Origin of the sequence: Frateuria sp. Soil773 (genome assembly GCF_001428405.1) — a bacterium.
GTDB lineage: Bacteria > Pseudomonadota > Gammaproteobacteria > Xanthomonadales > Rhodanobacteraceae > LMSL01.
Genome location: NZ_LMSL01000010.1, coordinates 7189 through 121431 on the forward strand (window position 1 = coordinate 7189; position 114243 = coordinate 121431).

Genomic DNA, 114243 nt, shown 5'->3' on the forward strand with positions numbered 1-114243 from the left:
CTTCGTATCGGAATGACGGTTTCGTTCCGGAGTCGCGGTTTCGCGCCGAGGCGACGCATGCGTGCCAAAGGCGGCAGCCCGGGGCGACGCCGCCCATGCTTCCCTATACTTGCCCATTCGCCGCCCCGCCTGTGCCCAGCCATGAATCCTCCCCGCCCTGCGCGCCGCAGCCTGCCGTGGCTGCTGGCCGCGCTGTCGATGATCGGACCGTTCTCGATCGACGCGGTGTTTCCCGCCTTTCCGCTGATCGGCGCGCGCTTCGCGGTGGACGACACGGCGTTGCAGCAGTTGATCAGCGTGTACCTGCTCACCTATGCGGCGATGAGCCTGTTCCATGGCGCGATCTCCGACGCGGTCGGGCGCAAGCCGGTGATCGTCGCCGGCATGCTGGTGTACGCGCTGGCCTCGGCCGGGGCGGCGATGTCCACGTCGTTCGGGATGTTGCTGGCTTGCCGCGGCCTGCAGGGCGTGTGCGCCGGCGCCGGCCTGGTGGTGGGGCGCGCGGTGGTGCGCGACACGCTGGAGGGCGCGGCGGCGCAGCGGCTGATGTCGCGGGTGATGATGATCTTCGGGGTGGCTCCGGCGATCGCGCCGATGGTCGGCGCGCAATTGCTGGGCATGCGGTCGTTCGGCCTGGGCGGCTGGCACGGCATCTTCTGGCTGCTGCTCGGCTTTACCGCGCTGCTCGCGCTGGCGCTGCAACTGCTGCTGGAGGAAAGCCACCCGCCGGCGCAGCGCACGCGCTTCGCGCCGCGCACCCTGCTGGCGGGCTATGCGGCGTTCGGGCGCGACCGGCCGTTCTGGCCGCTGCTGGTGTCCAGCTCGGTGAACTTCGCCGGGCTGTTCCTGTTCATCGCGTCGGCGCCGCGCATCGTGCGCGAGTTGCTGGGGTTGCCGGCACAGGGCTTTCCCTGGCTGTTCGTGCCGGTGGTGGCGGGCCTGGTCGGCGGCGCCTGGCTGTCGGGGCGGCTGGCCGGGAAGCGCGGGGTGATCTTCACGGTGAGCCTGGGCTACGCGCTGATGCTGCTGGCCTGCGCGCTGCACCTGCTGATGGCGCTGCTGTTCCCTGCGGCACGGCTGCCGTGGTCGATGCTGCCGCTGGCGCTGCAGGGCGTCGGCGTGCAGCTCGCGTTCCCCACCCTGACCCTGCTGCTGCTCGACCGCTTCCCGCACCAGCGCGGCGGCGCCTCGTCGGTGCAGGCGTTCGCCAGCCTGCTGCTCAATGCCGGCGTGGCGGGCGTGCTGTCGCCCCTGCTGTCCCGGACCATGCTGCCGCTGGCGCTCGGCGCCTCGGTGCTGACGGTGGTCGGGGTGCTGTCGTGGCGCCGCTACCTGGACATGACGCGCACGCCGCGCGAGCCGCCGCCGCGCGATACGGAGCTGCAGGCGCAGATCGCCGAGCCGCGCTGAGGCGCCGCCGGCCCGCGATGCGGCCGCGGGTGCCGGGTTGCCATGACTTCCGTCAGTCGGCGGGCGGCGTGCAAGTAATTACGCTGGGCGGCACATCGTTCCCCGTTGCGCCCCGATGACCCCCACGCCCCGTTTCCGCCTTCCTGTCCGCAGGTTCCGTCGCCGCGCGCCGTGCGCGCTGCTTTTCGTCCTGGCGTCCGCGCCTGCATGGGCGCAGGTGACGATCGACGGCCGCATCGATCCGGCCGAGTGGCAGGGCGCGCAGCACATCACCGATTTCCGCAAGGTGCAGCCGCTGAACGGCACGCCCGGCAGCCTGCCGACCGAGGCCTGGGTGCTGTCGACCCCGCAGGGGCTGGCGGTCGCGGTGCGCAGCGTGCAGCCGCCCGGGGTGCCGCGCACGCACCAGCGCATCCGCCGCGACGAGACGGCCCAGCTGGACCGGGTCAACCTGATGGTCGATTTCGACGGTGACGGCCGCACCGGCTACAACTTCATGGTCACCCTGAGCGACGACATCAATGACGCGGTGATTACCGGCGAGACGCAGTTCAACACCGACTGGGACGGCCACTGGCAGCACGCGGTCAGCGAGGATGCCCAGGGCTGGAGCGTGGAGATGCTGATCCCCTGGTACATCGCGCCGATGCGCGCGGGCAGGGACGGCACGCGCACGGTCGGCCTGTACCTCGACCGCGTCGTCGGCTCCACCGGCGAGCGCATGGCCTGGCCGGTGGCGAGCTTCTCCCGGCCGCGCTTCCTGTCCGACTTCGCGCAGGTGGCGCTGCCGGCGTACAGCCAGCCGCTGCTGGCGGTGACGCCCTACGTGGTCGGCACGCGCGACCAGGTGAACGGCAAGAGCCGGTTCGACGGCGGCGCCGACATCTTCTGGAAGCCGAACGGGCAGACCCAGCTCACCGCCACCATCAACCCGGACTTCGGCCAGGTCGAGAGCGACGACCTGGTGGTGAACTTCGGCGCGGAGGAGACCTTCTTCACCGACAAGCGGCCGTTCTTCACCGAGAACCAGGGCATCTTCGATTTCAGCCTGCTGCTGGACAACACCCAGCTCATCTACACCCGCCGCGTCGGCGGGCTGGCGGACGACGGCAGGGGCTCCGGCGACGTGACCGGCGCGGTGAAGCTCAACGGCAGCGTCGGCGCGACCCAGTACGGCGTGCTGGCGGCCGAGGAAAGCGGCGACGCCGGGCGCACCTTCGGCGCGCTGCGGCTCAACCACGATTTCGGTACGCAATCGCTGGGCCTGCTGGCGACCCACGTGGACCGTCCCTTCCTGGACCGCAACGCCGACGTGCTGGGCTTCGACCATCGCTGGAAACCCAACGACAAGCTCACCGTGACCAGCAACGTGGTGGGCAGCCGGATCGACCAGCGCGGCCATGCCGCCAACGGCACCGGCGCCACCACGGTGGTGGAGTACGAGATGGACGAGCGCTGGACCCAGCAGTGGCTGGGCATGCACTTCGACGACAGGCTCGATCTCAACGACTTCGGCTACCAGCCGCGCAACAGCTTCAACTACGCGCACTGGGAAGTGCGCCGGCGCTACGCCAACCTGCCGGAGGATTCCCGCTACGCCTCGCACCAGTGGCGTTTCCGCGCCATCGGCATCGACAACGACCATGGCCTGAGGCTGGAGCGGCAGTTCCGGATGGTGCGCGACAGCCAGTTGCGCGACGGTGGCAGCGAGACCTGGCAGCTCAACCTCAACAGCCCCGCCTACGACGACCTGCTCACGCGCGGCCACGGCGCGCTGCGCATACCCGGCCGGCACAGCCTGTCGTGGGAGCGCAGCAGCCCGCGCAAGGGCGACTGGGCGTGGAAGTCGGAAGTCGAGCTGGTCGGCAGCGACCGCGTCGGTTCGCGCCGGGTCGGCTACGAGGCGATGTTCGAGCCCACGTATTTCTTCAGCGACGCGTTGAGCGCGTTCGGCGGCGTCACCTACCAGTGGCAGCCCGACTGGCTGATCTGGCAGCGCGACAACCTGATCGGCAGCTTCGACAGCCACTCGATCCTGCTCGACGCCGGCGTGAACTGGAACATCAGCAACCGCCAGGAGCTGCGCGTGAAGCTGCAGGCGCTGGGGCTGGACGCGCGCCTGCTGCAGGCCTACCGGGTAGGGAGCGACCGGCGCGCGGTGGCGGCAAGCGACCCGGTGGACGATTTCAGCGTGCGCAACCTCGGCTTCCAGATCCGCTACCGCTACGAGCTGGCGCCGCTGTCGGACCTCTACGTGGTCTACGGCCGCGGCGGCTACGCGCTCGATCCGCGCTACAGCGAGGCCGACAGCCAGTTCGGCCGCAGCTTCTCGCTGCGCGACAGCGAGCAGTTGCTGGTGAAGCTGGCCTACCGCTTCGAGATCTAGGGAAGGTCTGATTTTTGCCCGTCATCCCAGCGCAAGCCGGGATCCAGTGCCTCCAAGCCATTGAACGCAAAGGCGCTGGATGACCGGCCCTTCGGCTGTCGAAAAGCGCCTCCTGCCTGCGCAGGAATGACGGACAAAGGGCCGGTTATTCAGACCTGCCCTGGGCGCCTTTCCTTGCGTGGCGGCCGGTAGGATTCGTCGCGCGATGGCCCCGCCGGCCGGCTTCCGCCGCCCCCATTCCACGCCGCCGCGCCGCCGCCTAGAATCCGCCTGCCGCGCGCCAGGGGGTGCGCTTCGACCGATCGCCATGGGGCATCCCTGCCTGAGTTGCGGCGCCTGCTGCGCCTATTTCCGCGTCGCCTTCCACTGGTCGGAGGCGGAAGCCTTCATGGGCGGCACGGTGCCGCCGGAGCTCACCGAGAAGCTGGACCCGCACCGGCTGGCGATGCGCGGCACGCAGGCCGCGCGGCCGCGCTGCATCGCCCTGCAGGGCACGGTGGGCGAGGCGGCCAGTTGCGGCATCTATGCGCAGCGGCCGTCGGTGTGCCGCGAAGTGGCGCCGGCCTGGGAGTTCGGCACGCCCAGCCCGCAGTGCGACAAGGCGCGGCTGGCGCACGGCCTGGCGGCGCTGACTCCGGAAGACTGGCTCGACCCGCCCGGGGCCGGGGTGCCGCCGCTGCCGCAGAGTGCCTGAGCGCGGCGCTCAGGCGGCGCCGTCGAAGCGGTAGATGTCCATCGCCAGGATGCCGTGGTCGATGCCGGCCTCGATGCGTTGCGCGCGGGCGCCCGGCCCGGCCGCGCCCAGCGCGACGAACAGCGGCAGCAGGTGCTCGTCGGTGGGATGCGCGCGTTCGGCGAACGGCGCCTGCCGGCGGTAGTCGAGCAGGGCGCCGGTATCGCCGGCGGCGAGGCGCTGCTCGATCCAGCCGATGAACGGTTTCACGTAGGGCGCCTCGCGCCCGGCGCCGTAGCCGGCGCGCAGGTCGTGCAGGTTGTGGGTGATGCTGCCGGAGCCGACCACCAGCACGCCCTGCTCGCGCAGCGGCGCCAGCGCGCGGCCCAGTGCGAGGTGGTGCGCCGGGCCCTGCTGCGGCTGGATCGCCATCGGCACCACCGGGATGTCGGCCTGCGGGTACAGCAGTCGCAACGCCACCCACATGCCGTGGTCGAGCCCCTGCGCCGGCGCCGGTTGCGCCGGCAGCCCGGCCGCGGCGAGCAGGGCCGCCGCCTCGGCCGCCAGCGCGGGCGCGCCGGGGGCGGGATAGCGGACCTCGTACAGCGGCGCCGGGAAGCCGAAGAAGTCGTGGATCGTCTCCGGTTGCGCGGCGCTGCCCAGTTGCGGCTGCGCGGTGAGCCAGTGCGCGCTGGCGACCACCACCGCGCGCGGGCGCGGCAGCGCGGCGGCCAGTCCGGCCAGCCGCTCGCCGACCGCGCCGGGTTGCAGGGCGGTCATCGGCGAGCCGTGGGAGACGTAGAGGCTGGGCAGGGCGGTCATGCGGTGTGCTCGCGCGGGAATCGGTCCGGCCATGATGGGGACGGCGCCGCGCCTTTGCAGCCGCGCCGGCGCGAACGATGCGTTGCCGGCGCGGAACGCTCAGGCCGTGGGCAGGCCCAGCCCGAAGCGCAGCGGGTCGAGTCGCGCGCCGTAGTGCGCCGCCCGCGCGGTGTCGCGGCGCAGCGGCTGGCGCACCTGGCCGGCGCTGGGCGTGCGCACGCTGCGCATGGCGCGGTGGTAGTCCAGGCAGGCCGGATCGAACGGCAGGCCGCAGAACGCCAGCAGGGCGTGGATCTCGCCCTCCGGATCGGCGAGCAGGTCCTCGTAGCGCTGGATGCGTATGCGCTGCGGGGCGGTTGCCTGCCACACCGCCATCGCGCGCTCGTAGTCGCGGATGTAGGCGGCGATGTCGGTCAGCGTGCAGGCGAAGTGCGGCAGCCGGTAGAACTGCTGCTTGTAGCAGGACCAGCCGGCCTCCAGCGGATCGCGGCGCGCATCGACGATGCGCGCGCCGGGCAGCATCGCGCCCAGCAGGCCGCTGTAGAGCCAGTTCGCCGGCAGCTTGTCGGTGCTGCGCGGCCGCTGCGTGCGCCAGCGCGCGGTGCGTTCCAGGTAGCGCCGGCCGAGCCGCTGCCAGTCGCCGGCGCCGGCCGTGCGCGCCCATTGCGTGAACGGCTGGCCGCGCCGCCGCGATTCCTCGCCGATCACCTCGTCCATGTCGGGCAATTCGCTGGCGCCCTCGACCTGCGGATGCGCGGCGAGGATCTGCTCGAACAGGGTGGAGCCGGAACGGGGCAGGCCGACGATGAAGACCAGCTCGCGGCCGAGCTGCGGGTCGGGCGGTTCGGGCAGGCCGGCGCTGGCGGCCAGCACCGCATCGACGTGGGCGCGGAAGGCGTTGGCCTGCCACGGCGCCAGCCTGCGCATGGCGGCATTGGCGTCGCCCAGCGCGGCGAAGGCTTCGTCGTAGCGGCCGTGGTCCTCGCATACCTTGCCCAGCGCGAAACCCATCGCGATGCGGTCGGCGTCGGCCAGGCCGGGGCGGCGCAGGGCATCGGCCAGTCGCAGGCGGTCCTGTTCGGACAGCGGCCGGGTCTTCATGTTGGCCAGCCCGCGCCAGGCGTCGCCGCAGGCCGGGTGCAGCCGCAGCGCGCGGCGGTAGGCGTCGTCGGCCTCGTCGAACCGGCCCAGGTGCACCAGCGCGTCGCCGAGCAGGATCCAGGCCGGGATGAAGTCCGGCGCCAGGGCGGCGGCGCGCTGCAAGGCGTCCACCGCCGGCAGGGTATCGCCCTGCAATTGCAGGTTGCGGCCGATGTTGAACCACGGCATCGGCGCATCCGGCGCCGCCGCGCAGGCGCGCCGCCAACTGGCGAACGCCGCGTCCAGGTCGCCCCGGCCGTGCTGGGCGTTGCCCAGGTCGGTCAGCGTCGGCGCATCGTCCGGCCGCTGCGCCAGCGCGCGCTGCAGCAGCGCCAGCGCCTCCCCGTGGCGGCCGCTGCGCGCGCGCAGGATGCCGAGCAGGCGCAGCGCCTCGGGATGCTCCGGCGCCGCTTCCAGCACCTCGTCCAGCCATCGCTCCGCCTGCGCGGCGGCGCCGCCGCGGATCGCCCGCGCCGCCGCGTGCATCCGCTCCACCTCGGCGGGCGCCAGGCCGGCCATGCGCAGCGCGGCGTCGTCGGGATTCGAAGGCGTGGAGGTGGCGGACATGCGCGATCCCGCGGCAGGGTCAAGCGTCCGATGGTACGTCGGGTGCGCAGCCATATCGAGCGACGCGGTTCGCGGCACCGGCGATGGCGCTGCCCGGAGCGGTGCTGCCCGGAACGGCATGAGTCTGCTACGTTCTGCGCCTGCCGCGCCGCATGGCGCCGATCCGGACCCGACTCCCATGCCCTCGCCGGCTCACCTCGACGCCCTGGAAGCGGAAAGCATCCACATCCTGCGCGAGGTGCTGGCGTGCTTCCGCCGTCCGGTGCTGCTGTACTCGATCGGCAAGGACTCGCAGGTGCTGCTGCACCTGCTGCGCAAGGCCTGCTATCCGGCGCGCCTGCCGCTGCCCCTGCTGCACGTGGACACTACCTGGAAGTTCCGCGAGATGATCGCGTTCCGCGACCGGCTCGCCGGCAGCGGCGAGTTCGAGCTGCTGGTGCACGTCAACGAGGACGGCGTGCGCCGGGGCATCTCGCCGCTGCGGCACGGCGCCGCCGTGCACACCGACGTGATGAAGACCCAGGCGCTGAAGCAGGCGCTGGACCTGCACGGCTTCGACGCGGCGATCGGCGGCGCGCGGCGCGACGAGGAAAAGTCGCGCGCGAAGGAGCGCGTGTTCTCGTTCCGCACCGCGCAGCACCACTGGGACCCGAAGCGGCAGCGGCCGGAACTGTGGCGCACCTGGAACACGCAATTGCAGCCGGGCGAGAGCGTGCGCGTGTTCCCGCTGTCGGACTGGACCGAGCTGGACGTGTGGCGCTACATCCGCCGCGAGCGGATCGAGGTGGTGCCGCTGTACTTCGCCCGCGAGCGGCCGGTGGTGCGCCGCGACGGCGCCTGGCTGATGGCCGACGACGAACGCTTCGCGCTGCGCGAGGGCGAGCGCATCGAATCGCGCCGCGTGCGCTTCCGCACGCTGGGCTGCTATCCGCTGACCGCGGCGATCGAGTCCGACGCGGACACGCTCGACGCCGTCATCGCGGAGATGCAGCGGTCGCGCAGCTCGGAGCGGCAGGGGCGGATCATCGATCACGACGGCGCCGGCTCGATGGAGCGCAAGAAGCAGGAAGGCTACTTCTGATGGAAACCGGCTTGCTGCGATTCGTCACCTGCGGCAGCGTCGACGACGGCAAGAGCACCTTGCTCGGCCGCCTGCTGTACGACGCCGGCATGCTCGCCGACGACCAGCTCGATGCCTTGCGCCGCGACAGCCGCGGCCGCCACGGCGATGCGGCGCTCGATTTCGCGCTGGTCACCGACGGCCTGGACGCCGAGCGCCAGCAGGGCATCACCATCGACGTGGCGTGGCGCTATTTCCATACCGCGAAGCGCAGCTTCATCGTCGGCGACTGCCCCGGGCACGAGCAGTACACGCGCAACATGGCCACCGGCGCGTCGCAGGCGGCGCTGGCCGTGGTGCTGGTGGACGCGCGCAAGGGCCTGCTGGCGCAGACCCGCCGGCACACCTACATCTGCGCCCTGCTCGGCATCCGCCAGGTGGTGCTGGCGGTGAACAAGATGGACCTGGCGGGCTTCGATCCGGGCGCCTATGCGTCGGTCGTCGAGCCGTACCGCGCACTGGCCGCGTCGCTGGGCATCGCCGCGGTGCATGCGCTGCCGGTGGTCGCCGTCGACGGCGACAACATCGGCCAGCGCTCGGCGCGGATGCCCTGGTACGACGGCCCGTGCCTGCTCGAACTGCTCGAAACGGCGCCGACGCAGATCGCGCCGTCGGCGGATTTCCGCCTGCCGGTGCAATGGGTGAATCGTCCCACGCCGGATTTCCGCGGCTATGCGGGCACCGTCTGCGGCGGCCAGGTCGCGCGCGGCGACGAGGTGCTGGTGCAGCCCGGCACGCAGCGCGCGCGGATCGCGCGCATCGTCACCGCAGACGGCGACCTCGAACACGCCACCGGTGGCCAGGCGGTGACGCTGTGCCTGGACCGCGAGCTGGACGTCAGCCGCGGCGACGTGATCAGCGCGGCGGCGCGGCCGGCGCCGGTGGCGGACCAGTTCGCCTGCCACCTGCTGTGGATGGGCGATGCGCCGATGCTGCCCAACCGCAGCTACACCTTCCGGCTCGGCACCTGCACGGCGAGCGCGCGCGTCACCACGATCAAGCACAAGGTCGATGTGCACACGCAGGCGCCGCTGGCGGCGCAGCGGCTGGAGCTGAACGAGGTCGGCTGCTGCACCGTCGATCTCGACCGGCCGGTCGCGTTCGAGGCCTATGCGGACAACCGCACGCTCGGCGGCTTCATCCTGATCGACCGCCAGAGCCAGGCCACCGTGGCCTGCGGCATGCTGGACTTCGCGCTGCACCGCGCCTCGAACATCCAATGGCAGCACACCGACGTCGACAAGGCGATGCGCGCGTCGGCGAAGGGCCAGCGGCCGCAGTGCCTGTGGTTCACCGGGCTGTCCGGCGCCGGCAAGTCGACCGTCGCCAACCTGGTCGAGCGGCGGCTGGCCGCGCTCGGCTATCACACCTACCTGCTCGACGGCGACAACCTGCGCCACGGCCTCAACGTCGACCTCGGCTTCACCGCCGAGGCGCGCGTGGAGAACGTGCGCCGCGTGGCCGAGGTGGCGCACCTGATGGTCGATGCCGGCCTGATCGTGCTGGTCTGCGTGATCTCGCCGTTCCAGAGCGAGCGCGAGTTCGCCCGCGGCCGCTTCGGCGCGGACGAGTTCGTCGAGGTGTTCGTCGATACGCCGCTGGCCGAGTGCGAGCGGCGCGACAGCAAGGGCCTGTACCGCAAGGCGCGCGCCGGCGAGCTGCGCAACTTCACCGGCATCGATTCGCCCTACGAGGTGCCGCCCGCGCCGGAGCTGCACCTGCGGACCGCCGGCCAGCGTCCCGAGCAACTGGCCGACCAGGTCATCGCGCGGCTGCGGCTCGGCTAGGCCGGGCGGCCGGCGCCGGCGTGCAGGCGCTCCAGCCCGCTGTCCGCCAGCACCTCGTCCCACGGGAACAGCGGGCCGGGGTCGAGCTTGCGCGGCACCTCGACCGACGGGTCGTCGCTGGCCGGCATGCGCGCGGTGTCCAGGTCCTCGTGGCCCGCGATGCTGCGAAGGTTGGGGAACTCGTCGCGCAGTTGCGCCAGCAGCCGGCGCAGGGCGGCGATCTGCGCCGGGGGGTAGGGCTCGGTCATGGTCTGGTGGCGCGAGTCCCACCAGTCGGGATAGCGGCCGAGGTTGACCAGCTCGATGCCGATCGAATGCGGGTTGTGGCCGCGCACGTGGTGCGCGACGCGGGTGCCCGGCACGTAGCGGTAGGTAGTGCCGTCGCGGTCGACGTAGTAATGCCCGCTGTTGCCGGCGCCGCTGTCGTACAGGACTTTCTCGCCGTATTCGCGCGCGGTGGCGAGGTCGGGCAGCTCGGTGCAGTGGATCACCACCAGGTCCACCGCCTCCGGCGGGCGTTCCGGCAGCCGGTCGACGTAGGGCAGCGGCAGGTCGTGGATGGTCGGCATGGCCGCAGTCTCGCATGCGCCCGGGGCCGGGCGGAACGCCGCCTGCTACGATGCGCGCCTGTTTTCGGCAGTTTCGATGGAGACCGCGATGCGCGGCCAGGTCATTCTCTCGCACGGTTCGGATGCCGGCCCGGGCGCCACCAAGGTCAGCGCGCTGGCCGCGCTCGCCGAATCGCTGGGCTGGCAGACGCAGCGGCCGGACTACCGCGCGGACGACGCGCTGGGCCACGCTGGCTCGGTGGCGCCGCGGCTGGAACGGCTGCGCGGGATCGTGCGCGCGCAGCCGGCGCCGCCGGTGCTGGTCGGCTCCAGCATGGGCGCGTTCGTCTCCGGCCTGGCCTCGCTGGAGCTGCCGGTGGCCGGGCTGTTCCTGCTCGCCACGCCGGCGGAGATTCCGGGCTTCGCCGAGGCCTTCGACATGCGCGACGACGTGCCGGCCCTGCTGGTCCACGGCTGGCGCGACGAGCTGTGCCCGGTGGACGAGATCTACGCGTTCGCCGGCCGGCGCCAGTTGCCGCTGCTGCTGCTGGACGACGACCACCGGCTGGGCGGCAGCGTGGAGGCGATCGCGCAGCATTTCCGGGCGTTCCTGGGCCGGCTGGCGGACGCGGCATGAGCCAGCCTTCGACCGGCGCGTTCTTCGCGACCTGCCCGAAGGGCATGGAATACCTGCTGCGCGACGAGCTGGCCGCGCTGGGCGCCAGCGACGTGCGCGAGGCGCTCGCCGGCGTTCATTTCGCCGGTACGCTGGAGACCGCCTACCGCGCCTGCCTGTGGTCGCGCCTGGCCAGCCGCATCCTGCTGCCGCTGGCCGAGTTCGACGCCGCCAGCGACGACGCGCTGTACGCCGGCGTGCAGGCGATCGACTGGTCGCGGCACCTGGCCGCGCACGCCACGCTGGCGGTCGATGCCGGCACCGCGCAGAGCAAGCTCACCCACAGCCAGTTCGCCGCGCAGCGGGTGAAGGACGCGGTGGTCGACCAGTTCCGCCAGCGCGACGGCTCGCGCCCCGGCGTGGACACGGAAGAACCCGACGTGCGCATCAACCTGCGCCTGCGCCGCGACCGCGCCACGCTGTCGCTGGACTTGGCCGGCCTGCCGCTGCATCGGCGCGGCTGGCGCGAGGTGCAGGGCGAGGCGCCGCTGAAGGAAAACCTCGCCGCGGCGATGCTGCTGCGCGCGCACTGGCCGGAGACCTATGCCGCCGGCGGCGCGCTGCTCGACCCGATGTGCGGCTCGGGCACCTTGCTGATCGAGGGCGCGCTGATGGCGGCCGACGTCGCGCCGGGACTGCGCCGCGATTACTTCGGCTTCCTCGGCTGGCAGCAGCACGACATCGCATTGTGGCGCGGCCTGCTCGACGAGGCCCGCCAGCGCGCCGAGGCCGGCCTGCGCACGTTGCGCAGTTGCTTCTTCGGCAGCGATGCCGACCCGCGCATGGTGCAGACGGCCAAGCGCAACGCGCAGGAGGCGGGCATCGCCGGCTTCCTCACGCTGGAGAAGCGCGACATGGCGCACGCCGAGCCGCCGCCCGGCGTCGGGCATGGCCTGGTGATCACCAACCCGCCGTATGGCGAGCGGCTCGGCGAGCGCGCCGGGATGCCGCAGCTCTATCGCGCGCTGGGCGACACGCTGCGCCAGCGCTTCGCCGGCTGGAACGCGGCGGTGCTGGCCGGCGACGCCGAGCTGGGCCGCGCGATGGGCCTGCATGCCCGCAAGCGCTACGCGCTTTACAACGGCGCGCTGGAAACCGTGCTGCTGACCTTCGAGCTGAAATCGCGCGACGAGGCGCCGCGCGAGCGCAAGCCGCTGTCGCCCGGCGCGCAGATGCTGAAGAACCGGCTGGAGAAGAACCTCAGGCACCTGCGCAAGCGCCTGCAGCGCGAGGGCATCGCCTGCTGGCGCGCCTACGACCAGGACCTGCCCGAATACGCCGCGGCGATCGACGTGTACGGCGTCGAGGGCAGCGAGCCCTACCTGCACATCCAGGAATACCGGGCGCCGGCGGACGTCCCCGCCGACGTCGCGCGGCTGCGCCTGCGCGAGATCGCGCGCGTCGCCGGCGAGGTGTTCGGCGTGCCGCGCGAGCGCATCGCGCTGAAGACGCGCGAGCGCGGCAAGGGCGGCTCCAAGTACGGCCAGTTCGACCAGCGCGGCGAGTTCGTCGAGGTGGAGGAGGGCGGCCTGCGCTTCCTGGTCAACCTCACCGACTACCTCGACACCGGCCTGTTCCTCGACCACCGGCTGGTGCGGGCGAAGCTGCGCGAGCTGGCCGCCGGCCGGCGCTTCCTCAACCTGTTCGCCTACACCTCCACCGCCAGCGTGTACGCCGCCGCGGGCGGGGCGAAGGACACCACCAGCGTCGACCTGTCGGCGACCTACCTGGAATGGGCCTCACGCAACCTCGCGCTGAACGGCTTCACCGGCGCCAGGCACCGGCTGATCCAGGCCGACGCGTTCGAGTTCGCGCAGCGCGACCGCGAGCGCTACGGGCTGATCTACGTCGATCCGCCAACCTTCTCCAACTCCAAGCGCGCCGACGACTTCGACGTGCAGCGCGACCACGCGGCATTGCTCGACCGCTGCGGCGACCGGCTGGGCAGCGACGGGGTGATCGTGTTCTCCAACAATTTCCGCCGCTTCAGGCTCGACCGCGAGGCGCTGGAAAAACGCTTCCTGATCGAGGACTGGAGCGCGCCGAGCATCCCGTTCGACTTCGCCCGCCGCGCCGACATCCACGGCTGCTGGCTGCTGCGGTTGCGACAGCCTGAGGCCGGGGTGAATCCGTGGAGTACGGCGCGGATCAAGCGCTAGAGACTTCAGTGCGCATTAAGCGGTCCGGCCGGAGCATCGGCACGTACCAACGGAGGTCATCAGCATGAACAAGCGTGTGGGGAATGCGGGCAAGCTGTTCGCCATGGGCCTGGCCCTGGCGGGCATGGTGGCGGCGCCGATGACCGCGTCGGCCCATGGCTGGGGTCATGGCGGCTGGGGTCACGGCCGCGGCGGCTGGGGCCATGGCGGCTATTACGGCCACGGCGGCTACTACCGCCATGGCGGCCACTGGAGCGGCGGGCGCTGGATCGCCGGCGCGGTCGTCACCGGCCTGGTGGCCGGCGCGATCATCGACGCCACGCGTCCGGCGCCGGTGTACTACGAGCCGGCGCGGGTGGTCTACCGCCAGCCGCGCACGGTGGTCTACGAGAGCGCGCCGGTGGTGACGCGGCGGGTGGTGGAGACGCGCACCGTCTACGAAGACCCGTACCAGACGCGCTACATCCGCGACGACGGCTACGACGACTGACACCGGTCGCCACGAAGCAAAAAAGAGCCCGGCCATTGCCGGGCTCTTTCGTTTTTGCCGTCGCCCGCCCGCGGCAGCTACGGGTTGATCGGCTTGGTCGGCTGGTCGGCGCCGCTGCCGTGGCGCGCGGCATGCTTGCGCAGGCTTTCGAACTTCGCCTTGTCGATCTTGCGGACGCTCGATATGGCGCACGGCGGCTGGTCGCGCGCACTCACGGTCTCGCCGACCCCGCCGCAGATGCGGCTGCCGCCGACGGCCTTGCCCGATTCGCTGGCGCGGAACAGCAGGCCGGGAGCACCGATGCCCAGCCGCGGGCAGTCGGCCTGCAGCTTCACCAGGTAGCGGTCGGGGCCGGTGCGCACCAGCGCGGTGCGCGCGTCGACCACGTGCCATTCGTTGATCTCGCTGGTCCGGATGCACTCGGCATAGGGCAGCGGCTTGGCGACGGCAGGGGCGTCGCTGGCCTGCGCGGCGGTACAGGCGAGCACGAGCAGCGGCAACAGGGGAAGGATGCGTTTCATGGGGACACCTCGCGGTTGTTGGAACTGCGATGCAAGCATCGCGCGACCCGGCAGGGCGCGCCAGTGGCTGTCGAAGGCCGGCCATTCCCGTATCACGCAAAGTGAACGATTGCTCCGGCATCCTGACCGGCATGCCTTCGATCCTTCCCGCCCGCTGCCGCGGAACCTCCCCGAAAGGCCGCAGGAAGCCGCAGGAATCCGCGGGGGCGGCATGCCTGCGCTGAACGCCGCCGGCCTGCTCCAGCGCTACCGCCAGGTGCGTGCCGGCACGCTGCGGCTCTGCGCGGGGCTGAGCGCCGAGGACATGATGGTGCAGTCGATGCCCGACGCGAGCCCGGCGAAGTGGCACCTGGCGCATACCACCTGGTTCTTCGAGCAGTTCGTGCTCGGCCGCGACGCAGCGTACCGTCCGTGCGACCCGGCCTGGCACTACCTGTTCAACTCCTACTACCAGACCGTGGGCCCGATGCATGCGCGGCCGCAGCGCGGCTTGCTGTCCCGGCCGTCGCTGGACGAGGTGCGCGGCTACCGGCGTCACGTCGACGAGGCGGTGTGCGAGGCGCTGCTGCGCGACGACGCCGGCGCGCTCGCGCCGCTGGTCGAGCTGGGCCTGCAGCACGAGCAGCAGCACCAGGAGCTGCTGATCACTGACATCCAGCATGCGTTCTGGTGCAACCCGCTGCGCCCGGCCTACCAGCCGGCCGCCGCCGCGCCGCGCGCCGGCGGCGTCGCGCTGCGCTACCTGCCGGGACGCGAGGGCATCGTCGAGATCGGCCATGGCGGCGACGGCTTCGCGTTCGACAACGAAACCCCGCGCCACCGCACCCTGCTGCAGGCGCATGCGCTGGCGAACCGGCTGGTCACCAATGCCGAGTACGCCGCCTTCGTGCACGACGGCGGCTACCGCGAACCGTCGCTGTGGCTGTCCGACGGCTGGGCCCTGGTGCAGCGCGAAGGCTGGCAGCGCCCGCTGTACTGGCAGCCCGACCTGGCCAGCGCGTTCGGCCTGGCCGGGGTGCAGGCGATCGACCCGGAAGCGCCGGTGAGCCAGCTCAGCTACTTCGAGGCCGACGCGTTCGCGCGCTGGGCCGAAGCGCGCCTGCCGACCGAGGCCGAGTGGGAGGCCGCCGCCGAGGGCCTGCCGCATGGCGGCAACCTGCTCGACGAGGCGCCGCGTCCGCCGGCACCGGCGGGCGGGGACGGCCTGCAGCAGATGTTCGGCGACCTGTGGGAATGGACCGCCTCGCCGTACGTCAGCTATCCGGGCTTCCGGCCGCTGCCGGGCGCGCTGGGCGAATACAACGGCAAATTCATGTGCGGCCAGTGGGTGCTGCGGGGCGGCTCCTGCGCCACGCCGCGCGGCCACGTCCGTGCCAGCTACCGCAACTTCTTCCCGCCGCACGCACGCTGGCAGTTCGCCGGGCTGCGGCTGGCAAGGAACCGATGAGCACGAGCCGATGAGTGTGCAAGCCTGCGACCTGCGCGACGACGACCGCCGCCCGCCCGCCAACGAACTGCTGGAGATCGTGCAGCGCGGCCTGCGATCGCAGCCGAAGCGGCTGCCGTCGTGGCTGTTCTACGACGAGCGCGGCTCGGAGCTGTTCGAGCGGATCTGCGAGCAGCCGGAGTACTACCTCACCCGCTGCGAGATCGCCCTGATGGACGTCCATGCCGCCGGCATCGCCGATGCGCTGGGCGCGGACGTGCGGCTGGTCGAGTACGGCAGCGGCAACGCGGTCAAGACGCGGATGCTGCTGGAACACCTGGCCTCGCCGGCGGCCTACGTGCCGGTGGAGATTTCCGCCGAGCCGCTGCGGCAGAGCGTGCAGCGGCTCGGCGAGCGTTTCCCGCAGGTGCCGATGCAGCCCCTGTGCGCCGACTTCACCCGCGCGCTGCGGCTGCCGATCCCGCCGCGCGCGCCGCGCCGCACGGTGGTGTATTTCCCCGGTTCGACCATCGGCAATTTCGAGGCGCGCGACGCGGTGGCGCTGCTGCGCAAGATGCGTGGCGAGATGGGCGACAACGGCGGCGTGCTGATCGGCGTGGACCTGAAGAAGGACACGGCGCTGCTCGAGGCGGCCTACAACGATGCGGCCGGCGTCACCGCCGAGTTCACGCTCAACCTGCTGGTGCGGCTCAACCGCGAGCTGGGCAGCGATTTCGACCTGTCCGGCTTCCGCCATCGCGCGCATTACAACCCGATGGCCGGGCGCATCGAGACCAGCCTCGTCAGCACCCGCGCGCAGCAGGCGAGGGTGGGCCGCATGCTGGCGCGCTTCGCCGAGGGCGAGGCGATGCAGGTGGAATACAGTTGCAAGTACACGCTGGACGACTTCGCCGCTCTGGCGGGCCGGGCGGGGCTGGAAGTGCGGCGCGTCTGGACCGATCCCGAGCGGATGTTCAGCGTGCAGTACCTGGTGCGCGCCGGGGCGCCGGGGCGCTAGCGGGAGGCAGTCGCCAGCGGCTCCGCCGTGCCCGCAAGCCTCGCTGCGCAGTCCGGTACGGAGCCGGCCGCTGCGGAAGGACGCCGTGAGTTCCTTCCGCGCACCCCGCCGCGCCGCGCATGCGGCGCGCTTGACGCTTACGGCATCCGGCCGGGTCAGGCCCGCAGCGCCTCGCGTTGCCGTTCCGCCGCCGCACGGCGGTGGCGCACCGCTTCGGCGAGGCGCTCCAGCACCTGCACCGAATCGTCCCAGCCGAGGCAGCCGTCGGTGATGCTCTGGCCGTAGACCAGCGGCTGGCCGGGAACCGGGTCCTGCCGGCCGGCCACCAGGTGGCTTTCCACCATGACGCCGAGGATGCGCGTGCTGCCCGCCTCGACGCGCGCGGCGATGTCCTCGATCACGGCGGGCTGGTTCTCCGGCCGCTTGCCGCTGTTGGCGTGGCTGGCGTCGATCATCACCCGCGTCGGCAGGCCGGCCTTGCCTATCGCGAGGCAGGCGGCCGCCACGCTGGCCGCGTCGTAGTTCGGCACGTGGCCGCCGCGCAGGATCACGTGGCAGTCCTCGTTGCCGCTGGTCGCCGCGATGGCGGAGCGGCCGTCCTTGGTCACCGCCAGGAAATGATGCGGTTGCCTGGCGGCCTGCACCGCGTCCACCGCGATCTTCACGTTGCCGTCGGTGCCGTTCTTGAAGCCCACCGGGCACGACAGACCGGACGCCAGTTCGCGGTGCACCTGGCTCTCGGTGGTGCGCGCGCCGATCGCGCCCCAGGCCACCAGGTCGGCGGTGTACTGCGGGGTGATCATGTCCAGGAACTCGCAGCCGGCCGGCAGGCCCAGCGCGTTGATGTCGCGCAGCAGGCCGCGCGCGAGGCGCAGGCCCTTGTCGATGTTGAAGCTGCCGTCCAGGTCCGGGTCGTTGATCAGCCCTTTCCAGCCCACCGTGGTGCGCGGCTTCTCGAAATACACGCGCATCACGATCTCCAGCGCGTCGCCAAGCCGCCCGCGCAGCGGCGCGAGGCGGTTGGCGTAGTCCAGCGCGGCCTCGGTGTCGTGGATCGAGCAGGGGCCGATCACCACGGCGAGGCGGTCGTCGGTGCCGAGGATGATCCGGTGCAGCGCTTCGCGCGAGGCGCTCACCGTGGCGGCGGCGCGGCCGTCGATGGGGCAGTCGCGCATGACGTCGGCGGGCGTGCTCAGCGGGGTGATGGCGCGGATGCGCAGGTCGTCGGTGTGGCGGTTCACGTGGGCTCCTTCGGTGTGGGGTCCAGTGGCGGCCATGAAAAAAGCCGCCAGTGGTGCTGGCGGCTTTCCGGGGTTGATTGATCTTCGGTCTTTACGACGATCGCGCCCGTACCTCCGCCCATGGCTTCGGATAGCCGTAAAAAAACCAAAAGTACTGGCGGGTGGCGGCGAGGATCATGTGGCTAGAGATAACACAGTCGATAGGGCGCCGCAACGCATCCGCCATGCGCGCCGGTACGGCGCGGCATCGCGCGGAGCCTGCGCATGCCGGGCGTGCGGAAATGGACGTCCATCCATCCACGCGATGGAAGCGGCCGGCACGCGGGGCCGGCGAAGGGCGCGGGATACCTGGCGAGGCGAGCGGTTCGGGGGCTTCCGTGCAGCATCGGCGCCGGAACCTGGCCGGGAGGGGCCAGCATGCCGCCCGGAGACCTGCCGGATGCCACCTCGGCCCGCTGGCCGCGCGCGGCGCGACCCGCCCAGCGGGGCATCGCCCCGCGACGATAGTGTGCCGGCACCGTGCATAATCGCCGCGTCGCCCTTGCCGCCATGCCGCCATGACCCATCCGAAGGCTCCCGATTCCGCCAGGCTCGACCGCATCGTGGCCGAGGCGCGCCGCGCCGCCGAGCAGCGCGAGATGGGCTATCGCGAGCGCGCGCTGAAGATGTACCCGTGGGTGTGCGGCCGCTGCGCGCGCGAGTTCACCCGCGCCAACCTGCACGAGCTGACCGTCCATCACCGCAACCACAACCACGACGACAACCCGGCCGACGGCAGCAACTGGGAGCTGCTGTGCCTGTACTGCCACGACAACGAGCACTCGCGCTACATCGACAACGTGGCCGGCGCGCCGCTGGGCGGGGACGCGCCGAAGCCCGCCACCGGCAATCCATTCGCCGACCTCAAGGCGATGCTGGAAGCGAAAAGCCGGCGTTGAACGTCGACATGTCTCCGCCACTGGCGGCCGTAGGGTGGCTTTTCACTCTCGGCGCATTGGCGCACAACGCGGAGGAAGCGTGGTTTCTTCCGGCCTGGTCGGGAAAGGCGGGCAAGTGGTATCCGCCGGTGGCGGCGCCGGCGTTCCGCTTCGCGGCTGGCGTGCTGTCGATCCTGTTCATCGCGGTCACGGCGGCCGCTTCATCGGCTTCGGCCGGCAGCGCCGGCGCGTACCTGATGGCGGGCTACGTGCTCGCGATGGTCCTCAATGCCTTCATGCCGCATGTCATCGCCAGCCTCCTCATGCGCAGGTACATGCCCGGCACGGCCCAGCGGTGCTGTTGAACCTGCCTCTGGGGCTGCTCTATCTGCGCCAGGCCCTGCATGAGGGGCATATCGGGCTGCGCCTGTTCTGCTGGGCCGGGCCGCTGGTGGTACTGGCGATGCTGGCCTGCATCCCCCTGCTGCTCGGTCTCGGGCGCAGGCTGCGTCTGGCCTGAGCTTCTCGCATGCCGGCGCGGTGAGCCGCACGATGGGCAGGGTCGCCCCGTACAATGGCCGCCCGTCCATCCGACCGGATTCGAGACCACCGTGACCGCCGCCGGTTTTTCCGCGCCCGCGCCCGATGCGGCGCTGGACGCCTTGTTCGTTCCGTTCGCGGACGGCGACTTGCGCCTGCCGGCGGACGGCCGCGTGCTGTTCCTGCGCGCGCGCGACGGCTTCCGCCTGCGCGAGATGGCGCGGCCCGGCTGGCTGTGCGCGCAGGGGTTCAAGCCCTTCGCCGACGCGCTGGAACGCAGCGGCCTGCGCGTCGGCGAGCCTGCCGCCGGCGAGGCCTTTCCGCTGGTGCTCGTGCTGCCGCCGCGCCAGCGCGACGAGATGCGCGCGCTGTACGCCCGCGCGGCGCAATGCGCGCAGCTTGGCGGCATCGTGCTGGCCTGCGTGCCGAACGCGGAGGGCGCGAAATCGGCCGAGGCGGACCTGGCCCGGTTGCTCGGTCCGCTGCGCAGCGTGTCCAAGCACAAGTGCCGGGTGTTCTGGGGTACCCGGTCGGAAGCCGCGCCCGATCGCGCATTGCAGGAGCAGTGGCTTGCGCTGGACGCGCCGCGCGAGATCGCCGGCGGCCAGGTCAGCCGGCCTGGGCTGTTCGCCTGGGACCGGATCGATGCCGCGTCCGCGCTGCTGGCCGCGCACCTGCCGGCGGACCTGCACGGGCGGGTGGCCGACCTGGGCGCCGGCTACGGCTACCTGTCCGCACAGGTCGTCGCGCACTGCCCGCAGGTGGCGGCGATCGACCTGTACGAGGCGGAGGCGCGCGCGCTGGAGCCGGCACGGATCAACCTCGATCGCGCGGTGCGCGACGCCGGACGCGCGGTGGCGACGCAGGTGCACTGGCACGACGTGACCACCGGGCTGCCGCGGCGCTACGACGCCATCGTCAGCAACCCGCCGTTCCACCAGGGGCGCGCGGACCTGCCCGGGCTCGGCCGCGCCTTCATCGCCAGCGCCGCCGATGCGCTGCTGCCGCACGGCCGCCTGTGGCTGGTGGCGAACCGGCACCTGCCGTACGAGTCGATGCTCGCCGCGCGCTTCGGCGACGTCCGCGAGGTGGCGGCGCAGGAGGGTTTCAAGGTGATCGCCGCAAGCGGAGTACGTGGATGAAGCTGGTCAAGTTGATTGCGAACCTCGGCTACGGCAGCCGCAAGGAAGTCGCGCTGATGTTCCGCGAAGGGCGCATCGCCGACCCCGACGGCGAGGTGCTGTACGCCGACGACAAGGTGCCGCACGAGCACATCCGCATCGACGGCGAACCGCTCGATCCGCCGGCGGGGATCGTGCTGATGATGCACAAGCCGCTGGGCGCGACCTGCTCGCGCAAGGACCAGGGCCGCGTGGTGTACGACCTGCTGCCGCCGCGCTACCGCCGGCGCGATCCGGCGCTGTCCACGGTGGGGCGGCTGGACCGCGACACCTCCGGCCTGCTGCTGTTCACCGACGACGGCGCGCTGCTGCACCGGATCATCTCGCCCAGGGCGCAGGTGGCGAAGGTCTACGAGGCCACGCTGGCGAGCGACCTGCGCGGCGACGAAGGCGAACTGTTCGCCAGCGGCACGCTGATGCTGGAATCGGAAACCACGCCGCTGGCGCCGGCGCAGTTGCAGGTGCTGGCGCCGCGCACGGCCCGGCTCGCCGTCACCGAGGGCCGCTACCACCAGGTGCGGCGCATGTTCGCCGCCGCCGGCAACCATGTGGAAACGCTGCATCGCGTGTCGGTAGGCGGGTTGGCGCTGGGCGACCTGCCGGCCGGCGCATGGCGGCCCTTGGCGGCGGACGAGGTGGCAGGGATCTTTCTTCCCGCGCTGCCGTAATCGGGGATCGCCCGCCCGCGGCGGCGCGGTTGTCAGGGATTGCGCATCACCACCGGCGTCGGCACCGGGTGCGCGCCGAACCACTTCTTGCGCTCGTCGCGGCAGCCGGGGCTGCCCATCGCGTATTTGCGGCAGATCGCCGGGCGCTGGTCGTAGATGGTGCAGCGGAAGGTGTTCGGATCGACCGCGGCGCACCAGCCGTCCGCGCCCTTGGCCAGGGTGTCCGGGCCGTGGTCGTCGTGCTGGATCAGCCATGCGGGCACCCGGTCCTCGGGCATCAGCACGACGGTAAGGCGGCAGCAGACGGCTTCGCAATCGCTGCATCGCACGCCATGGCGGGAACGGGAAGGGGAGGGAGACTTCATGCCCCAGCATGGCAGCATGTCGCGTAGCGGGGCGTGAACCGATGGTTATCGGCCCGGGTAGCGCGCGGTGTTCCATGGCTGGCGCCACGCATGCGCTCCGGCCATCGAGCCTTGTCGTGGCCTGAGGGCCTGTTCGAAGGCTCCCTGTCGGACTGGAATCCCCTCACGCTCTCCGCTCGTCATTCCTGCGAGACGCTTTTCAACAGCCGAAGGGCTGGTCAAGCAGGAATCCAGTGACTTTCCTTTTCCCAGAACCTAGGGGTACTGGATCCCAGCTTGACAGGCCCCGCGGCTGTTGAAAGCCGCTGGGATGACGCTTCATAGGGGATGCCTGGGGGCCCTTGAACGGGCTCTCAGGCGCCGCGATGGGCTTCTGGCCGTGCCAGCCGCCAGGCGGTTCGCGTCATGCCGGTTCACGCGGTCACGGAAGCGACGCCGGCAGCCCGTCGCGGCCGCTGGCCGGCGGGTACGGATGGGACGTTCCGGCTTTTCCTCTTGCATGCCGCCGGTCGCGCCCGGATATAAGCTCGACCGGCCTCGTGGGTATCGCGCCATGTTCAAGCTCCGTTTCGACAATGCCTTCGTGCGCGACCTGCCGGGCGATCCCGAGCGGGGCGCGCGCCTGCGGCAGGTCGAGGGGGCGCTGTATTCGCGCGTCGATCCCGCGCCGGTGGCGGCGCCGCGGCTGCTCGCCCATTCGGCCGAGATGGCGGCGCGGCTGGGCCTCGGTGCGGACGATCTCGCCTCGCCCGCATTCGCCGAGGTGTTCGGCGGCAACCGCCTGCTCGATGGCATGCAGCCATGGGCGGCCAACTACGGCGGCCACCAGTTCGGCCATTGGGCCGGCCAGCTCGGCGACGGGCGGGCGATCTCGCTGGGCGAGGCCATCGACGCGCAGGGCGGGCGCTGGGAATTGCAGTTGAAGGGCGCCGGGCCCACGCCGTACTCGCGCGGAGCCGACGGCCGCGCGGTGCTGCGCTCGTCGATCCGCGAGTTCCTGTGCAGCGAGGCGATGCACCATCTCGGCGTGCCCACCACGCGCGCCTTGAGCCTGGTGGGCACCGGCGACACGGTGGTGCGCGACATGTTCTACGACGGCCATCCGCAGGACGAGCCGGGTGCGATCGTCTGCCGCGCGGCGCCGTCGTTCATCCGCTTCGGCAACTTCGAGCTGCCGTTCTCGCGCAACGACGTCCCGCTGCTGCGCCAGTTGGCGGACTTCACCATCCGCCGCGATTTCCCCGAGCTGGGCGGCAGCGGCGAGGCGCGCTACGCCGAGTGGTTCGGCCAGGTCTGCGAGCGCACCGCGCGGACGGTTGCGCACTGGATGCGGGTGGGTTTCGTGCATGGCGTGATGAACACGGACAACATGTCGATCCTCGGCCTCACGCTCGACTACGGGCCGTATGGGTGGATCGACGACTTCGATCCGGACTGGACGCCGAACACCACCGATGCACTGCGCCGGCGCTACCGCTTCGGCCAGCAGCCGAACGTGGCGTGGTGGAACCTCGGCCGGCTGGCCGGCGCGTTGGTGCCGCTGTTCGGCGACACCGGGGCTCTCCAGGCCGGGCTAGACCGCTATGCCGCCGCCTACGCCGAGGCCGACCGCGCGACCACCGCCGCCAAGCTGGGGCTGGCCGAATGCCGGGACGACGACACGGCCTTGATGGAATCGCTGCATGCCGCGATGCGCGACGGTACGATGGACATGACACTGACCTTCCGCGCGTTGTCCGACGCCGAGGCCGGCACGCTGTCGCCCGATCTCTTCGGCGAGGCGTTCTACGACGAGGAACGGCGCAACGCGGTGGAACCGGCCCTGCGCGACTGGTTGCAACGCTACGCCACGCGGCTGGCCGACGACCCGCTGGCGCCGGCGCAGCGGCGCGCGAAGATGCGCGCGGCCAACCCGCGCTACGTGCTGCGCAACTATCTCGCGCAGGAGGCCATCGACCGGGCCGCGCAGGGCGATGCCGGCGGCATTTCGGAATTGCTCGACGTGATGCGCCGCCCCTACGACGACCAGCCCGGCCGCGAGCAGTACGCGCGCCGGCGGCCAGACTGGGCGCGCGAGAAGCCGGGCTGCTCGATGCTTTCGTGCAGTTCGTGAAGCGGCGGGTTTGGCTGGAGCTGAACATCGCCCGGAAGTGGAAGGGGCAGGTTCATGCTCTGGGCAACACGGGGACGAATTTGGCGCGACCTTGCCTGCGGCTCCCGCGTCAGGGCTCGGTTACGGCATACCCTTGCACACGCATGGTCATGCGCCGCCCCGGCTCGTGATCCTATTGCAGGGGCTGATTTCGTGGCCGTCGTCTGGTCGGCAACCGCGTTGGCTTTGCGGCTGAAGGGAGGCCGCTGAGCCGGGTGACCGGCGTAGCCACGCGCATCGCCGCGCGCGGGCAACGGAAGCAGCAGCCCTAGCCGGCCAGCGCAGCCTGCACGAACTGCTGCAGTTGCGCCGCGCTGAGCGCGCCCGGCTGCCGCGCGATCTCGCGTCCGCCGCGCAGCAGGATCAGGGTCGGGATGCTGCGGATGCCGAAGCGCTGCGCCAGCGCAGGTTGCGCATCGGTGTCCACCTTCGCCAGCCGCAGCCGCGGCTCGTAGTCGCGCGCGGCCTGCGCGAACACCGGCGCGAAGCCGCGGCAGGGGCCGCACCAGGGCGCCCAGAAATCCACCAGCACCGGCAGGTCGCCGCGTCCGGCGACGGCATCGAAGTTCGCCGCGGTCAGCTCGGCGGGATGCCCGGCGAACAACGCCTGCTTGCAGCGCCCGCAACCGGGCCGTTCATCCAGGCGTTCGGCCGGCACGCGGTTGAGCGCGCCGCAATGCGGGCAGGGGATGGCCATCGGCGTACTCATGGCAGACTCCTGGGATGGAAGCGGCGCCGTGGCGCCATTGGGGCCAAGATGGCGGCGGCCGCCCGCGAACCCAAGACGACCTGGCGAAACCCATGACCGACGATGCCTCGTCCCGACCGCATGGAATCCGGCCGCACGGAGCCCGCGCATCCGCGCGGCGCGCGTTGTCGCGCGCCGGGCTCGCGCTCGGCATGGCATGGACGCTGCCCAACAGCGTGCTCGGCCTGCTGGTGGGCGCCATCGGCCTCGCCTTCGGCGCGCGCATGCGCTGGCAGCGGCGCGAGCTTGCCCTGGTGGTGCGGTGCTGGCCGTGGGGCCGGGGCGGCGCGTTGACCCTCGGCAACGTGATCCTGCATACCGGCCGCGAGCTGGACGTGCCCTGCCTCACCTACGCGCATCGTGCCGGCCGCGGCGCCGAGCCGCCGGTCTCGCTGGCCGCGCACGAGCGCGCCCACGTCTACCAGTACATGCTGCTCGGGCCGCTGTTCCTGCCGCTGTACCTGTGCTGCGGCGGCGTCGGCGTGCGCAATCCGTTCGAGCGCGCGGCGGACCGCTACGCGCGCCTCGGCCGCGGCTGGTGGCCGGGAACGCGGTGCGCCTGAGCGGCGGCGACGGGGCGGGTGGCCGATGCGCGGATTCGCGCACCGGCACGGAAGGTCGCCGCCTACTTCGCGCCGTAAAGCGCCATCACATCCCTGCGCAGTTCCGCCTGGCTGTCCGGGCGGGCGTAGAACATGTGGCCGCCGGCGTAGTTCTTCACCTGCACGCGGGTGGGATCGCCCATTGCCGGCATCTGGTCGACGATCAGCACCGAGGCCATGAACGGGCAGGACAGGTCGTCCCAGCCGTGCGCGATCAGCACGCGCAGGCCCGGGTCGTTCGCCACCGACTCGCGCAGTTGCGAGACGGAGCCCTGGTTGGCATCCTCGTCCTCGTGCCACAGCTTGTTCACGTCGTAGCTGAGCGCGTTGTAGCGGCCGCCGTATTTCCACCCCACCGTGCGGGTGACGAAGTCCACCATGGCGGTGGTGGTGGGCGCGATGATGCCGTTGAGGATCGGGTCGCCGGTGCGCTGGCGCGGGGCGTACGGGAACGGGTCCCACGCGGTGACATTGGAATCGTAGCGGCTGCCCAGCTTGCCTTCGGCACGGTACACCTCGCGCAGGTAGGCCTGGGTCTCCAGGCGGCCGCCGGAGCGCTGCACGAAGACCGGGTCCAGCCCGGTCAGCTCGGTCACTTTCTTCACCACGCGCGCGGTGGCCTGCGGATCGGAGCGGCCGCGCATCAGGTCGCTGGCGTACTCGCCGCGGGTGTACTCGACGATCGGCTTCATCGCCTCGGGGGTGAGCCGGTGCTGGCGCTCCAGGTGCGCCGCGGCGATCGAGGGCAGGGTCAGCATCCACGGCAGCGGCGACACGTTCTCGTTGTCGGAGGCGGCCGGGTTGAGATAGGGCGACACCAGCACCACGCCGTTCAGCGCGACGCCGAGCTGGGTCTGCAGGTAGTCGGTGATGCGCGGGCCGCGGAAGCCGCCGTAGCTCTCGCCCACCAGGTACTTGCGCGAGGCCATGCGGCCGTTCTTCACCAGCCAGTCGTAGACGATGCGCGAGAGGTACTTGATGTCGTTGTCGGTGCTGTAGAACAGCTTGGTGGCTTCCTTGTCGGCCACCAGCGCACGGCTGTAGCCGGTGCCGACGGGGTCGATGAAGACCAGGTCGGTGAAGCCCAGCCAGGTGCCCGGGTTGTCGCGCAGGGTGGCCGGGTCGGACGGGTTGGCGCCCTCCACGCCGAAGTTCACCCGCTTCGGACCGATCGCGCCGAAGTTGAGATAGACCGACGACGCGCCCGGCCCGCCGTTCAGCGCGAACGTCACCGGCCGGTCCTTGCCGGCCATGGTGTAAGCGGTGAACACCACCTCGCCGGTCACCTCGCCCTGTTCGTTGCGCACCGGCAGCGAACCCACCGTGACCGTGTACTTCAGCGTCCTGCCGTCCACCGTGGCGGTCTGCGCGACGTGGGCGTCGGCCGGGAACGGCGGCAGATGGAAGTTCTTGTCGGCCATCGCATCGGCGGTCTGGCCGGCTTCCTTTGCCGGCTTGTCGGCCGCGTGGGCCGGGGCGTGCAGGCCGCCGAGCAGCAGCATGGCGAGCAGGGCGGAAGGCAGGGCTTTGCGCACGTGGGGTTTCCTCGCGGGATAAATCCCGAGCCTAGCTCGCGCCGCGCGGGGCGGACTGTGCAGGAAGGCATGGTCGCGCCCGGTCAGGGCGTGCCGGGGATCGCTCCTCAGCGTCCGGCGCGGCCGGAAAAGCGCACGTCGGCCGCCGAAGGCGGGATCTCGATCCCGTCGCACAGCGACCATTCCGCCGCCCGTGCCGCGAGGCGCGCCGGAACGACGGGAGAGCCGCCCGGGCCGGCCGGGACGTCGTAGGTGGCGTGGCCGTCGTGGGGCAGCAGCACGGCGTACCCGCGCGCCATCGCGGCGCGCGCGGTGGCGGCCAGGCACATCTCCGACAGCAGGCCGCACAGCGCGAGCCGTCGCACACCCAGGGCCGCGAGGCAGGCGTCGAGGCCGGTGCCCTCGAAACCGTCGTCCTGCGTCTTGCGGATCACCCGTTCGCCGTCGGTCGGCGGCAGGAACAGCTCCCAGCCGGCCTGGCCCGGCGCGTCGGCGGCACCGGGCAGGCCGTCGTTCTGCAGGAAGACCACGGGTGCGCCGGCCTCGCGGGCGCGCCCGAGCAGCATGCGCAGGGCGCGTTCGAGCCGGTCGCGCTCGGGTACCGCGCCGTCGCCGGCCATGAAGGCGCGCTGTGCGACGACGACGATCAGCGCCTCGGCCGCGTCGTGCCGGGGCACCTGCTCAGCCGCCGGCATCCGGCCGTCCTTCCGGCGCGCCGCGCCCGAGCACGTCGGGCAGGTCGTCGCCGTCCTCGGTGAAGGACAGCGAGACCGAGTTCAGGCAATGGCGGTTGCCGGTGGGCGGCGGGCCGTCGGGAAAGACGTGGCCAAGGTGGCTGCCGCAACGCGCGCAGACTTCCTCGGTGCGGATCATGCCGTGGCTGGTGTCGCGGATGTAGCGCACATGCGCCGCGTCGTACGGCTCGAAGAAGCTGGGCCAGCCGGTGCCCGAGTCGAACTTCGCGCCGGAGCGGAACAGCGGCAGCCCGCAGAAGCGGCAGGCGTAGACGCCGTGCTTCTTGTTGTCCAGGAACACGCCGCAGAATCCCGCCTCGGTGCCGTGCTGCAGCAGGACGCGGCGCTCGTCGGGCGCCAGGCCGGCGGTGATCGAGGCGCGCTGGGCGTCGGAGGGCGGGGTGAGGTCGAAGGTGGTCATGGCGCTTCCTCGCATGGTTGGCGGAGCCGGGCCGGGGCTATATGCATCGCACAACATGGCGTCGCTGTGGCGTCGACGCAAGCCTGCGGGCGGCGACGGTGACGCGGGCTGCTGCTCCTGTGGAATGCGGTTCGCATGTCGTGGCACCAGCATGGCCGGACCGCTGCCGATCGGGCACGATTGGCACCTGCGGCAGCCGGTCGGGATGCGGACGGCGCCGTTCAGAAATGCCGTAACGGAGGATAGTGCCGTGCCCGCTTATGCAACGTCCCTGCCGATCGACGCACCGGTTGATGCCGTGTGGTCGCTGCTCTCCGATGTCTCCGCCTGGGCCGAATGGCTGCCTGCCGTGACATCGGTCGATGCGCTGGACGGTCCGGTGCTGAGGCCCGGCGCGCGCTTCGTGGTGCGCCAGCCGGGATTGCGGCCTGCGACCTGGGTGGTGACGACGCTCGATCCGCCGCGGCGCTTCGTCTGGGAGGCGCGTTCGACGGGCATGCGGATGGTCGCCGAGCACGAGATCGACGTGGTGTCGTCCACGCAATCGCGCGTGCTGCTGCAGTTCCGTTTTTCGGGCTGGCTCGGTGTCGTCGTCGGCCGCCTGTTCGGCGGAACCGTCCAGCGCTATATCGAGCAGGAAGCGGATGCGCTCAAGCGCAAGCTGGAAGCTTCCTGAGGCTTCGCCACGCCGAACATGGTGTGACGGCTGGCAGGATGCGCACGCGGCGATCCCGCTGGCGGGACTGGCGTGCCGACGTACCCTGCGAGTGAGCATGGGGAGATCGCAAACAGCTTCCACGAAGAGCACGCATAGCGGCCTCGCCGGCACCGTCGTGGGCGCGCCTGACGCGCCGGGGGGAATCTCCCCGCTCGAAGTGGTGCGGTATGAGAAGGCGCCTGCATTACGGCGAATGCTTGAATTGCGCCCGATGCATGGCTGCGGCAACGTCGGGTGGGGCGTGCCGGTTCCAGTTGCCCTGCACTTCGCTATTCTTCCAGGGATACGATCAGCGGGCTGTCGGCATAGGATTCCATGACCCGTTCGTACGCGTCAGACGATTTGTAATCCGGGAAGCGTACGTCCAGTGAGTCCGTCAGCGAATAGTCGTGACGGCCGGACGCCAGCATGGCCGTCATTGCCCGCAGCAGGGGCACATCCGGCAGTTTTTCCTCGACGAACAGGAATTGGCCTGCCTGGTTTATTTCAAGGAAGAACATGTTGCCATCGCCGTCGACCACGAGATCGACGCATCCGATGACAATGCCCAGGCGATTCATCAAGGCCCTGATCTTGGCCTCCCATTCCGACGGAAGTTGAACCGCGGCCATGACGGCCTCTTTGCCGAGAACGTGTTGCCGCCAGTCCAAATAGGCGTCGCCGGATTGCTTCAGGATGCGCACGGCAAACATATGCTGGCCGATGACGGTGACCCTGATGTCGAACGCCTTCTCTATGTATCGCTGGAAAATCCCCGGACAGACCGCGATGGATTCCTCGGGCAACTCGCTGTCGGCATCGAGCAACGCAACCCCGATGTCGTAGATGTTCCCATTCGATGCGCTCTGCCAGCTATGCGGATGGAATGTCTTGAAAATGACCTTGCCATACTTCTTTATGATCCGGCGAACGTCCGCGGCGTGATTCGTCACCACGAGTTCCGGAATGTTCATGTCCAAGGCATGCGCTATCTGCAACTGCAGCAACTTGCTTTCGGCCGCAATGGCGGCGCCGGGCCGGTTTGCCCATAGCGCCGGGATAATGCTGTCGTTGAGATGGAAAAGGTTTTTCTGGAAATACGTCCATTGCCGCTGAACGAATTGCTTGTCGGCATCCAGGCAGTGGCTGGGTTGCGGCTCCGCCGGACGCCTGAACCAGACCGACCGCGCCCGATTTTCCTCGTGGAGAGCCGTGGTCATGCGGAAGGAGACACCGGCATTGTCCACCTGTGCGGTAAAACGGGAAGCCAGGCCGCTGAAATCCGGGGCGATCGCTACGGGAATTTTGTTTTTCTCGAGCGCCCATTTCAATGCTGCCGAATGGGGCTCGTTCCACTCCGCGAGAATATATACAGGCGATTCCATACCGTTCCCCTCAAAAAAGCCGCCCATGGTTTCATGGGCGGCTTTCATCCTATCGATCGTTTCAGAAAGGACCTAAGTCGGTCGGGTCCGGGGCGTCATTCCAGGCAGAGCCCGAAGTGTGGGACAGGAACTGCCCCTTTTTGTCGGGAGTGATGCCAGGCGCCGAAATTTCCGTGGCTACCAAGCGGCCAAAGGGACGCACAACTGCCGTTTCCTCGTGCTTTCTTTCCATCACGGAACTCCTTTTCTTTCATGAGCGGAATAGTGGGCCGTCCCGCTTTCGGCACGCATGGCTCAGACAACCAAGTGCGCATGTTCATACGATTCTGGCTCAGTATGTATTCACCGATACGCGACGTTTGACGCTAGCCACAGTCGGTTGTGGTGTCAATCATGTCATGGCAAAAAGGTGCGGCTAAGCCTGGTTTTGGGTTGAAAAGGGGCGCTTGCCGAAAAGTCGAAGCGCGTCGGGCGGCCGCAGTCGAGCAGTACGGCACCTTTCGCGCGGTTTCAGCGGCATGGCAGAGAGAAGCGGCCTTAAGGGAATGGCGGCCGCATAACGGCCGCAAGGGCATGCGCGGCGCTTGCGGACGTGCGTGCTAGCCCGCTGCTTCAACCCGTAATTGCCAGTTGCCCCTGCACCTCGTTGATCGAGTCGCGGATGCGCTTGGAGAACACCGAGTCATCGTGGTGGATCAGCAGCAGGCGCTCGGTGGCGCGGGTCATGGCGACGTAGAGCAGGCGCGCCTCCTCGGCTTCGTCCTTGCCGTCCTTGGGCAGCGAGCCGAGGCCGGGAATGATCACGAACGGGAATTCCAGGCCCTTGCAGGAATGCATGGTGAGCAGCTTCACGCTGTCCCTGACCACGTACAGGGCACGCTTGCCGGCGCCCTCGGCGAGGCTGCTGGGGATGCCGACGCGCTCCAGCGCCTGCTGCAGCTTCTCGCCCTCCCACTGGTTGCGGAAGATCACCGCCATGTCGCCCCAGGGACGGCCGCGCGCGGCTTCGTCGCGCAGTTGCTGGATCAGCGTGTCGAGCTGGGCAGGGGCGGTGTCGGTGCGGATCAGCTCGGGCACGGCGCCGCGGCGGCCGGCGCTCTCGGGCGCGACCAGCGGCACGCCGTCCTCCTCGCCGGCCTGCTCGATGAGCAGGTCGCTGGCGAAGCCGCGCGCGACGGCGAGGATCTCCAGCGTGTTGCGGTAGTTGAGCTTGAGGATGGTGGTGCGGCCCTGCGCCTGCACGCCCAGTTCCTTCCAGGTGAACTTGCGCCGGTCCTGCTTGCCGTAGATGTTCTGCGCGTCGTCGTACAGCACCAGCAGCGAGTTGGTGCTGGGGTCGACCATCTGCACGATCAGCTTGTACCAGTCCGGCTCGAAGTCGTGGCCCTCGTCCACCAGCACGGCGCCGTACTGGAAGCGCGGGATCTGGCCGCGGTCAACGCCGGCGATCACGCGCTCGACCATCTGCTCGAAGAAGCCTTCGCTGCCCTTGGCCGGCAGCTCGACGTTGTAGGCCACCAGCATCTGCCGGCACCAGCGATGGAAGTTGTAGACCTGCACCTTGTCGGACAGGCCGCGCTCGCCGATCAGTTGTTCCAGCCGCGCCGCCAGCGTCTTGTTGTAGCAGAGCACCAGCACCGGCTTGGCCAGCTCGCGCGCCAGTTGCAGCGCGCGGAAGCCCAGGATCATCGTCTTGCCCGAGCCGGCCACGCCGTGGATCAGCCGGTGGCCGTCGCCGAGCGAGCGCGCCAGTTGCTCCTGCTGCGCGTCCATCACCTTGACCAGGTCGGGGATCTCCAGCGGCCGCACGCTGTCGGCCGGCTCGCCGGGGAACAAGCCGAACTGGCCCGAGCCCGGCTCCACCCGCAGCTCCGGGAACAGGTGCCAGCGCACGCGGTCGATCTGGGGCAGCGTGAGCGCGGTGGGGAACACCTGCGGGAACATCGCCCACAGGCGCTCCTGGAACGCCTCCTCGTCGACCGAGTCGTAGATCTCGTCGCGGCAGATCGCCAGGTGGTCGGGGATCACCGCGGCCAGGCCGCCGTCGATGAAATGCTTGCGGCTGATGTTGGCGAACACCACGCCATAGGCCCACGGCATCATCAGCTTGCCGGCGTGGCGGTGGCCGGCCGGGTGGCGCAGCGCCGGGTCGCGCTCCAGCACCACGCACACCTCGGTGGCATAGATGCGTGCCTGCAGCAGCGGGCTGGCGACCCGCTTGGCGCTGCTGCCGTCGACGATGGTGAACTGGGTGCGGTCGGCAGCCTGGATCGTCTCCGGCTTCCAGTCCTTCACCTCCAGCACCAGCAGGCCGCGGCGCGGGTGGAACACCACGAAATCCGGGCGGCTCTGCTTCAGGCCGATCGGCACGTCGTACCACAGCAGGTAGTCGTCCTCGAGCTTGGATTCCAGCCGTTCGGAGAAGCGCTTCTCGCCGCCGGTCATGCGCGGCAGGCAGCTGTTTCGGGTCGGAATGAGCGTAGCCATCCTGCGTCCAGAGAGTTCCCTCCGGCGAAAGTAGCGAAACGCGGGGCGCTGTCAACGCTCAAGTTCCGGCCGCGTTGGCCGATGGATGGCGGTCGCTGCGGCCGTGGGCCGCAGCCCGGGATCGCCGTGCGGTCCTCGTTTGCGGCATGCTTGCCGGTTCGAGCGGGGCTTTTCCCGGCCCCATGATGAGGAGTGTGCCGATGTCCATCGATCTGGCCACCGTCGCCCTGCTCGGGGCGGTGCAGGCATGGCTGATGGCCATCGTGCTGTGGACCTCCACCGGCAGCTATGCCGGCGTGGCGCGGGCCAGCCTGCGCATCCGCGCCGTCGCGCTGGGCCTGGAGGCGGCCGCATGGGTGCTGCTGGGGCTGCGCGGGCAGGTGGGCGAGTGGCTGTCGATCCTGGTGGCGAACGGGGTGATGCTGGTGTCGTACGCGATGACGGTGCACGCCCTGCGCATGCTGCTCGGCGTGCCCCAGCGCCGGCGGCTGGCGGCGGCGGTGGCGGCGGCGGGGTGGCTGGCGATCGCCTGGTTCGCCGTGGTGGACCCCGATTACCAGGCCCGCGTGCTGTGCGCCACGCTGGCGGTGTTGGCATACCTAGCCATGATGCTGCTGCCGCTGAGCGACGGCCTGCGCCGCGGGGGTTCGTCCGCCAAGCGGGTGCTGCTGGTGATCCTGACCACGGCGATGTGGATGCTGTGCTGGCGCCTGGCCGAGCCGCTGCTCTCGGCGCGGCCGGCGGGCGGCTTCCTGGCGTCCAGCTTCGTCAACACCGCCTTCCTGATGTTCTCCGCGATGCAGCCGCTGTTCACCAGCATCGGCTTCCTGCTGCTCTACAACGAGACCATGCAGAAGGAACTGAAGTCGCTGGCGCGGATCGACCCGCTGACCGGCGTAGCCAACCGGCTCGCCCTGGTCGAGGCGGCCGAGCGCCTGCTGGAGGAGGCCACGCGCGACGGCCGGCCGCTGGGCGTGCTGATGCTCGACGCGGACCACTTCAAGAGCGTGAACGACCGCTTCGGCCACAGCGGCGGCGACAAGGTGCTGCGCGCGTTCACGGCGAGCATCCAGCGCGCGCTGGACGGCGGCGAAGTGTTCGGCCGGATCGGCGGCGAGGAGTTCGTGGTGCTTTCGCCCGGCATCGGCCTGGCCGAGGCGCTGGCGCTGGCCGGGCGGCTCCGGGCCGCGGTGGCCGGCATGGGCCTGGCCATCGACGGGCAGACGCTGGCGCTGACCGTGTCGGTCGGGGTCGCCGCGGCGTCGCCCGGCGAGCGCGACGTGGCCTCGCTGCTGCGGCGCGCCGACGCGGCGCTGTACGCGGCCAAGCGCGCCGGCCGCGACCGCGTGATGGTGGCCGACGGCGATCCCGCCCAGCCGCCGGCCTGAGCGCCGGCGCGTCCGTTTTCTACAAGACGGCCGCGCAAGGCGGCCCTATCGTGGACGGCAAGCGATCCACGACGGAGCCGGCACGATGCGCGAACCGCAAACCATCCACGAGGTCTTCCCCTACCTGCGCGTGCACGACGCGAAGGCGGCGGTGGACTACTACCGGCGCGTGTTCGGCGCCCGCGTGCGGCTGCGGCTGGACGAGCCGGGCACGGGCCGGATCGGCCATGCCGAACTGGAGATCGGCCCGGCGGTGGTGATGCTGTCGGACGAATTCCCCGAGTGCGGCATCGTCGGCCCGCGCACGCTCGGCGGCGCCAGCGCGTCGATCCACCTGCACGTGGACGACGCCGATGCGTTGCTGGCCGCGGCGGTGGACGCCGGCGGCACCCTGCTGCGGCCGGCCGCGGATGCGTTCTACGGCGAGCGCAGCGGCACGCTGCGCGATCCGTTCGGGCACGAGTGGCTGATCGGCCATTCGATCGAGGAAGTGGATGCGGCGGAGATGCAGCGACGGTACGACGCGACGATGCCGGGGAGTTGACGGGCAGGCTCCTGGAGCCACGATCTTTCCGCCGGTCCAACTGCCTCCTCGTCATTCCTGCGGCTTTCAACGGCCGCAGGGCCGGTCAAGCTGGGGCGCTTTTCGACAGCCGAAAGGCTGGTCATCCAGCGTCGTTAAGCTTCGGAGCATCAAGTCACTGGATTCCTGCTTTCGCAGGAATGACGGGATCGAGTCACCTGGATTCCTGCTTGACCGGCCCTGCGGCCGTTGAAAGCCGCTGGGATGACGAGCCATGGAGAAATGACGTGTCGTGGAGGGGCTGGGGATTTCGAACGGGCTCTAGCCGGCGGCGGGAGGCTGCCAGCGCAGCATCGCGTCCATCGGCACGCCGACCCGTTTGCAGGCGCGGCTGACCACGCCGTCCCTGAGCGCGGCGCGGAACGCCGGCGCCATCGCCCACAGCGCCTGCGACGCGAGCCGCGCCTGCCGCCGCTGCAGCGGCGTGCGCTGCAGCGACAGCCCGGCCCAGTCGGGCAGCAGGGCCGCGCCGGCATGCAGGAACACGTCGCGCGACAGGCCGGCGGCCGGCACCGGCAGGCGCACGCGGGCGAGGAAGCCGAGCACCACGCGCGAGCGTTCGCCGTAGTCGAGCTGCGGTCGCACGGCCTGGAAATACGCCTCCACCTCGGCCTCCGAGCGCGGCACGTCCCGCGCGCCCAGCGCCTCGGCGATGCGGCGCACCTCGTCGTAGTAGCGATCGGCGGCGCCGGCCGGCAGGCGCCGGTGGCTGTAGCGCCGGTAGCCCTGCAGGAAGCTGTAGGCCTCGGTGACGTGGACCCAGGCCAGCAGCGCCGGATCGTCGGCGGCGTAGGGACGCCCGTCCCCGGCGTGGCCGCGCACCTGGCGGTGGATCGCGCGCACGCGCTCGATCAGCGCCTCGGCCGCCGCGCGCGGCGCGTACGTGGTGGCGCCGACGAAGGTGGTGGTGCGGCGCAGCCGGCCGAGCAGGTCCTCGCGGAAATTGGAGTGGTCCCACACGCCGGCCAGCGCCAGCGGATGCAGGGTCTGCAGCATCAGGGCGGCGAGGCCGCCGGCCAGCATGCCGGGGAAATCCGCATGGATGCGCCAGGTGGCGCAGTCAGGCCCGAACAGGCCCGGGTCGCCCAGGGGCCGGTCGTAGTCGAGCGTGCCCTGTTCGGCGCGTGGAAAGGCGCCGAGCACCCAGCGCCGGATCGGCTCGACGGCGGGACGGGCGAGCAGGTGCAGGGGCGAGGGCATGGCGGCCAGTGTATCGCGGGGCGGGTTTCGGGCGCGCAGATGCGGGCCCGTGCCCTCGTTCCGTGGGAACGGCTACGGCCGCGCCGGCCCGACGGCCGGTATCGCGAGCGGCAGTAGCCGTTCCGGCCGGAGCGTCCGGCTTCCGGAAGCGCATCCTGCGCGCGAAAGCGTGCCGCCTCGCGGCATGCACCTGCACGCGAGGCGCTCTGCAAGGCCGGGACGCGCGCGATGGCGTCGCGGGCGAAGTATTCCTGCAGCGCGCCGCGTGGGAGGGGTCATTTCGCCTCGCGCACCGGGATGGCGATGCTGCACAGGTCGATCTTGCCGGCCGGGTTGCGGTAGAAGTCGTCGCGGCGGTTGCGCTTGGATTCGATCAGCGCGGCGAAGGTCGGGCTGTCGGTGCGCAGCACTTCGACCTTGGCGCGCTGCGCCTCGGGCAGGTCGGCGGCGAGGCGTACCGACTCGATCGCCACGCGCTGCTGCGGCTTGGCGTAGAAGCCCATCGGCGCCGGGCCGCGCGGCAGCCCGGAGAGCAGTTCCATGCCCTCGATCACCCGGCCGGCGATGGCCAGGTTGCGGTCCAGGCCGCGCGGCGCCTGGCCGATCACCGCGTACAGCGAGCTGCCGCTGCCGGTTTCCGGGCCGACGTCGCGCGCCACGCCCACCGCGCCGTAGCAGTGCGTGAGCCAGGTCTGCCCGCTGGCCGGGTCGCGCGCGGCGGGAAAGCCCCCGGAGAAGCCGACCTCGGGCGCGTAGACGTCGCCGTCGGGCAGGGCGGTCCAGGGCAGCTTCGGGTCGATCGGGCGGGTGTATTCGGGCGGCAGGGTCTTTTTCGCCTTGCCCAGCGGCTTGATCTTGCTCTTGTCGCCGTTGTCGTCGTCGTTCGGGTCGCCCCACTGGGTGACGAAGTTGTCCTGCACGCGGATGATGGCCAGGCCGTCGAAATAGTGCCCATGCACCAGGGTGCGGATGTTGGCCGCGTGCAGCGGGGTGTAGTCCGGCGCCAACTCGATCAGCACGCGGCCGGTCGGCAACTGCATCTGCAACAGGTTCTGCGGGTCGGGACGGCGCCATTCGGACGGCCCGGACTTCGCCAGCAGCTCCTTCGCGGTGGGCGTGGGCGCCGGCTTCGCCTCGTCGGCAAGCGCGGGCAGGGCCAGCAGGCTGGCGGCGAGGGCAAGGGCGATGAGGTTGCGGCGCATGGGTTCCCCTTCGGTCGGCGGTGGTTTCTCCTGGCTCCGAAACTTAGCAGAACGGTTGCGCGCGAAATCGCACCCGTGCAGCCGGTCACGAGGACGGTTGCGCGCAAGCCGGCGATCCCGCGCGGGGCGTATCAGCCGGTGCGCGCCGCCACCGGCGAGATGCGGCGTTCGATCCGGTACGCGACGGCGGGCGGCGGCGATTGATGGCCCGGGTGGGGCCGGGCCGGACCGCCACGAGACCCATGTGTCCGACTCCCGGATTGCCCTACTATCGTGTGATGAACATCACATCTCTAGCGACATCGAACACCGGACACCGGGGCAGCCTCGCCTGCATCGGCCTGGGCATGACCCTGGGCTCCCACCTCACGCCGCTGGCGCGCAGCCATATCGAGCAGGCGGACGTGGTGTTCGCCGGGCTTTCCGACGGCGTGGTGGAGTTGTGGCTGCAGCGCATGCACCCGGACGTGCGCAGCCTCCAGCCCTATTACCGCGAGGGCAAGTCGCGGATGAAGACCTACTGGCAGTGGGTCAGGCTGATGCTGGCCGAAGTGCGCGCCGGCAAGCGCGTCTGCGGGGTGTTCTACGGCCATCCCGGCATCTTCGCCTGGTCGCCGCACAAGGCCGTCGAGCTGGCCCGTGCGGAAGGGTTCCCGGCGCACATGGAGCCGGGCATTTCCGCCGAGGACTGCCTCTACGCCGACCTGGGGATCGATCCCGGCCGTTTCGGCTGCCAGCATTTCGAGGCCAGCCAGTTGCTGTTCTACCAGCGCCGCATCGACACCGCCGGCTACCTGGTGCTGTGGCAGGTGGGGCTGGCCGGCGACCGCTCGCTGGGACGCCTCCGGACCGGACCGGCCTACCGCCAGGTGCTGGTGGACCTGCTGGCCCAGGATTATCCGCTCGACCACGAGGTGATCGTCTACCGCGGGGCGACGCTGCCGATCGAGCAGCCGCGCATCCGCCGCGTGGCCTTGCGCGAGCTGCCCCACATTCCGCTCACCGCCGAGGAAACGGTGGTGCTGCCGCCGGCGGAAGCCTTGAGGCCCAATCTAGCCATTCAGGAGCGGCTGGCGGCTTTGGATAGACTGGAGGGGGTAGGTGCCTTTGCATGACAGGCAGGGCACCATAGGGAGGGAAAGCGGTTTCACGCGACACCCAGGGGATGACGGGGACTTCGGCCGGTACGCGGTACGCCTTGCGCACGAGACGACGGCGGCCCTTGCCGGTTCTGGTCGGATGGACGGCGGTACGCCGTCCCACGTGCCGGACCCCGTCCAACGATTGCACGACCATTGAAAACAGGGGGAGTACATGTCGGACACGATCGAACTGCTGGAGGCCATCGGCCGGGACGCTTCGCTGCGCTATGCCTCGGCCGAGGAACTGGCCGGCGTGCTTGCACAGGCGCAGGCTTCGGAGGCCCTCGCCTCGGCGGTGGCGCAGGGCGACAGCGCGTTGCTGGCCGTGGAGCTTGGGCAGCGGTCCCTTGACCCGCCGCAGATTTCGCAGTTTCCCGGTCACGAGGACGACGAGCCGGAACAGGATGAGGACGAGGACGAGGAGCATGGCGAGCCCCCGGCCCATGGACGAAGCGAGCCCTCGCCCAGATAGCAGCCGAGACCGACATGTCCTGGCTGCCAAGCCGCTTCCAGCCATGGCCAGCGCTGCTGGCCATGGTCCTGGCCGCGTTCGCGCCGGCCGGGCGGGCGGCCTTGCCCGTCGCGGATCCGACCGCCTTCCTTGAGCAGGCGGAAAATCTCAGCCGGAAGGACCATTCCCGCTTCGTCGAGATGCTGGCGCAGATCCACCGCGAGGCGCCGCGCCTGTCGCCGGGCCAGCAGTGGCACCTGCGCTACCTCGATGCCTGGGAGAGCATGTTCGAGGGCAGCTACACCAAGTCCGAGTCCCTGCTGCGCGAGGTGATCGACCATTCCGGCGAGGCCACCCTGGTCGCCAAGGCCAGGGCGCTGATGCTGACCAACCTGGGCGTCAACCAGCGCTACGAGGAAGCCTATGCGCTGGCCAACCGCCTGGCCGCCGAGTTGCCTTCGCTGAAGGATCTGGCCGCGCGCCATCTGGTCCTGATGAACCTGTCGCAGATGCTGGACCTGGCCGGCCAGACCGACCTGGCAATCAAGTACGCGCGCATGATGGAAGAGACCGCCCTCCCCGGCGAGACGCGCTGCATCCCACTCTCGTTGCAGGTCGCGGCGTTGTACAACGGCAAGCGGCTGACTTCGTCCAGCCGGGAGCTGCAGGAAGGTATCGGCGTCTGCACGGCGGCCGACCTGCCGGTCATCACCAATACCATCCGGCTGGTGCTGGCGAGCCTCTACCTGGACGAGAACCAGCCGACCAGGGCCTTGGCGCTGCTCGACCGGATCGAGCCGAGCATCCAGGCCAATCGCTACTATCCGCACATGCTGTCGGAACGCGCGGAGCGTGCGCAGGCCCATGCCAAGCTGGGCAACGACGGCGAGGCCAGGAAAGCCGCGCTGGCCGCCATCGCGATGAGCCGTCCCGGCGACATCAGCGAGTGGCTGATGGTGGCCTACGAGGTGCTGTACCAGGTCGAGAAGAAGCAGGGCAACGCCGCGGCCGCACTCTCGTACTACGAGCACTACGTCACCCAGGACAAGGGCTACCTCAACGATATCAGCGCCCGCGCGGTGGCCTACGAGGTGGCCCAGCAGCACATGCTCGCGCAGAAGCTCGAGACGGAGCGGCTGGGCAAGCAGAACAACATCCTGCGGCTGCAGCAGGCGCTGGCCACCAAGGCCATCGAGGCCGGGCGGCTCTATATCGCCCTGCTGCTGGTGGTCCTGGTCTCCATCGTCTTCTGGCTGTTCCGGCTCAAGCGTTCGCAGTTGCGCTTCAAGAAGCTGTCCTGCCAGGACGGATTGACCGGCATCGCCAACCACCAGCACTTCATCGGCGAGGCCGAACGTGCCCTGCGCCTGCTGGAAAAGAAGCAGGGCGACGCCTGCCTGGTCTCCATCGACCTGGACCATTTCAAGCTGATCAACGACACCCACGGCCACGCCATGGGCGATGCCGTGCTCAAGCGCACCGTGGCCGTCTGCCGCGAGCAGTTGCGCCCCGGCGACCTGTTCGGCCGCCTGGGCGGAGAGGAGTTCGGCATCCTGCTGCCCGATTGCCTGCGCACCGAGGGCCTGATCATCGCCGATCGCATCCGGTCGGCGATCGAGGCGACGCCGATCGACGGCGACGGCTGCATCGTGTCGGTTTCCGCCAGCATCGGCCTGGCTTCCACCGACCTGTCCGGCTACCGGCTGCAGCGCCTGTGCCGCGAAGCGGACGCCGCGCTCTACCGGGCCAAGCGGACCGGGCGCAACCGGGTCATCGCCGACATCCAGAACAGCAGCCTGGTCGAAGCCTGAGGCATCGGACGGCCATTGCCTGAGGGCGCCGTCCGCCCCAGCGGCGAAGTCGACGATGTGCTTGGGAGTGCGTAGGGCGGAGGTTCGATTTCCCGATCGACCGATCATCGAGCAATCGGTGATCGGCCAGGAGCGGCGGTCATCCGTGAGAACACGGGAGCGGCTCGCGCAAAGCCGGACCGCGGGAATGGGCGCGTGACATCCAACGAACCAATGCCACCACCAGCAGGCTGGCACCACGCCAGCGCAGCCGTTTCCGCGTCACATCTTGCTCTTGAAGAACGGCGCGAGTTGCCCGATCGCCTCGTTGATGTAGCTTTCGCCGTCGTACATCGACATGTGGTTGGCGCCCTCGACCACATACTGGCGCTTGTCCGTGGTACCGGCGCGCCGCATGAGATCGTCGCTCATCCACTTGCTGCCGGCCTGGCTGCCCACCACCGTCAGCAGCGGCGGGGTGAAGAACGCCTCGGCCTTGTTGTAGGCGTCGTAGGTGACGATCTGGTCCAGGCTGCGCGCGGTCATGTAGCCCGGCGCGGTAGGGTATTGCGCACGCGGGGTGTGATAGTACTCCCACGCTTCCCGCAACTCGGCATTGGGCGCATCCTCCTCGCGCATCGGCGCCAGCGGGAAGATGCCGTCCTGGCTGCCGTCGGCCGCCGCGCGACGCGCATCGGAGCCCATGTCCCGCACCGGGATTGCATCGGCATCCTTGATGTCGTTCTCCCAGCCGTTGCGGAACATCTGGCCGATATTGACCATGCTGACCGTGCCCACCGCCTTGATCCGGCGATCGTTGATCGCCGCATTGGCGGTGTAGCCGGCGCCGGCGCAGATACCCATCGCGCCGATCCTGTCCGGGTCCACGTACGGCTGGGTGTCCAGGTAGTCGATCACGGCACTGACGTCCTCCGTGCGGACGTAGGGGTTCTCGAGCTGGCGCGGCTCACCGGTGCTCTCGCCCTGGTAGGAGGCGTCGTAGGCGATGGTGACGAAGCCTTGCTCGGCCAGCTTTCTGGCGTAGGTGCCGGCGGTCTGTTCCTTCACGCCGCCGCCCGGGTGCGAAACGACCACGGCCGGATAGCGTTTGCCCGCATCGAAGCCGTCGGGATAGTTGATGACGGCCGATAGCGTGATGCCGTTGCCGTTGCGATTGGGAATGTTGATCTTCTCGGATTTCATGGTGCGTCTCCTGTGGGCATGCTTGGGACATGGGATTCAGTAGAACGAGGGCTTGTCGCCATCGGTGCCGGGTTTGTCGATGCCGAGGTTGGCTTTCGAATGCAAGGAAGGCGTCGCGATGATCTTGGCGATCAGGTCGGCCACGCTGCGGCGCGAAACCTCGGTGCCCTTGAAGGTTTCGCCCTTGGCGGTGGTCTCGTAGTCCACCTCGTCCTCGTCGGTCAGCCAGGCCGGGCGCAGGATCGTGTAGTCCAGGCCGGAGGCCTCGATGGCGTCGGCGGCGCGCCGAAACGGCTTGAGTTCCTCGCCGATCGTCGCCTTGTTCCATTCCTGGAACTTGCCCGGCAGTTCGTCGTAGATGCCGAGCGAGGTGACGAAGACAAGGCGCCTCACGCCAGCGGCGCGCATCGCCGCGACGACCGCTTTGGCCTGTTCGTCGATGTCGTCGCCCGTGAGATTGGCGTAGACGACATCCTGTCCCGCCATCGCATGGCCCAGCACGGTCTTGTCCAGCGCGTCGCCTTCCACCACCCGCGCATTCGCCGGCACCTTGCCGTGCAGCTTGCGCGCGTGCCGCAGGAACAGCGTCTGCTGGATCGCGGCGTCGTTCGCCAGTGCGTGGATCACCCAGCGGGCAATCTGCCCGCCGGCACCCAGGATCAATACATGCTTGCTCATCGAAGGGCTCCGCTCGTGGTTCAGGCGGCGAGGTGCTGCTTGAAGAACGGCACCACACGCTCCAGCGCCTTGCCGACCGGGCCGGGCTGGTCGTAAAGCTCGTAGTGCGAGGTGTTTTCCACCACCACCAGTTCCTTGTGCTTGGACGCCGCACGGCCGTAAATCTCCTGGCCATCGCGGTAGGCGCCGAAACTACCGGGTTCGTCACCGATGACCACGATCATCGGCGTGGTCAGCAGCGTTTCGGCCAGATGGAAGGCATCCCAACCGATCGAAGCGGCGCGATGCGAGAACAGTGCGCGGGTGCCGGCGCCGTCGTTGACGCAGCGGTTTCGGTAGTAGTCGGTGGCACCCAGCACGTCGATGTCGGTGATGCCGGCCTTGGTCGCGGCATCCATCGACTCCGGCACGAACAGGTCCGTCTGCAGGTCGGTGCCCCGTGCTTCGGCGGTGCGCTGCCTGCCCATGGCTTCGAGCGCGCCGATCGGGTCGTAGTTGCTGAAGCCTTCCCGGCTGAGACGGCCGAAATTGACGCCAGTGATGCTGGCCAGCGCCTTGATGCGGCGCTCGGTCATGGTGATGTTGATGGCGTAGCCACCGCCACCGCAGATGCCGAGTACGCCGATACGGTCCTCATCCACATAGGGCAAGGTGACCAGGTAATCGACGACGTGGCGGAAGTCTTCCACGGCCAAGGTCGGATCCTCGATGTAGCGCGGCTCGCCGCCGCTGGCGCCCTGGGTGCTGCGGTCGAAGGCGATGACGACGAAACCTGCCTCGGCCAGCGCCTTGCCGTACACGTTGCCCGAGGTCTGCTCCTTGCAACTGCCGATCGGGTGGGCGCTGATGATCGCGGGGTACTTCTTGTTCTTGTCGAATCCCGGCGGGAATTGCAGGGTCGCTGCGATATCCCAGTACATGTCGCTGTTGCGGAACGTGATGGCTTGCATCGCGGATCTCCTGTTCTGGATCGAGGCCGGTACCGGCCGGACAGGAGTGACGTTACGCCGTCAATTGGGTATCCAGAAGACCACAATGAACACATGAGCGATAAGCATGTGTTTACAATCAGGCATGAATCCTTCCCTGCTGCCGTCCCTGGCGTGGTTTGCCCATATCGCCCATCACCGCAGCTTTACGCGGGCTGCCGATGAGATGGGCATCTCGCGCGCAGCGCTGTCGCAGAACCTCAAGGCGCTGGAAAAGCAACTCGGCGTCAAGCTGCTGTACCGCACCACGCGCGACATGTCGTTGACCGAAGCGGGCCAGCAGTTGTTCGACACGCTGCAGCCCACGCTGGACGAGATCGAACAAGCAGTCCGAAACCTGGGAGATGCCAGTGGCGAGCCCTCTGGCCTGATCCGGCTCAACACCTCGCGCATGGCGGCCAAGGCCTTGATCGAGCCCCGCCTGGCGGAGTTCTACACGCGTTACCCGAAGCTCAGGCTCGAACTGGTCATGGCCGAGCCGTTGTCGAACATCATTGCCGACGGTTGCGACGCTGGCATCCGCCTGGGGCGCAGCCTGGCCGACCATGTCGTCGCCGTTCCGGTGACGCCGACCTTGTCGATGGCGGTGGTGGGAAGTCCCGCCTACTTCGAACGGCACGGCGTTCCGAAGACGCCGGGCGACCTCGCCGGCCATAACTGCATCAACTACCGCTATTCCGGCAGTGGCGCGATCCATGACTGGGATTTCGACGAGCCCGGCAAACATGGACAGCACTTCACACAGGCGGTGAGCGGGAACCTCACCACCAACGACGATGAGGGCATGACCCGGGCCGCGTTGCAAGACCTTGGCCTGATCCAGAACATCGACCTCGCAATCCATCCATACCTGGCGGATGGACGCCTGGTACGCGTCCTGCGCGAATGGGCCCACACGCAGGCCGGCTTCTATCTGTACGCACCCACGCGTGAGCAGATGCCGTCGAAGGTCCGGGCACTCCTCGACTTCCTCGTCGAGAAGCGGGGGGAGATCGTGCTCGCCTGACCTTGAGCTTGCTGACCGGTCATGTCCGCTTTGGGTCGCTCTCTACCCCTCGGATCATCCCCGGTTGCGGTCGTGAACATGAGGGCAGACCACGGTCAGAAGGGGATCATCGGTTCGAGCATCTTGCGGCGTGTCAACGCAAGGCCGGCAGGGATCCGACGGCGGCAAGCAGTTCGTCGAATACGGCCCGGACCCTGGCTGGCACGGGGCCGCGCTGGGGTCGGTAGACGTAGAGCCCCCACGCCGGCGGCTCCTGCTCCTGCAACACCCGCACGAGTTTTCCGCTGGCGATGTGGGGCGCCGCCATGTAGTCGGCCAGCTGGGCGAAGGCGAGCCCGGCCAGCACGGCCCCCATTTCCATGTCCGCGTTATCCGCGACGAAGGCCGGCGAAGCGGGCGTCCACTGGCGTCCCGCCTTGAAGTGCCAGGGCCAGGGGCGGCCGGTATTGATGTCCACGGCGGCGGTGACCGGCAACCCGGCCAGCGCATCGATCCCGTCGGGCAGGCCCACTTTCTTGAGCAGGCGCGGGGCCGCGACGACCGGGAGCCGCATCTCGGTCGCCTTGCGCGCAACGAAGCGGCTGTCGCGCATGAACCCGACCCTGATCCCGACGTCGATCCCCTCGTCGACCGCATTGCTGACGCGATCGGACAGGCGCACGTCCAGCGCGATGCCGGGATGACGCGCGGCAACGCGTTCCAATGCGGGCAGGACCGCCCGGGTGCCCAGGCTGTGCGGTGCGGTGACCCGGACCGTGCCGGACACGGCAGCCTGCCGACCGGCGCCGGGGGGCCGCCATAGATCCTCGAACCGCTCCAGCGCAGGGCGCACCTGTTCCAGCAGGCCTTCGCCGAAGGCCGTGATGCGCACCTGCCGCGTGCTTCGATGGAACAACACCTCGCCGTAGTGCGCCTCCAGGCGCTGGATGGCGCGCGTGATGCCCTGGGGGGACGTCCCCAGCCGGACGGCCGCCTCGCGAAAACTGCTGCTCTCGGCGGTCACCCGGAAGACCCGCAGCAGTTCGAGTTCCTTGTTCATGGCACACGCCTCGCGGCTCGTTCCGATGTCCGGACATTATTCCACGAATGGGAATTTTGAAGTCGCAACAATTCCATATACATGGATCGCGCGATTCCCCAGACTCGGTTCATGGCGGAATGCCCGCACACGAAACCCACCGAGCAAGGAAACGACCCCATGAAATCACGTGCCGCTGTCGCCTTCGGGCCCGGGAGGCCGCTGGAAATCGTCGAGATCGACGTGGCGCCGCCGCGCAAGGGCGAAGTGCTCGTGCGGATCACGCACACCGGCGTCTGCCATACCGACGCCTTCACCCTGTCGGGCGACGATCCCGAGGGCCTCTTCCCGGTCGTGCTGGGGCACGAGGGCGCGGGTGTCGTCGTGGAAGTGGGCGAAGGCGTGACCAGCGTGAAGCCGGGCGACCACGTGATCCCGCTCTACACCGCCGAATGCGGCGAGTGCCTGTTCTGCAAATCCGGCAAGACCAACCTTTGCGTGGCGGTACGCGCGACCCAGGGCAAGGGGCTGATGCCCGACGGAACGACGCGCTTTTCGTACAACGGCCAGCCGCTGTTCCACTACATGGGCTGCTCCACCTTCAGCGAATACACGGTGGTCGCCGAGGTCTCGCTGGCCAGGATCAACCCGGAGGCCAACCCGGAGCATGTCTGCCTGCTGGGCTGCGGCGTGACCACCGGCATCGGCGCCGTCCACAACACGGCCAAAGTGCAGCCGGGCGACTCGGTGGCCGTCTTCGGTCTCGGCGGCATCGGCCTCGCCGCGATCCAGGGCGCGCGCCAGGCCAGGGCGGGCCGCATCATCGCGATCGACACCAATCCGGCCAAATTCGAGCTGGCCCGCGCGTTCGGCGCGACCGAGTGCCTCAATCCCAGGGACTTCGAAAAGCCGATTCACGAGGTGCTCATCGAGATGACCGGCTGGGGCGTCGACCACACCTTCGAATGCATCGGCAACGTCGACGTCATGCGTTCGGCGCTGGAAGCCGCCCACCGGGGCTGGGGCCAGTCGATCGTCATCGGCGTCGCCGGGGCCGGCAAGGAAATCTCGACCCGACCGTTCCAGCTGGTCACCGGCCGCGTCTGGAAGGGTTCGGCCTTTGGCGGGGTCAAGGGCCGCACCCAGCTTCCCGGCATGGTGGAGGACGCGATGAAAGGCGAGATCGACCTCGCCCCGTTCGTCACCCACACCCTGGGGCTCGACGACATCAACACGGCCTTCGACCTGATGCACGAAGGCAAGTCGATCCGCAGCGTGATCCATTACTGATCTGCCGATCACCCCACCCGTTCAGCACCGAACCTCAAGGAAAACTTCCATGTCCACTCCCGTCATTTCCGGCGACGGCATCTTCTCGCACGTCTTTCTCGGCGCGGCCGACCTCCAGCAGTCGTCCGCGTTCTACGATGCGGCCCTGGGTGCCCTCGGCATCAAGAACCTCGGCCCATTCGGCAACGGCTGGGTGCTTTACGGCCGTGACAGGCCGGCCTTCATCATCGCCCGCCCCGGCAATGGCGAAGCGCCCGCCGGCAACGGCATGACGGTAGGCTTTGCCGCCGCTGCGCCTGCCGACGTGGACGCCTTCCATGCCGCCGGCCTTGCCGCGGGCGGCAGCGACGAGGGCCGGCCGGGCCCGCGCGGCCACCTGCCGGGCGCCTATGCGGCCTACCTGCGCGATCCGGCCGGCAACAAGGTCTGCGCGTACACCTTCACCTGACAGCGAGTAAAACGGGGGCGTCATGAAAGAGCCGGCCAACACCGCTACGACCGCACAAGCCGCCCCGGCCGCGATCGTGTATGGCATGCCGGCCCATGCCGACCGGGCGGCTGCCGTGGGCGAAGTGCACGCGCGCCCGCATCTGTCGATCCAGGCGCCCCGGGGCATCCTGCAGTTCGCCTTCATGACCGAAGGCGACCTGGCCAGGGACCAGGCGGCGATGAGCGAGCTGGGCTACCTGCGCCTGGGACAGCCGGCCACCGAACTGTCCGGCGGCGAAGCGCAGCGCATCAAGCTGGCCACCGAGCTGCAGCGCAGCCAGCGCGGCCGCAGCCTGTACGTGCTCGACGAGCCGACCACCGGGCTGCATGCGTCGGATGCCGACTTGCTGCTGGTGCAGCTGCAGCGCCTGGTCGATGCCGGCAATACGGTGGTGATGATCGAGCACGACATGCGCGCGGTGGCCCAGGCCGACCGGGTGATCGACGTGGGGCCCGGCGCGGGCGATGCCGGCGGTCGCGTGGTGACGACCGGTACCCCTCGACAGGTGGCGCGGGCGCCGGATAGCCGGACCGCCCGTTTCCTCGCACGGGAGTTGGCGCGGGCCGTGCCGGCCGGCCCACGCTGACGGGCGTGTTGCCTGCGCCACGTCGGGCTGCCTCCCGTCGGCGATATGGCGCAGGCGGGTTTCCGCTTCTTTCGGAGAGCGCCACGAGCCGGTTCCATCAGCCGCCGTCCGCATCCCATGCGCCATGGAGCAAGGGCAAGCCGGCCGGGCAGGAGACTCCACTCGTACGTAATCCTCGCGTCGAGGTCGACGACGCACTTGAGGCTGCCGAAGCACGACATCCGGCCAGAAGCGGACGTCGCCGCACTGGCTTGCGAAGCCGGTGTTCGTGGAAAAGGGCGCCGCGGCATCCTCCGGCGGTCGTCCAAGCCCTTACCGGGCCAGGTAGAAATCCATGGGGATAAGCTCGACGGCCCATCCGCCTTCTTCGCCCAGCGTGGCTGCCGGGTGCATGGATGCGATGCGCAGCGCCTCGTCGTGGTTGTCCGCCTCGATGATGAACAGGCCGCCCACCACTTCCTTCGACTCGGTGTAGGGCCCGTCGCTGACGCGCGTCTTGCCGCCGCGCGGGCGAAGCGTCCTCCAGCTGTCCAGGTCGCCGAGCGACGCGGAAACCAGAACCTTGCCGGTGGCGCGCATCTTCTCGTCCAGCGCCGGGCACTGGCTCACCAGTTTCTGGACGTCGTCCGGCGCCATCGCGGCGAATCTTTCGGGGGTGAAGTAGGCCAGGCCGAGGTACTTCATGGGAGATCCTTTGGGTGGGAATACGCTGACGACGAAACAAACGGCCGGAAATCGACAATGCCCAGGGAGAGTCTGCGGCGAATCTCGGCCAGCCTGTCCGCTTCGGGCCGAACGAAGCCCGTGCCTGCGCCACCTCGCCATGCGGACGGCGAAGGTCCGTGTCCTGCGGCAAGGTTGCGACCTTACTTCCCGACGAGATGCGGCATCACCTCGCCCAGCGCCGCGCGCAGCCAATCGAGGTCGAGGCCCGGGTCGCGCGTGGCGCGCACGGCGAGGCCTTCCACCAGGCACAGCAGCACCAGCGAGCGGCGGCGGGCGGTTTCGGCCGGCATGCCGAAGCCGCCTTGCGCCGCCGGCCGCGCCATCAGCGACTGGAGTTCGTGGTAGTACAGCTCGTCGACCTGCTGCATGGCCTTGGCCACCGCTTCGTCGCGGGTGGCCTCCGCGCTGGCCTCCAGGAACAGCGCGGCGTTCATGATGCGCATCCCGGGCTCGGGCCGGCTCCAGGCGGCGAAGGTTTCGACCAGCGCCTCGGTCGGGTCCGTCGCGGCGCTGAACTGGCGCATGTCCTCCAGCTCGATCTCGGTCTGGCGCTCGATGATGGCCAGCACGATGGCGCTCTTGTTGGGGAAGTAGCGATAGATCAGGCCGGCGCTCATCCCGGCCGTCTCGGCGATGCTGGCCATGCTCGCGGCGTGGAAACCGTGCTTGACGAAGCAGTCCTGCGCGGCGGTCAGGATGCGTTCGCGCTGGGCCTTGACGCGCCCGCTCAGGGGCTTCCTGGTGCTTTTCTCGTCGTGGATCATGGTGCGCGTTCGTTCCCTCCGCCGGATACCCCGCACAGGGTGACCCGATCGGCCTGTTCTGCCAACCGCATCCCGCCCGGCCGTCGCCGCGCGCGCGGCGAATCCATCGGCGCCCGACGGTTGCGGCGCCGGGCGCGGCAACGAGCGCACGACGGCTCGCGCACCCGCGTCGCCGCGCCAGTCGGCATGATCCCGGCGCAGCCGCCGAGGGCGCCGTCCGCGGCATGGGCCGGCTTACTCATGCGTCGCCGCCGGTGTCCTGGCCGCGTTTTTCCTGCCGAACAGGCGCTGCACCGTCACGAAGAACAGCGGCACGAAGAAGACGCCCAGCGCGGTGCCGGCGACCATGCCGCCCAGCACGCCGGTGCCGATGGCGCGCTGCGCGCCCGAGCCGGCGCCGGTAGCCAGCGCCAGCGGCAGCACGCCCAGGCCGAAGGCCAGCGAGGTCATCAGGATCGGGCGCAGGCGCATGCGTACCGCCAGCAGCGTCGCGGCGACCAGCTCCATGCCTTTCTCCAGGTTCTCCTTGGCGAACTCCACGATCAGGATCGCGTTCTTGCTCGACAGGCCTACCGTGGTGAGCATCGCCACCTGGAAATACACGTCGCGGTCCAGCCCGGCGAAATACGCCGCGGTCACGGTGCCGAGGATGCCCAGCGGCGCCACCAGCAGCACCGCGGTGGGGATCGACCAGCTCTCGTACAGCGCGGCCAGGCACAGGAACACCACCAGCACCGACAGCGTGTACAGCAGCGGCGCCTGCGAGCCGGCCTCGCGCTCCTGGTATGACTGGCCGGTCCATTCCATGCCGATGCCGCGCGGCAGCTTCGCCACCAGCTTCTCGACCTCGGCCATGGCGCTGCCCGAGCTGACGCCCGGCGCGGCCTCGCCGTTGATCTGCATGGCCGGGGCGCCGTTGTAGCGTTCCAGGCGCGGCGAACCGTAGTCCCAGCGCGTGCTGGCGAAGGCGCGGAACGGCACCATCGCGCCGCTGGCGTTGCGCACCGACCATCTGTCGAAATCCTCCGGCGCCATGCGGAACGGCGCGTCGGCCTGCACGAACACGCGCTTCACCCGGCCGCGGTCCATGAAGTCGTCGACGTACTGGCCGCCCCAGGCCATCGACAAGGTGTCGTTGAGGTCGCCGATGGACAGGCCCTGCGCCGCGGCCTTCCTGTAATCCACGTCGATGCGGAACTGCGGCGTGTCGTCCTGGCCGTTGGCGCGCACGTTGGCCAGCAGCTTGCTCTGCGCCGCCGCCTGCAGGAACTGGTTGCGCGCCGCCACCAGGGCCTCGTGGCCCAGGCTGGCCTCGTCCTTCAGGTAGAAGTCGAAGCCGGCCGAGTTGCCCAGCTCCGGCACCGCCGGCGGCGCGAAGGCGAACACCAGCGCGTCCTTGTACTGGCTGAACGCGCCCATGGCGCGGCCGGTCACCGCGTCCAGGCTGAGGTCGCCGCCGTGGCGCCGGCTCCAGTCCTTCAGCTGCACGAAGGCCATGGCCGCGTTCTGGCCGCCGCCGGCGAAGCTGAAGCCCTGCACCGAGAACAGCGATTCCACCGCCGGGTCGGCCATGAAGTGCTTCTCCACGCGGTCCACCACGTGGCCGGTGCGCTCGGTGGTGGCGCCCACCGGCGCCTGCACCATGGTGAACAGGAAGCCCTGGTCCTCCATCGGCAGGAACGAGGTCGGCAGGCGAAGGAACACCGCCACCATCGCCGCGCTCATGACCGCGAACACCAGCAGGAAGCGCCGGCCCCGCGCGACGATCGCGCCCACCGCGCCCTGGTACTTGCGCGTGCCCTGGTCGAAGCGGCGGTTGAACCAGCCGAAGAAGCCGCGCTCGGAGGCGTGGTGGCCCTTGGCGACGGGCTTGAGCAGGGTGGCGCACAGCGCCGGCGTCAGCACGATCGCCACCAGCACCGACAGCGCCATCGAGGACACGATGGTCACCGAGAACTGCCGGTAGATCACGCCGGTGGAACCGCTCAGGAAGGCCATCGGCACGAACACCGCCGACAGCACCAGGGCGATGCCCACCAGCGCGCCGGTGATCTGCGACATCGACTTGCGCGTGGCTTCCAGCGGCGAGAGCCCTTCCTCGCTCATCACGCGCTCCACGTTCTCCACCACCACGATGGCGTCGTCCACCAGCAGGCCGATCGCCAGCACCATGGCGAACATGGTGAGCATGTTGATCGAGTAGCCGGTGGCGGCCAGCACGCCGAACGTGCCCAGCAGCACCACCGGCACCGCGATGGTGGGGATCAGCGTGGCGCGGAAGTTCTGCAGGAACAGGTACATCACCAGGAACACCAGCACGATCGCCTCGAGCAGGGTCTTGATCACGCCCTCGATCGACACCCTCACGAAGGGCGTGGTGTCGAACGCGATCACCGACTTCACCCCGCGCGGGAACGAGGGCTCCATCTGCCTGAGCGCGTCCTTCACGCGCCCGGCCGTGGCCAGCGCGTTGGCGCCGGTGGTGAGCGAGATCGCGATGCCGGTGGCCGACTTGCCGTTGTACTTGCTGGCCGAGCCGTAGTCCTGCAGGCCCAGTTCCACGCGCGCCACGTCGCCCAGGGTGAGCACCGAGCCGTCGGTGTTGCTGCGGATCACGATGTCGCGGAACTGCTCCGGCGTCTGCAGGCGCTGCTGCGCGATCACCGTGGCGTTGATCTGCTGGCCCTTCACCGCCGGGTTGCCGCCGATCTGGCCCACCGCCACCTGCTGGTTCTGCGCTCGCAGCGCCGCCGCCACTTCGGCCGGCGTCAGCTTGTAGGTGTCGAGCTTGTTCGGGTCGAGCCAGATGCGCATGGCGTACTTGGAGCCGAACACCTCGATGTTGCCCACCCCGGCCACGCGGCTGAGCGGGTCCACCAGGTTGGCGGTGACGAAGTCGGAGATGTCCTCGCCGCCGAGGCGGCCGTCCTCGGACACGAAGCCCACCACCATCAGGAAGCCGGAGTTGGACTTGACCACGTTGATGCCCTGCTGCTGCACGATCTGCGGCAGCAGCGGCGTGGCGAGCTGCAGCTTGTTCTGCACCTGCACCTGGGCGATGTCGGGGTCGGTGCCGTTCTCGAAGGTGAGCGTCACCTGCACCGAGCCGTCGGAATCGCTGGTGGCGGACATGTAGAGCAGGCCGTCCAGGCCCTTCATGTTCTGCTCGATGATCTGCGTCACCGAATCTTCCGCCGCCTGCGCCGAGGCGCCGGGGTAGCTGGCATTGATCGTCACCTGCGGCGGCGCGATCACCGGGTACTGCGACACCGGCAGGCGCAGCAGCGAGAGCGCGCCTGCCATCATCACGATGATGGCGATCACCCACGCGAAGATGGGGCGATCGATGAAGAACCTGGCCATGTCTGGAATTCCTAAGAGCCTGCTTTGGCTTCAGTGGAACGCGGGGAGAGGCGAGAGACGGGTGAAGCGCAGACCTTCCGCTTCCACTCGCTTCTCACTTCTCGTTTCTCACTTCTCATCCCGATCCACTCGTCAATGGGGCGCGGCTGCCTGCGTGCCCGCCGCCTTGGCGCCATGGACGCCCGCTTCGCTGGCATGCACCGGCATGCCGGGCTGGATCATCTGCAGCCCTTCCACGATCACCTTGTCGCCGGCCGCCAGGCCGCCTTCCACCAGCCACTGGTCGCCGACGGTGCGGCTCACCTGCACTTCGCGCAGCGCGGCCTTGCCCTGGCCGTCCACCACCATCGCGGTGGCGCCGCCCTTGGGGTCGCGCGCGATGCCCGCCTGCGGCACCAGCAGCGCCTGCGGGTTGGTGCCCATGTCCACCACCGCGCGCACGTACATGCCCGGCAACAGCACGTCATCGGGGTTGGGCACCACCACGCGCAACGCGAAGCTGCCCGTGGTGGGGTCCACGCTGACGTCGGAGAACTGCAGCTTGCCGTCGTGCGGATAGCGGCTGCCGTCCTCCAGCAGGATCTTCACCGGGGTGCCGTCGGCCTCCTTCAGGGCGCCGGCGGCGATCTGCTTGCGCAGCGCCAGCAGCTCGCCGCTGGACTGGGTCACGTCCACGTACACCGGGTCCAACTGCTGCACGCGCGCCATCGGCTCGGCCTGGTTGGCCGTAACCAGGGCGCCCTGCGTCACGCTGGACTTGCCGATGCGCCCGGCGATCGGCGACACGATGCGCGCGAAGCCCAGCGTGACCCCGGTGCTTTCCATCGATGCCTGCGCCGCGGCCACGTCCGCCTCGGCCTGCCGCCACGCGGCGGTGGCGTTCTCGTCGTCCTGCCTGCTCACCGCGTGGGTGCGCGCCAGCTGGCTGGTGCGTTTGGCGTAGAGCTGGGCCGTGTGCATCGCGGCCTCGGCCTTGGCCAGCGCGGCCTTGGCGTTGTTGCGCTCGGCGCGGTACTGCGCGTCTTCCAACTGGTAGAGAGGCTGACCCGCCTTCACCATCGCGCCCTCGGTGAACAGGCGCTGCTTGACGATGCCGTTCACCTGCGGGCGCACCTCGGCGACCAGGAAGGCGCTGGTGCGCCCCGGCAGTTCGCGGGTGACGGTGACCGGCTGCGGCTTGAGCGTGACCACGGTGACCTCGGCCGGGCCACCCTGGGGCTGCCCGGCCGGCGCACGGCAGGCGGCCAATGCCAGCGCGGCGGAAACCAGTACGCCCGCCAGCAGCGGGCGCGGGAATGTGCGTGCGAAGTCCATGAGATGGCCTTGTCCCCGTGGGGAAGGGGGAGTGAAGGGGAATTGAGAGTGAACGATCATTCTCATTTTTGAACTGAAATGGCGTGACAGTCAACCACCTTGCAAGGGGCGTGACTAGAGGGTTCGTGCGATTTCTTTCAACCGATTGATAGGAAATGGGATTTTTTCGGATTCCCAGGCTTTGCCCAGCCATGTCTCCGGGCAAACCCATAGTCGATGCCTCGACGGATCGAGGCTTGGCGCGCAGATCGGAGGCTCGGAGAGGGCTGCGGCGTGCGTGCAGCGACCGCAGCCGGCAGGCACGGAACCGATCGGTCGGGCGAGGCAAGGCGCCATGGCTGCCGCATGGCCGGGCATGCGCTCGTCCGCCGATGCCTGGGCGCGTTCCGGCTTGCAGGCGTCGGCGTTCCCATCGCGCTGCCGGCATGACTTCATACCCATGCAATATTGCTAACTTCACAATACTGTTCAGTCGAAAGCATCCAGCCGTTCGGGAGAGCCCCGTGGACGAGACCGCCAGCCTGCTGAAGAAATTCCAGAAAGAGCTTTCCGCCGGCACCGTCTCGCTGGTCCTGCTGGCGGTGCTCGGGCGCTCGCGCCAGCCGCTCTACGGCTACCAGATCGCCAAGCGGCTGGAGGAGCTGGGCGAGGGCGCGCTGGCCGGCAAGCAGAGCGCGCTCTATCCGGTACTGCGCAACCTTGAGGCGGCAGGCCTGCTCGCCAGCGAGGTCGAGCCGTCGGTGAGCGGGCCGCCGCGCCGCTACTACCGCATCACCCGGCCCGGGCGCGAGGTGCTGCGCGAATGGGTGGCCGCCTGGAACGCCACCCGCGACTCGGTCGACAAGGTCCTACAGGGAGAGCTGTGATGAACACCCCACGCACGATCGCCGGATATCTCCAGCAGTTGCGCGACGCGCTGCACGGCGCGGACCCGGCGCTGATCCAGGACGCCCTGTACGACGCCGAGGAGCACCTGCGCGCCGAGCTGGCCGAACAGCCGCAGCGCAGCGAGGCGGCGATGCTCGAACACGTCGTCGGCAGCTACGGCGCACCCGACGAGGTGGCCGAGATCTACCGCGACCAGGAGGTCCGCATCCAGCGCGCGCTGCGGCCGCCGCCGGTGCCCAGGCGCCGCTCGCTGGCCGGGCGCTTCTTCGGCGTCGCCGCCGATCCGCATACCTACGGCGCGCTGTTCTACATGCTGCTGGCGCTGGCCACGGGCATCTTCTACTTCACCTGGGCGGTGACCGGCATTTCGCTGTCGGCCGGGTTGTCGGTGCTGATCGTCGGCCTGCCGTTCATCGTGCTGTTCTTCGGCTCGGTGCGCGCGCTGTCGCTGCTGGAGGGGCGCATCGTCGAGGTGATGCTCGGCGTGCGCATGCCGCGCCGGCCGCCGTACCCGATGCAGGGGCAGCCGCTGCTCAAGCGCATCGGCGCGATGTTCACCGACGTGCGTAGCTGGAGCACGTTGCTGTACATGCTGCTGATGCTGCCGCTGGGCGTCTTCTATTTCTCGGCTACGGTGTCGCTGCTCGCCGTGTCGCTGGCCCTGCTGGGAACGCCGGTGGCGATGGCGTTCGGCGGCCTGGGGCTGAACGACCTGTTCGTGGGCAGGCAGATCGTGGTGGACTGGGGCTTCGGGGAGCACGTGCCCGGCTTGGGCGACGCGCTGGCGATGTGCATACTCGGCATCGTGCTGCTGTTCGCCACGTTGCACCTGGTGCGCGGGCTGGGACGGCTGCAAGGGCAGATCGCCAGGCACCTGCTGGTGCGCGGCACCGAACGGAGGGCTTAGGACGTGGCGACGGACGACTTATTGACGATGCTGGCCGGCGAATGGCGTGGCGACGAACAGATCGCCACCACGCCCTGGGGCGCGGGCGGCCCGGCGGTCGGCCACGTGGTGGCCCGGCTCGACCTCGGCGGCCGCGTGCTGCTGCAGGACTACCGCGAGGAACGCGAGGGCAAGCCTTCGCTGCAGGCGCATGCGGTGCTCGCCGCCGGCGCCGCGGACGGCGAATACGCACTGTACTGGTTCGACAGCTACGGCTTCGTTCCCGAACGGCCGGCACCCGGCCACCGCGACGGCGACCGGCTGGTGTTCCTGCGCAGCTCGCCGCGCGGGCAGACCCGGCACACCTACCTGCTGCAGGATGCCTCGTCGTACCGGCTCACGCTGGACTGCTCGTTCGACGGCGGCGTGCAGTGGGAACGGTTGATGAGCGGCGATTACCGCCGCGTCGGATGACGCTGCCGCCGGCCTCGTGCCGGTAGCGCGGCGACGGGCCGGGCCTTTGCGTGGAAGGCGCCCCGGAAACGCCTGGCGCAGGGCCTGCAACGCCCGCGCTCCGGCTGCCTGCCGCAAGCAGCCGCACGGGGCGCGGATGCCTGCGCGGGTCAGTCGTCCTCGACGAACTCGATGCCGGCGTTCAACCGGTTCGCCTCCACCTCGGCGACGCCGCGCACGGCGTCCGCGTACAGGTCGTCGGGGGCGTCCACCTCGATCGTGTAGAGGTGGCCCTCGCTGTCGTCCACCAGTTCGCTGGAACTGGAATCGTCGCGCATCTGCGGGACGAGATCGTCGATCTCCTCCACGTGCTCGATCCCGTCGATGCCGTGCAGGGCGGAGATCACGGTGTCGGCTTCTTCGCGGCTGCCGATCAGGCGGATGCGGATCATGGGCATGGCGTGCCTCGTGGACCTGGCGGTGCCGCCATGCTCCGACGTCCGGCGTGTGCGGCGGGTGTTTCCCGCGTTAACCGCGTGCGCGGTTACCATGCGCGTTTGCCGGAGGATGCCATGGCCAAGCGCTACGACCGCGACTATTTCGACAAGTGGTACCGCGACCCGGCGCACGCGGTCGGTTCGCCGGCGGAACTGAAGCGCAAGGTGGCGATGGCGGTGGCGCAGGCGGAGTACTACCTGGCGCGGCCGATCCGCAACGTGCTCGACGTGGGCTGCGGCGAGGCGACCTGGCGCGCGCCGCTGCGCGCGCTGCGACCGGGCATCGACTACCGCGGCCTGGACGCCAGCGAATACGCGGTGGCGCGCTACGGCCGCAGCCGCAACGTCGGACTGGCCCGCTTCGGCCAGCTCGAACATCTGCGCTTCGACACGCGCTTCGACCTGATCGTGTGCACCGACGTGCTGCACTACCTGAAGCCGGCCGAGATCCGCGCCGGCCTGGTCGGCATCGGCGAGATGCTCGAAGGCATCGCCTTCCTGGAAGTGTTCACCAGCCGCGACGACGTGGCCGGCGACCGCGAAGGCTTCATGTCGCGCGCGCCGTCCTGGTACCTGCGCGCCTTCGGCGCCGCCGGCCTGCTGCCGTGCGGCTCGCACTGCTACCTGGGGCCGCGGCTGGAGCGGCACGTCGCGGCGCTGGAGCGGGCGCAGTTGCCGGCTGCGTCACGCTGAAATCCGCCAGGGCGTGGGGCGGGTTTCACTAGGGAGCGACTGCACGCTGCAGAGGGTGAATCGACGGCGGATTGACCGTGGTCGAAGCCGCGCATGGGCGCGGCTCGCAGAGCCTGTTCGAAGTCTCCTTGTCGGAGACTGGAATCCCCTCATGCTCCCCCACTCGTCATTCCTGCGAAGGCAGGAATCCAGTGACTTTCTCCTTCCCTCAAACCTCAGAGGCACTGGATCCCAGCTTTCGCTGGGATGACGCTCCGTAGGGGATTTCGTAGGGATACTGGGAGACTTTAAACAAGCTCTCAGACCAAACTGACCTTCACCCCGGCGCCGCGCAGCGTCTCGACCATCTCGGGCGGGGCGCTGGTGTCGGTGATGACAGCGTGCAGGTTCTGCACCGGGGTGATCACCGAGAGGCTGCGCTGGCCGAGCTTGCTGGCGTCGAGCACGGCAACGGTCTCGCGCGAGACGCGGATCATCAGCGTGTTGAGCGAAGCCTCCAGCGGGTCGGGCGTGGTCACGCCGACTTCCGGGTCGAGGCCGTCGACGCCTAGGAACAGCCGGTCGGCGGACAGCTTGGCCAGCGCCTGCTCGGCGTCAGGGCCGACCAGCGAGTAGGAGGTCTGGCGCAGCAGGCCGCCCAGCATCATCACGCGGATCTGCGGCAGGCCGGACAGCTCCAGCGCGATGTTCAGCGCGTTGGTGATCACGGTGATCGACTCGAACTTCATCTGGCGGATCTGCCGCGCGATCTCCACCGTGGTGGAGCCGGAGTCGAGGATGATGGTCTCGCCGTCGCGGATCAGCTTGGCCGCGGCCTTGCCGATGCGCAGCTTCTGCGCGTGCCAGCGCGTCTCCTTGATGTTCAGCGGGGTGTCGCTGGCGGCGGGCGGGTTGACCGGCAGCGCGCCGCCGTGGGAGCGCGCGATGGCGGAGTTGCGCGCCAGCGCTTCCAGGTCGCCGCGGATGGTGACGGCGGAAGTGCCGAACCGGGCGGCGAGTTCCTCGACGGTGGCCCTTCCTTGCTCCTCCACGAAGTCGACGATCAGGCGTCGGCGTTCCTCGACCAGCAGGCGGCGCGAGGGCGTGGCGGCGGTGGCTTTGGTCATGGGGGCAGGTCTAGGAGTCGGGCGGCGTTGCCATGATATATCTTGCGGAGAATGGCGTCAGACAACCCCAGCCCGTAGATCGACCAGCGCCCCTGCGGCGGAGTCGGCGCCGGGGCGTAGTCGAAGTATTCGTCCTCGGTTTCCAGGAAGCGGTAGTAGATCTCGTACAGCGCGTCGCCGAACAACTGCTGCGGCACGTCGTCGCCGTAGGGGGAGGGCACCGCGTCGGTGCCGAACAGGATGCGGTCCTGGAAGCGGTCGAAGAAGCGTTGCGCGATGCGCGGCTGGCGGCCCAGCTCGCCGATGCGCGCGCTGATGTCCACCAGGGTGTTGGGATAGCGTTCCAGGCAGTCGCTGACGGCGGCCAGGTTCTCGGCGTTGTTGCCCACGTGCAGCAGCACGAAGGTGGTCCCGGGATGGCGCGCGATGAGGCGGTTGCGCGCGTCGATCAGCTCCTGGTGGCTGGGGAATTCGGGGCCGTAGAACGACCAGTCCGGGTGGTTGGCCAGCTCCTCGTAGCGCTCGTTGGTCTCGTCGGTGGGCAGGAAGAACGCCTCCGGGTCGGAGACGTGCAGGAAGACCGGCATGCCCAGGCCTGCGCACGTTTCCCACATCGGGTCGAAGCGGCGGTCGTCCACGCCCACCAGCGGGCCTTCGTCGATGCGCTCGCGCAGGTACAGGCCCAGGGTCTTGAGCAGCTTCAGGCCGCGCGCGCCGACCCGGTGCGCGTGCGCGATCGCGTCGGCCTGGCGCTGCGGATAGTCCGGCTCGGGGAACAGCCCGAACGAGGGTTCGGTAAGCGTGAGGAAGCGCCCCGGCGCGGCCCGGTCGAACAGGCGGATGCTTTCCTCCAGCCCCTTGCCGGTGCCGCCGGTGAGGTTCACCAGGGTGCGCACGCCCTTGCGGTCCATCACCGGCAGCAGTTCCTCCGGCGTGGCGAACACGGTGATCTCCTCGCCGACCGACACGCCGTTGCGTACGTTCTTCGACCAGGTGAGGTGGGCGTGCACGTCGATCACCGGGAAGCGCGGCTGTTCGATGCGGGTCTGCGGCACGCGCAGCATGCTGCGCGGCTGGAAGTCCTTCAGGCGCAGCCCGCCCTTGCTGGCGTCGGGCGCGGTTTGCAGCGGGTTCTTGCCGCTGGCCTCGATGCGTACCGTGCCGGCCCCGGTGGGCGGGGCGCAGCAGAGGCAGGATTTCTGGTGGGTCATGGTGCGAGTACCTGTTCGAGGCTTCTTGCGCTGGACAAAGTACACCGCGGGAAGCGTCGTGGGCCGCGGAAAGCCGCGTACGGCCTTACTTTTTCTTGCGGAAACCCTGCACGCCCGTCATCCCGGCGAAAGCCGGGATCCAGTGCCTGTGCGCCTTTCATGGGCTACCCGGAGCCAAGGTCACTGGATGACCAGCCCTTCGGCTGTTGAAAAGCGCCTTCTGCTTGACCGGCCCTGCGGCCGTTAGAGCCGCAGGAATGACGGGCGATGGGCGGCGAGGCAGGGGCGGCGAAGGCCGCGGGCCTCAGCGCGGGTACTTCGCCATGATGTCGTGCACCTGCCGGGTCAGCGCCACCGCCTGGTCGAACGGGCGCAGCCACATGTTGCGGCCGAACATCACGCCGCTGGCGCCGCTCTGCATGTAGTGCTCCACCTTGCGCAGCACTGCCGCGTCGTCGTCGTTCTTCTCGCCGCCGGAGAACAGCACCATGGTGCGGCCGGCCGAGCGGACCACGCGGGCGCAGCGCGTCGCGGAGTCTTCCTGCAGCTTGTCGTACGGCGCCGGCACGTTGGCCACGCTGTCGTTCGGCTCGTGCAGCTTGACGATGTCGGCGCCCAGCTCCAGCGCCACGCGCGCGGCATAGTCCTGCGCGTAGAGCGTGTTGGTGCCGCCCCTGGCGTTGACCGCGCTGCCGCGCGGGTACGACCACAGCACCAGCGGCATGCCGTAGCGTTCGCAGTCGCGGCGCACCTGCTCGAACTGGCGGAACTCGTCGTGCTGGCGCGGCGAACCCACGTACATGGTGTAGCCCACGGCGTCGGCGCCCAGGCGCACGGCGTCCTCCACCGAGGCGAACAGCGGCGAGGTGGCCTCGGCGTCGCTGGGGATGTTGGTCTTGCCGTTGAGCTTGAGGATCAGCGGCACGCGGCCGCAGTGCTCGGTCATGTACTTCTCGGCCAGGCCGATGCCCAGCGCGATGGCAGAAAAGCCGCCGGCTTCGGCCAACTCGAACTGGTAGCTCGGGTCGACGGCCGGCGGATGGGGAAAGAAGTCGGTCGGGCCGTGCTCCAGGCCCTGGTCCAGCGGCAGCACCAGCAGGCTGCCGTTACGCGGGCCCGAGCCATAAAGCAGGCGCCACAGGCGGGNCGCTTCGGAAGTTTTCGAAGGGGCTTGTAAGCTTTGTTTCATTTCGAATACCCTGGAATCCGTGATCGGATGGTTTCACATTCGAGTGATTTGGGCAAAATGTCAATACTTGATAAGCAAACGAAAGATTCGTTGATGCTGGCGGCGCTGCAGTCGCGTCCGCTCGCGCAGCAGCAGGACGCCGGCTATGCCGATACCTTGCGCGAGATCCTGCAGCAGCCGGAGACCTGGCGCGGCACGGCGGAGCTGCTGCGGCGCCCCGAGGTGCGGCAGCGCCTCGCCGCCGTGCTGGACCCGGCGCCGGCGCAGGTCGTGCTCACCGGCTCGGGCAGCTCCATGTACATCGGCGAGTGCCTGGCGCCGAGCCTGCAGGCGGGCCTCGGCCTGCCGGTGCAGGCGATCGCCGGCGGCACCCTGCTCACGCACTGGCGCAGCGTACTGCCGCCGGGGCCGGGCCTGCTGATCTCGCTGGCCCGCTCGGGCGACAGCCCGGAGAGCTGCGGCGTGGTCAGCCGCCTGCTGGGCGACGCGCCGGCATGGCGCCACCTGGTGATCACCTGCAACGCCAAGGGCCGGCTGGCGACCCAGTACCGCGACGACCCGCGCGTCACCGTGCTGGTGCTGGACGAGCGCACCAACGACCGCAGCCTGGTGATGACCAGCAGCTTCACCAACCTGCTGCTGGCGGGCACCGGCCTGCTGCTCGGGCGCGCCGGCGAAGTGTCCGCCGCGACGCTGGAGCGCGCCGCCGCCGCCGTGCAGCAGGTGTTCGAGCACCAGACCGACGCGCTGGCGCGGCTGGCCCAGGGCGGCTTCGCCGCGGCGCTCTACCTCGGCAGCGGCGGTGCGCTGGGCGCGGCGCGCGAGGGTGCGCTGAAGATGCTGGAGATGACCGGGGGCAAGGTCGCCACGATGGCGGAGACCTTCCTCGGCCTGCGCCACGGGCCGATGTCCAGCCTGCGCGCGGACACCCTGGTGGTGGCGCTGTTGTCGCCGGACCCGGCGGTGCGCGCCTACGAATACGACCTGCTGCGCGAGCTGTCGCGCAAGGGCCTGGGCAAGCCGCGGCTGCTGGTGGGCGAGGGCGTTCCCGCCGACGTCGCCGGGCCCGCCGGCCTGGTCGTCGAGGTGCCCGCCGGGGCGGCGCACGGCGAGGTGCCGGCGATGCTCGCGCACGTCGCGGTCGCACAGTTGCTGGCGTTCTTTCGTTGCCTGTCCCTGGGCGGCCGGCCGGACGCGCCTTCGCAGGGCGTGCTGACCCGGGTGGTGGAGAGCTTCGCCATCCACGGAGACGCGACGTGACGCCGGCGCCGCGCGCGAAACGCATCTTGGTGGTCGGCGAGATCAACGTCGACCTCGTGTTCAAGGGATGCCACGCGCCGCCGACGCCGGGCATGGAGGTGATCGCGGACGATTTCGTGATGACCCCGGGCAGCTCCTCGATGATCTGCGCGATGGGCCTGGCAAGGCTGGGCAACCCGGTGGCGTTCCACGGCAAGCTCGGCAACGACACCTGGGGCGACTACTGCCGCGAGGCGCTGCGCGGTGCCGGCATCGACGTCGCCTCGCTGCGCCCCGAGGCTTTGCTGCGCACCGGCATCACGGTATCGCTGTCGACGCCGCAGGACCGCGCGCTGGTGACCTATCCCGGCGCCATCGCCGCGCTGCGCGCGGATGAGGTGGACGACGCGCTGCTGGCCGGCGCCGACCACCTGCACGTGTCCTCCTACTACCTGCAGCAGGCGCTGCGCCCGGGCTTGCGCGAGTTGTTCGCGCGCGCCCGCGCCGCCGGGCTGGGCACCTCGCTCGATCCGGGCTTCGACCCCGAGCGGCGCTGGGAGCGCGACCTGCTCGACACCCTGCGCGAAGTGGACGTGTTCCTGCCGAACGAGCAGGAACTGCTGGCGATCACCGGCGCCGCCAGCCTGGCCGAGGCGCTGCGGGCGCTGGACAACGGCCGCACGCGCACGGTGGCGAAGCTGGGCCGCTCGGGCTGCGCCAGCCTGGAGGCGGGCGAGCTGCGCGAAGTCCCGGCGTTCGCGGTCGATGCGGTGGACAGCACCGGCGCGGGCGATTCCTTCGACGCGGGCTTCCTGCACGCCTGGCTGCGGCAGTGGCCGCTGGCCGAGTGCATGCGCTGGGGCAGCGCGTGCGGCAGCCTTTCCACCCGCGCCGTCGGCGGCACCACCGGGCAGGCCGGCGCGGCGGAAATCCAGGCGCTGCTGGCGGGCGCGCCATGATTACGGTGGCCGGCTTCAACACCGCGATCGATCGGCTGGTGTCGATCGATACGCTGGTGCCGGGCGAGGTGCGCCGGGCCGGCCAGGTGCAGGCGTATCCCGGCGGCAAAGGCTTGCACGTGGCGCAGACCATCGCCGCGCTGGGCGAGCCGGTGCAACTGGTCGGCCTCACCGATGCGATCCACCGCAACCTGATCGCGCGCCGGCTCAGCGAGCGCGGCGTGCTGTTCCACGGCGTGGAGATCGCCGACGAGCTGCGCAGCTGCATCGCGGTGCGCGAGCGCAGCGGGCGCGTCACCGAGATGCTCGATCCCGGCCCGCTGGTCGCGGCGCCGGCGCGCAGGCATCTGCTGGAACTGCTGGGCCGCTGCGCCGACGGCAGCGAGGCGATGGTGCTGTCCGGCAGCCTGCCGCGCGGCTTCGCCGACGATACCTACGCGCAACTGGTGCGCGGCATCGACCAGTCGGCGCTGCCGTGCCTGGTCGATGCCAGCGGCGCGGCGCTTCGCCACGCGGCGGAAGCCGGCGCCTTCCTGCTGAAGCCCAACCGCGACGAGGCCGCCGAGCTGGCCGGCCACCCGGTGGAGACGGTGGAGGACGCGGTGGCGGTGGTGCGCACGCTGTCCGCGCGCGGCATCGCGCGCCCGCTGGTGACGCTGGGCGCGCTGGGCGCGGTCGGCTTCGACGGCGACGCGCTGTGGCATGCGTCGATCGCCATCGACGACAGCGTCAACGCGGTGGGCTCGGGCGACTGCTTCCTCGCCGGCGTCGCGGTGGGCCTGAAGCGCGGCGACGGGCTGGGCGAGGCGCTGCGGCTGGGCGTGGCCTGCGGCGCGGCGAACGCGATGCAACTGGAGACCGGCTACGTGCGGCGCGCCGACGTCGACGCGCTGCGCGGACAGGCGCGCCTGGCGCGCCTGGACGGCTGAACACGAAGGCCCGGCCGGCCGCCGCGAGGCGGCTGCCGGGCCAGCGAGACAACAGGCTGCGGGAGGGACGCGCGGCCGCGACCACAGAGGAGTTCCGCACCGGGGAGAGCGGCGCGGATCGTCCGGGAGAAGTCTGCCGATGGTTTTCTCGATCCACCCGCAAGCCCGCGCCCATGGCGGCGTGCCGCTCCGTTCGCGGCTCGTCCGCGCCGCACTGGCGCTGGCCGCAGCCACCGCCTGCGGCGGCGCGCTCGCCGACGGCGCCGCGTCGTTCGGCAACGCCGCCGTCTCGGTGCGCTGGAACGCCGCCGGCGGCCACGTCGCCGACATGGTGGTGGTCGACGGCATCAACCGCCGCGAGATCCCGCTCGTCGCGCCCTTCCAGTTGACGCTGGCCGACGGCGGCACGCTCAAGCCGGCGGACCTGCAATGGCTGGCGCCGCCGGAGACTGTTGCGCTGAAGGCCGACGCCGGCGCCTCGCGCGCGGCGGAGCGGCTGCCCGGCAAGGCGGTGCGGGCCAGCTTCGGCGACGCCGCCGGCCGCTTCCGCATCGATTGGCAGTGGGTGCAGCGCGAGGGTTCGGACTACCTGCGCGAGATCGTCACCGTCACCGCGCTGAAGCAGGACGAAAGCATCAAGCGGGTCGATCTCCTGCAGGCCAAGGCGGCCGACGCGGAAGTGGTCGGCACCGTGCCGGGCTCGCCGGTGGTGTCCGGGCGCGACTATTTCGGCTTCGAGCATCCGCTGTCGAACAGCCAGGTGCGCGGCAGCCAGGTGAAGCTGTGGATCGACCGCGAGCTGCCGCTGCGCAAGGGCCAGTCGGTGACCTATTCGGCGGTGGTCGGCGCCACCCACGGCAACCAGTTGCGGCGCGACTTCGCCGCCTACGTCGAGCGCGAACGGGCGCATCCGTACCGGCCGTTCCTGCACTACAACTCGTGGTACGACATCGGCTACTTCACGCCGTACACCGAGGCGCAGGCGCTCGACCGCATCCGCACCTTCGGCGAGGAGCTGAGCGTCAAGCGCGGCGTGAAGCTCGATTCGTTCCTGTTCGACGACGGCTGGGACGACCGCAGCGGCAGCTGGCATTTCAGCAAGGATTTCCCGCGCGGCTTCGTGCCGCTGCGCGACGCCGCGGCGAAGTACGGCGCGGCGCCGGGCATGTGGCTGTCGCCATGGGGCGGCTACGGCCCGCCGGCGAAGGAGCGCGCCGAGCGCGGCGCCAAGGCCGGCTACGAGATCATGGGCAGCGGCCTGGCGCTGTCCGGCCCGAAGTACTACCAGCGCTTCCACGACGCGGTGATGGAGCTGGTGCGCAAGGACGGCATCAACCAGTTCAAGTTCGACGGCACCGGCAACGCCGACAAGGTGTTCCCGGGCAGCGTGTTCGACAGCGACTTCGGCGCGGCGATCCAGTTGATCGAGGACATCCGCGCGGCCAAGCCCGACCTCTTCATCAACCTCACCACCGGCACCATGGCGTCGCCGTTCTGGCTGCGCTACGCCGATTCGATCTGGCGCGACGGCGAGGACGACAGCGAGACCGGCGTGGGCAGCACGCGCGAGCGCTGGATCACCTACCGCGACCAGCAGACCTACGACAACATCGTGGTCAAGGGGCCGCTGTTCCCGATCAACTCGCTGATGCTCCACGGCATCATCTACGCGAAGGAGAACCGCTACCTCAACACCGACCCGGGCCACGACTTCGCCAACGAAGTGCGTTCGTATTTCGCCACCGGCACCCAGTTGCAGGAACTGTACGTCACGCCCTCGCTGCTGAGCGGGCAGGACTGGGACACGCTGGCCGACGCGGCGAAGTGGTCGCGCGCCAACGCCGACGTGTTGCGCGACACGCACTGGATCGGCGGCAACCCCGGGCGGCTGGACGTGTACGGCTGGGCGGCATGGTCGCCGGCGAAGGCGATCGTCACGCTGCGCAATCCCGACGCGCGGGCGCAGGTCGCGGTGCTCGACCTGCAGCGCCAGCTCGAACTGCCGGCGGATGCCGCGCGCCGCTTCAGCGTGCGCGACGTGTGGGAGACCGGCGGCGGCAAGGTGCCGGCACGGCTCGACGCGGACCATGCCGGCACGATCGAACTGGCACCGTTCGAGGTGCTCACGCTGGAACTGACGCCGGTGGCGGGGCACTGAGCCATGGCCGACGCGACCCGCCGCAACCTGCTGAAGGCCGCCGCGCTGCTGCCGCTGGCGGCCACCTGCGGCGGGCTTGCCTTCGCCGCGGAGCGCGTGCCGGCCGCCGCGCCGGTAAAGGCCCGCTTCGCGGTGGAGACGGCCCGGCCCGGCCGCAGGGTCAGCGACATGCTTGCCGGGTTCAGCTACGAGACGCTGCAACTGGCCGACCCGGCGTTCTTCTCGGCCGACAACCACGCCCTGGTGGAACTGTTCCGCGCGCTCAACCCGCACGGCGTGCTGCGCATCGGCGGCAATACCAGCGACTACACGATCTGGAGCGGCTACCGCGGTGAGCTGCCGGTGCAGCGCACGCGCAAGGGCGGGCCGCAGCGGCCGTTCGTGCTCAGGCCCGAGGCGCTCGAGGCGCTGGCCGGCTTCCTGCACGCCACCGGCTGGAAGCTGGTGTTCGGCGTGAACCTGAAGATCGGCGTGCCGGCGATGGCGGCGGAACTGGCCAAGGCCGTGCAACGCGCCGTCGGCGACCGCCTGCTGGCGATCCAGATCGGCAACGAGGCGAACAACTACGAGGCGGACTACGCCGCCTTCGAGGCGGCGTGGATGCCGTACGCCGCGGCGATCCGCGCGGCCGGCGTGCCCATCGCCGGTCCCGACAGCGGCGCCAACACCGACTGGGTGATCGCATACGCGCGGCGGCACGGCAGGGAGAATGTCTTCCTCAGCCGCCACTACTACCGCGACGCGGCGCCGAAGGGCTCGATCACGGACCTGCTCGGCGGCGATCCCGAATTCCTCGGCGAGGTCGGGCAGATCATGCAGGCGGCCGACGCAGCGCGGCTGCCGTTCCATCTCAGCGAGGCTAACTCCTACTACTTCGGCGGCCGCGACGGCGTCAGCAACGTGTTCGCCTCGGCGCTGTGGGGCGCGGACTTCATGCTCGCGCTGGCGCAGCGCGGCGTGGCCGGCATCCAGTTCCACGGCGGCACGCTGGAATCGGTGGAAGCCTCGCTGGGCCGCGACGCGGCCGCCGGCGCGACCGGCGCGGAACTGTCGGCGCGGCGCGACGCGGTCACCTCGCGCTACTCGGCGATCGCCGGCGACGCCGCGCTCGGCTTTCAGCCGCGACCGCTGTACCACGGCATGCGCCTGGCGCAGCAGTTCGCCGGCGCGCGGATGCTGCCGGGCCGGCTCGACGCCGGCGGCGCCAACCTCGCCGCCTATGCCGCGCAGCGCGACGGTGCGCTGCTGCTGGCCCTGGTCAACAAGGACGCCGCGCGCGACGCCGCGGTGGCGGTGAGCGGTCTGCGCGGCTACGGCGCGGGACGGCTGATGCGGTTGTCCGCGCCGTCGCTGGAGAGCCGCCACGGCATCGTCCTCGAAGGCGTCGACGGCGCTGCCGCCGGCAGCGCCGTCGCGGCCGATGCGAACGGCGACTGCCGCGTGGCGCTGCCGCGCGGCAGCGCCGCATGGCTGCGGCTGGATCGTTCCGTTTGAAGAGCTCGGCCAGGGGAGGCCGCTGCTTGCCGGCGATGCCGGCGTGGGAGAGGGATGCAAGGTGTTTCGAATGGCTAGCTGGGCTTTTTATCCGAACAACGGGGNTGAGGTGTGAACATGTACGAGCGTGAATCGATGAACAGGAAAAGACTGTGCCTGCTGATCGCGANNTGGGCCTGGCCAGCGGCGGCGCCTACGCGCAGTCCACCACCGGCAGCATCGTGGGCCAGGTGCCTGCGGGCATGGGCGAGACGGTGACGGTGCAGAGCACCAGCGGCCTGCAGCGCGAGGTGCCGGTGGACAGCCGCGGCCGCTACGCGGTGAACCAGCTGCCGCTGGGCAGCTACACGGTGACGCTCAAGCACAACGGCGCCGTGGCGCAGACGCGCAGCAACGTGAGCCTGCGGGTGGGTCAGGCCACCGACGTGTCGTTCAATGCGGAAGCAGCGACGGGTGGCAACGTGAGCGCGCAGAACCTTGCCGGGATCAATGTCACGGCCAACGCGCTGCCGCAGATCGACGTCACCAGCGTGGACTCGCGCACGGTGGTCACCGCCGAGCAGCTGCGCAAGCTGCCGCTGGGCTTCACTGCCGAGGCGGCGGCGCTGCTCGCGCCCGGCGTGGCCGACAACACCGGCGGCTTCACCACCGCCACCGGCGGCTCGCTGGCCAGCTTCGGCGGCGCCGGCGCCAACGAGAACGCGTACTACATCAACGGCTTCAACACCACCGACCAGTTGAAGTCGGAGGGCGGCCTGACCCTGCCGTACGGCTCGATCGACCAGGAAGAGGTCTACACCGGCGGCTACAGCGCGCAGTACGGCCGCTCCGACGGCGGCGTGATCAACATGGTCGGCAAGCGCGGCAGCAACGAGTGGCATTTCGGCGGCCAGGCGAGCTGGGAGCCGGAAGCCGCACGCGCCGCCCCCGGCAATGTCTACTACCACAACGGCCTGCCGCCCGACGCCAAGACCGGCGCGCTGTACCAGCCCAGCAGCAAGAACAACCACTGGGTCACCACCTACGACGCCTACGTGGGCGGCCCGCTGGTCAAGGACAAGCTGTTCTTCTTCGCCTCCGCCGAGATGGCCAAGCAGGAAGGACGCATCGTCGGGCCGTACGGCACCAACCCGGACCAGGCGTACCGCTACAAGATGCCCAAGTGGTACGGCAAGCTGGACTGGAACATCAACGACAGCAACATCCTCGAGCTGACCGGCGCGTCCAGCAAGCGCGAGTACTCGGCCGACCTGTACGGCTACGACTACGAGGCCGGTCGACGCACGGACCTGGTGGGCTATGCGCAGAACACCAAGACCGGCGGCAATCTGTGGACGGCCAAGTACACCGGCTACCTCACCGACGACCTCACCCTGACCGCCCTGTACGGCAAGCTGCATACCACGGCCTTCCAGGAGCCGGTGGGCTACAACCCCGACCTGACCTACGTGTCCGGCATCGCCAACCAGAACCCGGCCTACGTGGGTGGCTCGCCGCGCTACAACGACCAGACGGTCAACCAGATCAACGATCCCGGCCGCGGCAACCGCACCACCAACCTGCGCGTGAGCCTGGAGTACCGGCTTGGCGACCACACGCTGACCGCGGGCATCGACAACCTGACGGCGGCGGCGCTGAAGCAGGGCGGGCGCAGCTCCGGCCCGGGCTACACCTGGGCGTACAACCACACGACCAATCCGAACAACCCGCTCAGCACCGGCCTCGGCGTGGGCGCCACCGCGGACTTCCCGAACGGGCAGGACGGCTACTACGTGACCAAGGGCGTGTTCTACCGCGTCGCCAGCGTACGCACCACCGAGCACGCGCAGTACCTCGAGGACAACTGGCAGGTCAGCGACAGGCTGCTGCTCTCGCTGGGCCTGCGCAACGACCAGTTCACCAACTACAACGCCGTCGGCAAGGCGTACATCAAGCAAACCAACCAGTGGGCCCCGCGCCTCGGCTTCGCCTGGGACGTGGACGGCGATTCCAGCTTCAAGGTGTACGGCAACGTGGGTCGCTACTTCCTGGCCTCGCCGCTGGAGCCGGCGCTGAGCGCGGGCAGCGGCAGCGTGTCGACCACGCAGTACTTCACCTACGGCGGCATCAACGCCGACGGCACGCCCTACGACCTGACCGCGATGTCGCCGCCGGTGTCGGCCAACAACAAGTTCGGCCAGGTGCCGGACAACAAGACGGTGACGGCCAAGAACCTGAAGTCGATGTACCAGGACGAGTACATGCTCGGCTTCAGCAAGACGATCGGCCCGAACTGGGTGTACGGCGCCAAGGCCACCCGCCGCGTCCTGCGCTCTGCCATCGACGACTTCTGCGCCGTGGGCGCGATCACCGCCGAGGCGAAGGCGCGCGGCTACGACGTCAGCTCGGTCAACAGCTGCTACCTGATCAACGCCGGCAGCGGCAACACCTTCGTGGTGAGGGACAGCGCGGGCAACTACCACGACATCAAGCTCAGCCGGAAGGAAATCGGCTTCCCGAAGCTGCGGCGCAACTACTACGCGCTGGAGGGCTTCCTGGAGCATCCGTTCGACGGCAAGTGGTACGGCAGGGTCAGCTACGTGCTCTCGCGCAGCTACGGCAACACCGAGGGCATGACCCAGTCCGACGTGCAGTCCGACGGCCCGCAGGAATCGGCCGACTGGGACAACGCACCGATCATGGTGTACAGCAACGGCGACCAGGGCAACGACCATCGCCACCAGATCAAGGCGTTCGGCTACTACCAGATCAACCCGGAGTGGATGGTGTCCGGCAGCGTGAGGCTGCAGTCCGGCAATCCCAAGGTCTGCCTGGGCCTGTTCCCGGGCTTCCAGGATCCGGCAGGCTACGGTTCGTCCTACCACTACTGCGACAACAAGCCGTCGCCGCCGGGCAGCACCGGCCGGCTGCCGTGGTTCCGCCAGGTCGACATGGGCGTGCGCTACACGCCGGCCTTCGCCGCGCACCGGCTGGGGCTGCACCTGGACGTGTTCAACGTGTTCAACAGCCAGGTGGTGACCAACATCTTCCCGAACTACTACGCCGATTCCGCGGGCACGCCGAATGCGCTGTACGGCACGCCCCGGCTGAAGCAGGCACCGCGCTACGCCCGCTTCTCGATCACGTACGACTACTGATCGGAAGGGTTCCCGGGGCGGCGCGATGCCGTCCCGGGAGGACGAGGGGATGCGGCGCCCGCGGGCGCCGTGCAGGCGGCAGCCGTCGCCGGCATTCGAAAGGTGCCGTCCGGCGGCACGGCCGCAGGCAGCGGATGCGGATCGAAGGAGGGGACTTCGCCGTGAACAGGATCGTGCAACCCGCGCCGGTGCTTCCGGTGGCGGCATTCGCCGAGGGTGCCACGCGCGCAACGGCGGCTTTCATCGCGCAGGCGGGGCGGCGCTAGGCATGCGCCGCCGCGACCTGCTCAAGGGCATGGCGCTCGGCCCGGCCGCGCTTTCGCTGGCGCGCCCGGCGGTTTCCGCCACGGCGCACGGGCCGCCCGCCGACGGGTTATCGAGCGATGCCGGGCGTTTCGCCAGCCAGTGGCATCGCCTGCCGGACATGCCGTGGACGGGCGAGGACCTGTGGGCGCAGCGCCTGCAGGACTGGTGCATCCGCGACGGCGAACTGGTCTGCCTGCACGACGGGCCGGACCGCACCGTGCATGTGCTCACCCACCAGCTCGGCGGCGCGGCGCAGCCGTTCGTCGCCGAAGCGTCGCTGCGCTTTGCAGGCGCCGGCGGCGACGCGCGCGACGCCGCCGGTTTCCGGCTTGGCGTGCAGGGGCGCTACCGCGACAACTACCGTTCGGCCATCGTCACCGGCAAGGGCGTGGACGTCGGCATCACCCGCGCCGGCGTCCTGTTCGTCGGCGCCGTGCGCGCCGCGGAAGCCATCGATCCGGCGCGCTGGCGCGGCGGGGTACGCCTGCGGCTCGCGGTGGATGCGCAGGCCGGCGCGCCGGCGACGCTGCAGGCGCTCGACCTCCACGGCGCGTTGCTTGGCGAATTGCGCGCCGAACCGCAGGATGCGGGCTGGCAGGGCAACATCGCCCTGCTCAGCCACGCGCATCCCCGCGACGTGCAGGCGCCCGCATCCACGGTCGCCTTCGCATGGGCCCGGGTCGAGGGCGGCCGCCTGCTGCATCGGCCGGAACAGGCGTTCGGCGCGGTCTATTTCGCCCAGTACACGGTGCATGCGGGCACCTTGAAGCTTTCCGCCCAGCTCGCACCGATCGACCGGCCCGGGCTGCCCGCCGTGCTGGAGATCGAGCGCGACGGGCGCTGGCAGCGCGTGGCCAGTGCCGTGCCGCATCCGCTGGCGCGGGTCGCGGCCTTCCGCGTGCCCGGCTGGGATGCGCGCACCGACTGCGCCTATCGCGTGCGCCTGGCGCTGCCGCTGAAGGACGCGGGCGAGCGCGAGTACGCCTACGCCGGCCGCATCGCCGCGGAGCCGTCCGGCGAGGGCCGCGTGCGCGCGCTGCTGTTCAGTTGCAACTGGGACATCGGTTTTCCCGACGAGGAGGTGGTGGCGAACGTGCTCAAGCAGCACGGCGACCTGGCATTGTTCGTGGGCGACCAGTTCTACGAGGCCAACGGCGGCTTCGGCATCCAGAAGCACCCGCTGGAACAGTCCACGCTGGACTACCTGCGCAAGTGGATCCAGTTCGGCTGGAGCTACCGCGACGTCTTCCGCGCGATGCCCTCGGCCTTCCTGCTCGACGACCACGACATGTACCACGGCAACCTGTGGGGCTGCGGCGGCCGGCCGGCGGTGGAGCGCGGAAGCGAGGCGGACATCCAGGATTCGGGCGGCTACAAGATGCCCGCCGGCTGGGTGAACATGGCCCAGATCACCCAGACCAGCCACATGCCCGATCCCTACGATCCGGCGCCGGTGGGGCAGGGCATCGGCGTCTACTACACGCACTGGGAATACGCCGGCGTCAGCTTCGGCATCGTCGAGGACCGCAAGTTCAAGTCCGTGCCGAAGGACGTCCTGCCGCCCGAGGCCAAGGTGTGGAACGGCTACGCGCAGAACCCGGACTACGACCCGGCGCGCACGCACTGGCTGCAGGCGCAGTTGCTGGGCGAGCGGCAGATGCAGTTCCTCGGCTGGTGGAACCACCGCTGGGAGAAAAGCACCCGCTTCAAGGTGCTGCTCTCGGCCACGCCCCTTTGCTGCCTGCAGACCCTGCCGGCCGGCGCGAAGGACGACGAGGTGACCGCGAAGCTGGCGATCCCCGAGCCGGGCAGCTACGTGCAGGGCGACGCGCCCACCCGCGACATGGACAGCAACGGCTGGCCGCAGAACCGGCGCGACGACGTGCTGCGCCTGCTGCGCAAGAACTTCACCCTGCACATGACCGGCGACCAGCACATGGCCTCGGTGGTGCAGTACGGCGTGGACGACTACGGCGACAGCGGCTTCGCCTTCAGCGGCCCGGCGCTGGGCAACATCTGGCCGCGCCGCTGGTGGCCGCCGGTCGGCCCGGAGCACCGGCCGCTGCCCGGCCGGCCGCGCTATACCGGCGACTTCCGCGATGGCTTCGGCAACCGCATGACCGTGCATGCGGTCGCCAACCCGGCGCGGACCGGGCGCGAGCCGGCCCTGCTGTACGACCGCGCCACCGGCTACGCGGTGGTCGATTTCGATGCCGGCCGGGAGCAGGTGACGATGCACTGCTGGCCGCGCTTCGCCGACCCCGACGACGGCCCGCAAGGCCAGTATCCCGATTGGCCGATCACCCTGGACAAGACCCTGCACGCGCGCCCGGCGGCGAAGCTTGCGGTAACCCCGATCGCGCTCGACCCGGCGCGCCGCCAGCACATCCGCGTGGTGCACCTGGAGCGCGACGAGCTGGTCTGCCAGGTCAGCCTCCAGGCGGCGAGCTTCGTCCCGCCGCTGCATCACCGCGGCCGCCACGCCGTCTTTCTCACCGACCACGAAAGCAACCTCACCCGGAGGATCGATATCCATGTCTGATTTCCATTTGCCAGGCACGCCCACCGCGGCGAAGCGCGTGTTCGCCTCGCGCCTTGCCCTTGCCCTCGCCTGCCTGCTGCTCGCGCTGCCTGCCGCCGCCGCCACCAAGCAGGCCAGGCAGCCCTTCCACGACGACGAGGCGGACGCGCCCTACAAGGTCTGGGACAGCACCCCGGCGATCACCATGCCGCCGCTGCTGCTCGACGTGTCCGACACCTCGGTGGTGATCGAGTGGATGACCGACGGCGACAGCGACGGCAGCGTGCGCTACGGCGAACAGGGACTGGACCGGACGGCGGTCGCCCAGCACGAGGGCCTGGTGGACGTGGGCACCTTCCACCGCGTGGTGATCGAGGGGCTGAAGCCGGGCCACACCTACCAGTACCAGGTGGCGTCGCGGCGCGTGGTGACGGTCAAGCCGTACTGGCCCGAGCGCGGCAACACGGTGAAGGGCGAGGTCGGCCGGTTCACCACGCTCGACCCGGCGAAGGCCAGCACGCGCTTCGCCGCGATCACCGACACCCACGAGAAAGTGCCGCGCATCCGCACCCTGCTCGCCGACATCCGCAAGACGCCGGAGGATTTCGTGGTGCACCTGGGCGACACGGTCAACTACGCGGTGAGCGAGCAGCAGTTCAAGGACGTGTTCCTGGGGCCGACCGCCGAGGAACTCGGCGGCACGCTGCCGATGCTCTACGTGCACGGCAACCACGAGTACCGCGGCGCGTTCGCCCGCCAGCTCGGCATCTACCTGCATGCGCAGGACGACCGCTTCGACTTCGAGCGCGACGCCGGCCCGGTGCACCTCGTGGCCGTGGACACCGGCGAGGACAAGCCAGACGACACCAACGTCTACGCCGGCCTCAACGACCTGCGCGACTACCGCCGCTCGGGCCTGGTCCGCTTCGGCCAGGCGCTGGCCGCCGAGCGCACCCGCAGCGCGCCGTTCACCGTGGTGCTCGGCCACCAGCCCAACTGGGGCTGGACCGGCGGCGACAACGCCGAATGGACGCGGCTCGCCAACGAGGCCAAGGTCGACCTGTTCATCGCCGGCCACGTGCATCGTTTCATGCACATCAAGCCCGGCGAACGCGGCAACGATTTCCCGATCCTGGTGGTGGGCCAGGACCAGGTGGCGCGCGTGGAAGCGGACGAGCACACGCTGAAGGTGCGGGTGACCGACAGCGCCGGCAAGCTGGTCGACGCCTTCACGCTGGAGCGGCGCACCAAGTAGGTTCCCGGCCGGCTGGACGATGGAAGCGGCGCCCACAGGCGCCGTTTCCGTTGTCGCTGCAGTTATCTCCCGCGCGCGGGGAATCGCTCAGCGTGCGTCCGCGGCGGCGCAGGCGCGCAGCGCCGCGGGCGTTTCGCCGAGCCGCCGGGCCAGCGGGCGGTAGGCGGGCAGCAGCACGGCGGCGTAGGCGTACAGCGCGGCGCTGGTGTGCGGGTCCCAGGCGCCGTCGTAGCCCTTCAGGCCGGCCTGGCGGCGCTCGATGTCGAAGGGTTCCTCGGTGTGCACGAATTCCTGGTGGCCGCGCCGGCCCTCGGCGTACGGCGCCAGCCAGGCCAGCGCATCGGCCAGCGAGGCGCCGCCCGCGGGATGCGCATCGATCCAGTCGCGCTGGCCGGGATAGGCCGAGGCGGCCAGCGCGGCCTGCACCAGCGGTTGCAGGTCGTAGGTGACGTAATGCAGGGCATCGCGCTGGGCGAAGTCCACCGTGCTGCCGTCGGCGCGGATGTTCGCGGCCACCTGGGCGAGGAACAGCTCGCGCGCGGCGGCCAGCATCGCCGGGTCGCCCAGCGCGGCAGCGGCGGTGGCGATCAGCTTGATCCGGTGGCTTTGCCAGTTGTTGATGTCGTTGATGTAGGTGGAGCCGCGGCGCTGCCGCACGCGCTGGACGTAGCCCTCGCCGAGCGCGCGGATCAGCCGCGCCGTCGCCGTGCGCGTGGCCGGGGCCAGGGCGTCGTGGGTCAAGGCGTAGGCCCAGAACAGTTGGTCGAGGTTGGTCTCGTCGATCGGGTTGAAGCTGGGCCGGTAGACGTCGGCCCAGGCGCGCAGGTAGCGGTCGACCTGGCGCAGCAGGTCGGCCTGGCCGGTGCGCCGCCACGCCACGGCGGCATCCAGGGCGATCGTCCAGTCGCGTTCGGCGCGCACGCTTTCGTCGTGGATGCCCTGGTGCGGCAGGGTGCCCTGGGTGTGCACGCGGGCCATCGGGTGGGGCGTGTCTTGCCGGTGCGCCAGCGCATCAGCGATGGCCGCGTCGGAGCGCGACGCGGAGGGCGCGGCCAGCGGGCACCACCAGCGCGGCGCGTCGGCGGCGCAGGCCGGGGCCGACACTACGCATGCGGCGAGCAGCGCGACCAGGGGCCACGCCGGCTTTCGCGCGGGTGCGCGGAACGGCCGCCCGGTCATCGCCGCGGCGCCTGGCCGGCGATGGCGGCCACTTCGCCCGCCGCCAGCAGGAAGGCGCCGACGCCGTACACGTAGCTGGCGCTGGCCGGGTACTGCCCGGGGGCGGCGCCGATCGGCTGGATGTTGCCCAGCCGGCCGTCCGCGTAGATCTGCCCGACCAGGCCGCGCCAGGCCCGGCCGATCACCGGCCGGTAGGTGCGGGCATCGAGCACGCGGTGGTGCACGCCCCAGGCCAGCGCGTAGGCGATGAAGGCCGAACCGGACACTTCCGGCCGCGGGTAGCCGTCCGCGTCGAGCAGGCCCGGCCGCCACAGGCCGTCGCGCCCCTGCAACGCGGCGAGCCGCGCGGCCATGTCGCGGAACTGCCGCAGGTAGCGGTCGCGGCCGGGATAGTCGGCGGGCATGCGCTCCAGCACGCGCGCCAGGCCGGCGAGCGCCCAGCCGTTGCCGCGGCTCCAGAACAGCTTGCTGCCGTTGCGCTCGCGGCGGTCGAGGTAGGAGGCGTCGCGGCTGAACAGGTGCTCGCGCTCGTCGTACAGCAGCCGGCTGGTGATCCACCACTGGCGGTCCATGTAGTCGAGGTAGTCGCGCCGGTGCGTGGCCTCGGCCAGCCCGGCCCAGGCCGGCGGCGCCATGAACAGCGCGTCGCACCACCACCACAGCGGGCGCTTCGGGTCGTCCGGCTGCCGCATCTGCGCGTCGTAGCGCTGCCGCAGAGGTTGCAGCATGGCCGGGTCGGGGTGGCGGGCATGGAGCTGCAGCCAGGACTGCGCGACCGCCTGGTCGTCGGCATGGCGCACGCGCGGGCCGAGCCCCCAGCCGAAGCGTTCGCCGACGCTGCGCACGTAGGCTTCGTAGCGCGGCTCGTGCAGCAGGTCGCCGGCGCTGAGGAAGCCGAGATAGAGCGGGGCGAAGGTCCAGTCCAGGCTCGGGTGCGGTTCCACCCGCGCGAGCTGCCATGCGGCCACCTTGCCGGCGGCCTTGCGGATGTCGCCGATGCGCAGGTCGCCGGAGAGGTCGCTGGCGCGCGGCCCGGGTGCGGCCGGCGCATCGCCGCCGCCCGGCGGCAGGTCCTCGTCCTCGGCCAGCGCGAGGGCCGGCAGCAGCGCCAGGGCCAGCGCGAACGCGCACAGCAGGCGGCGCAGCCGAACGGCGGGGGAGGGCGTGGAAGGCATCGGCATGCTCGGATCCCGTGTTGCTGGTCCAAGGGAGCTTAGATACAGTTTCGTAAAGACTCAACAGGATTCGAAGGATTTGAATCTTTCAAATATTTTCTTTTTGGCGGGGCGCGGTCGTGCCGAAGCGACAGGGCGACGCCTGCGTGCGGCAGCCGCTTGCGCCGTCCTGCTGGCGGCCTTGCCCGCGGCCAGTGCCGTCCGGCCCGCGACCGCGGCGGCAACCGGGCCGCTGTGGATCGAGGTCGCCAACACGTTGCCGATCCGCCGGCCTGGCGAAGTGCTGGAGGTGCCGCTCGCCGAGCTGTTCCGGCGGCGGCCGGCGTGGCGGGGGTGCCGGCTGGCCGCGCGCGTGGACGGCTCCGACCGCCTCGTGCCGGTCCAGCGCTACGCCGACGACGGCGGCATGCCCGACACGCTGCTGGTGCAGCTGGACATGGCACCGCGCGCCTCGGTCCGGCTGGCGATCGAGCCGGCCGCGGACGATGCCGCGCCGACGCCGAACCCGCTGCACGCACGCAAGGTGCCCGAGCGCGACGACGATTTCGCCTGGGAGAACGCGCAGGTGACCTACCGCATCTACGGCCCCGGCCTGCAGGCCAAGGGCGAGGTGTCCTCGGGCATCGACGTGTGGTCCAAGCGTCCGCCGCACCGGGTGATCGAGGACTGGTACCGGCGCGACCGCGAGAGCCAGCGGCGCGGCGATCCCTCGCTGTCGTACCACGTCGACAACGGCGTGGGCCTGGACAGCTACGCGGTGGGCCATTCGCCCGGCGCCGGCGGCACCGCCGCGTGGAAGGACGGCAAGCCCGCGTACTCGGCGAACCCGGCGCGGGTGCTCGTCACCGCGACGGGGCCGATACGGTTGCGCTTCGAGGTGGACTACGCGCCGTGGAAGGCCGGCGCCGTGTTCGTGCGCGAGCACAAGGCGGTGACGCTGGACGCGGGCTCGCACATGAACCGGCAGGCCGTCAGCTACCGCCTCGAAGGCGCGCGGCGGCTCACCCTGGCGGCCGGCGTCTCGGTGCACGACGGCGCGCGCGTCGCGCACGAAGGCGCCGCTTCCATCGCCGTGTGGGACACACCGCAGAAGGCCGACGCCGGTCGCATCGCAACCGCCCTGATCGTGGCGCCGAAGGAGCCCGCGCGTTACGCCGAAGGCGGCGGCGCGGCATGGGCGCTGTTCGACGTCGGCGACGGCGACACCGTCCGCTTCGCTTCCGGCGCCGGCTGGTCCAAGGGCGACATGCCGGACTTCGCCGCCTGGCAACGCTATCTCGGCGACTACCGGCAACGCTGGGCGAATCCGCTGCGGCTGCGCTGGCTCGACCGGTGATAATCCATCCGTTGGCAGCGAGAGGGTGGTTTCACGAACCTGCCAGCAACATCACGCCCGAAGGGTTGACGGCGATTTCGCGGGCGGCAATCGTGTCGCTTGCCGATCCGGCAGGATGGATGGGGGACAGGTATGTCCAGGCTCGTATTCGATGGCACCGCGCACCGGATTACCTTGCTGGACAACAACGACCGGGTCGTGGGTACATGGCCCGCATACAACAACATCGATAGCCACGCGACCATCCAGCCGCATCTGGCCAATGGAAGCTATCAGGTTCTGGACAGCGGGAGGCCGCATCCGCATGCGGCGAATCCGAACGGACCCTATGGATCCTATGGAATCATCCGTTTTGCAGTGCCGGGACATGTTGGCGTGGGTGTCCATTCCGGCCGCGCAAATGCTCGGCACCTGCCTGGCCCGCAGCATCCCACCATGGGTTGCATTCGCACGACCGACGAGGCGGAGACGCATCGGGGATGCGATTCGAAACGATCCATCGACCCTGATCCGGATCAACCGGAACAGTCAGGCTGCCGCACACTCCGGGCGTGCCCGGCAAGGACACGCCCCTGTTCAACCTTAGATTCGGCTTGCCGGTCTTGATCGCCTTCGCCAGTGCGTCGGGGTGCGTGCAGGCCGGGGCGCCGGCGAAGGCGTGCTCTCCTGCGCAAGCGGAGGCGGCCGACGAAATGGTGGATACGCTCGACAACTGGAATGCCGTCCACGATTACGCCCGGGCCTATGGTTCCTGCGACCACGGCAGCATCGCGGAGGGGAGTTCCGAAGCGGTGGCGCGGCTCCTGGCGGACCATTGGGACACGCTGCCCGCACTGGCGAGGCTGGTCGAAAGCGATCCGTCCCTGAAGCGGTTCGTGCTGGACCACGTCAACACGACGCTGGATACGAACGACCTGGAGCGCATCGGGAGCCATGCCGCATCGTCGTGCCCGGATGGCGCCTCCCTGGTGTGCAGCGGCATCGGCGAGGCGGCGGCCCGGGCATTGAAATAGCGCTGCGTTCCGGGCAACGAAAAAGCCGCCCGGAGGCGGCTTTTTCGTTGCCGTGCACGGGAGCCTTGGACCTCACGCCCGTCATCCTGGCGAAAGCCGGGATCCAGTGCCTTTGCGTTGCCGGACGCGGAGGGCCGGAACGCCGGGCATCGGATACCGAAAGAGGCGAGGCGCTGGATTCCGGCTTTCGCCGGAATGACGGTCCTTGGGAGATTCCGGGCGCGGGTCGATCGCAGCCTGGGGCTCCGGCCGAGGCTCAGCCGCCGCGCGAGGCGCGCTTGCGGTCGTTCTCGGTGAGGTGCTTCTTGCGCAGGCGGATTTCCTTCGGCGTCACCTCGACCAGCTCGTCGTCGTCGATGAAGTCCAGCGCCTGCTCCAGCGAGAACTTGATCGCCGGGGTGAGCTGGATCGCGTCGTCCTTGCCCGAGGCGCGCATGTTGGTGAGCGGCTTGGGCTTGATCGCGTTGACGGTGAGGTCGTTGTCCTTGGCGTGGATGCCGACCAACTGGCCTTCGTACACGTTGTCGCCCTCGGCGGCGAACAGCTTGCCGCGTTCCTGCAGCGGCCCCAGCGAGTAGGCGGGCGTGGTGCCGCCGGCGTTGGCGATCATCACGCCGTTGGGGCGCTTGGCGATCTGGCCTTCTTCCTTGGGACCGTAGTGGTCGAACACGTGGAACAGCAGGCCCGAACCCTGGGTAAGGGTCTTGAACTGGTTCTGGAAGCCGATCAGGCCCCGCGCCGGGATCATGTACTCCAGCCGCACGCGGCCCTTGCCGTCCGGCTCCATGTTCTTGAGCTGGCCCTTGCGGATGCCCAGGCGCTCCATCACCGGGCCCTGGTGGATCTCCTCCACGTCGATGACCAGTTGCTCGAACGGCTCCATCTTCTGGCCGTCGATCTCCTTGACGATCACTTCCGGGCGCGACACGGCCAGCTCGTAGCCTTCGCGGCGCATGTTCTCGATCAGCACCGACAGGTGCAGTTCGCCGCGGCCGGAAACGAGGAACTTGTCCGCGTCCGAACCCTGCTCGACCTTCAGCGCCACGTTGTGCACCTGCTCGCGGTCGAGGCGATCCTTGAGCTGGCGGCTGGTGAGGAACTTGCCGCCGGAGAGGTCCTTGTTGCCGGCGAACGGCGAGTTGTTCACCTGGAAGGTCATCGAGATGGTCGGCTCGTCCACCGTCAGCGCCGGCAGCGCCTCGGGCGCGTCCAGCGCGGTCACGGTGTCGGAGATGGTCAGCTCGGCGATGCCGGAGATGGCGACGATGTCGCCGGCCTCGGCGCTGTCCTGCTCGATGCGCTCCAGGCCCATGAAGCCGAGCACCTGCAGCACCTTGCCCTGGCGCTTCTTGCCGTGGCGGTCGATCACCGCCACCGGCATGTTCTTCTTCAGCGTGCCGCGCTGGATGCGGCCGATGCCGATCACGCCCACGAAGTTGTTGTAGTCGAGCTGGCTGATGCGCATCTGGAACGGGCCTTCGGGATCGACCTCGGGCCTGGGCGCGTGCTGCATGATCGCCTCGTACAGCGGCGTCATGTCGCCCTCGCGCACGTTCTCGTCGAGGCTGGCGTAGCCGTTCAGGGCCGAGGCGTAGACGATCGGGAATTCCATCTGCTCCGGCGTGGCGCCGAGGCGGTCGAACAGGTCCCAGACCTGTTCCACGACCCACTCGGGGCGGGCGCCGGGACGGTCGATCTTGTTGATCACCACGATCGGCTTGAAGCCCATCGCGAAGGCCTTCTGGGTCACGAAGCGGGTCTGCGGCATCGGGCCGTCCATCGCGTCGACCAGGATCAGCACGGTGTCCACCATCGACAGCACGCGCTCCACCTCGCCGCCGAAGTCGGCGTGGCCGGGGGTGTCGACGATGTTGATGCGGTTGCCCTGCCAGGTGATGGCGGTGTTCTTGGCCAGGATGGTGATGCCGCGTTCCTTTTCCTGGTCGTTGGAGTCCATCACGCGCTCGGCCAGCACGGTGCGCTCGGAGAGCGTGCCGGACTGCTTCAGCAGCTGGTCGACGAGGGTGGTCTTGCCGTGGTCGACGTGGGCGACGATGGCGATGTTGCGCAGGTTTTCGATGGACATAGGCAGGGCTCGGGCGATGCGGAGATCGTCGCGCAGGGTTTTGAAAGGCGAATCGGTCGATTATACGCGTTTGCGCACGGCTGTGCCTGTGCCGGGCTGAACGCAGGGCGCCTGCCGCTCAGGGCGCGCCGAGGCCGGCGACCGTCCCGACCAGCCAGCGCAGCCCCGCGTCGCCGTCCATCGACGCCTTCCATGTCGCGCTCACCCGGTGGGCCGGCAGGGGGAAGGGCAGCGGGCTGATGGCGAGCCCCAGGTCGCGGCTCCAGATCCGCGCGATGTAGTCGGGCACGGTGACCAGGGCGGCGGTGTCGCGCACGATGAACGGGTTGGTGGCGAAGTGCGGGTTGGCGAACAGCACGCGTCGCGCGTGGCCGAGCGCCGCCAGCTCTTCGTCGATGTAGCCGTGCAGCTCGCCCTTGAACGAGGTGAGCAGGTGCGGGTGGCGCAGGAATTCGCGCAGGTCCAGCTTCGTTCGACGGGGCCGGATCAGCGCCGCGTTGTAGAGGCAGACGAAGCGCCATTCGAACAGCGGCCGCTGGCGCAGCCAGCCCGGGCCCTCGTCGTGCATGCCCAGCGCCAGCTCGATCTCGTTGCGCTCCAGCATCGCGGCGACGCGGTGGCGGTCGGTGTCCAGGGTGACCAGGCGCACGCCCGGCGCCTCGCTGGCGAGGTGCCGCACCAGACGCGGGAACAGCGCCGCGCCCACCGCCTCGCTGCTGCCGATGCGGAACACGCGGCTGGAAGCCTGCGGCTCGAACGGGCGGTTCGCCGTCAGCGCCCCGTGCAGGCCCTGCAGCAGGGCGTCGACCTGGCGGGCCAGTTCCAGCGCGCGCGGCGTCGGCTCCATGCCGGCGCGCCCGCGCACGAACAGCGGGTCGCCGAACGCCGCGCGCAGGCGCTTGAGCGCGCCGCTCACCGCCGGCTGGCCCAGGTACAGCCGCTCCGCCGCCCGCGTGACGTGGCGTTCCTGCATCAGGGCGTGGAAGACCGGCAGCAGGTTGAGGTCGAGCCGGCGCAGATCACGTTCGATGATGTTGTCCATGACGACAAACGATTGGAGTGATGGAAGCCAAGCATGCACGATGCCTGCATCGGCCGCACCGGGCGGCCTCGAGAGGAGTCGGGACATGCAGGACGGGCGCAGGAAGATCGTGGTGCTGGGCGGCTCGTCCGGCATGGGGCTGGCCACCGTCCGCCTGCTGGCGGAAGCCGGGCACGCGCTGGTCGCCACCGGCCGCGACCCGGCCCGGCTGGCCGCGGCGCTGCAGCCGCTGCCGGGCGACCTGCGCGGCGAGGCGTTCGACGCCACCGACCGGGCGCAACTGGATGCCTTCTTCGGACGCCTCGGCGTGTTCGACGACCTGGTCGTCGCGCTCAGCGGCGGCGAGGGCGGCGGCCCGTTCCGCGGGCTGGACCTGGCGGCGCTGGAGCGCGGTTTCGCCGCCAAGTTCTGGCCGCACGTCCAGGCCGCGCAGGCCGCGCTGCCGGCGCTGCGCGCGGGCGGCAGCATCACCTTCCTCACCTCGGTCTCGGCGCGGATGGCGAACCCGGGCACGGCCGGGCTGGCCGCCATCAACGGCGCGATCGAGGCGATGGTGCCGGTGCTGGCGCGCGAGCTGGCGCCGCTGCGGGTGAATGCGGTGGCGCCCGGCGTGGTCGATACGCCGTGGTGGGACGCGCGGGGCGCCGAAGCCAAGGACGCGGTGTTCCGCCAGCAGGCGCAGGCCCTGCCGGTGGGCCGGGTGGGGCGCCCGGAGGAGGTCGCCCAGGCGGTGGCCTTCCTGGTCGGCAACGGCTTCACCACCGGCACGGTGATCGCGTGCGACGGCGGGCTGCACCTGCTGTAGGGCGCGCGCGGCGGGTGCGTTTCACCCGATGCGGACGGATGGCTGCGGTATCCTTGCAGGCCATTCGGCCCGTTTCAGGGCCGAGGTACCTGTCCAGAAGGATTTTCGATGACCATCAACGTGACCATGCAAACCAGCCGCGGCCCCATCCACCTGCGCCTGCACGAGGACAAGGCCCCGGTGACGGTGGCCAGCTTCGTCAACCTGGTGCGCCGTGGCTACTACGACGGCCTGGGCTTCCACCGCGTGATCGCCGACTTCATGATCCAGGGCGGCTGCCCGCTGGGCACCGGCACCGGCGGCCCGGGCTACAAGTTCGAGGACGAGTTCGACGCCTCGCTGCGCCACGACAAGCCCGGCGTGCTGTCGATGGCCAATGCCGGCCCGCGCACCAACGGCAGCCAGTTCTTCATCACCCATGGCGCCACGCCGTGGCTGGACGGCAAGCACAGCGTGTTCGGCGAAGTGCTCGGCGCGGAAGACCAGAAGGTGGTCGACGCGATCAAGCAGGGCGACGTCATCGAGCGCGTCACCGTGGAAGGCGACGTGGACGCGCTGCTGGCCGCCCAGGCCGAGCGCGTGAAGGAATGGAACAAGGTGCTCGACGCCGGGTAAGCCGCCGACGCCGTATGGATGTCCGCTCGCGCCCGCGCAACGTCGCCGTCCTTCGCGATGTTGCGCGGGCGCTTGTACTTGCGGCCTGCTTGAACGCATAGTCCGCGCGCAGCATCGTCGATGCGGGAAGGGTTCATGCGGGTACGTCTGGAGGATGTGGCACGCGCCGCCGGGGTTTCGCCCAAGACGGTTTCGCGCGTGCTCAACGATGAAGCCAACGTACGCGGTCCGACGCGCGAGCGCGTGCTCGCCGCGATGGCGGCGATGGACTATCGCCCGCATCCTTCGGCGCGCAGCCTGGCGAGCAATCGCTCCTTCCTGGTGGCGATGCTCTACGACAACCCCTCGTCGAACTATCTGACCGAGATCCAGGCCGGCGTGCTCGATGCCTGCGATCTTCACCACTACAGCATGATGGTGCGGCCGCTGCTGTCCGAGGCGGAGGACTTCCTCGAACGTGTTGGCACGCTGATCTCGCATCACCGGCCCGACGGCCTGATTCTCACGCCGCCGATCACCGACCACCCGGCGTTGCCGGCCTTGTTGCGCGAGCAGGGCGTGCCGTATGCCAGCGTCTCGCCGAAGCAGCGCGACGGCGCCATCGGCGTGGGCATGGACGAACGGCTGGCCGCCCGGGAAATGGTGAACCACCTCATTGCCCTGGGGCATCGGCGCATCGCGCACGTGATCGGCCATCCCGCCCACGGCGCCAGCGGCTGGCGCCTTGCCGGCTACAGCGATGCGCTCGCTGCGGCCGGCCTGCCGTTCGATCCCGCGCTGGTGATCGAGGGCGAGTTCTCCTTCGGCTCCGGCGTGGCGGCGGCCCGGCGGCTTTTCTCGCTGGCGCGGCGGCCGACCGCCGTGTTCGCGGCCAACGACGACATGGCGGCCGGCGTGATCTGGGCCGCCGGCGAGCACGGGCTTTCCGTGCCGCGCGACGTATCGGTGTGCGGCTTCGACGACACGCCGATCTCGCGGCAGATCTGGCCTGCGATCACCACCATCCGTCAGCCCAGTCGCGAGATGGGGCGGATCGCGGCGCTGCAATTGCTCGACGTGATGCGCGGGCGCGGCCAGGGCAGGATGGTGGAAGTGCCGTTTGCGCTGCAGTTGCGAGAGTCGACCGGACCGCTGCCGACTGCGGCTCCAGAAGCCGGCTGAAACCTCCCGGTCGCCGATCCCGCCCCATGCTGCATCGCAAATTGACAGCGCTGTCATTTTCCTCGAATACTCGCGCCGCCTTGGGGTTCCCGCGTCATCCGGCGCTGGAAAAGGGGCCAAACAAGAAGGGGACGCCGTGCGCTCAGCCGTCGCTCGCAACCAGGCCGCCATGCGGCTTGCAGCTTTCCTGGCCGCCGTGCTGGCCGTGTCGCCGTCGCAGGCGCAGGCGCCCGGAAAAAGCCTCGCTGCGGCCGATGCGACGGTGCATCCGCAGGCATGGCCCAGGGTCGCTTCCAGGCTGCCCCACGATGCCGCCCTCGAAGCCCGCGTGCAGTCGCTGCTCTCGACGCTGTCGGTGGAAGACAAGGTCGGCCAGCTGATCCAGGCCGACATCGCCGCGATCAAGCCCGACGATCTGAAGACCTATCGCCTGGGTTCGGTGCTGGCCGGCGGCAACAGCGGTCCCAACGGCAACGAATTCGCAAAGCCAGCGGAGTGGCGCGCACTGGTCGACCAGTTCCATCGCGCCGCGCTGCAGCCGTCGCCCGGCCATGCGTCGATCCCGCTGCTGTTCGGCATCGATGCGGTGCACGGCAACAACAACGTCGTCGGCGCCACGCTGTTTCCGCAGAACTCCGCGCTGGGCGCGACGCGCGACCCGGCGCTGATCCGCGAGATCGGCGCGGCGACCGCGCAGGAAGTGCGCGCGGTCGATATCGACTGGACCTTCGCGCCCACGCTGGCCGTGCCGCAGGACGATCGCTGGGGCCGCACCTACGAGGGCTATTCGCAGGATCCGCAACTGGTGGCGCAGTACGCCAGCGCGATGGTCGAAGGACTGCAGGGCGAACCGGGCGGCAAGGATTTCCTGCGGGCCGGCCACGTGGTGGCCGCCGCCAAGCATTTCCTCGGTGACGGCGGCACCTTCGAAGGGCGCGACCAGGGCGATGCGCGCGTCAGCGAGGCCGTGCTGCGCGACGTGCACGGCGCCGGCTACGTCAGCGCGGTCGGTGCCGGCGTGCAGACCGTGATGGCCTCGTTCTCCAGTTGGAACGGGCAGAAGATGCACGGCAACCGTGCGCTGCTGACCGATGTGCTGAAGGGCCGCATGGGCTTCGACGGCTTCGTGGTGGGCGACTGGAACGCGCACGGCCAGCTCGAGGGATGCACCAACGACAGTTGCGCCAAGGCGATCAACGCCGGCGTCGACATGCTGATGGCGCCGGATGGCTGGCGCGCGCTGTACGCGAACACCCTGGCCCAGGTGAAGTCGGGCGAAATCCCCAGGGCGCGGCTGGATGATGCGGTGTCGCGCATCCTCCGCGTCAAGCTGCGCGCCGGCCTGTTCGAGCAGGGCACGAAGCTGCCCGCGATGGCGGCGGTGTCGGCCATCGGCGCGGGAGACCATCGCGCGCTGGCGCGTCGTGCGGTACGCGAATCCCTGGTGCTGCTGAAGAACCGGGGGGGCGTGCTGCCGATCGATCCGCGCAGGCACGTGCTGGTCGCCGGCGATGGCGCGGACAACCTGTCCAAGCAGTCCGGCGGCTGGACGATCACCTGGCAGGGCACCGGCGTCGCGGCGGAGAATTTTCCGAACGCGCAGTCGATCTGGTCGGGCATCGAGCAGCAGGTGAAGGCCGCCGGCGGAACGGCGACCCTGTCGGTGGACGGCAGCTTCACGCAGAAGCCCGATGTCGCCATCGTCGTGTTCGGCGAGGAGCCTTACGCGGAATTCCAGGGCGACCTGAAAACGTTCGCCTACAAGCCCGGCAACGAGCACGACCTGCAGTTGCTGCGCAGCCTGCATGCCAGGGGCGTGCCGGTGGTGGCGGTGTTCCTGGCCGGTCGCCCGTTGTGGGTGAACCGCGAGATCAATGCCTCCGACGCGTTCGTGATGGCGTGGCTGCCCGGCTCCGAAGGCGGCGGCGTCGCCGATGTGCTGCTGCGCAAGGCCGACGGCAGCGTCGACCACGATTTCCACGGCAAGCTTTCCTATGCCTGGCCGCGCACCGCGGTGCAGGTGGCGCAGGAGGCCGGGCGGGCCGCGCAGTATCCGTTCGGCTACGGGCTGACGTACGCGGATCGCGATACGGCGAAGGCCCTGCCGGAGGTTTCCGGCGTGGTTGCCGGGCAGGATCCGGCCGGCCTGTTCCTCGAGCGCGGCAAGCCGACATCGCTGACGCAACTGGAGCTGTCCGATGCCGCGGGCGGCGCGCAAAGCACGGTCGGCAGCGTCCCGGCGGCAAGCCCCGGCGGCAACGTGAAGATCGTCGGCGTCGACTACAAGGCGCAGGAGGACGCGCGGCGCGTCAAGTGGAGCGGCGCAGGCGGTTCGCTCGCGCTGGTGGCGAACGCGCCGCTGGACCTCAACCGCGAAACCAACGGCGACATCCAGCTCGTGATGACCCTGCGCGTCGACGAAGTGCCCGCCGCCGGCGAGGTTTCGCTGGGCGTGGACTGCGCGAAGGGCTGCCGTGCGCGCCTGCCGTTCCGCGCCGCGCTCGGCGGCCTGCCGAAAGGCAAGTGGGTGCGGGTGGGCGTGCCGCTGAAATGCTTCCGCGACGCGGGTGCCTCGATGGACGCCTTGCATGCGCCCTTCGTGATCGAGAGCCGTGCGCCGCTGACGCTTTCGCTCTCGCAGGTGCAACTGGATGCGCGTGCCGACACGGTGCTGCCGTGTCCGGCGCGCTGATCGCATCGCGCCAGCCACGTTCGGTTCTGCCGCTTCATCGTTGCAAGGGTGATTCGCAAGGGGATCTGTTTCGCACGCCGTCATCGTGAAGGCCGCCGTGGCCGGGCGATGCCGGCGCCCGTTCGTTCGAATGCCGCCGCACTCCAACTGCTCCAACGATCACATGTTTTCGGGAGGGAAGACCATGCATCTGTCCAGTCATCGGGCCTGGCTTAGCAAGGCGGCTGCGCTGTTCGCGCTGACGCTGCTGGGCGGGCCGGTCGTCGCGCAAGACACATCGCCGCCAAGCGCCACGGACGCCGCGCCGAAGCAGGCGCCGGCGGAAAAGCAGAAGGCCACCGAGCTCAAGGCCGTCACCGTGACCGTGGAACTGCGCGAGCAGAACCTGCAGAAATATGCCGGCACGGCACAGGCCATCGGCGGCGACGATCTGCGCGGGCAGTCGATCAACAGCGTGCGCGACCTGCAGGTCGCCGTGCCCGGCATGAACGTGGCCAACCAGGAAGGCAATACGGAAATCTTCATCCGCGGCGTCGGCTCGGCCAACAACACCGAGCTGGGCGATCCGGGCGTTGCGCCGCATCTCAACGGCAATTACATCCCGCGCCCGCGCGGCCTGGGCCTGATGTTCTACGACCTCGACCGGGTCGAGGTGAACAAGGGCCCGCAAGGCACCCTGCGCGGCCGCAATGCGCTGGGCGGCACCTTGAACATCGTCACCAAGCAGCCGGAGCTGGGCCGCTACGGCGGCTACCTGCAGGCCGATGCGGGCAATCGCGATTCGCACGGCATGGAGGGCGCGTTCAACCTGCCGCTGGGCTCGGTGTCGGCCCTGCGCTTCTCGGGCTACGCCTTGCGCAAGGACACCGGCTTCGAGAACGCGGGCGCCGAGACGCACCTGCGTCCGGCCGGCATCCAGAAGGAGGTGGCCGCGCGCGTGTCGTTCCTGACCAAGCCGACCGACCGCCTGACCATTTTCCTCATGGGCGACTACGGCCACGAGGGCGGCACCGGCTATCCCGGCGCGAACATCTATTCGGCGACCCAGGCGGGTTATTTCCCGGGCGACTACGACATGCGCAAGGTCGTCTACCGCGGCCCCGAAGGCATGTTGAACAACCATATCTGGGGCGTTGAGGGCAAGGTCGACTACAGGTTCGACATCTTCAACGTCGAGTACAGCGGCAGCTATCGCAAGGTGGACTTCGCCCAGCGCAACGCGTCTTCCGACGGCGTGTACTGGCCGGGGCGCGACGTCAGCGCCACGGGCGAGGACTACGACGTCTTCTCCAACGCCTACTGGCAGACCCGCTCGAAGGCGCAGACCCACCAGGTGCTGTTCACCTCGCCGGAGGATTCGAACCTGATCTGGACCCTGGGCGGGTTCTACTTCAAGGAAGACCAGAGCGTCGGTTACTTCTCGCTCGTCGACAAGGGCTTCTGCTGCTACTCCGGCACCGAGTTCACCATGCCGAAGGTGCCGGGCCGCTCGTCGGCATTCTTCGGCGACGTCACGGTGCCGGTCACCGACAACCTGCGCCTGAAGTTCGGCGCGCGCCATACCCGCGAGACCAAGGCCCGCGACGGCATCGGCGGCAACTGGGCGCTGACCCTGGGCGGCGAGGGCTACAGCTGCTGCTTCGCCACCCGCCTCGGTACCGAAGGCTACAAGCCGGCCTTGCTGGACCGGCCGAGTTTCGACGTGTCGAACCTCACCACGAACGCGCAGAAGGCGCAGTTCCTGATCGACGGCTCGCTCAACCCCGGCGCGCGCGACACCTTGATACAGCAGCTCGCCGGCATCGTCGACGGCAGCCGGCCGAACGGCACCTGCGTCGACCGGCCCGATACCAACAACGGCGGCGCGGTGAAGTGTCCGGCCGATGGCCAGCACTCCTTCGTCAACCTGACGATCCCCGCGGTCCAGCACGGCAGCTCGAAGTTCACCTTCAACGACTTCCGCACCGGTTTCGAGTTCGACGTCAGCAGCGACAGCATGCTCTACGGCACGGTCAGCACCGGCCACAAGTCCGGCGGCTTCAACGACTCGTTCGATCCGAACGTGATCCCCAGCACCTACAAGCCGGAAAAGCTGGTCGCCTACGAGATCGGCAGCAAGAACCAGTTCGAGTGGAACGGCCGGCAGGGCGTCTTCAACGTGTCGGCGTTCTACTACGACTATTCCGACCAGGTCTTCCAGGACCTCACCACCATCGCGGTCGACCAGAACGGCAACGCCAGCGGTTTCTCGCTGGTCAACCGCAACGTGGGCAAGTCCAAGCTGTACGGCGCGGAGATGCAGAGCACGTTCCGTTTCGACCATGGCTTCATGCTCGATCTGAACGCGCTGGCGCTGCACACGGAAATCACCAAGGGCCTGGTGGCCGACACGCGCAGCCAGAACTTCGATGCCGGCGGCATCACCTCGACGATCAACCTCAAGGGCAACGAACTGCCGCTCGCCTCCAAGTTCTGGGGCACCGCGCGCCTGCAGCAGTTCATCGAGGCCAGCCACGGCTCGTTCGACTGGCAGGCGCTGGTGAGCTACCGCTCGTCCTTCTACCTGACCCAGTTCAACCTCGATCCGGTGGTGTTCGTCTCGGATACGGCCGGCACGGTGAGCCGCGTGGAGCAGGCCGGCGCGGCGGGTTTCCCGGACCAGCAGAAGGGCTACTTCACGGTGAACCTGGGCTTCGGCTACACGCCGGAGAACAGCATCTGGCGCTTCGAGGGCTACGTGTCGAACCTGTTCGACAAGCAGGCCACGCAGAAGGCCCTGGTCGGCTCGGGCATCAACGTGCGCTTCCTCAATGACGCGCGCGCCTATGGCGTGCGGGTGCGCGCGGATTTCTGATTTCCCTTGCGCCCCGACCCCGGGGCGCAGCGCCCATGACGCCGGACACCTGTCCGGCGTTTTTTCTTTCGTCCGCCGACGGCGCCGATGGCTGGACGTCCGGTTTGTGCGCCGTTGTCGCCTCCGGATTGCCGGTATGGGCTTATGATCCGGCGGTGGATAGTCCATCCATCTACCCGAAGGAGAGCGGTGATGTCCTTTCTCAACGATCTGATCGGCGGCCAGGGGCAGCAGGCGGCCGGTGGCGGTTCGCTGATTTCGGTGGCGGGCCAGTTGATCGAAAAGGCCGGTGGCGTGCAGGGCCTGATCGCGATGCTGCAGCAGCACGGACTCGGCGGTGCGGTGCAGTCGTGGGTGGGCACCGGCGAGAACCAGCCGGTATCGGGCGAGCAACTGGGCCAGGCGCTGCAGGGCGGCGGCCTCGGCTCGCTGCTGCAGGAGGCGGCCGGCAGGCTGGGGGTGGACCAGGGCGAACTGCTGGGCAAGCTCTCGCAGGTGCTGCCGCATGCGGTCGATCACCTCACCCCGGGCGGCCAGGTGCCGGCCGAAGGGCAGGGCGGCGGGTTCGACCTGGGCATGCTGGAGGGCCTGGCCGGCAAGCTGCTGGGCGGCCGGGCCTGACCGGTCGGGATCTGTTCGAGGCCCTGGCGGCGGCGAACCGCCGCCGGGGCTGGGGTCATGCGGTCTTGCGCTTGACCAGGTGGTAGATCAGCAACAGCACGATCGCGCCGATCACCGAGGCGACGAAGCCGGCGGATTGCCCTTCCTGGTACCAGCCGAACACGTTCTGGCCCGCCCAGGTCGCCAGCAGCGAGCCGGCGATGCCGATGATGGCGGTGACGATGAAGCCGCCCGGGTCCTTGCCCGGCATCAACAGCTTGGCCACCAGGCCGACGATCAATCCGATCACGAATACCCAAAGCCAGTGCATGCAGGTCTCCTTCGGTCGTGAGTCAACGTCCGCGGCGCGGACGCGCGCATCATGCGCCGATTTTCGCCGGCGCGGCAGCCGCCCGGCCGGGGGGCGTGAGGCGGCCGGCGCGGCCGCGCGGGGGCGTGATAAAATCGCCGCCTTTGTTTCTTCCCCCGCGTGAGAAACCCATGCCCCAGCTCGCCCAGCGTGTCGGCCGCGCCAAACCCAGCGCGATCATGGTGATCGCCGAAAAGGCCAAGCAGCTCAAGGCCGCCGGCCGCGACATCATCAGCTTCTCCATCGGCGTCCCGAACTTCCTGCCGGGCGAGCACGTATATGCCGCCGCGCGCGAGGCGCTGTCGCACGATTCCGGCCAGTACGGCAGCAACCGCGGCGGCGAGGCGCTGCTGGACGCGTTCCTGAAGCACATCGAGGCGCTCGGCTTCGGCGGCTACGGCCGGATGAACCTGTCCATCGGCATCGGCGCCAAGCAGGTGCTGTACAACCTGGCCGAGGCGCTGCTGGACGAGGGCGACGAGATCTGCTTCGCCGCGCCGTACTGGACCACCTACCACGACATCGCCGACATCGTCGGCGCCAGGGTCAACGTGCTGCCGTGCGGCGCGCAGCAGAACTACAAGCTCACCCCGGCCCAGCTCGACGCGGCGCTGGCGCGCAAGCCGAAGGTGTTCCTGTTCAACAACCCGTCCAATCCCACCGGCATGGTCTACACGCGCGAGGAGATCGCCGCGCTGGCCGAGGTGCTGGCGAAGCACCCGGACACCTGGATCATCACCGACGACATCTACAACTCGATGGTGTTCGACGGCATCGGCTACCACAACTTCGTGTTCGCCAGGCCGGAGCTGAAGGAACGGCTGGTGTTCGTCGACTCGGTCTCCAAGACCTACGGCATGCCGGGCTGGCGCGTGGGCCTGCTGGCCGGGCCCGAGCAGGTCGCCAAGGCGGTGACCACGCTCAACTCCAACCACATCACCAGCCTGCCGGAGGTCATCACGGCGGCGGCGGTGGCGGCCTTCGGCGGCCCGCAGGACGTGCCGCAGGCCAAGTGCGCCGAGTTCGCCGCCAAGCGCGACATCGTGGTCGCCGCGCTCGGCGCGATTCCCGGCGTGGTGTGCCCGCGGCCGCAGGGCGCGTTCTATGCGTTCCCGGACATCTCCTCGGCGTTCGGCAAGAGCCACGACGGCGTGCGCATCGACGGCGACGTCGCCTTCTGCGCCGCCCTGCTGGAAGCCAAGGGCGTGGCCTGCGTGCCGGGCTCGGCGTTCGGCGAGCCGCGCGCCATGCGCATTTCCTACACCTGCCCGACCGCGCAACTGGAGCCGGGCCTGCAACGCATCCAGCAGTTCTTCGCCGAGCTGACTTGAAAACGTGGATCGGGAGTCGGACATGGGATATCGCCCCATGCGGCTCTTCCGATTCTCCATTTCCGACTCCCCATTCACGGAGATCCCATGATGAAAGCCCCCGTTCGAGTTGCCGTGACCGGCGCTGCCGGCCAGATCGGTTACGCCCTGCTGTTCCGCATCGCCGCCGGCGACATGCTCGGCCCGGACCAGCCGGTGATCCTGCACCTGCTGGAGATCACCCCGGCGCTGCCCGCGCTGCAGGGCGTGGTGATGGAGCTGAACGACTGCGCGTTCCCGACCCTGGCCGGCGTGGTCGCCACCGATGACGTCAACGTCGCCTTCAAGGACGTCGACTACGCCCTGCTGGTGGGCGCGCGCCCGCGCGGCCCGGGCATGGAGCGCAAGGACCTGCTCGAGGCCAACGGCGCCATCTTCGGCCCGCAGGGCAATGCGCTGAACGACCACGCCAAGCGCGACGTGAAGGTGCTGGTGGTCGGCAACCCGGCCAACACCAATGCGCTGATCGCGCAGCAGAACGCCCCGGGCCTCGATCCGAAGTGCTTCACCGCGATGGTCCGCCTGGACCACAACCGCGCGCTGTCGCAGCTCGCCGAGAAGACCGGCAAGCACACCACCGACATCCGCAAGGTCACCATCTGGGGCAACCACAGCTCCACCCAGTACCCGGACCTGCACCACGCCACCGTGGACGGCAAGCCGGCGCTGTCGCTGGTCGACCAGGCCTGGTACGAGAACGACTTCATCCCGACCGTGCAGCAGCGCGGCGCGGCGATCATCAAGGCGCGCGGCGCCTCGTCGGCGGCCTCGGCGGCCTCGGCCGCGATCGACCACATGCGCACCTGGGCCAAGGGCACGGCCGAGGGCGACTGGGTCTCGATGGGCATCCCGTCGGACGGCTCCTACGGCATCGAGCCGGGCGTGATCTTCGGCTACCCGGTGACGGTGAAGGACGGCAAGTACGCCATCGTGCAGGGCCTGGAGATCAACGCGTTCTCGCAGGCGCGCATCGACGCGACCAACAAGGAACTGCGCGAGGAGCGCGCCGGCGTCGAGCACCTGTTCGCCGGGAAATAATCCGGCCCGAAGGCGGACCGGCAGGAACGGGCGGCTTCGGCCGCCCGTTCCGCGTTGTGCCGCCGGGATCGCAAGGGCTTGCGGCGGCCGGCATCGACCCGGCCCATGCGAACGGCCTGCCACGATCCAGCCTGCTCCGATCCGACTTGGCTCGATCCGACTTGGGTAGAATCGACGCAACCTCGATGGGAACGATGGACATGAAGCGACTGACCCTGATCTCGGCGTGCGCCCTGCTGGCCGCCTGCGGCGGCACCCACGGCCTGCGCGACAACACGCCGAAGCTGAGCAGCCATACCGGCAAGAGCGTATCGGCCTACGTGGAATGCGCGCGCGCCAAGTGGAGCGCGCTGTCGGCCAATGCCAGCGCGTCGGCCAAGGACGAGTCGGGGCACGTCTCGGCCACCGACAAGAACGGCGCGCACGAACTGCTCGACGTGACCGCGGACGGCAGCGGCGCCCTGGTGACCATGTACGAGCGGCAGAACCCGAAGAAGGACTACGACTCGCGCTATCGCGAGGAGGCGATCTCCTGCCTGTAGCCCGCCGCGCGGGATCGACAAAGGTCTAATCCATCCCCGGCGCCGTGCTGGTCCATGCTTGGCCGCACGGCGAGGGAGGGGCGGACATGCGCTACGAGGATTTCTACCGGCAGTCGATCGACGAGCCGGAACGCTTCTGGGGCGAGCAGGCGCGGCTGATCCATTGGGACACGCCGCCGGAGCGGATCCTCGACCAGTCGCGCCCGCCGTTCCGGCGCTGGTTCGCCGGCGGCACCACCAACCTCTGCTACAACGCGGTGGACCGCCACCTGGCCGAGCGCGGCGAGCAGCTCGCGCTGGTGGCGGTCTCCAGCGAAACCGGCATCACGCGCGAGATCAGCTACCGCGTGCTGTACCGCGAGGTGAACCGCTTCGCCGCGATCCTGCAGTCGCTGGAGGTGGGCAGGGGCGACCGCGTCGTCATCTACATGCCGAACATGGCCGAGGCGGTCTACGCGATGCTGGCCTGCGCCCGCATCGGCGCGATCCACTCGGTGGTGTTCGGCGGCTTCGCGTCGCACAACCTGGCGCTGCGCATCGACGACGCCGCGCCGAAGCTGCTGATCTGCGCCGACGCCGGCATGCGCGGCGGCAAGGTGATCCCGTACAAGCCGCTGGTGGATGCGGCGCTGGCCGAGGCAAGCCAGCCGCCGCCGCACGTGCTCATCGTCGACCGCGGGCTCGACCCGCAGATGACCCGCGTGGCCGGGCGCGACCTCGACTACGCCCGCCTGCGCGCCGAGCACATGAACGCCGAGGTGCCGGTGGCCTGGCTGGAATCGAACGAGCCCAGCTACCTGCTGTACACCTCCGGCACCACCGGCAAGCCCAAGGGCATCCAGCGCGACGTCGGCGGCTACGCGGTGGCGATGGCGCTGTCGATCCGCACGGTGTTCGACATCGCGCCGGGGCAGGTGATGTTCTCCACTTCCGATGTCGGCTGGGCGGTCGGCCATTCCTACAACGTCTACGGCCCGCTGATCGGCGGCGCCACCTCGCTGCTGTACGAGGGCCTGCCGACGCGGCCCGATCCCGGCGTGTGGTGGCGGCTGTGCGAGCAGTACGGCGTGCGCACGATGTTCTCCTCGCCCACCGGCATCCGCGTGCTGAAGAAGCAGGACCCGGGCTGGCTGAAGAAGTACGACCTGTCGATGCTCAAGTGGCTGTTCCTCGCCGGCGAGCCGCTGGACGAGCCGACCGCCGAGTGGATCACCCAAGGGCTCGGCGTGCCGGTGATCGACAACTACTGGCAGACCGAGACCGGCTGGCCGGCGATCACCCTGATGCCCGGGCTGGACCTGAAGCCGGTGAAGTTCGGCTCACCCGGCCTGCCGGCGCCCGGCTACCGCATGAAGGTGATCGACGAGGCCACCGGCCGGGAGGCGAAGGCGGGCGAGAAGGGCGTGCTGGTGTTCGAGCCGCCGCTGCCGCCGGGCTGCCTCAGTACGGTGTGGCGCGACGACGAGCGCTACGTCGCCAGCTACTTCAGCCACTTCAAGGAATTGCTGTACAGCTCGCTGGACTGGGCGATCCGCGACGCGGACGGCTACACCACCATCCTCGGCCGCACCGACGATGTGATCAACGTGGCCGGCCACCGCCTCGGCACGCGCGAGATCGAGGAATCGGTGGCCAGCCACCCGGCGGTGGCCGAGGCGGCGGTGGTCGGCGTGAAGGACGAGCTGAAGGGCCAGGTACCGGTGGTGTTCGCCACGCTCAAGCAGGACGCGGGCGACGGTGCCGCCGCGGTGGCGCAGGCGATGCAATTGCGCGTGGTCGAGCAGCTCGGCGGCGTGGCGAAGCCGTCGCGCGTCTATGTGGTGAACGCCCTGCCGAAGACCCGCTCCGGCAAGCTGCTGCGCCGCTCGCTGCAGGCGCTGGCCGAGCAGCGCGACCCGGGCGACCTGTCGACGCTGGACGATCCGGGCGCGCTGGACGAGGTGCGCCGGGCGCTGGAGCGTGGGCCGGATCAGGGGAGTTGAGCCGTTGCGGACCGTCTGCGCGAGATCCCGCGGCCGTCACCCGAGCGGAAGCCGGGGTTCAGTGCCTTCGGGTCGACGGTCTTGCGATCCGGTGAGCTTCAAGGCACTGGATTCCTGCCTTCGCAGGAATGACGGGCCCTGGAGGACCCCCGGCCGTCACCCCAGCGAAAGCTGGGGTCCAGTGCCTTCGGGGTTGATGGCCCCGCGGTCCGATGGACTTCAAGTCGCTGGATTCCTGCTTTCGCAGGAATGACGGGCTCTGGAGAACCCTGCCGTCACCCTGGCGGAAGCCGGGGTCCGGTACCTTCGGAGTCGACGGTCGCCGCGGCCCAATGGGCTTCAAGACGCAGGATTCCCGCCTTCGCAGGAATGACGGGCCCTGGAGGACCCCCGGCCGTCACCCTGACGGAAGCCGGGGTCCGGTACCTTCGGAGTCGACGGTCGCCGCGGCCCGATGGGCTTCAAGATGTCGGATTTCCGCCTTCGCAGGAATGACGGGCCCTGGAGGACCCCCGGCCGTCACCCCAGCGAAGCTGGGGTCTAGTGCCTTCGGGGTTGATGGAACCGCGGTCCGATGGACTTCAAGTCGCTGGATTCCTGCTTTCGCAGGAATGACGAGGTTGGATGGGGAGCGTGGCGGACGGCGGGTTGCCCTGCATGCTGGAGCCGGGGCAACCCGCTTGGCGGGCCGTCGGGCCTCAGGCCGCGACCGCTTCCGCCACCGGCGCCGAGGTGCGGATCAGGTGGTCGAAGGCGCTCAGCGCCGCGGTGGAGCCGGCGCCCATCGCGATCACGATCTGCTTGTACGGCACCGTGGTGGCATCGCCGGCGGCGAACACGCCGGGCAGCGAGGTCTGGCCGCGCTCGTCGATCACGATCTCCCCGCGCGGCGACAGTTCCAGCGTGCCCTTCAGCCACTCGGTGTTCGGCAGCAGGCCGATCTGCACGAAGATGCCTTCCAGTTCGAGGCTGTGCAGGCTGCCGTCGGCGCGGTCCTTGTAGACCAGGCCGTTGACCTTCTGGCCGTCGCCCAGCACCTCGGTGGTCTGCGCGCTGACGATCACGTCCACGTTCGGCAAGCTGCGCAGCTTGCGCTGCAGCACCTCGTCGGCGCGCAGCTTGCCGTCGAACTCGATCAAGGTGACGTGGCTGACGATGCCGGCCAGGTCGATAGCGGCCTCCACGCCGGAGTTGCCGCCGCCGATCACCGCCACGCGCTTGCCCTTGAACAGCGGGCCGTCGCAGTGCGGGCAGTAGGCCACGCCCTTGTTGCGGTAGTCGTTCTCGCCGGGCACGCCCATCTGGCGCCAGCGCGCGCCGGTGGAAAGGATCACCGTCTTCGACTTCAGCGTGGCGCCGTTGGCGAGCTGGATCTCGACCAGGCCGCCGGTGGCGTCGCTGGCCGGCACCAGCTTCTCGGCGCGCTGCAGGTTCATCACGTCCACGTCGTACTCGTGCACGTGCTGCTCCAGCGCGGTGGCGAGCTTCGGGCCCTCGGTATAGGTCATCGAGACGAAGTTCTCGATCGCCATGGTGTCCAGCACCTGGCCGCCGAAGCGCTCGGCCGCCACGCCGGTGCGGATGCCCTTGCGCGCGGCGTAGATCGCCGCCGCCGCACCGGCGGGGCCGCCGCCGACCACCAGCACGTCGAACGCGTCCTTGGCGCCGATCTTCTCGGCGGCGCGCTGCGGGGCGCCGGTGTCCAGCTTGGCGAGGATCTGCTCGATCGTCATGCGGCCCTGCTCGAACGGCTGGCCGTTGAGCAGCACGGTGGGCACGGACATGATCTCGCGCGCCTCGACCTCGGCCTGGTACAGCGCGCCGTCGATGGCGACGTGGCGGATGTTGGGGTTCAGCACCGCCATCAGGTTGAGCGACTGCACGGTTTCCGGGCAGCTCTGGCACGACAGCGACATGTAGGTCTCGAAGACGTACTCGCCTTCGAGGTCGCGCACCTGGTCGGCCAGATCCGGGGAAATCTTCGCCGGGTGCCCGCCGACCTGCAGCAGCGCCAGCACCAGCGAGGTGAACTCGTGGCCCATCGGGATGCCGGCGAAGCGCACGCCGACGTCGGTGCCGACGCGGTTGATCGCGAACGAGGGCTTGCGCGGCTCGCTGTCGTCGCGGCGCAGGGCGACCTTGTCCGACAGCGAGGCGATCTCGCCGAGCAGTTCGTTCAGTTCGGCCGACTTGGCGCCGTCGTCGAGGGACGCGACGATCTCGATCGGCTGCACGACCTTTTCCAAGTAGGCCTTCAACTGGGTCTTGAGAGTGGTGTCGAGCATGTCGATGGCTCCATGCGGGCAAAGGGATGGATGGGCGCTTGCAGAAGCGGCCTGGGACGGAGGGGGAACCGGGGGAGGGGAGGCCGGCTGATGCCGCCCAGGTGCGGCCCAGGCCGCTTTTGCAAGCATCCGGCGGGATGCCGCGGGAGGAATCCGGGCGTCGCGCCCGGATTCCGTTTACCGCAGGTGGATCAGATCTTGCCGACCAGGTCGAGCGACGGCGCCAGGGTCTTGTCGCCTTCCTTCCACTTGGCCGGGCAGACCTCGTTCGGGTGGGCGGCGACGTATTGGGCGGCCTTGACCTTGCGCAGCAGCTCCGAGGCGTCGCGGCCGATGCCGCCGGCGTTGACCTCGACGATCTGGATCTTGCCCGCCGGGTCGATCACGAAGGTGCCGCGGTCGGCCAGGCCGGCTTCCTCGATCATCACCTCGAAGTTGCGGCTGATCGCGCCGGTCGGGTCGCCGACCATGGTGTAGTTGATCTTCTTCACCGCGTCGGAGGTGTCGTGCCACGCCTTGTGCGCGAAGTGGGTGTCGGTGGAGACCGAGTAGATCTCGACGCCCAGCTTCTGGAACTCGGCGTAGTTGTCGGCCAGGTCTTCCAGCTCGGTCGGGCAGACGAAGGTGAAATCGGCGGGGTAGAAGAACACGACCGACCACTTGCCCTTCAGGTCGGCGTCGGTCACTTCGATGAACTTGCCGCTCTTGAACGCCTGGGCCTTGAACGGCTTCACTTCGGTATTGATCAAAGACACGATGGAATCTCCATGTGGTGGGTGGTGATGGGGTCAATTCTAGGCCGTATCCACGATCAGTCCAATTGATTGTGGGGATGGTTTGAATAGACAGGGGCTATCGCCGGGATGGCGTGCAGCACGGGCACTCTATCCCTGCCGCTGCGGCCGGGCGCCGGCGTAGTTCGCACGGGGGCGGATCAGGCTGCCGCCGTCCTGCTGTTCCAGCGCGTGCGCCAGCCAGCCGGCCATGCGACCGGCGGCGAACAGCGACAGCGCGGCGCCGGCGTCCAGGCCGTACAGCGAGCCGATCGCCGCCAACGCGAAATCCAGGCTGGGCGGGCGGCCGCAGCCGTCGTTCGCGGCGGCGACCAGGTGCTGCAGGCGCGCCATGCCGGCGGGACGCGGGCGGACCTCGCCGAGCATCCGCAGCAGCAGGGCGGCGCGCGGGTCGCCTTCCGGATACAGCGGATGGCCGAAGCCGGGCAACTGGTCGCCGCGACGCAGCCGTTCGCGCACGTATTCGGCCGGACGCGGCTGCTGCAGCGCCTGCTGGATCAGCGCATGCGCGCGCGCGGTGGCGCCGCCGTGCTGCGGGCCGGACAACGCCGCCAGCCCCGCGCAGGCCGCCGCGTGCAGGCCGGCGCCGGTGGAGGCGGCCACGCGGGTGGCGAAGGCGGAGGCGTTCAGTTCGTGGTCGGCGCACAGCACCAGCGCCGCGCGGACCAGCTCCTCCAGGGCGGGATCGCCAGGCCGCCAGCTACGCGCCATCAGCCGGTGGATCGGCTGCCGGTCGGGCCGGACACCGCAGAGCAGGGCGGCGGTTTCGCGCAGCAGACGCGCGGCGCATTCGCGGCGGTGCGCGGCATCGGTGCTATGCGCGTGCGGCGCGTCGAGCGCGAGCAGGGGCAGGGCCGCGGCGGTGCGCTCCAGCGGCGGGAGACCGGGCTGGCGCAGCAGCGTCCCGACGATCCTCGGCCAGGCGGCCGGCGGCGGCGTGGCGAACGGATCGCGGTCGCCGCTTTCCCACAGCAGCGCGCGGTGTCTTCCAGGCTGGCGCCGGACTGCGCCAGCGCGATGGCCGGCTGCCCGCGGTAATAGTGGCCGTGCGGGCGGATCAGCGAGATCCGCGTCTCCAGCACCGGCAGGCCCCAGGTCAGGCTGTGCGCGGCGCCCTGCGCCGCGCCGCGCCCGGCCTGGCGGCGTTCGATCAGGTGGGCGATGTCGTCGGCGCGGTATTCGCGGCTGCGCCCGTCCGGGCCGGGGCGCGAGTCGATCTTGCCGCGGCTGACGTAGGCATACAGCGTGGTCAGGCTGACGCCGAGCCGGCTGGCGGCGTCGTGGGCACAGAGATAGTCGGCGCGCATGGGCTACATATTGATCCTTTTAATCAAGATTGATCAATGTATTACCGGGTGACACAGTAGCTGCGGCGGCTGCTCGCGTACTGCGCCGCGGCATGGCCGCAGGGACGCATCGCCTACAATACGAAGTTTCGGAGAACCCTCATGTCCCCACACGACACCGCCGGCGCGCGCTTCCGCGCCGCCCTCGCCGCCGAACAGCCGCTGCAGGTGATGGGCGCGATCACCGCCTACGCCGGGCTGATGGCCAAGCGCGTCGGCTACAAGGCGCTGTACCTTTCCGGCGGCGGCGTGGCCGCCAATTCGCTGGGCATGCCGGACCTGGGCATCAGCACGATGGAAGACGTGCTCACCGACGCGCGCCGCATCGTGGACGCCACCCAGCTCCCGCTGCTGGTCGACATCGATACCGGCTGGGGCGGCGCGTTCAACATCGCGCGCACGATCCGCTCCTTCGTCAACGTCGGCGTGGCCGCCGTGCACATGGAGGACCAGGTCGGCCAGAAGCGCTGCGGCCACCGCCCCGGCAAGGAAGTGGTGCCGAAGGCGGAGATGGTCGACCGCGTGAAGGCCGCGGTGGATGCGCGCACCGATCCGGGCTTCGTGATCATGGCGCGCACCGACGCGGCGGCGGTGGAAGGCATCGACGCGGCGATCGAGCGTGCCTGCGCCTACGTCGAGGCCGGCGCCGACATGATCTTCCCCGAGGCGATGAAGACGCTGGACGACTACCGCCGCTTCAAGGCCGCGGTGAAGGTGCCGATCCTGGCCAACCTCACCGAGTTCGGCTCCACCCCGTTCTTCACCACCGACGAGCTGCGCGACGTCGGCGTGGACATCGCGCTGTACTGCTGCGGCGCCTACCGCGCGATGAACAAGGCCGCACTGAACTTCTACGAGACGGTGCGCCGCGAGGGCACCCAGAAGAGCATCGTGGACACCCTGCAGACGCGCGAGGAGCTGTACGACTTCCTCGGCTACCACGCCTACGAGGACAAGCTCGACGCGCTGTTCGCCGGCGGCGAGTCCAGGGGCTGATCCGATGATCCGCGCCATCGACCACGTGCAGTTGGCGATGCCCGCCGGCGGCGAGCCGATGGCCCGGCAGTTCTACGTCGGCGCGCTGGGCCTGGCCGAACTGCCCAAGCCGCCGGTGCTGGCCGCGCGCGGCGGCGCCTGGTTCGGCCGCGGTGCCGTGCAGTTGCACCTCGGCGTGGACGAGGATTTCCACGCGGCGCGCAAGGCGCACCCGGGCCTGCTGGTCGACGACCTGGACGGCCTGCTCGCGCGCCTGCGGGCGCAGGGCATCGCGGTACGCGAGGACAGCGGGCTGCCGGGCTACCGACGCGCCTTCGTGGCCGACCCCTTCGGCAACCGCATCGAGCTGATGCAATCCATTCCTTCCTCATGAAACGTGCGGCGCCACCGCCGCACGGCCATTCCCAGGAGTCATCGATGAGCGAGCAAGTCCTTCCCAAGGCCAAGAAATCCGTAGCGCTGTCCGGCGTGGCGGCGGGCAACACCGCGCTGTGCACGGTCGGCCGCAGCGGCAACGACCTGCACTACCGCGGCTACGACATCCACGACCTGGCGGCCAAGGGCTGCTTCGAGGAAGTGGCCTACCTGCTGGTGCACGGCGTGCTGCCGAACTGGGCCGAACTGAACGCCTACCGCGCCAAGCTCAAGCGCCTGCGCGGCCTGCCGGCGCCGGTGAAGGGCGCGCTGGAACTGCTGCCCGCCGCGACCCACCCGATGGACGTGCTGCGCACCGGGTGCTCGGTGCTGGGTACCGTGCTGCCGGAGAAGGACGACCACAACGTCACCGGCGCGCGCGACATCGCCGACCGCCTGATGGCCAGCTTCGGCTCGATGCTGCTGTACTGGTATCACTTCAGCCACAACGGCAAGCGCGTCGAGACCGAGACCGACGACGAGTCGATCGCCGCGCACTTCCTGCACCTGCTGCACGGCCGCAAGCCCAGCGAGCTGCACGCGCAGGCGCTGGACAAGTCGCTGGTGCTCTACGCCGAGCACGAGTTCAACGCCTCCACCTTCACCGCGCGCGTGATCGCCGGCACCGGCTCGGACCTGTACTCGGCCATCACCGGCGCGATCGGCGCGCTGCGCGGCCCCAAGCACGGCGGCGCGAACGAGGTGGCGATGGAGATCATCGCGCGCTACCGCAACGCGGCCGACGCCGAGGCGGACATCCGCGCCCGCGTCGAGCGCAAGGAGATCATCATCGGCTTCGGCCATCCGGTGTACACGGTGTCCGACCCGCGCAACGAGATCATCAAGGAGGTCTCGCGCAAGCTGTGCACCGAGGGCGGCAACCCGGTGCTGTTCGAGGTGTCCGAGCGCATCGAGAAGCTGATGTGGGACCTCAAGAAGATGTTCCCGAACCTCGACTGGTTCTCGGCCAGCGCGTACCACATGATGGGCGTGCCCACCGCGATGTTCACGCCGCTGTTCGTCATCGCACGCACCTCCGGCTGGAGCGCGCACGTGATCGAGCAGCGCGAGGACGGCAAGATCATCCGTCCCAGCGCGAACTACACCGGCCCGGAAGACCAGACCTACGTGCCGATCGACAAGCGCTGAGCGCCGGCGCCATGAACGCATGCAGGGGGCCGCGAGGCCCCCTGTTGCTTTCCGCGGCCGGTCGCGGGACGCCGGTGTAACGGACCCGTTACACCTCGCTGCCGGCAAACGCGGGCCCAAGCGGCTGTTTTCATTGGTGAATAGAGCGCCGGCCGAAGGCGTTTCGGGGATCGCCGCGAGACTGTAAAGCGCCTGCTACAACGACCCGGTTCCCCACGCCTGCGCGCGATGGCACTCGGCCTCCTGGCGTTTCTCCAAGTACGCGATTTCCCTTGGGATTCCGATTTTTCTCCGGACGGCGGCCGCGATGGCACGCCGATTGCCTCCGGCCTGGATGCTGTAGCGCAAGACCAAACAGGGGGTCACCACGCATTGTTTCCGGAGAACAATCATGCGCAAGACTCTGCTCGTATCAGCGATATGCCTGGGCCTGGGACTCAGCCTCTCGGCCATGGCGGACGACACCCAGACCGGCGCCGCCGGACCCACCGCGCAGCGGCACAGCAGCGCCGTGCAGACCAGCGACAGCTCGACCCATGCGAACCAGCGCAACAACAACGGCGACGCCTATGCCGACGGGCTGGGCAGCGCGGCGGCCAACAACAGCGGAACGGCGACCTCTTCGGTAGCCAATTCCTTCAACACCAGCAAGGCGGTGGCGATCAGCCGGCTCGACGGCACGGTGACGGACATCCGCGCGCATGACATCGGCAACGTGGCCAGGAACAGCGGCAACGCCAACGGCGGCCGCGGCGGCGCGGGCGGCGAAGGCTACGGCGGCGACGGCCACGGCGGCCGCGGCGGATCGGGCGGCGACGGCGGCAACGCGAACTCGCACAGCGGCCGTGCCGGCGGATCGGGTGCCGACAGCGGTTACGTGGGCGCCCTGAGCGCGGCGTCGGGCGGCGATTCGAACGGCGACAACTATGCCAACGCGCGCAATCGCTCGCGCGGATCGGGCAGCACCGGCGGTACGGCGACCGGCGGCAGCGGCAGCTGGGCCGGCGGCGCCGGCACCGGCGGCGCGGCCACCGCGAGCAGCGGCGCGGCGAGTGCGACCGGCGGTACCAGCGGCGCGGCCGACAGCACCGGCGGCATGGGCGGCGCGGGCGGCAGCGGCGCCTCCGGCACCGGCGGCGCGGGCATGGGCGGTGCGGGCGGTAGCGGCGGCGCCGGCGGATCGAACATGGTGGATGCCGGCACGTTCGACATGTCCAACAACATGAGCGGCGCGGCGGCGGCCGCAGCCGGCGTGACCGTGATGGCGCAGAACAGCGGCGTCGGTTCGCTGATCCAGCAGAGCGTCAACGTCCAGGCGAACCTCAACGTCGGGCCGTAGGCAGTCCCCGGGCCGTGGAGCGCCGCCGGCGCTCCACGGCATGGTTTGCGGCGGCCGCCGGTTTCGTCCGGCCGGCCGTCGCGCGCCGCCTGCGACGCGGGCGCGCGGAAGAATCGTTGGAGAGATGCCATGCGACCGATCGGACCGATGGGCGGGCTCGCCCTGCTGTGGCTTGGCGCCGCGCCGTGTGCGGCGGCGACGGCGCCCGCGCCGCCGCAGGAGCATGACCGTGCCGCGCCGGCCGCGGACCGGGTCGACGACTTCGGAAAGCGCGTGGACGCGGCCACGCTGTCGCGGCTCAGCGGCGGCAGCCAGGTGATCCAGCGGATGACGCTCGACGGGACCGTGAGCGACAACCGCAGCGACCACGTCGTGACCGGCGCGAACGTGATCGACGCCGGCTCCTTCAGCGGCGCGGCGGGCGTGCCGATGGTGATCCAGAACAGCGGCAACGGCGTGCTGATCCAGAACGCCACCATCATCAACGTGCAGTTCCAGCCATGAGGCGCTGGCTGCTGCCCCTGCTGCTGGCCTGCCTGCCGCCGTACGCGACGGCGGGGACGCCGCTGGCGCTGACGGCGGCCTCCGGCGGCACGCTTACCCTGCACGTGACCAGCCTGAAGGAGGCGCGCTTCAGGAACACGATCCGGCAGAAATACGATTTCAGTTGCGGCTCGGCCGCGGTCGCCACCTTGCTGACCTACCAGTACGGCTATCCGGTGAGCGAGCAGGCCGCGTTCGAGCAGATGTACCTGCACGGCGACCGGGCCAAGATCAACCGCGAAGGCTTCTCGCTGCTGGACATCAAGCGCTACCTCGGCGCGAACGGCTTCGACGCGGACGGCTTCGAGGTGCCGCTGGAGAAGCTGCGGGAAGAACGCCTGCCCGCGATCGTGCTGATCGACGAGCGCGGCTACCACCACTTCGTGGTGGTCAAGGGCCTGCGCGACGGCCGCGTGCTGATCGGCGACCCGGCCATGGGCACGCGCTCGATCCCGCGCAGCCGCTTCGATGCGGCATGGAAGAACCGGCTGGTCTTCGTCATCCACAACCGCCGCACGCTGGCCGTCTTCAACAGCGCCGACGACTGGCGGGTGGCCCCGCTGGCGCCGCTGGGCACGGCGGTCGACCGCAACGGGCTGAACAACCTGGTCATGCCGCGGCGCGGGCCGGGCGACATCTGAGGGCGATGACGATGCGTCAAGCGAAGACCCGTCTGCTTTGCCTCTGCGCGCTGGGCGGCGTGGCATGGAGCGGCCTGGCCGCGGCGCAGGGCCAGGCGCGTGCCGTCGCCGATGCGGCGCCTGCCTCCATCGGCACGTGGCGGGCCGTCGGCGACGGCCGGCTGGATGCGGTGCGCGGCGGCTTCGACGGCGGCGACGGCCTGCGCGTGTCGTTCGGCATCGCGCGCCAGGTCTTCGTGAACGGCAACCTGGTTTCCAGCCGCAGCGTGCAGATTCCCGACGTGGGCCGCATGACGCCGGCGCAGGCCGGCGCGCTGGCCGCGGCGGTCGGCGCAAACGTGATCCAGGTCGGCCCGGGCAACAGCGTCGACCCGGCCTCGCTGCAGCAGGTGGCCGGCGCGACGGTGATCCAGAACACGCTCGACAACCAGCACATCCAGGGGCTGACCACGCTGGACGCCTCGGTGGGCAACTTGAACCTGTTCCGCGGCCTGAACCTGCAGGACAGCCTGCAGGCGGGCCTGGTCCGTTCGCGCGGACCGTGAGCGCATGCAGGGCGGCAGGCGGCGAAACGAGGAGAGCGCGATGAAACCGGGATCGTGGCGAAACGCATGGACGGCAGGCTGCCTCGGCGCGCTCGTGTTCGGCGCCGCCAGCGCGCAGGACACGAGCGCGCCGGTTCCGGCGACCGCGTCGGCCGCCCCTGCACCGGCGCCGGCAAGCCCGAACGAACTGTCGGCGGCGATCCGCCAGAGCCTGCAGGCCCAGGCGGAGCGGCTCGATGCCATGCGCAGCCAGATCGCGATGCAGGACGAGCAGATCGCCGCGATGAAGCGCGCGCTCGCCGCGCAGGAGGCGGACTACCGCGCGCTGCGGCAGGCGGTCGGGCTCGACGTGCTCGACCGGCAGCGCGGCGGCAACGTGGCCGCGGGCGGACGGATGGCCACGGCCCTGCCGATGCCGGCGGGCGAGGCGGTGGCGTCCGCCGGCAACCAGCCCGTCGGCCAGGCGCCGGAAGACGACGGCCGCCCGCCGCCGGTGGCCCAGATCTTCGACCAGCCCGGCGTGCTGACGCCGCGCGGCCATTTCGTATTGGAGCCGTCGTACCAGTTCGGCTATTCGTCGAACGACCGCGTGGCGCTGATCGGCTACACGGTGATCCCGGCGGTGCTGATCGGCCTGATCGACGCGCGCCAGGTCAAGACCACTACCCAGACCGGCGCGCTGGCGCTGCGCTACGGGCTCACCAACCGCTTCGAGCTGGAACTTCGGGTGCCCTACGTCTACGGGCACACCGACACGATCAGCCGCGAGATCTTCACCGGCAGCGCCACCGACAGGGTGTTCAAGGCGAGCGGCCACGGCATCGGCGACGTGGAGGCCACCGCGCGCTACCAGTTCAACGACGGCGGCGCCGACCGGCCGTATTACATCGGCTGGCTGCGCTTCAAGTCGCGCACAGGCAAGGATCCGTTCGAGGTCACCACCGACTGCGTGAACCGCTGCGTGCAGAACGCCACCGGCACCGGGCTGCCGCTGCAACTGCCCACCGGCTCGGGCTTCTACTCGCTGCAGCCGGGGCTGACCTGGCTGTATCCCTCCGACCCGGTAGTGTTCTTCGGCAACGTGAGCTACCTGCACAACTTCCCGCGCAGCGGGGTCAGCCGCAACCTGCTGCTGGCGGGGAGGGAATCGCTTGGCCGGGTGAAGGTGGGCGACATCGTCGACGTCAGCCTCGGCATGGGGCTGGCGCTGAACGACAAGGCGTCCTTCAGCATCGGCTACGACCAGAGCTTCGTCGGGGTCACCCGGCAGAACGGCAGGGTGGTGGCCGGCTCGGCGCGCAGCGTGCTGGGCAGCCTGCTCATCGGCGGCTCCTACCGCTTCAGCGACAAGCGCAGCATGAACTTCACGCTCGGCGTCGGGGTGACCCGCGACACTCCCGACGCTACCGTGACCGTGCGCGTGCCGATGATGTACTAGCGCTCAGGCGGCCCGCGCGCCGCGGCGCTGCCACAGCCAGCCGCCGCCGCAGATGCCGGCGACCAGCACGGCGTCGAGCGTGTATTTCGCCCATTCGCGCGCGTCGAACCAGGCCTGCAGCAGGTGGTCGTGCGCGATCATGCGGCCGGCGGTCCAGGCGATCGCGCCGGCGCCGATGTAGACGATGATCGGGAAGCGCTCGATCAGCTTCAGGATCAGGGTCGAGCCCCACACCACCAGCGGCACGCTGATCAGCAGGCCGAGCACGACCAGGCCGAGGTGGCCCTTGGACGCGCCGGCGATCGCCAGCACGTTGTCCAGCCCCATCAGCGCGTCGGCCACGATGATCGTGCGCAGGGCGGTCCAGAAGCTGTCGGCCGCGCTGACCTTGTGCTCGCCTTCGTCCTCGTGCTTGAGCAGCTTCCACGCGATCGGCAGCAGCAGCAGGCCGCCGGCCAGCATCAGGCCGGGCAGCTTGAGCAGGTAGACCACCACGGCGGTCAGCGCCACGCGCACCGCGACGGCGCCGAAGGTGCCCCAGAACACGGCCTTCTTCTGCAGGTTGCGGGGCAGGTTGCGCGCCGCCAGCGCGATCACGATGGCGTTGTCGCCCGCCAGCACCAGGTCGAGCAGGACGATGGCCAGCAGGCCGGAGAAGAATTCGGGGCTGAGGAAATCCATGCGGTTCATGTTCCTGCGCGCGGGACGAATGCAGCAACCGCGAGCGCACGCAGCCTCGCGGTCACCGCAAAAGTCTCGTTCGCGGCAGGGCCGCTGCGGTGACCGGGGCGGTGCGCCGCCCGTGATGACGATCACTGCGCGAACGCCCGATGCGGCGGCGTCCGGAACTACTCCCCTTTGGATGGGTGCCGGGCATTGTCGGCGTCGCCCGGCGCGCCAGTCAAGCCGGAGCCCTTAAGGAAAAAGCTTTCCCCCGCTACAATACGGCGGTTTTGCGACGCAGCCAGCGGCCGCCGGACGGCGGCCGCGCAGTGGGCGTCCATCCCCAGGATCCCGATGCCTATGAATACCGCCTACCGCCAACCCCTTCCCGGCACGTCGCTGGATTATTTCGATGCGCGCGCCGCCGTGGAGGCGATCCAGCCGGGCGCCTACGACGCGTTGCCGTACACCTCGCGCGTGCTGGCCGAGAACCTGGTGCGCCGCTGCGATCCGGCGATCCTCGCCGAGTCGCTCAGGCAGATCGTCGAGCGCAAGCGCGAGCGCGATTTCCCGTGGTTCCCGGCGCGCGTGGTGTGCCACGACATCCTCGGCCAGACCGCGCTGGTGGACCTGGCCGGCCTGCGCGACGCGATCGCCGAACGCGGCGGCGACCCGTCCAAGGTGAATCCGGTGGTGCCGGTGCAGTTGATCGTCGACCACTCGCTGGCGGTGGAGTGCGGCGGTTTCGATCCGAACGCGTTCGCGAAGAACCGCGCGATCGAGGATCGCCGCAACGAGGACCGCTTCCACTTCATCGACTGGACCAAGCAGGCGTTCGAGAACGTCGACGTGATCCCGCCGGGCAACGGCATCATGCACCAGATCAACCTGGAGAAGATGTCGCCGGTGATCCAGGTGCAGGATGGCGTCGCTTATCCCGATACGTGCGTGGGCACCGACAGCCACACGCCGCACGTGGATGCGCTCGGCGTCATCGCCGTGGGCGTCGGCGGCCTGGAGGCGGAGAGCGTGATGCTCGGCCGCGCCTCGTGGATGCGCCTGCCCGACATCGTGGGCGTGGAACTCACCGGCAAGCGCCAGCCGGGCATCACTGCCACCGACATCGTGCTGGCGCTCACCGAGTTCCTGCGCAAGGAGAAGGTGGTCGGCGCGTACCTGGAATTCCGCGGCGAAGGCGCGGCCAGCCTCACGCTGGGCGACCGCGCGACGATTTCCAACATGGCGCCCGAATACGGCGCCACCGCCGCGATGTTCTTCATCGACGGCCAGACCCTCGACTACCTGCGCCTCACCGGCCGCAGCGACGAGCAGGTCAAGCTGGTGGAGACCTACGCCAAGGCGGCCGGCCTGTGGGCCGACACGCTGGCGCATGCACAGTACGAGCGCACGTTGACGTTCGACCTGTCCTCGGTGGTGCGCAACATGGCGGGCCCGTCGAATCCGCACAAGCGCCTGCCGACGTCGGACCTCGCTGCACGCGGCATTGCCGGCGAATGGACCGAGCAGCCGGGCCGGATGCCCGATGGCGCGGTGATCATCGCCGCCATCACCAGTTGCACCAACACCAGCAACCCGCGCAACGTGATCGCGGCGGCGCTGCTGGCGCGCAACGCGAATGCGCGGGGCCTCACGCGCAAGCCGTGGGTGAAGAGCTCGCTCGCGCCCGGCTCCAAGGCGGTGGAGCTGTACCTGAAGGAGGCGAACCTGCTGCCCGAACTGGAAAAGCTCGGCTTCGGCATCGTCGCGTTCGCCTGCACTACCTGCAACGGCATGTCAGGCGCGCTCGACCCGGCGATCCAGCGCGAGATCGTCGAGCGCGACCTGTACGCCACCGCGGTGCTGTCGGGCAACCGCAACTTCGACGGCCGCATCCACCCGTACGCCAAGCAGGCTTTCCTGGCCTCGCCGCCGCTGGTGGTGGCCTACGCCATCGCCGGCACCATCCGCTTCGACATCGAGAAGGACGCGCTCGGCCACGACGCGAACGGCCAGCCGGTGACGCTGAAGGACATCTGGCCCAGCGACGAGGAGATCGACGCGATCGTGTCCTCCAGCGTGAAGCCGGAGCAGTTCCGCAAGGTCTACGAGCCGATGTTCGCGCGCACCGGCCGCAGCGGCACCCGCGCCGCGCCGCTGTACGACTGGCGCGCGCAGAGCACCTACATCCGCTGCCCGCCGTACTGGGAAGGCGCCCTCGCGGGCGAGCGCACGCTCAGGGGCATGCGCCCGCTGGCGGTGCTCGGCGACAACATCACCACCGACCACCTGTCGCCGTCCAACGCGATCCTGCCCAATAGCGCCGCGGGCGAGTACCTCGCGCGGATGGGCCTGCCGGAAGAGGACTTCAACTCGTACGCCACCCATCGCGGCGACCACCTGACCGCACAGCGCGCCACCTTCGCCAACCCCACGCTCGTCAACGAGATGGCCGTGGTGGACGGCGAAGTGAAGAAAGGTTCGCTGGCCCGCGTGGAGCCGGAGGGCAAGGTCATGCGCATGTGGGAAGCGATCGAGACCTACATGGAGCGCAGGCAGCCGCTGATCGTGATCGCCGGCGCCGACTACGGCCAGGGCTCGTCGCGCGACTGGGCGGCGAAGGGCGTGCGCCTGGCCGGCGTGGAAGCGATCGCGGCCGAAGGCTTCGAGCGCATCCACCGCACCAACCTGATCGGCATGGGCGTGCTGCCGCTGGAGTTCAAGCCCGGCACCAACCGCAAGACGCTGGGCATCGACGGCACCGAGACCTTCGACGTGACCGGCGCGCGCACGCCGCGCGCGGAGCTCACCCTGGTGATCCACCGCAGGAACGGCGAGCGCGTCGAGGTGCCGGTGACCTGCCGGCTCGACACCGCCGAGGAAGTGTCGATCTACGAGGCCGGCGGCGTGCTGCAGCGTTTCGCGCAGGACTTCATCGAGGCGTCGCAGGCGGCTTGAATACGTACCGGCGCAGGTCTGTTGACCGGGTTTCGCCGTTTTGGCCCGTCATTCCCGCGAAAGCGGGAATCCAGCGACTTTCGCATGCACCGGGAAGGCGCCGGATTCCTGCCTCCGCAAATGACGAGCGGTAACGGCACCGCCCGGCATTCCTGACGCCGCCACGCGGCAGGCAGGCGCCAGCGCAACCCAGATCCAGCTATACAGGACAAAACACATGGCCCACGACCCCCAGATCCGCATCCCTGCCACCTACCTGCGCGGCGGCACCAGCAAGGGCGTGTTCTTCCGCCTGCAGGACTTGCCCGAGGCGGCACAGGTGCCGGGTGCGGCGCGCGATGCGTTGCTGCAGCGGGTGATCGGCAGTCCCGATCCCTACGGCAAGCAGATCGACGGCATGGGCGGCGCCACTTCCAGCACCAGCAAGACGGTGATCGTGTCCAGGAGCACGCGGCCGGATCACGACGTGGACTACCTGTTCGGCCAGGTGGCGATCGACAAGGCCTTCGTCGACTGGAGCGGCAACTGCGGCAACCTGTCGGCGTCGGTCGGGCCGTTCGCCATCGCCGGCGGCCTGGTCGATCCCGCGCGCGTGCCGCGCGACGGCGTCGCCATCGTGCGCATCTGGCAGGCCAACATCGGCAAGACCATCGTCGCCCACGTGCCCATGACCGATGGCGCGGTGCAGGAAACCGGCGATTTCGAGCTGGACGGCGTGACGTTTCCCGCCGCCGAGGTGCAGCTGGAATTCCTGGACCCGGCCGCCGAGGAAGACGGCGCGGGCGGGGCCATGTTCCCCACCGGGCAACTGGTCGACGACCTGGAGGTACCGGGCGTCGGCACGCTCAAGGCGACCATGATCAATGCCGGCATCCCCACCATCTTCGTCGAGGCCGCCGCCATCGGCTATACCGGCACGGAGCTGCAGGACGCCATCAACGGCGACGACAAGGCACTGGCGATGTTCGAGGCCATCCGCGCGCACGGTGCGCTGCGCATGGGCCTGATCGGCTCGCTCGAGGAGATCGCCACGCGCCAGCACACGCCCAAGGTGGCCTTCGTCGCCGGGCCGGCCGACTACGTCGCGTCGAGCGGCAAGCCCGTGAAGGCCGGCGACGTCGACCTGCTGGTGCGCGCGATGTCGATGGGCAAGCTGCACCACGCCATGATGGGCACGGCGGCGGTGGCCATCGGCACCGCCGCCGCCATTCCCGGCACCCTGGTGAATCTTGCCGCCGGCGGCGGCGAGCGCCAGGCGGTGCGCTTCGGCCATCCGTCTGGCACGTTGCGGGTGGGCGCCGAGGCGGCGCTGGTTGACGGTACGTGGACCGTCACCAAGGCCATCATGAGCCGGAGCGCGCGCGTGCTGATGGAAGGCTGGGTGCGCGTGCCGGCGGCGTGAGCCCGCAGGGGAGGGCGCCGGACCTTCCGCCTGCCACGACGGCATGGCGGGTCCGGCAGGGCCGGCGTCAGACCAGACACCAGGNGACCAGACACCAGGGCGGCGTCGCCGCCGCGAGAGGAGTCCCATGAGTACGCACGACACCCGCTCCGCCAAGCGCCCGGACCCCGACCGGCCGATGGTCGACGTCGCCGGCTACGTCGCCGACTACCGGATCGCGTCCGCCGAGGCGTACGACACCGCGCGCTACATGCTGCTGGATTCGCTGGCCACGGCGATGATGGCCATGAAGTTTCCCGAGTGCGTCAAGCATCTTGGCCCGGTCGTGCCGGGCGCCAGCCTGCCGGGCGGCGCCCGTGTGCCGGGCACCAGCCACGAGCTGGACCCGGTGCAGGCCGCGTTCGCGATCGGCACCCAGATCCGCTGGCTCGACTTCAACGACACCTGGCTGGCGGCCGAATGGGGCCACCCGTCGGACAACCTGGGCGCGATCCTCGCCGTGGCCGACTACCTCGGCCGCAAGGCCGAGCGCGAGGGCGGCCAGCCGCTGACCGTGCGCGACGTGCTGGGCTACGCCATCAAGGCCCACGAGATCCAGGGCTGCTACGCGCTGAAGAACAGCTTCAACCGCGTCGGCCTGGACCACGTGATCCTGGTGCGCCTTGCCTCTACCGCCGTCGCCGCCCACATGCTGGGCGGCAGCAAGGAGCAGATCGTCACCGCCGTCTCGCACAGCTGGATCGACAACGGCGCGCTGCGCACCTACCGCCACGCGCCGAACACCGGGCCGCGCAAGAGCTGGGCCGCCGGCGACGCCTGCCGCCGCGCCGTCATCCATGCGATCAACGCGGTGTACCGCGGCGTGGTGGGCTACCCGTCGGCGCTGTCGGCGAAGACCTGGGGCTTCTACGACGTGGCCTTCAAGGGCAACGCGTTCGAGTTCGAGCGCCCGTTCGGCAGCTATGTGATGGAGAACGTGCTGTTCAAGATCAGCTTCCCGGCCGAGTTCCACGCGCAGACCGCGGTGGAATGCGCGATGAAGCTGCACGGCCAGGTCGCCGGCAGGCTCGACCAGGTCGAGAAGGTGGTGATCGAGACCCAGGAAGCCGGCTGCCGGATCATCGACAAGACCGGCCCGCTGGCGAACTACGCCGACCGCGACCATTGCATCCAGTACATGGTGGCGGTGCCGCTGATCTTCGGCCGCCTCGAAGCCTCCGACTACAGCGACGATGTCGCCGCCGACCCGCGCATCGACGCGCTGCGCGACACGATGGTGGTCGGCGAGAACCCGCGGTTCACCAGGGACTACTTCGACCCCGACAAGCGCTACATCGGCAACTCGGTGCAGGT

General features: G+C 69.8%; 97 protein-coding genes and 1 pseudogene (1 of these 98 only partly in view). 62 read left to right on the forward strand and 36 right to left on the reverse strand.

Annotation, left to right across the window (positions count from 1 at the left end; all coding sequences use genetic code 11):
- The first annotated feature begins 141 nt into the window (after positions 1 to 141).
- The 3 genes from ASG87_RS05095 (at position 142) to ASG87_RS05105 (ending at position 4490) form a co-directional block, all read left to right on the forward strand.
- Positions 142 to 1410 carry a multidrug effflux MFS transporter gene (locus tag ASG87_RS05095; RefSeq protein ID WP_056001798.1) on the forward strand — a complete coding sequence of 423 codons (1269 nt, stop codon included), beginning with the start codon at positions 142 to 144 and terminating at the stop codon, positions 1408 to 1410.
- A 217-nt stretch (positions 1411 to 1627) separates the two neighbouring features.
- Positions 1628 to 3796 (forward strand): DUF5916 domain-containing protein, encoded by a 2169-nt coding sequence (locus ASG87_RS05100; protein WP_235499568.1) that lies wholly within the window; start codon positions 1628 to 1630, stop codon positions 3794 to 3796.
- Between the two features lie 307 nt (positions 3797 to 4103).
- Positions 4104 to 4490 (forward strand): YkgJ family cysteine cluster protein, encoded by a 387-nt coding sequence (locus ASG87_RS05105; RefSeq protein ID WP_056001801.1) that lies wholly within the window; start codon positions 4104 to 4106, stop codon positions 4488 to 4490.
- A 9-nt stretch (positions 4491 to 4499) separates the two neighbouring features.
- On the opposite strand, the gene ASG87_RS05110 is transcribed toward ASG87_RS05105, so the two are convergent.
- The gene (locus ASG87_RS05110; protein ID WP_056001804.1) at positions 4500 to 5291 is read right to left on the reverse strand and encodes a class III extradiol ring-cleavage dioxygenase; all 792 of its coding nucleotides are present in this window, start codon (positions 5289 to 5291) and stop codon (positions 4500 to 4502) included.
- Positions 5292 to 5390: 99 nt separating this feature from the next.
- Positions 5391 to 6998 (reverse strand): sulfotransferase, encoded by a 1608-nt coding sequence (locus tag ASG87_RS05115; RefSeq protein ID WP_056001807.1) that lies wholly within the window; start codon positions 6996 to 6998, stop codon positions 5391 to 5393.
- 178 nt (positions 6999 to 7176) lie between these two features.
- On the opposite strand from ASG87_RS05115, the gene cysD reads away from it, so the two are divergent.
- Both cysD and cysC read left to right on the forward strand, forming a co-directional pair.
- Positions 7177 to 8079: a sulfate adenylyltransferase subunit CysD gene (gene cysD / locus ASG87_RS05120; RefSeq protein ID WP_056001810.1), complete on the forward strand. Its 903-nt coding sequence runs from the start codon at positions 7177 to 7179 to the stop codon at positions 8077 to 8079.
- On the forward strand, positions 8079 to 9905 hold the full coding sequence (cysC, locus tag ASG87_RS05125; RefSeq protein WP_056001813.1) for an adenylyl-sulfate kinase: 1827 nt from the start codon (positions 8079 to 8081) through the stop codon (positions 9903 to 9905). The genes cysD and cysC overlap by 1 nt, the downstream gene beginning before the upstream one ends.
- Here the strand turns inward: cysC and ASG87_RS05130 are convergent.
- Entirely contained in the window at positions 9902 to 10474 is a 573-nt protein-coding gene (locus tag ASG87_RS05130) for an N-acetylmuramoyl-L-alanine amidase (RefSeq protein WP_056001816.1), read from the reverse strand. The two genes, cysC and ASG87_RS05130, sit on opposite strands and share 4 nt — an antisense overlap.
- Before the next feature lie 88 nt (positions 10475 to 10562).
- On the opposite strand from ASG87_RS05130, the gene ASG87_RS05135 reads away from it, so the two are divergent.
- The 3 genes from ASG87_RS05135 (at position 10563) to ASG87_RS05145 (ending at position 13778) form a co-directional block, all read left to right on the forward strand.
- Positions 10563 to 11090, forward strand: coding sequence for an alpha/beta hydrolase (locus tag ASG87_RS05135; RefSeq protein ID WP_056002055.1), 528 nt, complete (start codon positions 10563 to 10565; stop codon positions 11088 to 11090).
- Positions 11087 to 13288, forward strand: a complete 2202-nt coding sequence (rlmKL, locus tag ASG87_RS05140) for a bifunctional 23S rRNA (guanine(2069)-N(7))-methyltransferase RlmK/23S rRNA (guanine(2445)-N(2))-methyltransferase RlmL (RefSeq protein ID WP_056001821.1) — start codon at positions 11087 to 11089, stop codon at positions 13286 to 13288. Before ASG87_RS05135 ends, rlmKL begins: the two co-directional genes overlap by 4 nt.
- Before the next feature lie 64 nt (positions 13289 to 13352).
- Positions 13353 to 13778 (forward strand): hypothetical protein, encoded by a 426-nt coding sequence (locus ASG87_RS05145; RefSeq protein ID WP_056001822.1) that lies wholly within the window; start codon positions 13353 to 13355, stop codon positions 13776 to 13778.
- A 77-nt stretch (positions 13779 to 13855) separates the two neighbouring features.
- On the opposite strand, the gene ASG87_RS05150 is transcribed toward ASG87_RS05145, so the two are convergent.
- On the reverse strand, positions 13856 to 14299 hold the full coding sequence (locus ASG87_RS05150) for a DUF6491 family protein (protein ID WP_056001825.1): 444 nt from the start codon (positions 14297 to 14299) through the stop codon (positions 13856 to 13858).
- Positions 14300 to 14510: 211 nt separating this feature from the next.
- Here ASG87_RS05150 and egtB point away from each other — a divergent pair, with 211 nt between their 5' ends.
- Together egtB and egtD are read left to right on the forward strand one after the other, a co-directional pair.
- A complete protein-coding gene (gene egtB, locus ASG87_RS05155) occupies positions 14511 to 15746 on the forward strand; it encodes an ergothioneine biosynthesis protein EgtB (protein WP_056001829.1) in 1236 nt (411 codons plus the stop codon).
- Between the two features lie 10 nt (positions 15747 to 15756).
- The gene (gene egtD, locus ASG87_RS05160) at positions 15757 to 16743 is read left to right on the forward strand and encodes an L-histidine N(alpha)-methyltransferase (protein ID WP_056001832.1); all 987 of its coding nucleotides are present in this window, start codon (positions 15757 to 15759) and stop codon (positions 16741 to 16743) included.
- A 155-nt stretch (positions 16744 to 16898) separates the two neighbouring features.
- Here egtD and ASG87_RS05165 read toward each other — a convergent pair whose 3' ends face one another.
- Positions 16899 to 17984 carry a 3-deoxy-7-phosphoheptulonate synthase gene (locus tag ASG87_RS05165; protein ID WP_268761798.1) on the reverse strand — a complete coding sequence of 362 codons (1086 nt, stop codon included), beginning with the start codon at positions 17982 to 17984 and terminating at the stop codon, positions 16899 to 16901.
- A gap of 557 nt (positions 17985 to 18541) precedes the next feature.
- Here ASG87_RS05165 and ASG87_RS05170 point away from each other — a divergent pair.
- From ASG87_RS05170 to ASG87_RS05185, 5 genes are all read left to right on the forward strand, one after another.
- Positions 18542 to 18922, forward strand: coding sequence for a YajD family HNH nuclease (locus ASG87_RS05170; protein ID WP_056001838.1), 381 nt, complete (start codon positions 18542 to 18544; stop codon positions 18920 to 18922).
- 8 nt (positions 18923 to 18930) lie between these two features.
- A complete protein-coding gene (locus ASG87_RS05175) occupies positions 18931 to 19266 on the forward strand; it encodes an HXXEE domain-containing protein (RefSeq protein WP_082582764.1) in 336 nt (111 codons plus the stop codon).
- Complete coding sequence (locus ASG87_RS20795; protein WP_157510884.1) at positions 19263 to 19421, forward strand: hypothetical protein; 159 nt, start codon at positions 19263 to 19265, stop codon at positions 19419 to 19421. The genes ASG87_RS05175 and ASG87_RS20795 overlap by 4 nt, the downstream gene beginning before the upstream one ends.
- A 91-nt stretch (positions 19422 to 19512) precedes the next feature.
- Complete coding sequence (locus ASG87_RS05180; RefSeq protein ID WP_056001844.1) at positions 19513 to 20583, forward strand: methyltransferase; 1071 nt, start codon at positions 19513 to 19515, stop codon at positions 20581 to 20583.
- Positions 20580 to 21290 (forward strand): 16S rRNA pseudouridine(516) synthase, encoded by a 711-nt coding sequence (locus ASG87_RS05185; protein WP_056001847.1) that lies wholly within the window; start codon positions 20580 to 20582, stop codon positions 21288 to 21290. The genes ASG87_RS05180 and ASG87_RS05185 overlap by 4 nt, the downstream gene beginning before the upstream one ends.
- 32 nt (positions 21291 to 21322) lie before the next feature.
- On the opposite strand, the gene ASG87_RS05190 is transcribed toward ASG87_RS05185, so the two are convergent.
- Positions 21323 to 21655, reverse strand: a complete 333-nt coding sequence (locus ASG87_RS05190) for a YkgJ family cysteine cluster protein (RefSeq protein WP_056001850.1) — start codon at positions 21653 to 21655, stop codon at positions 21323 to 21325.
- Between the two features lie 553 nt (positions 21656 to 22208).
- Between ASG87_RS05190 and ASG87_RS05195 the strand changes: the two genes are divergently transcribed.
- Complete coding sequence (locus ASG87_RS05195) at positions 22209 to 23768, forward strand: YdiU family protein (RefSeq protein WP_056001853.1); 1560 nt, start codon at positions 22209 to 22211, stop codon at positions 23766 to 23768.
- A gap of 307 nt (positions 23769 to 24075) precedes the next feature.
- Here the strand turns inward: ASG87_RS05195 and trxC are convergent, their stop codons facing one another.
- The gene (trxC, locus tag ASG87_RS05200) at positions 24076 to 24516 is read right to left on the reverse strand and encodes a thioredoxin TrxC (protein WP_056001856.1); all 441 of its coding nucleotides are present in this window, start codon (positions 24514 to 24516) and stop codon (positions 24076 to 24078) included.
- Between the two features lie 191 nt (positions 24517 to 24707).
- Here trxC and ASG87_RS05205 point away from each other — a divergent pair, with 191 nt between their 5' ends.
- Positions 24708 to 25118 carry a hypothetical protein gene (locus tag ASG87_RS05205; protein ID WP_056002058.1) on the forward strand — a complete coding sequence of 137 codons (411 nt, stop codon included), beginning with the start codon at positions 24708 to 24710 and terminating at the stop codon, positions 25116 to 25118.
- 62 nt (positions 25119 to 25180) lie between these two features.
- Here ASG87_RS05205 and ASG87_RS05210 read toward each other — a convergent pair whose 3' ends face one another.
- The 3 genes from ASG87_RS05210 to msrB all read right to left on the reverse strand — a co-directional run bounded on the left by ASG87_RS05210 (position 25181) and on the right by msrB (position 27847).
- Entirely contained in the window at positions 25181 to 26692 is a 1512-nt protein-coding gene (locus tag ASG87_RS05210; protein ID WP_082582757.1) for a peptidase S10, read from the reverse strand.
- Between the two features lie 107 nt (positions 26693 to 26799).
- On the reverse strand, positions 26800 to 27387 hold the full coding sequence (locus tag ASG87_RS05215; RefSeq protein ID WP_056001862.1) for an isochorismatase family protein: 588 nt from the start codon (positions 27385 to 27387) through the stop codon (positions 26800 to 26802).
- Positions 27374 to 27847 (reverse strand): peptide-methionine (R)-S-oxide reductase MsrB, encoded by a 474-nt coding sequence (msrB, locus tag ASG87_RS05220; protein ID WP_056001865.1) that lies wholly within the window; start codon positions 27845 to 27847, stop codon positions 27374 to 27376. Before msrB ends, ASG87_RS05215 begins: the two co-directional genes overlap by 14 nt.
- Before the next feature lie 151 nt (positions 27848 to 27998).
- Here msrB and ASG87_RS19170 point away from each other — a divergent pair, with 151 nt between their 5' ends.
- Complete coding sequence (locus tag ASG87_RS19170) at positions 27999 to 28523, forward strand: SRPBCC family protein (protein ID WP_162258318.1); 525 nt, start codon at positions 27999 to 28001, stop codon at positions 28521 to 28523.
- Positions 28524 to 28834: 311 nt separating this feature from the next.
- Here ASG87_RS19170 and ASG87_RS05230 read toward each other — a convergent pair whose 3' ends face one another.
- Complete coding sequence (locus ASG87_RS05230; RefSeq protein ID WP_056001871.1) at positions 28835 to 29977, reverse strand: hypothetical protein; 1143 nt, start codon at positions 29975 to 29977, stop codon at positions 28835 to 28837.
- Positions 29978 to 30541: 564 nt separating this feature from the next.
- On the reverse strand, positions 30542 to 32416 hold the full coding sequence (locus ASG87_RS05235; protein WP_056001874.1) for a 3'-5' exonuclease: 1875 nt from the start codon (positions 32414 to 32416) through the stop codon (positions 30542 to 30544).
- Between the two features lie 200 nt (positions 32417 to 32616).
- Here ASG87_RS05235 and ASG87_RS05240 point away from each other — a divergent pair, with 200 nt between their 5' ends.
- Positions 32617 to 33804, forward strand: coding sequence for a diguanylate cyclase (locus tag ASG87_RS05240; RefSeq protein WP_056001878.1), 1188 nt, complete (start codon positions 32617 to 32619; stop codon positions 33802 to 33804).
- Positions 33805 to 33889: 85 nt separating this feature from the next.
- Positions 33890 to 34348, forward strand: a complete 459-nt coding sequence (locus ASG87_RS05245; RefSeq protein WP_056001881.1) for a VOC family protein — start codon at positions 33890 to 33892, stop codon at positions 34346 to 34348.
- 300 nt (positions 34349 to 34648) lie between these two features.
- Here the strand turns inward: ASG87_RS05245 and ASG87_RS05250 are convergent, their stop codons facing one another.
- Both ASG87_RS05250 and ASG87_RS05255 read right to left on the reverse strand, forming a co-directional pair.
- On the reverse strand, positions 34649 to 35587 hold the full coding sequence (locus ASG87_RS05250) for an oxygenase MpaB family protein (protein WP_056001884.1): 939 nt from the start codon (positions 35585 to 35587) through the stop codon (positions 34649 to 34651).
- Positions 35588 to 35862: 275 nt separating this feature from the next.
- Entirely contained in the window at positions 35863 to 36789 is a 927-nt protein-coding gene (locus tag ASG87_RS05255) for a peptidylprolyl isomerase (RefSeq protein WP_056001887.1), read from the reverse strand.
- Positions 36790 to 37067: 278 nt separating this feature from the next.
- Between ASG87_RS05255 and ASG87_RS05260 the strand changes: the two genes are divergently transcribed.
- The 3 genes from ASG87_RS05260 (at position 37068) to ASG87_RS05270 (ending at position 40193) form a co-directional block, all read left to right on the forward strand.
- Positions 37068 to 37904 carry an SAM-dependent methyltransferase gene (locus ASG87_RS05260; RefSeq protein ID WP_200948996.1) on the forward strand — a complete coding sequence of 279 codons (837 nt, stop codon included), beginning with the start codon at positions 37068 to 37070 and terminating at the stop codon, positions 37902 to 37904.
- 199 nt (positions 37905 to 38103) lie between these two features.
- Entirely contained in the window at positions 38104 to 38403 is a 300-nt protein-coding gene (locus tag ASG87_RS05265; RefSeq protein WP_056001890.1) for a hypothetical protein, read from the forward strand.
- 14 nt (positions 38404 to 38417) lie between these two features.
- Positions 38418 to 40193 (forward strand): GGDEF domain-containing protein, encoded by a 1776-nt coding sequence (locus ASG87_RS05270; protein WP_056001893.1) that lies wholly within the window; start codon positions 38418 to 38420, stop codon positions 40191 to 40193.
- 261 nt (positions 40194 to 40454) lie between these two features.
- On the opposite strand, the gene ASG87_RS05275 is transcribed toward ASG87_RS05270, so the two are convergent.
- Genes ASG87_RS05275 through ASG87_RS05285 form a run of 3 tightly spaced genes read right to left on the reverse strand, consistent with a single transcriptional unit; the run spans position 40455 to position 43003 of the window.
- Positions 40455 to 41375: an alpha/beta hydrolase gene (locus ASG87_RS05275; protein ID WP_056001896.1), complete on the reverse strand. Its 921-nt coding sequence runs from the start codon at positions 41373 to 41375 to the stop codon at positions 40455 to 40457.
- Between the two features lie 36 nt (positions 41376 to 41411).
- Complete coding sequence (locus tag ASG87_RS05280) at positions 41412 to 42053, reverse strand: SDR family oxidoreductase (protein ID WP_056001899.1); 642 nt, start codon at positions 42051 to 42053, stop codon at positions 41412 to 41414.
- Positions 42054 to 42073: 20 nt separating this feature from the next.
- On the reverse strand, positions 42074 to 43003 hold the full coding sequence (locus ASG87_RS05285; RefSeq protein ID WP_056001902.1) for an alpha/beta hydrolase: 930 nt from the start codon (positions 43001 to 43003) through the stop codon (positions 42074 to 42076).
- 124 nt (positions 43004 to 43127) lie between these two features.
- On the opposite strand from ASG87_RS05285, the gene ASG87_RS05290 reads away from it, so the two are divergent.
- Positions 43128 to 44048 (forward strand): LysR family transcriptional regulator, encoded by a 921-nt coding sequence (locus ASG87_RS05290; protein WP_082582759.1) that lies wholly within the window; start codon positions 43128 to 43130, stop codon positions 44046 to 44048.
- Between the two features lie 133 nt (positions 44049 to 44181).
- Here ASG87_RS05290 and ASG87_RS05295 read toward each other — a convergent pair whose 3' ends face one another.
- A complete protein-coding gene (locus ASG87_RS05295; RefSeq protein ID WP_056001908.1) occupies positions 44182 to 45087 on the reverse strand; it encodes a LysR family transcriptional regulator in 906 nt (301 codons plus the stop codon).
- A 159-nt stretch (positions 45088 to 45246) separates the two neighbouring features.
- Here ASG87_RS05295 and ASG87_RS05300 point away from each other — a divergent pair, with 159 nt between their 5' ends.
- The 3 genes from ASG87_RS05300 (at position 45247) to ASG87_RS05310 (ending at position 47432) form a co-directional block, all read left to right on the forward strand.
- The gene (locus ASG87_RS05300) at positions 45247 to 46356 is read left to right on the forward strand and encodes an S-(hydroxymethyl)glutathione dehydrogenase/class III alcohol dehydrogenase (protein WP_056001911.1); all 1110 of its coding nucleotides are present in this window, start codon (positions 45247 to 45249) and stop codon (positions 46354 to 46356) included.
- A 49-nt stretch (positions 46357 to 46405) separates the two neighbouring features.
- Positions 46406 to 46804 carry a VOC family protein gene (locus tag ASG87_RS05305; protein ID WP_056001914.1) on the forward strand — a complete coding sequence of 133 codons (399 nt, stop codon included), beginning with the start codon at positions 46406 to 46408 and terminating at the stop codon, positions 46802 to 46804.
- Positions 46805 to 46889: 85 nt separating this feature from the next.
- Positions 46890 to 47432 (forward strand): DUF3422 family protein, encoded by a 543-nt coding sequence (locus ASG87_RS05310; protein ID WP_157510889.1) that lies wholly within the window; start codon positions 46890 to 46892, stop codon positions 47430 to 47432.
- A 312-nt stretch (positions 47433 to 47744) separates the two neighbouring features.
- On the opposite strand, the gene ASG87_RS05315 is transcribed toward ASG87_RS05310, so the two are convergent.
- The 4 genes from ASG87_RS05315 to ASG87_RS05330 all read right to left on the reverse strand — a co-directional run bounded on the left by ASG87_RS05315 (position 47745) and on the right by ASG87_RS05330 (position 53599).
- A complete protein-coding gene (locus ASG87_RS05315; RefSeq protein WP_056001920.1) occupies positions 47745 to 48116 on the reverse strand; it encodes a YciI family protein in 372 nt (123 codons plus the stop codon).
- Between the two features lie 182 nt (positions 48117 to 48298).
- Positions 48299 to 48922: a TetR/AcrR family transcriptional regulator gene (locus ASG87_RS05320; RefSeq protein ID WP_056001923.1), complete on the reverse strand. Its 624-nt coding sequence runs from the start codon at positions 48920 to 48922 to the stop codon at positions 48299 to 48301.
- Between the two features lie 234 nt (positions 48923 to 49156).
- On the reverse strand, positions 49157 to 52285 hold the full coding sequence (locus ASG87_RS05325) for an efflux RND transporter permease subunit (protein WP_056001926.1): 3129 nt from the start codon (positions 52283 to 52285) through the stop codon (positions 49157 to 49159).
- Positions 52286 to 52417: 132 nt separating this feature from the next.
- Positions 52418 to 53599: an efflux RND transporter periplasmic adaptor subunit gene (locus ASG87_RS05330; RefSeq protein ID WP_056001931.1), complete on the reverse strand. Its 1182-nt coding sequence runs from the start codon at positions 53597 to 53599 to the stop codon at positions 52418 to 52420.
- A gap of 503 nt (positions 53600 to 54102) precedes the next feature.
- Here ASG87_RS05330 and ASG87_RS05335 point away from each other — a divergent pair.
- Genes ASG87_RS05335 through ASG87_RS05345 form a run of 3 tightly spaced genes read left to right on the forward strand, consistent with a single transcriptional unit; the run spans position 54103 to position 55847 of the window.
- A complete protein-coding gene (locus tag ASG87_RS05335) occupies positions 54103 to 54465 on the forward strand; it encodes a PadR family transcriptional regulator (RefSeq protein ID WP_056001934.1) in 363 nt (120 codons plus the stop codon).
- Positions 54465 to 55394 (forward strand): sensor domain-containing protein, encoded by a 930-nt coding sequence (locus ASG87_RS05340; protein WP_056001937.1) that lies wholly within the window; start codon positions 54465 to 54467, stop codon positions 55392 to 55394. The genes ASG87_RS05335 and ASG87_RS05340 overlap by 1 nt, the downstream gene beginning before the upstream one ends.
- Positions 55395 to 55397: 3 nt before the next feature.
- Positions 55398 to 55847, forward strand: a complete 450-nt coding sequence (locus ASG87_RS05345; protein WP_235499569.1) for a DUF1579 family protein — start codon at positions 55398 to 55400, stop codon at positions 55845 to 55847.
- Between the two features lie 149 nt (positions 55848 to 55996).
- Here ASG87_RS05345 and ASG87_RS05350 read toward each other — a convergent pair whose 3' ends face one another.
- Positions 55997 to 56284 (reverse strand): hypothetical protein, encoded by a 288-nt coding sequence (locus ASG87_RS05350; RefSeq protein ID WP_056001943.1) that lies wholly within the window; start codon positions 56282 to 56284, stop codon positions 55997 to 55999.
- A 114-nt stretch (positions 56285 to 56398) separates the two neighbouring features.
- Here ASG87_RS05350 and ASG87_RS05355 point away from each other — a divergent pair, with 114 nt between their 5' ends.
- Positions 56399 to 57016: a class I SAM-dependent methyltransferase gene (locus ASG87_RS05355; RefSeq protein WP_056001946.1), complete on the forward strand. Its 618-nt coding sequence runs from the start codon at positions 56399 to 56401 to the stop codon at positions 57014 to 57016.
- Between the two features lie 299 nt (positions 57017 to 57315).
- On the opposite strand, the gene agaR is transcribed toward ASG87_RS05355, so the two are convergent.
- The 3 genes from agaR to ASG87_RS05370 all read right to left on the reverse strand — a co-directional run bounded on the left by agaR (position 57316) and on the right by ASG87_RS05370 (position 60426).
- Positions 57316 to 58122 carry a transcriptional repressor AgaR gene (gene agaR, locus ASG87_RS05360; protein WP_056001949.1) on the reverse strand — a complete coding sequence of 269 codons (807 nt, stop codon included), beginning with the start codon at positions 58120 to 58122 and terminating at the stop codon, positions 57316 to 57318.
- Entirely contained in the window at positions 58119 to 59333 is a 1215-nt protein-coding gene (locus ASG87_RS05365) for an amidohydrolase family protein (protein ID WP_056001952.1), read from the reverse strand. The genes agaR and ASG87_RS05365 overlap by 4 nt, the downstream gene beginning before the upstream one ends.
- 304 nt (positions 59334 to 59637) lie before the next feature.
- On the reverse strand, positions 59638 to 60426 hold the full coding sequence (locus tag ASG87_RS05370) for a fructose-bisphosphate aldolase (protein WP_235499575.1): 789 nt from the start codon (positions 60424 to 60426) through the stop codon (positions 59638 to 59640).
- Positions 60427 to 60615: 189 nt separating this feature from the next.
- Between ASG87_RS05370 and ASG87_RS05375 the strand changes: the two genes are divergently transcribed.
- The 8 genes from ASG87_RS05375 (at position 60616) to ASG87_RS05410 (ending at position 74520) form a co-directional block, all read left to right on the forward strand.
- The gene (locus ASG87_RS05375) at positions 60616 to 61782 is read left to right on the forward strand and encodes a tagatose-6-phosphate ketose isomerase (protein ID WP_200948998.1); all 1167 of its coding nucleotides are present in this window, start codon (positions 60616 to 60618) and stop codon (positions 61780 to 61782) included.
- Positions 61779 to 62720, forward strand: a complete 942-nt coding sequence (locus ASG87_RS05380; protein ID WP_056001961.1) for a carbohydrate kinase family protein — start codon at positions 61779 to 61781, stop codon at positions 62718 to 62720. The genes ASG87_RS05375 and ASG87_RS05380 overlap by 4 nt, the downstream gene beginning before the upstream one ends.
- Complete coding sequence (locus tag ASG87_RS05385) at positions 62717 to 63649, forward strand: 1-phosphofructokinase family hexose kinase (RefSeq protein WP_056001965.1); 933 nt, start codon at positions 62717 to 62719, stop codon at positions 63647 to 63649. The genes ASG87_RS05380 and ASG87_RS05385 overlap by 4 nt, the downstream gene beginning before the upstream one ends.
- A gap of 139 nt (positions 63650 to 63788) precedes the next feature.
- Positions 63789 to 65807, forward strand: coding sequence for an enterotoxin (locus ASG87_RS05390; RefSeq protein WP_235499570.1), 2019 nt, complete (start codon positions 63789 to 63791; stop codon positions 65805 to 65807).
- A gap of 3 nt (positions 65808 to 65810) precedes the next feature.
- Entirely contained in the window at positions 65811 to 67301 is a 1491-nt protein-coding gene (locus tag ASG87_RS05395; protein WP_056001967.1) for a hypothetical protein, read from the forward strand.
- Positions 67302 to 67543: 242 nt separating this feature from the next.
- The gene (locus ASG87_RS05400) at positions 67544 to 70438 is read left to right on the forward strand and encodes a TonB-dependent receptor (RefSeq protein WP_200949000.1); all 2895 of its coding nucleotides are present in this window, start codon (positions 67544 to 67546) and stop codon (positions 70436 to 70438) included.
- A gap of 268 nt (positions 70439 to 70706) precedes the next feature.
- On the forward strand, positions 70707 to 73286 hold the full coding sequence (locus tag ASG87_RS05405) for a hypothetical protein (RefSeq protein WP_056001972.1): 2580 nt from the start codon (positions 70707 to 70709) through the stop codon (positions 73284 to 73286).
- Positions 73279 to 74520, forward strand: a complete 1242-nt coding sequence (locus ASG87_RS05410) for an FN3 domain-containing metallophosphoesterase family protein (protein WP_082582760.1) — start codon at positions 73279 to 73281, stop codon at positions 74518 to 74520. Before ASG87_RS05405 ends, ASG87_RS05410 begins: the two co-directional genes overlap by 8 nt.
- Positions 74521 to 74607: 87 nt before the next feature.
- Here ASG87_RS05410 and ASG87_RS05415 read toward each other — a convergent pair whose 3' ends face one another.
- The gene (locus ASG87_RS05415; RefSeq protein ID WP_056001978.1) at positions 74608 to 75699 is read right to left on the reverse strand and encodes an alginate lyase family protein; all 1092 of its coding nucleotides are present in this window, start codon (positions 75697 to 75699) and stop codon (positions 74608 to 74610) included.
- Positions 75696 to 76880 (reverse strand): glycoside hydrolase family 88 protein, encoded by a 1185-nt coding sequence (locus tag ASG87_RS05420; protein ID WP_056001981.1) that lies wholly within the window; start codon positions 76878 to 76880, stop codon positions 75696 to 75698. Before ASG87_RS05420 ends, ASG87_RS05415 begins: the two co-directional genes overlap by 4 nt.
- Positions 76881 to 77055: 175 nt before the next feature.
- On the opposite strand from ASG87_RS05420, the gene ASG87_RS05425 reads away from it, so the two are divergent.
- Together ASG87_RS05425 and ASG87_RS05430 are read left to right on the forward strand one after the other, a co-directional pair.
- Entirely contained in the window at positions 77056 to 78210 is a 1155-nt protein-coding gene (locus tag ASG87_RS05425) for a DUF4861 family protein (RefSeq protein WP_056001982.1), read from the forward strand.
- A gap of 551 nt (positions 78211 to 78761) precedes the next feature.
- Entirely contained in the window at positions 78762 to 79223 is a 462-nt protein-coding gene (locus tag ASG87_RS05430) for a hypothetical protein (protein WP_235499571.1), read from the forward strand.
- Between the two features lie 256 nt (positions 79224 to 79479).
- Here ASG87_RS05430 and typA read toward each other — a convergent pair whose 3' ends face one another.
- Both typA and ASG87_RS05440 read right to left on the reverse strand, forming a co-directional pair.
- Positions 79480 to 81309, reverse strand: coding sequence for a translational GTPase TypA (typA, locus tag ASG87_RS05435; protein ID WP_056001985.1), 1830 nt, complete (start codon positions 81307 to 81309; stop codon positions 79480 to 79482).
- A 118-nt stretch (positions 81310 to 81427) separates the two neighbouring features.
- Positions 81428 to 82351: a LysR family transcriptional regulator gene (locus tag ASG87_RS05440; RefSeq protein ID WP_056001988.1), complete on the reverse strand. Its 924-nt coding sequence runs from the start codon at positions 82349 to 82351 to the stop codon at positions 81428 to 81430.
- An 85-nt stretch (positions 82352 to 82436) separates the two neighbouring features.
- Here ASG87_RS05440 and ASG87_RS05445 point away from each other — a divergent pair, with 85 nt between their 5' ends.
- The 6 genes from ASG87_RS05445 (at position 82437) to ASG87_RS05470 (ending at position 91099) form a co-directional block, all read left to right on the forward strand.
- Positions 82437 to 83156, forward strand: coding sequence for an SDR family oxidoreductase (locus ASG87_RS05445; protein WP_056001991.1), 720 nt, complete (start codon positions 82437 to 82439; stop codon positions 83154 to 83156).
- A gap of 108 nt (positions 83157 to 83264) precedes the next feature.
- Entirely contained in the window at positions 83265 to 83771 is a 507-nt protein-coding gene (locus ASG87_RS05450) for a peptidylprolyl isomerase (protein WP_056001994.1), read from the forward strand.
- A gap of 135 nt (positions 83772 to 83906) precedes the next feature.
- Positions 83907 to 84932 (forward strand): LacI family DNA-binding transcriptional regulator, encoded by a 1026-nt coding sequence (locus ASG87_RS05455; protein ID WP_056001997.1) that lies wholly within the window; start codon positions 83907 to 83909, stop codon positions 84930 to 84932.
- Positions 84933 to 85101: 169 nt separating this feature from the next.
- Positions 85102 to 87624, forward strand: coding sequence for an exo 1,3/1,4-beta-D-glucan glucohydrolase (locus ASG87_RS05460; protein ID WP_056002000.1), 2523 nt, complete (start codon positions 85102 to 85104; stop codon positions 87622 to 87624).
- A gap of 184 nt (positions 87625 to 87808) precedes the next feature.
- Positions 87809 to 90478, forward strand: coding sequence for a TonB-dependent receptor plug domain-containing protein (locus tag ASG87_RS05465; RefSeq protein WP_162258319.1), 2670 nt, complete (start codon positions 87809 to 87811; stop codon positions 90476 to 90478).
- 192 nt (positions 90479 to 90670) lie between these two features.
- Positions 90671 to 91099, forward strand: a complete 429-nt coding sequence (locus tag ASG87_RS05470) for a YidB family protein (RefSeq protein ID WP_056002003.1) — start codon at positions 90671 to 90673, stop codon at positions 91097 to 91099.
- Positions 91100 to 91154: 55 nt separating this feature from the next.
- Here the strand turns inward: ASG87_RS05470 and ASG87_RS05475 are convergent, their stop codons facing one another.
- A complete protein-coding gene (locus tag ASG87_RS05475; RefSeq protein WP_056002006.1) occupies positions 91155 to 91409 on the reverse strand; it encodes a GlsB/YeaQ/YmgE family stress response membrane protein in 255 nt (84 codons plus the stop codon).
- Positions 91410 to 91579: 170 nt separating this feature from the next.
- On the opposite strand from ASG87_RS05475, the gene ASG87_RS05480 reads away from it, so the two are divergent.
- The 4 genes from ASG87_RS05480 to prpE all read left to right on the forward strand — a co-directional run bounded on the left by ASG87_RS05480 (position 91580) and on the right by prpE (position 96380).
- Entirely contained in the window at positions 91580 to 92779 is a 1200-nt protein-coding gene (locus ASG87_RS05480; protein WP_056002009.1) for a pyridoxal phosphate-dependent aminotransferase, read from the forward strand.
- Positions 92780 to 92869: 90 nt separating this feature from the next.
- Positions 92870 to 93856 carry a malate dehydrogenase gene (locus tag ASG87_RS05485; protein WP_056002076.1) on the forward strand — a complete coding sequence of 329 codons (987 nt, stop codon included), beginning with the start codon at positions 92870 to 92872 and terminating at the stop codon, positions 93854 to 93856.
- Between the two features lie 200 nt (positions 93857 to 94056).
- Positions 94057 to 94398 carry a hypothetical protein gene (locus tag ASG87_RS05490; RefSeq protein ID WP_157510887.1) on the forward strand — a complete coding sequence of 114 codons (342 nt, stop codon included), beginning with the start codon at positions 94057 to 94059 and terminating at the stop codon, positions 94396 to 94398.
- A gap of 86 nt (positions 94399 to 94484) precedes the next feature.
- Positions 94485 to 96380 carry a propionate--CoA ligase gene (prpE, locus tag ASG87_RS05495; protein ID WP_056002015.1) on the forward strand — a complete coding sequence of 632 codons (1896 nt, stop codon included), beginning with the start codon at positions 94485 to 94487 and terminating at the stop codon, positions 96378 to 96380.
- Between the two features lie 698 nt (positions 96381 to 97078).
- Here the strand turns inward: prpE and ahpF are convergent.
- The 4 genes and pseudogenes from ahpF to ASG87_RS21225 all read right to left on the reverse strand — a co-directional run.
- Entirely contained in the window at positions 97079 to 98665 is a 1587-nt protein-coding gene (ahpF, locus tag ASG87_RS05500) for an alkyl hydroperoxide reductase subunit F (protein ID WP_056002018.1), read from the reverse strand.
- A gap of 191 nt (positions 98666 to 98856) precedes the next feature.
- The gene (ahpC, locus tag ASG87_RS05505) at positions 98857 to 99420 is read right to left on the reverse strand and encodes an alkyl hydroperoxide reductase subunit C (protein WP_056002021.1); all 564 of its coding nucleotides are present in this window, start codon (positions 99418 to 99420) and stop codon (positions 98857 to 98859) included.
- A gap of 129 nt (positions 99421 to 99549) precedes the next feature.
- Entirely contained in the window at positions 99550 to 100638 is a 1089-nt protein-coding gene (locus ASG87_RS20805; protein ID WP_326937882.1) for a citrate synthase, read from the reverse strand.
- A gap of 20 nt (positions 100639 to 100658) precedes the next feature.
- A pseudogene (locus ASG87_RS21225) lies at positions 100659 to 100766 on the reverse strand (hypothetical protein); the annotation flags it as partial.
- A gap of 141 nt (positions 100767 to 100907) precedes the next feature.
- On the opposite strand from ASG87_RS21225, the gene prpB reads away from it, so the two are divergent.
- From prpB to ASG87_RS05550, 8 genes are all read left to right on the forward strand, one after another.
- Positions 100908 to 101801 (forward strand): methylisocitrate lyase, encoded by an 894-nt coding sequence (prpB, locus tag ASG87_RS05515; RefSeq protein WP_056002025.1) that lies wholly within the window; start codon positions 100908 to 100910, stop codon positions 101799 to 101801.
- A gap of 4 nt (positions 101802 to 101805) precedes the next feature.
- Positions 101806 to 102174, forward strand: a complete 369-nt coding sequence (locus ASG87_RS05520) for a VOC family protein (protein ID WP_056002028.1) — start codon at positions 101806 to 101808, stop codon at positions 102172 to 102174.
- A 44-nt stretch (positions 102175 to 102218) separates the two neighbouring features.
- Positions 102219 to 103364 (forward strand): 2-methylcitrate synthase, encoded by a 1146-nt coding sequence (gene prpC, locus ASG87_RS05525; RefSeq protein ID WP_056002031.1) that lies wholly within the window; start codon positions 102219 to 102221, stop codon positions 103362 to 103364.
- A 391-nt stretch (positions 103365 to 103755) separates the two neighbouring features.
- A complete protein-coding gene (locus tag ASG87_RS05530; RefSeq protein ID WP_082582763.1) occupies positions 103756 to 104703 on the forward strand; it encodes a hypothetical protein in 948 nt (315 codons plus the stop codon).
- Positions 104704 to 104832: 129 nt separating this feature from the next.
- Positions 104833 to 105207: a hypothetical protein gene (locus ASG87_RS20810; RefSeq protein ID WP_235499572.1), complete on the forward strand. Its 375-nt coding sequence runs from the start codon at positions 104833 to 104835 to the stop codon at positions 105205 to 105207.
- Complete coding sequence (locus tag ASG87_RS05540; protein WP_056002037.1) at positions 105204 to 105887, forward strand: C39 family peptidase; 684 nt, start codon at positions 105204 to 105206, stop codon at positions 105885 to 105887. The genes ASG87_RS20810 and ASG87_RS05540 overlap by 4 nt, the downstream gene beginning before the upstream one ends.
- Positions 105888 to 105898: 11 nt before the next feature.
- On the forward strand, positions 105899 to 106432 hold the full coding sequence (locus ASG87_RS05545) for a hypothetical protein (protein ID WP_082582767.1): 534 nt from the start codon (positions 105899 to 105901) through the stop codon (positions 106430 to 106432).
- 40 nt (positions 106433 to 106472) lie between these two features.
- Entirely contained in the window at positions 106473 to 107870 is a 1398-nt protein-coding gene (locus ASG87_RS05550) for an acetate kinase (RefSeq protein ID WP_056002041.1), read from the forward strand.
- A gap of 3 nt (positions 107871 to 107873) precedes the next feature.
- On the opposite strand, the gene ASG87_RS05555 is transcribed toward ASG87_RS05550, so the two are convergent.
- Positions 107874 to 108551 (reverse strand): TerC family protein, encoded by a 678-nt coding sequence (locus ASG87_RS05555; RefSeq protein ID WP_056002082.1) that lies wholly within the window; start codon positions 108549 to 108551, stop codon positions 107874 to 107876.
- Positions 108552 to 108893: 342 nt separating this feature from the next.
- Between ASG87_RS05555 and acnD the strand changes: the two genes are divergently transcribed.
- The 3 genes from acnD to ASG87_RS05570 form a co-directional block, all read left to right on the forward strand.
- Entirely contained in the window at positions 108894 to 111488 is a 2595-nt protein-coding gene (gene acnD, locus ASG87_RS05560) for a Fe/S-dependent 2-methylisocitrate dehydratase AcnD (protein ID WP_056002044.1), read from the forward strand.
- A 217-nt stretch (positions 111489 to 111705) separates the two neighbouring features.
- Positions 111706 to 112890, forward strand: coding sequence for a 2-methylaconitate cis-trans isomerase PrpF (gene prpF / locus ASG87_RS05565; RefSeq protein ID WP_056002046.1), 1185 nt, complete (start codon positions 111706 to 111708; stop codon positions 112888 to 112890).
- Positions 112891 to 113017: 127 nt separating this feature from the next.
- Positions 113018 to 114243, forward strand: the 5' portion of a protein-coding gene (locus ASG87_RS05570; RefSeq protein WP_056002049.1) for a bifunctional 2-methylcitrate dehydratase/aconitate hydratase. Its footprint extends 226 nt past the window's final position; only the first 1226 of its 1452 coding nucleotides appear in the window; its start codon is at positions 113018 to 113020; its stop codon lies beyond the right edge, outside the window.

Coding starts and splice junctions, on each gene's coding strand:
- ASG87_RS05095 (WP_056001798.1), top strand. CDS start 142: ATGAATCCTCCCCGCCCTGCGCGCCGCAGCCTGCCGTGGCTGCTGGCC.
- ASG87_RS05105 (WP_056001801.1), top strand. CDS start 4,104: ATGGGGCATCCCTGCCTGAGTTGCGGCGCCTGCTGCGCCTATTTCCGC.
- ASG87_RS05110 (WP_056001804.1), bottom strand. CDS start 5,291: ATGACCGCCCTGCCCAGCCTCTACGTCTCCCACGGCTCGCCGATGACC.
- ASG87_RS05115 (WP_056001807.1), bottom strand. CDS start 6,998: ATGTCCGCCACCTCCACGCCTTCGAATCCCGACGACGCCGCGCTGCGC.
- cysD (WP_056001810.1), top strand. CDS start 7,177: ATGCCCTCGCCGGCTCACCTCGACGCCCTGGAAGCGGAAAGCATCCAC.
- cysC (WP_056001813.1), top strand. CDS start 8,079: ATGGAAACCGGCTTGCTGCGATTCGTCACCTGCGGCAGCGTCGACGAC.
- ASG87_RS05130 (WP_056001816.1), bottom strand. CDS start 10,474: ATGCCGACCATCCACGACCTGCCGCTGCCCTACGTCGACCGGCTGCCG.
- ASG87_RS05135 (WP_056002055.1), top strand. CDS start 10,563: ATGCGCGGCCAGGTCATTCTCTCGCACGGTTCGGATGCCGGCCCGGGC.
- rlmKL (WP_056001821.1), top strand. CDS start 11,087: ATGAGCCAGCCTTCGACCGGCGCGTTCTTCGCGACCTGCCCGAAGGGC.
- ASG87_RS05145 (WP_056001822.1), top strand. CDS start 13,353: ATGAACAAGCGTGTGGGGAATGCGGGCAAGCTGTTCGCCATGGGCCTG.
- ASG87_RS05150 (WP_056001825.1), bottom strand. CDS start 14,299: ATGAAACGCATCCTTCCCCTGTTGCCGCTGCTCGTGCTCGCCTGTACC.
- egtB (WP_056001829.1), top strand. CDS start 14,511: ATGCCTGCGCTGAACGCCGCCGGCCTGCTCCAGCGCTACCGCCAGGTG.
- egtD (WP_056001832.1), top strand. CDS start 15,757: ATGAGTGTGCAAGCCTGCGACCTGCGCGACGACGACCGCCGCCCGCCC.
- ASG87_RS05170 (WP_056001838.1), top strand. CDS start 18,542: ATGACCCATCCGAAGGCTCCCGATTCCGCCAGGCTCGACCGCATCGTG.
- ASG87_RS05175 (WP_082582764.1), top strand. CDS start 18,931: ATGTCTCCGCCACTGGCGGCCGTAGGGTGGCTTTTCACTCTCGGCGCA.
- ASG87_RS05185 (WP_056001847.1), top strand. CDS start 20,580: ATGAAGCTGGTCAAGTTGATTGCGAACCTCGGCTACGGCAGCCGCAAG.
- ASG87_RS05190 (WP_056001850.1), bottom strand. CDS start 21,655: ATGAAGTCTCCCTCCCCTTCCCGTTCCCGCCATGGCGTGCGATGCAGC.
- ASG87_RS05195 (WP_056001853.1), top strand. CDS start 22,209: ATGTTCAAGCTCCGTTTCGACAATGCCTTCGTGCGCGACCTGCCGGGC.
- trxC (WP_056001856.1), bottom strand. CDS start 24,516: ATGAGTACGCCGATGGCCATCCCCTGCCCGCATTGCGGCGCGCTCAAC.
- ASG87_RS05205 (WP_056002058.1), top strand. CDS start 24,708: ATGGCATGGACGCTGCCCAACAGCGTGCTCGGCCTGCTGGTGGGCGCC.
- ASG87_RS05215 (WP_056001862.1), bottom strand. CDS start 27,387: ATGCCGGCGGCTGAGCAGGTGCCCCGGCACGACGCGGCCGAGGCGCTG.
- msrB (WP_056001865.1), bottom strand. CDS start 27,847: ATGACCACCTTCGACCTCACCCCGCCCTCCGACGCCCAGCGCGCCTCG.
- ASG87_RS19170 (WP_162258318.1), top strand. CDS start 27,999: ATGGCCGGACCGCTGCCGATCGGGCACGATTGGCACCTGCGGCAGCCG.
- ASG87_RS05230 (WP_056001871.1), bottom strand. CDS start 29,977: ATGAAAGCCGCCCATGAAACCATGGGCGGCTTTTTTGAGGGGAACGGT.
- ASG87_RS05235 (WP_056001874.1), bottom strand. CDS start 32,416: ATGGCTACGCTCATTCCGACCCGAAACAGCTGCCTGCCGCGCATGACC.
- ASG87_RS05240 (WP_056001878.1), top strand. CDS start 32,617: ATGTCCATCGATCTGGCCACCGTCGCCCTGCTCGGGGCGGTGCAGGCA.
- ASG87_RS05245 (WP_056001881.1), top strand. CDS start 33,890: ATGCGCGAACCGCAAACCATCCACGAGGTCTTCCCCTACCTGCGCGTG.
- ASG87_RS05250 (WP_056001884.1), bottom strand. CDS start 35,587: ATGCCCTCGCCCCTGCACCTGCTCGCCCGTCCCGCCGTCGAGCCGATC.
- ASG87_RS05255 (WP_056001887.1), bottom strand. CDS start 36,789: ATGCGCCGCAACCTCATCGCCCTTGCCCTCGCCGCCAGCCTGCTGGCC.
- ASG87_RS05260 (WP_200948996.1), top strand. CDS start 37,068: ATGAACATCACATCTCTAGCGACATCGAACACCGGACACCGGGGCAGC.
- ASG87_RS05265 (WP_056001890.1), top strand. CDS start 38,104: ATGTCGGACACGATCGAACTGCTGGAGGCCATCGGCCGGGACGCTTCG.
- ASG87_RS05270 (WP_056001893.1), top strand. CDS start 38,418: ATGTCCTGGCTGCCAAGCCGCTTCCAGCCATGGCCAGCGCTGCTGGCC.
- ASG87_RS05275 (WP_056001896.1), bottom strand. CDS start 41,375: ATGAAATCCGAGAAGATCAACATTCCCAATCGCAACGGCAACGGCATC.
- ASG87_RS05280 (WP_056001899.1), bottom strand. CDS start 42,053: ATGAGCAAGCATGTATTGATCCTGGGTGCCGGCGGGCAGATTGCCCGC.
- ASG87_RS05285 (WP_056001902.1), bottom strand. CDS start 43,003: ATGCAAGCCATCACGTTCCGCAACAGCGACATGTACTGGGATATCGCA.
- ASG87_RS05290 (WP_082582759.1), top strand. CDS start 43,128: ATGAATCCTTCCCTGCTGCCGTCCCTGGCGTGGTTTGCCCATATCGCC.
- ASG87_RS05295 (WP_056001908.1), bottom strand. CDS start 45,087: ATGAACAAGGAACTCGAACTGCTGCGGGTCTTCCGGGTGACCGCCGAG.
- ASG87_RS05300 (WP_056001911.1), top strand. CDS start 45,247: ATGAAATCACGTGCCGCTGTCGCCTTCGGGCCCGGGAGGCCGCTGGAA.
- ASG87_RS05305 (WP_056001914.1), top strand. CDS start 46,406: ATGTCCACTCCCGTCATTTCCGGCGACGGCATCTTCTCGCACGTCTTT.
- ASG87_RS05310 (WP_157510889.1), top strand. CDS start 46,890: ATGCCGGCCCATGCCGACCGGGCGGCTGCCGTGGGCGAAGTGCACGCG.
- ASG87_RS05315 (WP_056001920.1), bottom strand. CDS start 48,116: ATGAAGTACCTCGGCCTGGCCTACTTCACCCCCGAAAGATTCGCCGCG.
- ASG87_RS05320 (WP_056001923.1), bottom strand. CDS start 48,922: ATGATCCACGACGAGAAAAGCACCAGGAAGCCCCTGAGCGGGCGCGTC.
- ASG87_RS05325 (WP_056001926.1), bottom strand. CDS start 52,285: ATGGCCAGGTTCTTCATCGATCGCCCCATCTTCGCGTGGGTGATCGCC.
- ASG87_RS05330 (WP_056001931.1), bottom strand. CDS start 53,599: ATGGACTTCGCACGCACATTCCCGCGCCCGCTGCTGGCGGGCGTACTG.
- ASG87_RS05340 (WP_056001937.1), top strand. CDS start 54,465: ATGAACACCCCACGCACGATCGCCGGATATCTCCAGCAGTTGCGCGAC.
- ASG87_RS05350 (WP_056001943.1), bottom strand. CDS start 56,284: ATGCCCATGATCCGCATCCGCCTGATCGGCAGCCGCGAAGAAGCCGAC.
- ASG87_RS05355 (WP_056001946.1), top strand. CDS start 56,399: ATGGCCAAGCGCTACGACCGCGACTATTTCGACAAGTGGTACCGCGAC.
- agaR (WP_056001949.1), bottom strand. CDS start 58,122: ATGACCAAAGCCACCGCCGCCACGCCCTCGCGCCGCCTGCTGGTCGAG.
- ASG87_RS05365 (WP_056001952.1), bottom strand. CDS start 59,333: ATGACCCACCAGAAATCCTGCCTCTGCTGCGCCCCGCCCACCGGGGCC.
- ASG87_RS05375 (WP_200948998.1), top strand. CDS start 60,616: ATGCTGGCGGCGCTGCAGTCGCGTCCGCTCGCGCAGCAGCAGGACGCC.
- ASG87_RS05385 (WP_056001965.1), top strand. CDS start 62,717: ATGATTACGGTGGCCGGCTTCAACACCGCGATCGATCGGCTGGTGTCG.
- ASG87_RS05390 (WP_235499570.1), top strand. CDS start 63,789: ATGGTTTTCTCGATCCACCCGCAAGCCCGCGCCCATGGCGGCGTGCCG.
- ASG87_RS05395 (WP_056001967.1), top strand. CDS start 65,811: ATGGCCGACGCGACCCGCCGCAACCTGCTGAAGGCCGCCGCGCTGCTG.
- ASG87_RS05400 (WP_200949000.1), top strand. CDS start 67,544: ATGGGCGAGACGGTGACGGTGCAGAGCACCAGCGGCCTGCAGCGCGAG.
- ASG87_RS05405 (WP_056001972.1), top strand. CDS start 70,707: ATGCGCCGCCGCGACCTGCTCAAGGGCATGGCGCTCGGCCCGGCCGCG.
- ASG87_RS05410 (WP_082582760.1), top strand. CDS start 73,279: ATGTCTGATTTCCATTTGCCAGGCACGCCCACCGCGGCGAAGCGCGTG.
- ASG87_RS05415 (WP_056001978.1), bottom strand. CDS start 75,699: ATGACCGGGCGGCCGTTCCGCGCACCCGCGCGAAAGCCGGCGTGGCCC.
- ASG87_RS05420 (WP_056001981.1), bottom strand. CDS start 76,880: ATGCCGATGCCTTCCACGCCCTCCCCCGCCGTTCGGCTGCGCCGCCTG.
- typA (WP_056001985.1), bottom strand. CDS start 81,309: ATGTCCATCGAAAACCTGCGCAACATCGCCATCGTCGCCCACGTCGAC.
- ASG87_RS05440 (WP_056001988.1), bottom strand. CDS start 82,351: ATGGACAACATCATCGAACGTGATCTGCGCCGGCTCGACCTCAACCTG.
- ASG87_RS05445 (WP_056001991.1), top strand. CDS start 82,437: ATGCAGGACGGGCGCAGGAAGATCGTGGTGCTGGGCGGCTCGTCCGGC.
- ASG87_RS05450 (WP_056001994.1), top strand. CDS start 83,265: ATGACCATCAACGTGACCATGCAAACCAGCCGCGGCCCCATCCACCTG.
- ASG87_RS05455 (WP_056001997.1), top strand. CDS start 83,907: ATGCGGGTACGTCTGGAGGATGTGGCACGCGCCGCCGGGGTTTCGCCC.
- ASG87_RS05460 (WP_056002000.1), top strand. CDS start 85,102: ATGCGGCTTGCAGCTTTCCTGGCCGCCGTGCTGGCCGTGTCGCCGTCG.
- ASG87_RS05465 (WP_162258319.1), top strand. CDS start 87,809: ATGCATCTGTCCAGTCATCGGGCCTGGCTTAGCAAGGCGGCTGCGCTG.
- ASG87_RS05470 (WP_056002003.1), top strand. CDS start 90,671: ATGTCCTTTCTCAACGATCTGATCGGCGGCCAGGGGCAGCAGGCGGCC.
- ASG87_RS05475 (WP_056002006.1), bottom strand. CDS start 91,409: ATGCACTGGCTTTGGGTATTCGTGATCGGATTGATCGTCGGCCTGGTG.
- ASG87_RS05480 (WP_056002009.1), top strand. CDS start 91,580: ATGCCCCAGCTCGCCCAGCGTGTCGGCCGCGCCAAACCCAGCGCGATC.
- ASG87_RS05485 (WP_056002076.1), top strand. CDS start 92,870: ATGAAAGCCCCCGTTCGAGTTGCCGTGACCGGCGCTGCCGGCCAGATC.
- ASG87_RS05490 (WP_157510887.1), top strand. CDS start 94,057: ATGAAGCGACTGACCCTGATCTCGGCGTGCGCCCTGCTGGCCGCCTGC.
- prpE (WP_056002015.1), top strand. CDS start 94,485: ATGCGCTACGAGGATTTCTACCGGCAGTCGATCGACGAGCCGGAACGC.
- ahpF (WP_056002018.1), bottom strand. CDS start 98,665: ATGCTCGACACCACTCTCAAGACCCAGTTGAAGGCCTACTTGGAAAAG.
- prpB (WP_056002025.1), top strand. CDS start 100,908: ATGTCCCCACACGACACCGCCGGCGCGCGCTTCCGCGCCGCCCTCGCC.
- ASG87_RS05520 (WP_056002028.1), top strand. CDS start 101,806: ATGATCCGCGCCATCGACCACGTGCAGTTGGCGATGCCCGCCGGCGGC.
- prpC (WP_056002031.1), top strand. CDS start 102,219: ATGAGCGAGCAAGTCCTTCCCAAGGCCAAGAAATCCGTAGCGCTGTCC.
- ASG87_RS05530 (WP_082582763.1), top strand. CDS start 103,756: ATGCGCAAGACTCTGCTCGTATCAGCGATATGCCTGGGCCTGGGACTC.
- ASG87_RS20810 (WP_235499572.1), top strand. CDS start 104,833: ATGCGACCGATCGGACCGATGGGCGGGCTCGCCCTGCTGTGGCTTGGC.
- ASG87_RS05540 (WP_056002037.1), top strand. CDS start 105,204: ATGAGGCGCTGGCTGCTGCCCCTGCTGCTGGCCTGCCTGCCGCCGTAC.
- ASG87_RS05545 (WP_082582767.1), top strand. CDS start 105,899: ATGCGTCAAGCGAAGACCCGTCTGCTTTGCCTCTGCGCGCTGGGCGGC.
- ASG87_RS05550 (WP_056002041.1), top strand. CDS start 106,473: ATGAAACCGGGATCGTGGCGAAACGCATGGACGGCAGGCTGCCTCGGC.
- ASG87_RS05555 (WP_056002082.1), bottom strand. CDS start 108,551: ATGGATTTCCTCAGCCCCGAATTCTTCTCCGGCCTGCTGGCCATCGTC.
- acnD (WP_056002044.1), top strand. CDS start 108,894: ATGAATACCGCCTACCGCCAACCCCTTCCCGGCACGTCGCTGGATTAT.
- prpF (WP_056002046.1), top strand. CDS start 111,706: ATGGCCCACGACCCCCAGATCCGCATCCCTGCCACCTACCTGCGCGGC.